Origin of the sequence: Paraburkholderia sp. NMBU_R16, assembly GCF_013282575.1 — a bacterium.
Lineage (GTDB): Bacteria > Pseudomonadota > Gammaproteobacteria > Burkholderiales > Burkholderiaceae > Trinickia.
In genome coordinates this window covers 56212-153382 of sequence record NZ_JAAAYE010000006.1, presented here as the reverse complement: position 1 = coordinate 153382, position 97171 = coordinate 56212, and the positions used below count along the sequence as shown (strand labels likewise).

The following is a 97171-nucleotide window of genomic DNA, read 5'->3' as shown; positions in this document are numbered from 1 at the left end:
GGCGTCACGCGTTACGTTACTGGCCCTTCTCAGTGACGGACTGGCTGCACTGGAAGCCAGCCACACTTCGACGACGCTCATCGAGATCAAGGGCGAGAGCGTAAAGCGCGTGCTCAAAGCCATCGTCACGCGTTATGGCATCGACCTCACCGACTGACGCGTTGTTCTCATCGTGATTGACGCGCGGCATGCAACATGCGCCGAGCGTCAATCAACAAACGCTTGTCAGCGTCAATCAACATCGGCATCATCAACCTCGCCGCGACATTCTCATCTTGTTTGTCGCGCGTCTCTCATCCAGATTGTCGCGCCACAGTGGCAGGCGAATTTCGATGGCGGGGCAGCATTGCTGCGATGAGCAGACCGCAAAAATCGTTGCGTTTGCATCGAGTTTTTCGCATGCGGGCCGACAGCTTCGGGTCCAAGACGCTTCGCCATCCCCAAAAAACGTAGGATGGAGCGGTCTCGTCGTGGTCACCTGACGAGAGCTTCTGTCTTGCAACTCATGCGCGTTTCCTAGAATGTTAGTCAGGCAAGGCGCCTGACCTCCAAAACGAGCAGTGAATCTATAACGCGATGAGTGCACACCCGCGGTGCGCTCCATCGACAATGCCGTGTCAGTTTGGACGGACATCGTTCAAACGCAAAAAAACAACAGAGCAAAGAGGGCATGAGAGCATTTCGACCAGGCATGGCGATCGCCTCCGGATGCGTCCATATCGCGGATTGATGCGCGAGTACCCCGGGGCCTCGAGGATCGATGCCAACGCCTGGGGGTAGCAACTTTTACGGTGGGTGGGAACGAATGATGAGCGGGACAAAGAAGCGCCGCGCCGTCGTGGTGACGTTCGGCGACAGGCAGCTCGAAGGCCGTCCGATCGAGGCGCAAAATCAGGCTCGACCCCTTGCGTTCGGTGGCGAGCCTGCGTTGCTGACAGACCTCGGACGCTGCGACGATCTGAGCGTTCGGCGTAACCTCACGAGCGCCGCGATTCACAAAGCGGGATTCGATTGGCTTTGCTATTGGCTCATTCAGCGGGTCGGCGAACGCGTGACCGCATTGGCCTGGTTCGATACCTATTCGCCGCCGGGTTGGGCTGAGCGGTTCAACCGCGACTCATTCTTTGAAACCGATCCGCGTATCGATTTCGCGTGCCGATTCGATTGGCCGCTGGCGTGGGATCTCGATTCATTGTTCGGGCTGCCCGCGAGCCGTGCGAGCGCGGCGGCCGCGAAACGCTTCGTTGCCGGCGCCATTCAGGTCGGTGCTCATAGCGGTGTCACGTTCGGGCTGCCGACCGAACGGCCATTCGAGCATGCGATCGTGACGCTCTCCAGCGCGCAGCCCAACCGCCGTTGGATCACCGATGCCACGATCGGTGAGGCCTATGCCATCGGCGTCTCGCTGCACTCGTTCATAGAACCACGCATTGACCGGCTGCTGCCCGAGTGGGAAGTATCGGCGCCCACCGAGGTACAAACCAGCATGCTTCGTTGCGTCGCGCAGGGGCTCAGCAATCGCGAGATCGCCGAGCGCATGTCGATGTCGGTCCACACGGTTGCCTATCACTTGCGCCAGCTCGAAAAGCGGTTCGATGCACTGAACCGGGTGCAGCTCGCGTATATCGCTGGCCGGATTCTCGACGATTGAAAGGCGTCGAGCGAACGCCATAACCACATGACGGGTTCGATGCCCGCACGTATCGCCACTGACTACGGGAACAAAGCCGCATCGTCCGATGCGCGGGGGGATGTCTTGGTCCGCTGCAACGATGAGGAGTACGAATGTCGTACGGAGATGTGGTGAGAGAGCCTGCGGGCTGCCTGGTACAAGATCGATTCGACACGGCATTACTGGAACGAGGCGAAGAGCCGGAGTCTTACCCGAGGCGCACGGGCCCTGAACTCTGTTACGTCGACGAAGCGGAAATAGCATCGATGATCCGCGGCGACGAACTCGGCCGCGAAACGGACATTGCGGTGGAGCTCGGTGCGGCACGCAATGCGGAGGAACGCGTACGGCTCGTGCGCACGCTGTTGCGCATGCTCGGCTACGGTGGGCTGGCGTATATGGCCGTCAAGACAGACAAGCGCGGCCGCGTGCAACGAGTCTATCTGTTGCGCAACTATCTGACGACGAGTATCGCGACACAGCTGCTCGAGGCGGGCTTTCTCGAGCAGGACAGCCATTTGCGCGCCGCCTTGGTCAGTGACGTTCCCCACATCTGGGATTTGAAAAGCCTCGTGACGAAGTGGCGCCAGAACGGCGACTATGCGCGTTCTCAGCAACTTCTCGATCAGATGCGCGAAAAAGGTGTTTGCAGCGGGCTGACGTTCGGTGTGTCGATTTCGAACACGACGATCCGCTCGATCATCAGCTTTGCGTCGCCGCGCCACAGCATGGGGTGGATCACCGACAATGTGCTGGCGCAATCGCTCGCGCTTGGGTTGTCGGTGCATCAGCGCTGCTCCGCACACATCAAAGCGATGCGCAGGCGCGAGGCGGCCGGCGTGTTGTCGCAGCTTCAGCAACGGATTCTGAGCTTGCTCGTACTCGGGCTCTCCGACAAGGAGATTGCCATCCGTCTCGACACGACGGCACATAACGTGGACTACCATCTGCGTCAACTGCGCGACAAATACAAGGCGCTCAATCGCAGTCATCTTGCATTCGTGGCGGCGCAGACCCAAGCCGCTTGAATCGATGGTGCAGCACGCGACGCTCTTGGGACGGCGCGTCGTCGCAGTTGGGGGGAACAGGCGCCGCCAGTCACATGCCGGTTCTATCCTCGGGTTCGGGGGCGGCGCCGTACTCGGCGAAATATTCGAGTGCGTCCCGATAGCGCTCACTGAGTTCGGACAGTCCATGCTTTTTTAACTGCTCGTTTTCCGGCGAGTCAATTATCTGCTTGCGAAACTCCCGATATTTCTCTCTGACCTGTTCCTGAGTCGTATTTCCGTCGACGTCAAACAGAAATCGCCAGGGCGGCAAAACGCCCTCCGACGCAGCATGACTCTCGGCCTCGGGCATGTCATGGCCCGCCATATCCGTAGGTTGGCCGTTGGCCGGCGCGGAAAACCTCGGACCGTTATGTTGTCGGAAGCCGTCGCTCTCCATGGGGCCCGCCGCACTCGGTGCGCCGCCTTGACCTGCGTTTTGCATGAACAGCATCATTGCAAGAACCGGCATGTACATCATCCATTCGTTCGCGAACGGGCCGAGCGGGGCACCCGGAACGGGCACGGACCATGGCATAGCTCCAGGCGCAACGTACGGCATGCTGAATTCGCCACCTTGCTGCATGCCGGCCTGTTGATTGACGCCCGCCATCATGTTCCGCATGTACGTTGCCGACATTTCGCTTTCGGCGAACATACCGACGCCTGTGATCAAGCCCATCATGGGATCGAACGCCCCGATCGCCAAGCCGAGGCACGCGCTTACGATTGCGTTCACCATTCTGATCGGGCCCATCGAGGGCATCATGCCAGGCTGCATGGTGCTTGCGTATCGCGGTGCGTAAGCCGAAGAGAAACCCCATGGGTGAGGTATGCCGGATTGCGGCATGCCCGAGTAATAGCCCCCCGCGTTTGGCGGGTTTCCAGTCAAATGCTGCCATGCTTCACGGACGCCGTCTCCCAATGCGTGCGCCGCATCCGCGAAACGATTACCGGTCGTTTTTTGCCCGTGTGCGCGTTGAAAACCGGGCAAGCCGTCTATTGGGGAGCCCGAAGAGCGCCGCGCGCTGGGGCCCGAATCAAATCCCTCACCGGCGTTCTGCGGGCCTAGACCGCCCGGTCCGTGAATATCGAAGAAGTTGTTCCACTGAGAACTATCGGTGCGCACGAACCCCTCCTGTCCATCACCTGATACTCGATGTCCGATTGTCGGTCTCGATGCGGCACGATGGCACGCCGCAGGCGAACGCGGCGCCGATCAAACGAACGGATCGGACAGGATGTCACGCGATTCCGACCGTATCGAGCTCTTCCAGCACCTGGAAGGGTACGTTTTCCACGATGATCTCGCGATCGCCGGTCGCACTGGTGCGCGTATTCAGATGCGCGATCGCGTTGGGCCCGACGCTTTGAGTGCGCGTGGTGCGCTCTCTGACCTTCAGCTCCACGAGCATCCATGATGTCGGGTCCCGCAAAATGGATTCAGTGTCGGCCTCGATCTGAGCGACGCGCGTCGCGTCGCCTTGCGCTCGTTCGATAAGCGCGGTGTTCGCGTCGAGCGCATCGGCAGCATCCTTGCGCAATCGATGCCGCAGCACGTACGTCAGATGCGGGCTGCGGTTGACATGGACATCGGCGATATATGCGTCGATGCGTTGAATGGCCCGGGCGCTTTGGGCGCGAGAGGTGGACGGATCGGCGGTACCGGCTGGCGCCTTGGCGCGTTCGTGCGCGAGCAGGAGCCGGAGGATTTCGTTGCGCGAGGCGTGCAGCGCGCCGACGTAGCCGGCGACATCCGAATATTCGATGTCCAGCAGGCAAGCACGATGAACGAGTCTTCCTTCTTCGCGCACCATCTGCAGCTTCGCGGACGTATTGCGCTGACCGACCTTCGTCGTCTTCACGGGGGTATCGATGGAAAGCAGGCCGATGCTCTCGTGGCCCGTTGCGGACAGCGGATGTGCGAAGCCGGGCGCGATGCCTCTGCGCAGCTGCCAAAACGACCCTGTATTGATGCGATGCTGCTCGACTCGCAGCAAACCGCTTCGTTCGACGGAGTCGACCGTTTGCCTCGATTTTTGCCGCCCTATGCCGGCCGACGGTCCGACACGCAGCGTGATATCGCCCGGATCGTTCGGGGCGTCGACACCGAACTTGTAAAATTCGGCCGTTGCCGTGGCGTCGATCGTGAGTCCGCGCCGCTTCGTATCGCTGAGACCGTCGGTCCAACTGATCGATACATCCGGGTCGTTCCAGTAGCGCGCGGCGAGACGGTTCCAAAGACCGTTGGGTCCGTCGTCGGACGTGAGCGTCGCTTCGCTGAACAGGAAGTCGCTGATCTCGGCGAGCTTTGCCCGCATGGCATCGTCGTCGTACCCGGAGCCGTCGGGCTTGATTCGTCTCGCGACCCGGATCGACACGCCGCGTGGGCGGCTGATTTCATGCGCGTGCAACGTCGCGTTCGTGACGAGCCCCGCGCGCAGCGCGGTCATGCCGACGTCGATGTCATATCCGACCATCAGGCCGGCGCCGAGATGACGCTCGGTTGCATCTGCCGTACCGGCGTAAAACTCTACGCCCTGTGTGGAGCGGCTGATCTCCACGACGGCTTCGCGCGTACGCGATGCGCGTACGTCGAACCGTGGCGAGACGGGTATTGCGAGTCCACCCACCAACAGCTTCGTCGTGAAGTTCAGACCGCGAGTGCTGATGCCTTGATGGCCACCATCGCTCAGCCGCAGCCGCTGTCCCGATTGCAGGCCCATGATCACATCCGTCAACGTCGACCGAACGGTGGCGATATTGCGGGCCCCGGCGGGCGGAGAGGGGTCTTCGAGCGCGAGCAGGTCGCGCACCTCGAGCCAGAAGGGATCGTCGTCGGATATCCCGGTCACCTTACCCCACGCCGCAAGCCGCATTACGTCGAAAGGCTCTTTCACGAGCCGGCTGAATGGCTTGGTCTTTGCGAGCCGATCCGCGGACATCTGTTGCCAAGCGTTGGTCGATTCGATAAGACGATCGAGCTTGCGCCGCGCACGCCCTTGTTTCATTCGCATGTTTCTCGACTGTGCCAGGGATTCGCCTATTTCGTGGGCGTGCTTCGCGATGTCGACGAGGGCCGTGTGATCCGGATGCCCGCCCGGGAACCCGCCGCGATCCAGCCACACCTGCAGCGCAGCGAGCTCAACCACCGAACTTTGCGCGCGTACATGACTGAGAAGCGCGCTGGGCCTCAGTTCGGCCCTCGTCAGCAGTCGCGCCAGCGCCGCGCGAGTCTTTTCCCGGATCGACGCATCGCGGTATTCCACGTACAGTTGCCGAGCGGCCCGGGCGCCGGCTTTGCGCGGCGCGCGGGCGTGCTTCAAGACAGCGGTCGGTGCCACGGCCGCACTGCCTTGTATCTGCACCTGCGCTTCGACCATCTTCCGTTTGAGCGCTGCCTGCTCGAGCTCGAGCGTCTTGCGCGGTACGCCGCGCGTACCGAATCGGAGCGCGGACAAGGGTGAGGCATGCTTGCCGAGCAACATACGAGGCAGCAATGTTTTCCATCGATCTTCTTCCACCCGGGGAATCGACTTCGTCACGAACTTGTGCAGCCGTTCGCGCGTCCGCGAGAAATCGCTGCCTGTCCCGTCTTCGCGAAACCCTTGCCGCCATGCCAGCAAGGCGCCGCATTGGTCTGGCGTGAGCGCATCGGAGCCCGATTCCAGCAGCGTGCGCGCGGCATCGAACGCGCGTTTGGCAAGGGCGGTCGAACCCGACTCGTCGGCGCGAAGCGGGGCGGACGTGGATCCCATGCGAGCGGCGACCGCGCCCGGAGAGTAGTCCGGACCGGATATTCCATCCCTGCCGCGAGACGCGCGGTCGAGTTCAGCCGCGCTTTCGAAAAGCGCCTTGATGGCGACGCGATGCGTGCGACTTCGCAATGGCACCCCATGGACGGCGCGAATCTGCTCGAGCATCGAGAATCCGAGGTCAGAGCGCGAGAGCTCGCGCACCACATGCCATGCGTGCCGTTCTTCGTCGTTGGCCGCGCGACCACGGAGCGGCGCGTCGAAATCGAGACAGGCGATTTGCGACAGCATCCGATGTGCCAACCATGTGTCCCGAATGCCTGCCTTGCGCGCAGCGTCGACGAACAGCTGCGCTCTCGCGGCGGCGACCCGCGATGCGCCGTCGAGCGACGCGACACTGTATAGCTGCGACGAGAACCGATCGAGTTCTTCCGGATGAAAAGGCGAGGCAGTGAGTTCATTGGCCACGCAGACGCGCACATCATGGGCGGTACGAAGCGGGTGCGCCCGAGTTTTTTGCGTTACCCCGGCGGTGAGATCGGCGGTGTCGGAGATCGCGCTCGATCGGACGCGCACGAGCGCGGATCGTGCGAGCATCACAGCTTCTTCGGAGTGCCTGGCCCGCGACGGGGAGGGCAGCGGCGGCAGACTGTCGGCAACGTCGGGCTCCCGACCGTGATGCGTGAAATGCCATGGGCTCCATATCCGACCGGACCTGCTGCGATGGAACACCGCACTGCTGACATCGGTAGGACGGGCCCGTTCGACTTTACGGAAGCTGGCGAACGCATCCTTCAAGCGCGAGATCGGTCCGCTTGCTTGCGGTGCAGCCCCGGGCGATACGGCGCCGAGCAGGGAGTCCTGTTCCGTTTCTTCATTCGCGGGCAATTCGGAGGGCGAGAGGCATCCGACTCGACGGTGATTCGCCATGACAATGCGTAGGAGTTGATTCGCATTGCACTATGTCTTGCGGATGTGACAGCCCTTGTCATACCCGGTCGCCCGATGCGAAGCAGCGCGCGAAACTGCGAAGCGCCGCCGCGTGAGGGGAATGTCGGTGGCTGAGCAGTGTCGGGCGATGCCTGAGCGTGCCGGGTTCGGATTCGGCGTCAATGCTTCGTGGTCAGAGGCAATCGGCGAACGCCACGGTTGTAAGGTATGTGCCAAGCGGTGGCACGTTGCCACGCTGCATTGTTTGAGGCATGCCGATCATGAAAACGGGACTCGAAGGAAACAGCGCGTCTGGCAACGTATCGACAACACACGGCGATTCGCCGCGGCGCCCGGAGAAGTCGTTGGGTGTGGCCACTGCGCGAAACTCGGGAGGTGATTTGCTCTCGAACCTGCGCACCGTCTCTGCGCCGCATGATGTCGCGCGGTTTGGTACGTCGGGCGGAGGCAGCAGGGGCGTCGCGCTGCTCGAGCCTCGCGCTCAGCCCCAGGGGGCGATTGCCCCGCCCGGAAAAGGCGTCTCGCTCTTTAATTTGAGCCCGCCCGCGGAACTTGCTCGTCGGAGGCTCAACCATCCCGAGCTCCCGCCGGATGCGACTCGGGGCGACGCCAGCGAGGATTCCCTGAGCGATGCGGAAAAGGTCGTACAGGAGGAGGAAAAGCTGCTCAACACGGGTATGAACTTCGAGCTTGGCACTCAACTGCTGCAGATGCTACGGACCCAGAACGAGTTGGTGACCGATTTCACGAAAGACTTGCCTGGCCGCGCTCGGGAGTTCATCTCGAACTGATCGGTTGTCACGAGCAGGACAAGAGGCGGATCGTATAGCACTGCCAGTCCATCCGCGCGATGCGCTGCGAGCGGAGCCCGTCATCCACCGAACGACATCGTCAAGCGATGCGGCCGAGGGCGCACCCCTAAGCCCTCAACCAGACATACTCCCCCGCCACGATTCCCTCGAACATCTCGTCCGTCGATTCGATGATGTTCTGCCGCCAATAGCGGCCGTGCTCGGCATAGTGCGCGAGCAGATCGGCAAGCACGCCGCCGTCTACATCCGGCGTCATCGGCAACCGCAGGATCAACACGATGCCGCCCGTATCCGTGTCGAGTCCCAGTTGGGCCTGATCCTGCGCGTAAATGAGCAGATTGGCTTCGAGCATGAGCCGAAACACCACGAGCGTGCGCCCGGCCGTTACCGTGCCATAGTGAAAATTTGCGTAAATGGCCTCGAGGTCGTTTTCGAAGTACTCGAGCCGCACGTCGAAACCTTCCACTTCGATCGTGCGCGTTCGCAGCACGTGCTCCGCATCGGGCAGGCCGACCGTGTAGCAGAGATCTCGAACCAGTTGCGCGTATCGTTCGGAGCTGGACATTGAGCGTGCGACGAGCGCGGCAGCCGCATGCCGGCGAATGCAGCAGTAGAAAAGGGGTGCGCGGACGAGCCGCGCACCGGTGCACAATTGGCAATGCGAATGAGTCGACCGCGGACGAGATCCTCGTCGTCCGCCACGCCATGGATGACGTGCGATTTCGCTGCGCTTGCTGATTCGTCAGCCGGCGCGGGCGAGATTCTTCGCGTTGCTCGCTACGTCGTGGACCGTTTGGTCCACTGTAGCGTTGATCTCCTTCTTGGCCGACATGACCGCTGCGCCGGTTTGCATGGCCATGGTCGTTTGCGTCATAGCTTCCATCTTTCCAAGGGCGCCAGCGGCATCCATGCCGGTCCCAACGGTTGCTCCAGTGTCCATGATCGACATAACGGATACTCCTTTATAAAAAGTGACACGAATTGCCGCCCCAACGCGCGGGATCGAAATCGCCGCGTTTGCAGGCGAGCCTCTACCCGCTCACGCCGATGAGGCGCGCGCGGGAGTGACTGCGACAGTGTCAAGCCGCGCCACGTTTTTCCTGCAAATGCCCGACGATCCGGCTAGCGGCCAACATGCCGCGGTACAACTGGGCCAGGTGGTTGCGCTCGATTTCGTCCGATCCCACTTCCTTGCTGATATTGTCAGCCGTTGCCACCAGTGCGACGCGGATGGCCTCGATGCGTTCCGAACTCGCTTGGCCCGGGTCCGCGAGAATTCTCTGAAATTCGTTGAAGTCGGTAGCACAGGCTTCGATCGGCTCGTACATTTTGTCGCTCCCAATAAAGAGTTCATCTCGGCAACGGCAGATAAGCCGGCTTGGGCGCCGGAATCTGCGCAGGTTTCGCTTCATGCGTTGCCGCGCCGGACGCTCGAGACGATGCGGCGGCGGCAGTTGGCGCGAGGGGCGCGGCGGACGCCGCGGGAAGACCCGCAGCACCCGCGGCAACCGAGCCGGACGCGGGCGCTGGCGTCGCGCTCGTCGTCGCCGCTGCGCTCGATGCGCCAGCGCCGCCGGATGTACCATCTGCGCCGGGTGCCGCCGCAACGGGCGAGGATGCGGCGGCACCTGAAGCAGCGGCGAGCGCGGCGGATGCACCGTCGACGCTATCCGCTTGAACGGCAGACGCATCGTCGTCACCGGGCGACACGAATATGTGCTTCACGCCGTCCGGCGTTTGCGCGTAACGCACGCCGTCGGCATTCATGAGTTCCGAGAACGCCTCCGGCGTCGGCATGTGGTCCTCGGATTGTGTGACCTGGACCCGTAGCTGCTTGATGTTCGGGCTCAAGTCATGGCGCATCCGGGTGAGGCGCGTATCGATGTCGCGCGGATTCTGAACCGCACCTTCGATATCGAAAACGCCATGTCCTGCATACTTCACTTGCAACCCCGGCGTATTGAGCGATTCCTCGAGGTTGCGCACATCGATCTGAGCAACGTCGTACTGCCGCACGACTGCATTCGGAGCCAGGCGGGCCAACAGGTTGCGCACCGTGATATCGTCGTCGGCCGTCGGCACGATGCCGGTTACTACGACGCGGGAGCCTTGAACGCGTGCGTGCAACTCCCGCATATGGGCCGACGCCAGCTCCTCGTTCACTCGCTGCGCGATGTTGGCCGGGTCGTGCGGTGCCGCACGGCTGACCGCCATGGTGATCAGCACGGAGCCGATCACGATGATCGCGCCGAGCATCGAGCAGCCGAGCACGATGCCGACCAGCTTGCGCCGGCTCGATGACTCCGTTCGGCTGCGCACCTCTTCCTCGGGCTTGGCAAGCAACGTCGACAAAAGCTCGAGATCGGTGGGCCAGACGACATCGGCCGGGCCGATGCACAGCACGGTGTCGCCGAACTGCATTGGGACGAAGTCGATGAGAAATACGGTACCGGGGTCGGGCAGCGGCTCGGTTTCGGGTGCCGAACCGATCGCCGCGGCCGCTCCCTGTCCGCCCTCGGGCGAATTCGGCACGCCCCCCGCGCCCTCGGGCGTCGCCAGCTCGGGCTCTCGCACCATGCTGCGGGCGGTGACCACGCCCGTCGCGTCGACGGCAAGCTGCACATCCTCGCCGCGCCAATCCGAAATTCGGATGTCCGCATCGTCGTCGGCACTTACGCGGTATACACCCTCGCCCAGCCGCAATTCGGCGCCCGCATGCATGCCAGTCAGAATACGCAGCAGTTTCGTCATATGGCGGACAGTGGTTTCCCGTAAGGCAGCGCGCGGATGCCGCGCCAGCCGTCGTCATACTCTAATCGTGTTGGGTCACCATGGAGGGCGCCATGCGAAGCGGACTGCGAATATCCGAATTTGTGCGCATGCGCATCTTGCGCTTTTCAGCGCTTGTTCAGGCCGATGGAGATCTGCCGCGCCAGCGTCGCGTTGTGCTGCGTCTTGACCGTATTGATCGCCCGGTCGGCTTTTGCGGGAAGCAATTTTTTGTCGAACTCCAATGCTTTCAGCGGCAGTAACGCGTTGAAGCTTTCGAGGCCCGTGAGTTCCCGTTGGTTGGCAGGCAGGGACGAACCGCCCGTGCCGGCAGCGGATTTTTCAACGGACGATGAATTCAGCCGATCCACGGGCGGCAGCGCCTTCAATTTTCCCCACCAGGCCGCGACGCCCTGCGGTTTGAGCGGCCCGATGTGCTGCTTCGCGATCAGGAGGTCGAGCAGCGCGGCGAGGTATTCGGCGTCCGGGCGGTAGTTGGGATCGGCCGCGAGCTTCTCGCGTTGCGAGAACAGGCCGGCAAGCCAGTCGTCCGCAAGCTGCTCGTGCTTGACGGTATCCCGACCCTCGGCCGTTATGCGAGCGGCAAGCGCGCCAGATCCCGGTTCGCGCACCGGAGCGATGTTGCGTGGCTTGATGTCGACCTTGGGTGACGGATCGCCCGACCACGACCCGCCATGTTCGTCCTGATGAGACTGTCCGCCCGAGCCGCCGCTGCCGCCGTTTGTCCCGCTGCCTGCTTCCGCGCGGCGATCCTCGTGATGCAGGCCGTCGTTGAAGCCGTCGTCGAACTCGTCGTCGCCGCCCGCACCGTGCGCCCCGCGGCGCTGACGGCGTGCCGCGATTCGCCGCCTCAGTGCGGCAAGCCTCGCCGCAATTTTGGCAAGCTGGCGGGCCGGCAGCGAGCCCCTCGGCCGATTCGCTTCCGTGCTGCCATAGCACCATCGCGCGCCCAGGTACTCCGACGTGCGGAACCCGCCGGCCGGGTTGCCGGCGGCCGGACCGTTGTCGCTAGTCGACGGCGTAGAGAACGTCAATTCGACGGGCGTGCCGGGAATGCGTGTCATAGCGGAACGGCCGTTCGCATCACTTCATTGGCGAAATGCAGCAGTGCCGCCGACGAAAACGGTGCCATGATGACGATCGCGAGCATCACGGCAATCAGCTTTACCGCGTGCGACAAGGTCTGGTCCTGCATCGACGTAATAGCCTGCAAGAATGAGACGCCCAGACCGACGAGCGCCGCCACGATGACGATCGGCAGAGAAATATAGAGACACAGCAGCATGCCCTGCGTTGTCATTCGAACCAGCGTATCGATTTCCATGCTCAGAATTCCATGACATTGGGACGAGCGGGCGCTACCGGTAGGTCATCACCAGCCCGTGCACGAGGGTGGACCAGCCGTCCATGACGACGAACAGCAGCAGTTTGAACGGGATCGCGATGTTCGTCGGCGTCACTTGGTTGAGCCCCATCGCGAGCAGAATGTTGGCGATGATGAGATCGATGACGATAAACGCGATGTAGAGCAGAAATCCGATCTTGAAGGCATCGGTCAGCTCGGTCAGGGTGAATGCCGGCGCAAGCACGATGAGGTCCGTCTCTTTCAGGCTGCTTGCCATCTCCTTCGGCCAGACGACGCTCGCCGAGCGCATGAAAAAGCGCTTTTCGCGCTCATTCGCATGCTTGCTGAGAAAGGTTCTGAACGGTTCACGCGCGGCTCCGAATACCTGAATGACCGCCTGCGTGGATTGCGACGAGATGGTCTGGCTCTGCAGCGACTGCAACGCGCTCATGCCTACCGGCGCCATCACGTAGAGGGAGACGAGTATCGCGATGCCGTTGAGCACCATGTTCGGTGGAACCTGCTGCACGCCGAACGCGTTGCGCAGCAAGCCGAACACGACGACGATCTTGGCATACGAGGTGACCACCATCGCGACGAAGGGTAGGAGGCTGATCGCCAGGATGACGATCAGCAGCCCGGTCAAGTCATTGAACTGGACCATCGCCGTGTGCCATCCTCAGAATTCGTACACCAAGATGATCGCCCACGGTCACGAGTTCCCCGAAACCGATCGTCTGGCCATGTGCGACCAGCTTCAACTGGGCGTCTGCGACCGGCGTTTGCAGCTCGAGTACATAACCGGGTCGGAGTGCGCACAGCTGCGAAAGCGGAAGCGCAATCGTGTCGACTTCGAATTGCACCGGCAGGTCCAGTTCGCCAATGTCGATCCCATCGTCCGGCTGATCGCTCGGGAGCGTCTCGCCCGTTCGGGTCGGATCCACCTCATCGGTCATGGTCGGCTCCTTCATGACTAAAAGTTTAAGCCCGTCGATCGTCACCGGGACATGCATGCGGACGAGGCCAGGGGTGCCCCAGGCGGCAACGGCGGTGGCCTTTGCTTTGGCTGTGTTAGCCGCATCGCCGACGAGCGAGGAAAGAGAACTGGCCAGCGAGCGCAAGAGCACATCGCCGGGAGCGAGAGCATGCAGCGTTTGCACCGGCAGGCGACGAGCCCCTAGCACGAGGCGGCCAGGCACGAGATGGTGAGCGTACGGTGTCGCGCTGTCGCCCGACGAGTCGAGCGACGAACTCCCTGACCACGTCGAGCAAATGCGCTGTGCGGCGCGCAATGATTCCAGTGTGTCCAGCAGCGGCTCGTCGACGCGTACTTCGGCCGTGTGCTTACGGCCTTCGATCGTGAACGACAGCATGACCGGCGCACTGGCTGCACGGTTGCCGGTGCCGGGTACGCCGCGCAGCACGCGTACGACGCGCAACTCGCCGAGACCGGCGATCGCCAGTCGCTTCAACAAAGGCTCGAGCAGCACGCCTGCGACGGCAACGCGCAACGCGCGCTCCGCGTCGGGCGGCGGTGCCGCGGCGTCGTGGGGCCACGCTGCAATTTGAAGAGAAGGGTAGGCGGCAAGATCGATTGTCAGCAGCCCGGTACCGCGCGCGTGGGCCAATTCGATCACACCGGGATCCTCGAATGCCGGGCGAGCAATAGCTGCGTCGTCCGCGAGCCCGGCTTGCCAAGCCTCGACTTCCGGCAAGCGCCGCAGCACGGACATCGTACGCAAATCGAAGACGATCCTTGCCATACGGGCGGCATCGGGCTCGACGGCTGGCAACGCCAGCGTCCCGATCGGCACGGCCGCGTCCGAGAATGGAACCTGCAATTTTTCGGCATGGGTGGCCCCGCGGTTTTCTGCGGGATCGATGCCCGGCATCTCAGCGATCGGAAAGCCCATACGTTGGTTTCAGCGGTCGAATGAATGTTCGGGTGTGCAAGACGCGGGTTACCAGACCGTCAGCTCGATGTCGCGCGCAGCGTTCCATGCTCGCAGCAGTGAGTCCAGCTCGCGCTGGATAAGCGTGCTGTGATCCAAGAGTAACTGCCTGGAACGTGCGCTTTGGGTATCGAAACGAAGCGAAAGATGGAAAGGCGAAAGAGAGAGGTACAAAGTCGTGTCCGGAACGATTTTGCGATCGAGCGGCAGTTGGACTTCCCAATTGCCATTGGCGGCGATCGATGGATCGCCGCAAAACGCGGCGACCTCCGTGGCCAGCGTCGCCGCGAGCTTAAGAAACTGTCCCTGGGTCCGGTACATCGCGTCGACGATGGGCAGCGTCGCGCGCGAAATGCGGTTGGACAGCTCGGGACGCGTACTCCCCGGTTCGTCTTCGCCCAGTTCGAGCGTCTCATCCTCGGATCTGCCCGCGTCTTCGTTCATGGCGTCAGCAATGACCGGCGAGCGCTGATCGGTTCCCGGGTCGCGGTGCGAGCCCGACGCATCGCCGTCGCTCGCCTCGACGTGGCCCGGCCGCTCGCGCGCGCGGCGTGCGAGCGCGGCATAGTCGAAGCGGCGGGAGTTGCTGCGCTCGGCACGCTCGCGCGCTTCGAGCTGAGCCGCGATGATGCGCAGCGGGCGGGATTCGATGATAGGCATCGCGTGGGCGTGCTACCGATCAGACCGTCACACGGCCAACCGGCTTGAGCTCGACATGATCGCCGAGTTCCTGAAACGAATAGACCGAAAGCCACCCGAGCCGGGCCTCGATCATCCTTCGCACATAGCGGCGAATATCCATCGAGGTGACGAGTGCCACACCTTCCCGCGGTACGTCGCCCACGAAGGACTGGATTTTATCGATCAGATAGTTGACCTCGTCCGGCGGCAGCGCGAGGAAGTTACCTGTCGGCGTCTGCTTGATCGCCTGCCGGATGTGCTGCTCGACGGGCAGATCGAGCAGTACGGCCGGAAGCTGCTTTGCGCCTGCGGCGGCCCGATGCGCGAGCATGCGCGCGAGGTCGCCCCGCACGTACTCGGTGAGCATCAGCATGTCTTTTTCCTTCGCACCCCAGACGATCAGGCTTTCGAGAATGCTGCGCATGCTGCGGATCGAAATCTGCTCCTCGAGCAAACGCCGCAACACGTCGGCAATCCGCTGAGGCGGCAGCACCTTCTGTACTTCGGCGACGAGTCCCGGATATTCGGCGTTTTGCTGCTCGAGGATCCACTGCACTTCCTGAATGCCGAGAAAAAGCGACGCGTGTCGGCGCAGCATGGCGATCGAAGCGTGCGCGATCACTTGTTCCACGCGCCAGGACGCCACCTTGGGCGGCACGGATTTCTCGTCGATCCAGTAGCTCGGCCCAGGCCCAGAGTCGATTGCGCCGCGCTTTTCGCAGCGATCGAGCAACTGCGAGACCTCCGGTGTGGCGAGAAGGGCCGCATCGTTCGTAACCGAGTCCGCGATCATGACCTTGCCAGGCGGCAATTCGAACGAGCAATACGGCACGTCGTGCATCAAGAGTTCGCACGTTGCCGCCGGCAGGGTATCGCTTGTCCACATCGTGATGCCGGGAAACGGCAGCCCGAGGAATTCCTGTAGTTTTTCGCGTTCCGCGTCGAATGATTTTTCGAGTGCCGACGTCGAAAGCCGGGGCACCAGATCGGGCGCGATTCTCACGCCGAGCGGGCAAGCGAACTGCGGCGCGCGCGTCAGGATCGCAGGGACGTCGATTTTGGCGCCTGCGCGCTGCATCGCGCTCACGGTTTCGCTGCCGTGGGAAGTCGACGACGGTTCCTGTTTGCTGAGTCGATAACCGCAAAACGCCAGCGTGGCCGACAGTATGAGGAAGAGCGTGGTGGGAAAACCGGGCACGGCGGCGAAACCGATCAGCAGCAACGCGGCGAAGTACAGGGCGCGCGAGCTTGCGGAAAGTTGCTTGCCGATTTCGTTTCCAAGCGATTGCGGCTTCGAATCGCGATCGTCGGCCACGCGTGTGATCATGACGCCGGCCGCGACCGAAAGCAGTAACGACGGAATCTGCGAGACCATCGCATCGCCGACGGACAGGATCGAAAAGCGGTTCGCCGCCTCGCCCGCGCTCATGCCGTGATAGGCGATGCCGATTGCAATCCCGGCCACGATATTGACCATGGTGATGATGAGCCCGGCGATCGCATCGCCCTTCACGAACTTCATGGCGCCATCCATGCCGCCGTGCAGTTGGCTTTCCACGGCGAGCGTGGCGCGTTTGCGGCGTGCTTCCTCGGGCGTCAGCAGGTTCGCGCGCAAGTCCGCGTCGATACTCATTTGCTTTCCGGGCAGCGCATCGAGCGTAAACCGCGCGCCCACTTCCGCAACGCGCTCCGAGCCTTTCGCGATGACAATGAACTGTACGGTGGTGATGATGAGAAATACGACGAGCCCGACCACCAGATTGCCGCCGACCACAAGCTGTCCGAAGCTATCGATGATGTGCCCGGCATTGGCGTGCAGCAAGATTGACTTCGTCGACGCGATATTCAGCGACAACCGATAGAGCGTCGTGAAAAGCAGCAGCGATGGAAACACGGAAAGGGAAACCACGTTCGGCACGTACATCGTGACCATCAACAACGTGACACTGATGGCGATGTTGAGCCCGAGCAGGATGTCGATGATGCTGGGCGGAAGCGGCAGGATCATGAGCGAGATGATCGCCACCACCAGGACCACGATGCCGATTTCGCCGCTTGCCGGAATCTTTAACGCCTTCAGCATATCGACCATCCCTTGGCAATACGAATCAGTGAAACATTGAACTCCGGCAATGCGCCGGACGCGATCGGGACCATGATCTCAATGAAGAGTCGATGCCGGACTCGGGCCCGGCGGCCGATCCGCCTTCGCGCCGATCGAGTCGATCCACCGCAGGATCGTGGCAACGGTTTCGAAGAGTTCTTCCGGAATCGGTTCGTCGAGGCCGACCTTGTAAAGCGCGCGCGCGACGGGCGGATTGCCGATGATCGGTACATTGGCCTCCTGTGCAAAACGGCGCAACTGCGCCGCGGATTCGTCCATACCCTTCGCGGTGACGAGCGGCAGCGGATGCTCCTCGGGCGCGTAACGGACGGCAACGGCGTAATGTGTCGGGTTGACGATCAACGCGTTTGCAAGCCCGACGCGTTGTTGCGGAGCGGCGTTCATCACGAGGTCGCGCGCGAGCCGTTTGCGTTCGCTCTTGATCCGCGGGTCGCCTTCCTGGTCTTTGTGCTCGCGCTTGATCTCGTCTTTCGACATACGCATTTTGCGCATGAACATCACTTGCTGCAGCTTGACGTCCACAGCACCGATGATGACGAAGATGAGTGTGGCGACGCCGAAGAGCTTGAGCAAAAGGCTCCAGAACATGACTGACAGCTGCGGCAACGGCTGATAGAGCGAGCCGACGACGAGCGGCAGCATCCGCACGATCGTAAACCACATCACAGAGCCGATCACGAGCGCTTTGAGTATCATCTTGCCGAGCTCGATGAGCGTGCGCCAAGTGAAGATGCGTTTGAGCCCCTCGGCAACGTTGATGCGGTTCAGGTCGGGCACGGCCGGCTTCGTTGCGATCTCGAACCCGACTTGCGGTGCCAGCCCCGCGACGGCACCGATGCCAGCCGCGGCGACGCATGGGACGATGACGATCGCGAACTGTATCCCGATCGTCAGCAAGCTTGCGTAGAGTTCGGGCAGTGCATGGTCGCCGCGCACGAAGTTCTGAGCCGCATCGACGATGGCTCGACACGCGCCCGCGAAACTGCTCCCGGCGAACACCAGTACGCCAATCACGGCTGCCATGATGACGGCCTCGACGAGATCGGTACTTTTCGAGGTATCGCCATCCTTTCGGGCATCGCGCAGCTTTTTTTCGGTTGGCTGCTCGGTCTTTTCTTCGCTCATTGCTGCAATCCGGCAAAAGGCTGCAATCCGGCCGTTCCGGTGCGTTACCGGATTCAGGGGGATTCTCGAATCTCCGACGGTATCGAAGCGCCTGCGGGCGCGCGGCTGCGATGCGAAGAAATCGAATCAAACACGAAGCGATCTGCCGTTTCCCTACGAAAAACCGCGAAAGTTCGCGCACGATGCTTTTGCTTCGTGTCGAGCCGGAGAACCCCGAGCCGCTTGGATATCTTGCGTAGGGCGAGCGCGCCGCGAGACACGAAGTTTCAGAGCGTCCGCCCCCCCATCGGTCGATTTCATATTGCAGGAGTTTTGCGCCATGAGCACTTCCATGCCGACGTATCTGAACTGCAGTCCGGACGTGGTTGGCGGTCTGATAGAAACCGTGACGGCGGCGCTGCTCGGCAATTCAAGCTTCCTCGAGGGGGAGCCGGAGGGCACGGAGGACATCGAAATGGTGCTGGACGCCCTCAAGATACTGCGGCCGAAAGTGGCCGAGCTCGAGACCTTTACCGGCCTCCTGTTGATGCGGCGGGGTCAATGGGATGAAGCGATCCACCTTTTTTCGGGGCTGGTGGCACGCTCACCCAGCTACTCCTACGGTAAGGCGCTGCTGGCGTTTTGCCTCTCGTTCAAGGGCGATCCGAATTGGCGCCAGGCCGCAACGGAAGCGATGCGGGAGACGCCGGACCGCACGACGCGCGCACTCGTGCGGGCGCTGGCCGCGCGTGACGATCTGAACGAAGCGCTGCGCGCTCATCAGAACGGGGCACCGTTCGAAGTCCCGGTGTCCATCGCGAGGCTCGCCGAGGACTTGGATGACGAGTCGGACGTGTCCATGGCCGCCGTGCCCGGCAAACCGGCCGCTCAGGGTCAATCCGAAACGGTGGAGCAGTCCCGCTTCCTGCGCCTGTAAAGCGTGTTCGTTCGTCGAAGGGAGAAATGCGATGACGGTGCCTGTTCCCACTACCACTCAGCAGATCGAAGAGGCGCTCAAGGCTGCGTTCAAGCCGGGAGCGCCCGACGCAGCTGCCCAACAGCTTGGTGACAAATTCAAGGCGATGATGGACAAGCCGCGCATGGCACCGCCGTCGGAAGAGGGTGGCGGCGCGGGCGGTACGCTCGCGACGATGGCCATCCAGCAGGACCAGGAGCTGCAGCGGATGGTCAACGATGCGATGTCGATCTCGGAAGCGGTTCCCTTTATGTCCATGCAGGAAGCGACTGCGGCATCGATCCGGTTTCAAACGGAAATCGCCACCATGAGCGCCGATATGGAAGCGAAGATGGGTGTCGTGGAGTCGTCCAAGTCTGCTGTCGAAACGCTGATGAAGAACCAATGAGCCATGCATGACCAAACGGAGGGCGCTTTCGTTGCACGCTCGCGTGCGCTCGGCGTGCTGGCGATCGTCGTCGCGTGCCTCGCGCTGTCCGGTTGCAAAAAGGAGTTGTACGGCAATCTGACCGAGCAGGACGCCAACGAAATGGTCGAGGCGCTGCTCGAGCAAAATGTCGATGCCGCGAAGATGACGGCAGACGATGGAAAAACGTGGACGCTCGACGTGGATGACGATCAGATCGTGCGCGCCATGCAGGTGTTGCGCTCGCGCGGTCTGCCGCACGCCAAATACGACGATCTCGGGACGTTGTTCAAGAAAGACGGGCTGGTCTCCACGCCGACGGAAGAGCGCGTCCGGTTCATTTACGGATTGTCGCAGGAACTCTCGTCGACACTGACCAAGATCGACGGCGTCATCGTCGCCCGGGTACAGATCGTCCTGCCGAACAACGATCCGCTCGCGCAGCAGATGAAGCCCTCCTCGGCGGCCGTGTTCATCAAGTACCGCCCCGATTCAGACGTCGGTTCGCTGGTGCCGCAGATCAAGACACTCGTGATGCATAGCGTGGAAGGGTTGAGCTACGACGCCGTCAGCGTGACGGCGGTGCCGGCCGATTCGGTCGAGCTGGCCAAGAGCCCCAGGAAAAGCAGCTCGCCGACGGTCGTCCTGAGCGCGGCCATCGTCTTTCTGATCTGCGCGGCGGGGCTGTATGTCTGGCTCAAGCGAGGCATGCCGGCTTCGCTCGACGTGCGAGGCGTGGTTGCCGGTGCCCAGGCGAAATTCAAAGCCCTGATGGCGCGGGTGCGGCGTTCCAAACCTTCCTCGGTGGCTTGATGCAAGCCGCGGTTGCATTTCCGTTCGCGCGCGCTGCCGCGGCGCTCCAGGCCTATGAGCGCAATGCACGCGACGCCGCGCTCTGGGCGGACCGGAGTTGGTTCGCGTCGGTGCTGCGCGTCGAGACGCAACCGCTCGAACTTCTTCGTCATGTGCTCGAATCAGCGGGGCGCAAGGAGGTCGACCTGTGTTCCCGGGCGTTGCTGCGCGCAGCCGGTGTGACGCCTCCTGAATTCGGGACTTTGCTCAGGGCGGGGCCGGCGCTTCTCGATTGTGTGCCCGCACAAGTGGGCCTGCGGGTGTTCCGTATGCGCGCCGTGCGCCTGCGGCGCGCCCAGGCGCGCCGGTTGATCGACAAGCGCACTCGCATGCAGCTCTCGGAGTGGCTCGGCATGCCGCTCGACCACCTTATCAATCAGGGCAGTGCGCCGAGCGGCAATGCGCCCGATATCGACCGTTTCGTGGGACGGGCCCAGATCCCGTCGCTCGACCGTCTCGATGCGCGGGCGTTGAGCTTCGAGGGATACGCCCTATTGATGCGCGATTTGCGCAGTATCGCCCCGCCGTTTCCGCTTTTGAGGCTAGCCTTGCCGAAGACTATCCCGGCTACGGCATGGCTGCATGACGATGCCGGCCAGATCGATCCGAACGGCACCTCGGAGTTGTTCGCGCTCCTTCCAAAACTGCTTCCGGAGTGGGCATGGTTATTTGGCTGAGATCGGATCGAACGGTGCTCGAGCCTCATGCGTCTCCCGTGGGTATTCACGGAGACGTCATTTCGCGCGATGCATTCGGTGCGCTGATGCAAATCGACGAGGCCTATGCACAGCTCGCCGCAGACCGTGAGGCGATTCTCGCCGAAGCCGGGCTCGAGGCCGAAGCGATCGTTGCCGCGGCTCGTGCGCAAGCTCAGGACATCGTGGAGGAAGCACGGCGCGAGTACGAAACCGCGGCCGAGCACGGTTATCGCGATGGAGAGCGGCGCGCCGTGAGCGAATGGATGGAGCGGCTCGCGCTCTCGCATGCCGACGAGCGGCGTCTGCAAGCCAAGATGCGGGAGCGCTTGGCGCAGATCGTCACCGTGGCCGTCGAGCAAATCGTCAATGTGCAGGAGTCTCGCAGCCTTTTCGAAAAAGCGCTGAGCGCTGTCGATCGTATCGTCGAAGGAGCAACCTACCTGCGGGTGAACGTCAGTCCGGCCGACTACGAGGTCGCCAACAGTGCGTTCGAGCGTCTGGCTGCACGCTGGCGCGAACTGGGGCGGCCCTTTCCTTTGTCGGTCGTTGCGGACAAGCGGTTGCCGCCCGGAAGTTGCCTGTGCGAATCCGATTTCGGTGCGGTCGATGCAAGCCTTGCGACCCAGTTGCGCGCCATGCGCTCGGCCGTGTCGCGCGCGCTCAAGCGCTCGGTCAATGAAATGCAGCGCGACGGGGCTTGGGACGTGTCGGGCATGCAAAGCGCGGATACTCACGCGAATGAACCCGCGTTCGGGGACGCTGACGGCAATGACGGGCGTGAGACGGACGAACGAGAGAGCGACGCTCGCTTGGCAGGCACAGCTTCCGGACATGCGCGCGACGATGCATTCGGCGAATCCGACCCGTTGGACGAGTTCGATCGATTCGAAGCCGACGATGGCGAGACGACGGCGAGACCCTAGCGAGACTATATGCACGTCCTACCGACAACGAGCGAGGCCGACCGGCAGGTGAGCCCGCATGACGTGCCAGGCAGTGCGCGAGGGCTGCTCGATGTCGAGCACCTGACCGGAGCCATCGAGCACGAGATTCTCTCGAGTTCGACGGTCGAACGGACGGGCAAGGTGCTCGAGGTGATCGGCACCCTCGTCAAGGTGGCTGGACTAGACGTGACGCTCGGGGAACTGTGCGAGCTCAGATCCGCCAACGGCACACTGCTCCAGCACGCCGAGGTCATTGGTTTTACGCGTGACGTGGCGCTGCTTTCGCCATTCTCGCGCCTGGCGAACGTGTCGCGTTCGACGCGCGTCGTGGGGCTCGGACGGCCGTTGTCGGTCAAGGTTGGCGACGCATTGCTGGGCCGGGTCATCGATAGTCTTGGCGAGCCCATCGACGGGCTCGGTCCGATCGAGGTCGACCAGGAGCGGCCGATTTTTGGCGATCCGCCTCAGCCGATGAGCCGCAGGCTGATCGAAGCGCCGCTCGCCACCGGCGTGCGCGTGGTCGATGCGATGATGACGATCGCCGAAGGACAACGCATGGGTATTTTCGCTCCGGCGGGCGTCGGCAAAAGCACGCTGCTGGGCATGTTCGCGCGTGGCGCGCAATGCGATGTGACCGTGATCGCGCTGATCGGTGAGCGTGGCCGTGAAGTGAGGGAATTCGTCGAGCAGATTCTCGGGCCGGAAGGCATGGCGCGTTCGATCGTCGTCTGCGCGACTTCGGACCGGTCGTCGATCGAGCGTGCCAAGGCGGCGTACGTTGCGACCGCCATTGCCGAACACTTTCGCGATGAGGGACGGCGGGTCTTGCTGATGATGGATTCGTTGACGCGTTTTGCGCGAGCCCAACGCGAGATCGGACTCGCGGCTGGCGAGCCGCCTGCACGCCGCGGCTTTCCGCCGTCCATCTTCGCCGAGCTGCCTCGCCTGCTCGAGCGTGCGGGGATGGGGGCAACCGGGTCCATTACAGGGCTCTATACGGTGCTGGCGGAAGACGAGTCAGGCAACGACCCGATTGCGGAGGAGGTACGCGGTATCTTGGACGGCCATATGATTTTGTCGCGCGATATCGCAGCGAAAAACCAATACCCTGCAATCGACGTGCTGGCCAGCCTGTCGCGTGTCATGCCGCAAGTCGTGCCGGGCGAGCATGTCCGTGCCGCGGCGCGTCTGCGGGAGTTGCTCGCCAAGTATCGCGAGGTCGAGATGCTGCTGCAGATTGGCGAATATCAGCCAGGCGGCAACCCGCTCGCGGACGAGGCGATCGACAAGCATGACGCGATTCGAGCGTTCTTCTCGCAATCGACTCAGGAATATGCGTCGCCGGACGAGACCGAGGCGCATCTTTTCATGCTGGCTGACCGCTGACGACAATGGAGCCGGCCAGCATCGCGCGGCGGATTGCGGCACTCGAACGGACCGTGTCGCGCCGCCGCCGCCTCGATGAGACGCTGACGGCAGAACTGTCCGCGCGGCGGGCGGAGCAGGCACAGGCGCAGCACGCGCGCGACGCCAAGGCTTCGGAGGTGGACCGGCAAGACGAATTACTGCGGGGGTACTACGACAGGATCGCAAAAATGATGAGCGGCGGCTCGGTCGTGACCGCGACGGAACTGACTGCCACGATGCGGTACACGGATGTCGTGGCCGATCGGCTGCGCTCGCTGCAAGGCGAGCTTCGACAATGCGAGGCAGCGCTCGCCGAGCGCGCGCAGCAAGTCGCGCAGGCCGTGCGGGCGGTCGCCAACAACCGTGGGCGGATCGACTTGTGCACCGACAGAATCGCGGAATTGCAGCGCGGCCAGACGATGCAGGCCACGGACGCAGCGGACGAGGAGGCGGAAGAAGCTGCGCTTGCGCGGGCTCGTCTGGCAGCCGGGGCGTCGCGCTAGCACGATACGCGCTGAAAACGGATGAACCACCGATTGGCGCTAACGCGCGTCCATGAGATGAATTTCAACGACACACTTCTTCTTTTATCGTCGCCGGTGGCCCCCGTTCGCCTCCTGATCGTGCTCGCGCTCTCGTCAGTGCGCCTGTTCGTCGTGTTCTACATCTTTCCGCCGACCGCGGACGGCATTCTCCAGGGTGTCGTACGCAACGGCATCGTGTTGCTCTTCGGCTCGTTCGTCGCGTACGGGCAGCCTTTGCAGGACGTCGAGTCGCTAAGCGGCAGCATGATGATCGTGATGGTGATGAAAGAAGCGATCATCGGGCTCGTCCTCGGCTTCGCCGCCTCGACGGTGTTCTGGGTGGCGGAATCGGCAGGAACCTACATCGATGACCTCACGGGCTATAACAATGCGCAGATGACGAATCCGTTGAGGGCGGACTCGGCCACGCCCACTTCGATTCTGCTCTCGCAACTCGCCAGCGTTGCGTTCTGGGTGCTCGGCGGCATGACCTTCCTGCTTGCTATCGTCTACGAATCCTACAACTGGTGGCCGATCATTGCGAAAACGCCGATTGCCTCGAATGTCATCGAAAGCTTCGTGCTGCACCAGACGGACTCGTTGATGCAGATGGTCGCCAAGCTTGCCACGCCGATCATGTTCGTACTCATTCTCATCGATATCGCGATCGGCTTGGCCGGCAAGAGTGCGCAAAAACTCGACCTCGTCAATCTGAGCCAGCCGATCAAAGGAGCCGTGACCGTCTTCATTCTGGCGCTTTTCGTCGGCATTTTCGTGGATCAGGTCAAGGACCAGTTGGTTCTCAAGGGCCTGGCGGAACAATTGAGAGCCGTTGCAACGTCGATGGCCGCGGGCAAGCGATGACGCGTTTCGCGTTGTGGCCGACTACGAATCTCAATCCTTCTCAAATGAGGGCGCGAACTCAGATTTGTTGAAGATGTGCGTCGCTCGCCTCCGCTACATTGGTCTTACGCGGGCAGCGGCGGTTTTTTTCATGACGCGGGCCGCCCGTCTTTCAGGAGACGGGCATCCGCGCACCGTACGGGGCTTCGGGAAAACGCCGGGCCGCTCCGGTTTTCTCGACCCCCTCGGGGGGCTTGGCGCGATGCGGCAGGTACGGGGGCGGTATTCAACCATCGATGATCAGATGCCATGAAAATAAAACGGCTCGTTCGCGCTGCCTGCCTGGCAGCATATCTTTCGTTTTCTCTTGCCGCATCGCATGCCGGCGCGGCGCCCATACGCTGGCATGGTTCGATGGTGCATTTATCCGTCGAAAGCAAGGATCTGAAGGACGTGTTGCGCGATTTCACCGCGGGGCAGGGCGTGCCCGCGACGATCGCGAACGATGTCCATGGGACGGTGACCGGCCGCTTCGATATGTCGCCGCAGCGGTTTCTCGACACGCTGGCTTCGACATTCGGCTTCGTCTGGTTCTATGACGGCAATGTACTCTCGATCAGCGACGCGAACAGCGTGACGAGGCAGGTCGTCAAGCTCGACCACGCGAGTACCGACGATCTGAAGAATGCATTGGAAGGCTTGCGCGTCACGAGCCCGCGCTTTCCGATCACTTATGATGCGAGCCAGGGCACGGCACTCGTGAGCGGTCCGCAGCCGTACGTTCAGCTCGTTGCCGAAATCGCGCATCGCCTCGACGATCGCGCGGGCGAGCGACTCGGTTCGTCAGTACGCGTATTTTCGCTGCGACATGCCTGGGCCGACGATCACAACGTGCAGATCGACGGCAAGACGATCACCGTTCCGGGCGTCGCGACCGTACTTTCGCGCATGTATCACCCGCAAGGCAGCAACGAGTCGGTCAGCGGCTCGGTCGGTCTCGAAGGCGGCCGCCCCGCGAAAGCGCCCACGATGCAGCGCATGCAGCCGATGCAGGATGTGACGGGAGGTATCGCCGGCGGCGGATTCGAAGGCGGCGGCATCAACCCGCCGTTGCCGCAATCGATGAACGGCGCCAGCGCACCGCAGTCCGGGCTTGCGGGTCTGCTGAGCGGGATGTCGGCGGGCGGCGCACCCTCGACGATGCCCTCGCTGCAAAATTACACTGCCGCATCGATGAGCGGCCCCACGGGCGATTCGAACGAGAGCCCGATAGTCGGCAGCAAGACGCTTCCGGTGATCGAGCCCGATCCGCGCACGAACTCCGTACTGATTCGCGATGTGCCGCAAAGGCTTTCGCAATACCAGGATCTGATCGACCGGCTCGACGTGAAGCCGAAACTGATCGAAATCGAAGCGCACATCATCGAGATCGACGACAACGCGCTCAAGCAGATCGGCGTCGACTGGCGCGCACACAACAGTCACGTCGACTTCCAGACCGGCAACGGCACGACCCAACAGAACGGATACAACGGCAACATCAATCCGATTTTCGGCACGCAAACGCTGCAAGACGGAACGACCGTGATCAACACCTCGCCGGTTGGGGCATCGTTGACTGCCGTACTCGGCAACGCCGGCCGTTATCTGCTCGCACGGATCAACGCATTGCAGGAGAGCAACCTTGCAAAGATCGATGCAAGCCCGAAGGTCGCGACGCTCGACAACGTAGAGGCCGTGATGGATCACAAAACGCGCTTCTTCGTTCGCGTGTCGGGCTATACGGCCGCCGATCTCTACAGCATCTCGACGGGCGTGTCGCTACGCGTACTGCCGATGGTCGTAGACGAGAACGGTCAACAGCAGATCAAGCTCAAGGTCAACATCGAGGATGGGACGGTCACGTCGCAGCAGGTCGACAATATTCCGATCATCACGACGAGCACGATCAATACCGAATCGTTCGTCGGTCAGGGCGAAAGTCTGCTGATCGCGGGCTATCGCGTCGACAGCTCGACCAATGGCGAGACAGGCATTCCGCTGCTATCGAAGATTCCGTTCGTAGGGGCGCTCTTCCGGTATCGTTCGAACGAGCGCAGCCATATGGAGCGGCTCTTTCTGCTCTCGCCGCGTATTCTCGACTATTGATGGATATGAGGCGGTGCGCTCGATTCGCGCGCCGTCCGCTGTCTTGTCGACGGTGTACGGCGCGCGCGCAAACTATGCTTGGGAAACGCCTGGGCTTAGTGGCCGTTGCGGCCGTGTGCCGTTTCGCAGGCCGTGCCCGCAAAGGCGTGAGACGGGCCGCCGGTTGTGCAGACAGCCAGCATGTCCGCGCAGTCGGAGCCGGACCATGCACGCGCGCTGCGCGCGGTTTCGCTATCGGCCGGATGCAGTTCCGCACGTGAAGTGCCGTGCAAAGCGAAGCCGTCTGCCGGGGTCGGGCTCATTGCATCGACCTGAACGAGCGATGCGATCGTCGAGAGCATGTCGTCTGCTTGCACCCGATCGGCTGCTTCGGCCGAGTCTTCCGCGCCTACACACGCATGCGGCAAGTCTTTCGGAAGATCCATCTCGACGCGGTAGCCGTGCGCGTACATCGTGCGCAGGCGCACCCCATGGGAGCCGTTCAGACTGAGCTTCTTGCGCAGTTTGTAAATGTGCTGCTCCAGCGTTCTTCCGACGATGTCCTCGGAACTGCTCCAGACGGCGCCCGCGATCTGTCGGCGGCTCACGTATTCGCCAGGGCAAGCGAATACGAGCCATGCAATGGCAAATTCGCGAGACGTCAGCCGCACAGGTTCGTCATCCACCCACACGGTACAGGTGCGACGGTCGAGCAGGTACGAGCCGCATTCGAGGCGATCGGTCGTGTCGGCCGTTTGAAGCGGCTGAAACCGACGTACCGCGAGATGTACGCGGAGCACGAGCTCCGACGAATTGATCGGGCACAGCACGATATCGTCCGCGCCCGCGTCGAAGAGCTCGATGATGCTTTCACGATTTTCGTGCGCGCCCACCACGACGAGCGGTGCGCGCCGGTCGGCATAGCAGGAGCGCCGGGCCAGCACCGGGCGCATCGGGTTCATCCCGGTCTCGGCATCGATGAGGATGGCGGTGTAGTCATCGCGGTAGATGGCACGCGCGAATACCACCTCGTCGGAGAACCGCGTGCATTGTGCACCGTCGGGTTCAAAGCATTGACAGATCAACCGGAAGAGCGCCGTGCTTCTGGTCATGACTGCGAGTTTCATCTTCCCTCCAGTGGTTCCTGTCGCACGATGTGCTCGCACGAAGGGAAACTGCATTCAAGCTCGAAAAGACTCCGAATAGCCGGACAGTAAACGTTTAAACGGCTTTAGGATGTAACGTTTTGTTTCATTGAAATTGGCACGTTAGCTGGCTCAATGATAAATCACGAACTTCGAAAGAAAAGAGTGCGGAAATCCGTAGGTTCGTGGCAGGACCCGATCAGGCGACTCCGGAACGGCGCGGGTCCCTGTCGCGCTGGGCCGTGGCCCCTGCGGGCGTGCCGGCCTGGAAGTATGAGGGTGCTACGAAGCTTCGGAGGAAGTTCCTTTCAAAAACGAAAGGTTGGCGAGGCTCAGGACCCTATGCCCGTTCGTGGAAATAAGGGGGTTTCAGCACCCGAATTCGTAGTATCGGCCTAATTGACGATTTCTCATTGACGAATCCGTAAAAGCTATCGCAGCCATTTGCTGAGCCCGATAAATGAGGGGAAATAGACACAGGTATCGCGCGAACCGGTTCCTTTTTCATTTTCATGAAAAAACCGCACCATCGGGCGAGACATGTCGTCTTTTCTATGACCGCCACAACACCGCAGTGGCCACCGTTTCGTCCTTCACGGCCTGAGGTAAGCGAAGAACATCGGCAAGCCGAGTCCGGACGCTTCGGAGACCGAAGCGACGGTCAGCGCCGGCGGGGTCGATGGCGGTAGCGTGGCTGCGTGGGTTGCGGAAACGTCATGAGGCGCATCGGTGGGCGCAGGCAGTGGCGCCGGAGCGAAGGCTGAAATGGGCGCGGCGGCGGTCGCCGCGATGTCTAGGCCCGCTGCAGTGGAGGAAAGCGGCGTGGCCGCGGGCGCTGTTGTCGGCACCGGTGCCACGGTGCCCGCGGCGGGCGCGGGATTTGCTGCCGGCGGGGCGCTGGCGGACCGATAGACCAAATAGGTCGCGGAAAATGGCACCAGCATGGAGAGGCCCTGCTGGTTACAGTCCGGCTGCGGCGGCAGTCCTCCACGCGTGCGGACTTGCTGGATCGACGTGACTTTGGCAAACCGGCCTTTGCCTTTCTCGGCACCGCTGGTGCGTCTTGCAACGATCAATTGCCAGGCAAGCGCGTCGGTCGCGACGATCTCCTGCGCGGCGATACGGCCGGATACATAACTGCCGTCATAAGCAACAAATCGCGGGCCGGGCACGAGCGTGCCAACGTTGCGCCGCGCAGCGTCGACGAGCGTCCCCTCGGAGCCTTTATCGACCCACGCCAGCCTTCCCGCCTGACGACGGCAGCTGTAAATCGTTTCGCCCACCGCCGTCAGCGCGTCTTCCAGCACTTCCTGCGGCGGAGTGCGCAGCGACTCGGGAAGCGTCGTGTTCGCAGGGGGAACCTCGCGTGTCGCGCAACCGGCCAGCGTGCCGAGTGCCGCGGCCACCGATGCGGCCAGCAACAAGGGTGACGCGATACCGCCCGCCGCGTGCAGCAAGCGGCGGATGGGCTGAGTGCACGTACTCGGGAAGGGGCGAATCATCGGCGAACCGGTATGCGGAAGGTAGTGTCGAGCATACCCGCGGGACGGTTGTGCCGATGCCCCATCGATGCGAAGAGATGTACGGCAATGCGTAGCGATGGGCGCGCGCAGCGTGACCGAAGGACGTCTGTTGCGCGGATTCGTACTCGGTTGCGGGCCGCTTCGTTTTACCGCACATCGCTGCGCTTCGGTCGCCGGCGCACCATCGGATGTCCGTAAAGTACCCTGAACAGGCACCGCATGCCGATACGCATTCGCGTGCGTCTTTTTGGAAAACGGCTTCACGGAACGGAGTATCCGGATGAGCGCAGCCACGTTGACGAGGCCGGAGACGGCCCTATGGTCGACCTACCCCCAACCGTTTGTACCTCGCGCGGGCAACACGAGCGCGAAGGCGGCGTCCCCTTCTCTTGCGGACTACTATTCAGTGGTGAATGGCGGCGAAAGCGCGCAAGCCCAGCCTGACGACATCAATGCGCTGTTCGAGTACATCATGCAGGAAGCCGCCTTGCACACGATGGTGGAGCTCGCGGCCACCGGCGGCGACTCGGCGCAGGACCAGGATCCGGAAGATGCACTGGCTGCGTTGCTGGCGGCTCAAAGCTGGGGCGGTGGCGGGGGCAGCACCGGCGGCGATGCGGGCGGCGGCTTCTCAGGATCCGGCCCATCGGGCGATTCGAATGTCGGCACGATCAGCGGTGGGAACCCCGCGGGCATCGCGGAGCGTCTGGTCGGGCAACCGGCCGCAAGCCTACAGGCGAACCAGCTGGTGCCGATGCATCGAGGCGTCCCGACGGACGTCTGCTGCGCGAACTTCGTTTCGGCGTGCCTCCAAAAGGCCGGGCTGCTATCGTCATCGGAGCACACCGATAGCGCGCCGCAACTGAAGACCACGCTTCAACACAAGGGCTGGCATACCGTCAGTCGATCGCAGGCGAAGCCGGGCGACGTCTGCTTCGTCATCGGCAGCAACGGTGTGCCCGAGCACGTCGAGCTGGTTGCAAAGAACGCCGGTGGCCGCATTACCCTCGTCGGCTCGAACAACACGAATCACGGCAGCGGTCCACAGGTGGTATCCAACGACACGTGGACCGGAAACCAAGGCAACGTCGTATTTCTGAGCCCGCCGTAAGACATTGCAAGAACGACGAATCGATAGAGCGCCCACGGCCCGGGCGGAGCAGACCTGAGATTGCGAGAAGGTCTGGAGTCCGCTCGAGTCGAGGGCGCTTTGTTCTTTGGAAATGACTTCGCGCGACATATTCTCACGTGCGCGACAGCATCGGGTCGGACTGGGAAGGGAGCGAAGAGGGGGCGGCGATCGGCTTAGGATCACGCCGATCGAGTCGGCGCGATCCTTCGTTTCTGTTTCTCTGTCAAGCCTGTTCGATGTCCGACTGGCTGGAGTCAGCTAGGGGGATCGGCTGAATGTTCATCTGCACTGAGTAGAAGCTGGGCCTGCGAGGTGCCGGGATAACCGGGCTGGCCTGTTGAGTCGGCTGTGAACTTGCCGGGAGATCGCCGGGATTGACGGTGACTTGATCGGCGCCGAAGGTAACGTTGCCGCTGCTATCGGTCTTGGTCTTGTCTTCGTTACCCCAACTGAAGGGGTTGTACCAATGCGATTGCTTGTCGTCGGCACCGTCCTTCAGCTTCTTGATCTCATCGCCCGCCGATGAATTCAGGGTTATGGAACCATCCTCATTGATTTGGCCGATCTCTTTGTTGCCGTCGTAAAGATCGCCCGCTGCGTCTGCTCTCAAATTGAGCGTCGTCCCGTCTTTTTCGGTGAGTTTGACGCTTTTCAGGCCCTGTGCATCGAGTTGGGAGGCTGGGTACCCGGAATACGCGACCGGGTCTGCGCTCGTCCCCGTTTCGAAGGGATCGGAGCCCGACCCGAAGTCTCCAGCCGTATCCACGCCGGGAGCCTGTTGTCCGGGGGTGAGATCGCCGGGGTTGACGGTGACTTGATCGGCGCCGAAGGTAACGTTGCCGCTGCCATCGGTCTTAGTCTTGTCTTCGTTACCCCAACTGAGCGGGTTGTACCAATGCGAGTTTTTATCGCCGGCACCGTGCTTCAATTGCTTGATCTCGTCGCCGGCCGACGAATTCAGGGTTACCGATCCATCTTCATTGATCTGGCCAATCTCTTTGTTCCCGTTGTAAAGATCGCCCTGTGCGTCTTCTTTCAAGTTGAGCGTCGTCCCATCCTTTTCGGTGAGTTTGACGTTTTTCAGGCCCTGTCCATCGAGCTGGCTGGCCGGATAACGAGCGGACCCGGGCCGGTTCATCACGGCGGCTCGCCCCCGGTTCGACCTGGGACCCTGGCCCCTTCCAGTGCCGGAAAAATCGCCGCCGCCGAACATCTCGAGCTCGGCAAGAAGGCGTTCGATGTCGGGACTCTGGCCCGTTTGGGCTGGCGTCGAACTCTCTCCCCCGTAAAGTTGCGTCTCCTTCAGATAGTGGGCTGTAATGGGGTTCGTGTAAGTCGTAGATGTCATGGCTGTCTCACAGTGAGTCACATCTGTTCGGATAACCTTCGAGGTCGCGAGTTGACGACTTCTGGCGACAGGGTAGGAGAATCGGGTTGGCGCTCGCGAATCTATGCGAAAAGAAGTTTTCGCATCCGAAGTTTTTCGCGCGAGCCGAACATCGCCGCCTGTGCGTCTATTTAATTCAGTAGGAAACGAGGTATCGCTGGGTCGATCAACTTCGTATGCGCGGCGACAGCTTCGCGTCGTCCATCCGCGCGCGTCGATAGCGGCGCGAGAATGCACCGTAATCCGGGGCCGGATATGAGAGGCCCGTGGCGGCTGCGAATCCGTCGGGCGGTTACCCATTGGGACTGAGCCATGTCGAACACTCAATGCACTCCTGCGGTGTTGAATTTCCTGCTGACGATTTTCGCCGGGGCATTGCGTGTGCAGGCTCACGCCGAGGCGGAGGAATTGCTGCTTGCGCTGCGGTTGCTGCATCCGCGGCAGGTCGTCGTCGATTTGTGCGAGGTCAGGCTGCTCGTCAACGCTCAGCGATGGGTCGAAGCACTCCGTCTTTTGCGGCAGATCGAAGCGCAGGGGGACGGCTCCCCAGTGGTTTCGGCGCTACAGGGGTGGTGCTTGCACGTGCTCGGCGATGACGCGTGGCGCCGCTGCGTAGCGGATGTCGTCAAGAGCAGCGATGTGACCGGCTTGACGATCGCGAGCAAGTTTCTCGAAGTGAGCGGCGAGCCGCTTGCGGAACGCGTCGCTCAGAAAGTGGGAGCGCAATATCTGTAGACGGCATCACGGCTGCCGATCTGACTCGGTTGCGTTTTCCAGTACGCTGCTTCGCGTGCACCGCATGAAACGTCGGCCCGGGGGCTAGATTGGATGCATCATCCGGCATGGCGCGATGAGGTGAAGTAGGTTTTGAGGCGAACGTTTTTCTACTTGGTATGAGGAGGATCAAATGGGCGACGGCGTTGTGGGTGGTGCAATGGATTTGGGTCGAGGCGCGATGAGTATCGTGTCCGCGCCCGTCGACGCAGTGACTACGACCGTTGGTGGCATCGTGTCCGCGCCGTTCAAGGGTGCTTCGGCGCTCCTCATGGGCGACGGTGAGGCGCGACTGAGGGACGGCGATACAGGGCAATCCGCCGCGGTGGATGCTGCCCTGAAGAATGCGGAAAAACTCTGACGGATCGCACTGTTCCATGTCGACGAATCAACCCGGTCGGTCGGGTACCGCGTCGCTCGTGAAAGCACTCGTCGAGGCGATCGAAAGCGATCGCCTCGACGAGGCTCGGACGCTGCTGGCACAGTTATACGAAATCAATCCGGCGGCGCGAGAAGTATTGGTGTTTCCGACGATCATCGCGATTCGCAGCGGGCAGGCGCTCGATGCACTGCGACATATCAACAGTCTTCCCGAGGGGCGTTGCGACGAACTCAAGGCCCTTTGCCTCTATGCGATTGGCGATCCCACCTGGCATCGCTACGCGGAGGAAAAGGCGGACGATCCCAATCCGCTGGTGCGAGAGGCGATGCTGCAATTGCTCGGGCGCTCCAGCGCGGAACAAACCTCTACCGCATCTATATGAATGCGGACGATGCGCGGCCGTAACGGGGCCGCCGCACCGCTTCACGAAGCATCGGCGAGTTCGCTGACGGTCCCCGCGATATAAGCGAGCTGTACACGGTTGTGCGCCCGGAAAAACGTCAGCAGTTGACGCACGTGCTGCGCGACGCGGTGCGGCTGCAGCCCGATACTAGTTGCGATCTCGCGGTCGCTCATTCCTTCCGTCACGCACTGCAGAATCGAGCGCTGAATCGCGCTCAGGCCATCCACGCTGATACGCGAAAGAAGGCGGCTCGCATAGGGCGACACCCATGTATGCAGTCCGATCGCGATGGCGTAGGCCGTGCCGGCCGTCGTGTCCGCGATCCACGATCTACCTGCCTGGGAACTCGATAGGACCGCGAAGCATCGCTCGAGCGGATTGGCGGTGCCGATACCAAGGCACACACCGCTGCGCATGCCGGCGGCATTGGCCGCGTCGGCGAGATGCTGGATGCGCGAACCGCGTAGCGGCGCCGGCGCCATCGCCGCCAGGCTGTCGATATCCCAGAGAAACGGCCATTCGATGCGGCACGCGATGTCCAGACGCGGATCGACCGCGAAAAAACTCTCGTTACAATAACGCGCGGCCCATCCGGGCGGCGAATAGCTGTCGAACCATGCGAGTTCGACGACGCGTTGCCCGATGCGCAGCATCCGGCAATAGCAGAGCCAATCGAAGCCGGCGCGCCGCAGGACATTGCGTACGAGATTGCGCCGCTCGCCGCTATCGGCGATCTCCGTGAGTTGCTGCGAGATCTGGCCGAGCGAGGCATTGCGAGGAACGAAAAGCGGCGACGGATGCGTGGCCGCGTCGGCCGCGACATCCTCGTCATCGAAAAACACGACACTCGCCGAGGTACCTTGTGCGGTCTTCTGACGGCTCATTACGGTGTTCATCACATCACTCCCAGACGGCCCGCCATATAGGCTAGCCGCGCTCGATTGGTGACGCCGAAAATTTCGCGCAGGCGACGCAATTGATAATCGACGTTATAGAGCGTCATGTCCAGCCGCCCTGCGATTTCCTTGTCGGACAGCCCATCGGCGACGAGCGCGAGGACGCGTCGCTGTAGCTCGGACAGCGCGCCGCCCGAGACATCCTGGTCGATCGCCCGAACGTAGGCCGAGCAACGCTGCTGCACCGAAAGCCCGAGCGTAATCGCTTGCACGAGTACGCTATCGCTGATCCAGCTCGCATCGGCGTTATAGGCCGAAAGACTCACGACCGCGCACAGTGAGCTGCCTGGCACGCGCATCGAGAACGCCATCCCGCTGATCTTGCCGTCGGTATGCAGCAACGTGAGCCAGTCGCGGTACGAACTCGGTCCCGGTCCGGATCGCCAAAGCCTGACCAGTTGCTGAATGTCCCATACGCAAGGCAGGGGACTCGCCATCAGCGCCTTGAAGCGTTCGTCGTTAAGGTAGTGCCCATCGTCAAAAAACAGCGAATGCGGCGGCGAAAGGTAGCTTTCCATTAGATAGATGCGCTCGGCCTCGCCGGATGGCGAGAGCCGCACCGCGAAGTAGCGCATCGAATCGAACCCGATCGCGCGGATCATGCTGCGCAGCAGACGCGACTTTTCGTCGGCCGTGACCGCGGCACCCAATTCCGACGCGATATGCGTGTCCGCGCCGAGTTCCTCTTTCGAAACGTATCGTTGCATGTCCGCTTCGCGAAAGCGGACGATCTGGGCACCATGTGCAACGGAGTGACTTGACCTGCTGACTGACTCCACACGGAATCCTTTGCTATCGAGTGTTTCTCGAGGGCGCGCTGCGCCCTTCGTCGTCATGATTTTTCGGCCGCTCGTCTCGGGCGGTTCGAACGGACTCGCGGATAAGCCGGTGCGAGCTGTGCCGGTTACGCGATCCTTGGAGAGAACATCGGCATGAATCGGCAAACATTGCTGAACCGACGGCTGAACATGTTGAGACGCCATGCAAATAGTTCCTTCAATTGCACCATTCTCGTCGTTCCGATGGATCGAATGCGCTTAGCCGCGCTCCCGCCCTGCGAGCGAGCATGCCAGTGGAATTTGTTCGGCCATGTTGCAGCGAGTGCCGACGGGATTGCCGCACCGGAATGGGTGCCGGAACGGCAGGAAGTCTAACAAATTCCATTCAACACGCATACGATAGACGAGGACAAGCATAGACAAAACGGCCCGTCCAGAGCGAATGCTCTAAAGACCCAACGGGATGACACTGGGCGTTGACTGCCTCGCACGTAGGCGGTCGAGATTAGACCGACCGCGCACCGCTTAGCGTATGCGCCGAAACGCGGCGAGGGCCGGATAGCCACCGCACCGGTTCAGTTGATCGTTCGGGGAAATGCAACGGACCTGAAGTCGCTCCGCACGTCGAGCGCTTGCGAGGGATGCTGCAGCTGGCGCAACTTTACTGCCGCCGACCCGGAATGAGGCGCCTGCATGCGAACTCGTGCTCATTGCAGCGCAAAGATGAAATGCTATTTGGCTGGGAATGTGCTTGGAATCGATTCCGCATCGGTGGCAAACAATCGGCTCGTGTCGTCAACGCGCATTTCGTATTTCAGATGACCATTTCGCATCTGGAATTAAGCGAGATTGGGCCTATTTCGCGTTTCTGTACGTTGGTTCGTGTTCAATGTCTTTTAGGGTGATCGCGAGCGAGTGCTGTCAATGTAAATAAGAAAATGACGAGGGGTCAACCGAGGCGTGCATGCGAAGAGGTAATGCATGAAACGAAAAAGATGTTGCCGGAGAACCTCAAGACCCTTTGCAGATGGGGCTCGACGAGCGATGTGCGCATCGATGGCTGGCCCCGATCACCTTCGAAGGGCAGTTTCGGCTGATAATTAATAATCAGGTGAGCGTGACAAAAGGTGGTCGATGTATGATGGCGCGCGTAAAACACTTCGTGTTTCTGGTTGAATATTCGGACTGTAATCGATTCTGGGCTCCCGGTTCTGGTTTGATATGCGTACCGCATAAAGATTCGTTGTCGATGTCCGCGAGATTGCGGCGTCATGGCGCGCCAATTAACCCAAACCAGGAGTAGACCAAAATGAGCACTATCCGTTCGACGCCAGGTATCAATTCAACGCCCCCTGCGGCGGCGCCGCAGGCCGAGGCTCCGTCCGGCGAGAGGATTACGCCAACCGCAACTTCGCGCGCGTCGGGCGGTCCACAGGCGCGCCGCACGGCCGTTAGCCCGGCCGCGCCTGGCGCCACCTCACGCTTGCGTCAACCGCTTCCGGGCGAGACGCTCAGCGCGACGGCAAAAGCACAGCAAGCGGGGTCCGCGTGGCCGTCGGCCAGAATCGATACGAAATCATTTCTCCGCGGGATCGAGCGCACGGACCGCGCTGCGTCGACCCAGGCTTCGGCGGGCTCGGCACCGCCGCCGTGGAGTGGGTACGAGGCACTGTCGGCCGAGGGCGGCCGCCCGCTGCCGCCGCTCAATCCGCAAACCGTTGGCTGCTATTTGCGTACTCCGGCAGGCAAATGGCCGCGCGAGCGCGCTGAACTCGCACCCGCGGTCATACAGAATCTGCGCAAGCTGGACGACACGGAACCGGGCAAGAAACGACAACAGTTGCATCGTGAGATTACGCTTCACTGGCATTGCTTGTCGGAGGCCGAGCAGAGCTACGTGATCGAGTCGCTTGGAACGCGACAACCTCATTTGCTCGGTGACACGACCCAGCCCGCGACGTCCGAGGAGGCTCGCACGCCGGTTCGCGACTGGCTCGAGCACACGGTCGTCAACTTGGATCAGCAACGCGCCGGGCGTCTTTTCAACGTGTGTAGCGAGGCAGCGCAGCGCAAGCTCATGATGCCGTTCAAGGCGGCGGGGGACGACAATGCGCTCAAAACGCTGCTCAAGGAGCGCTTCGCCGGTCTGCGTATGACCCAGCCTGAGCATCATGGATATGACTACGCGGGCTTTCTGGAGGCCACCGATTTTCGCGTCGCGACGCTGCATCCCGACGAGGCGAAGAAAACGAGGGTGGGTATCGTCGGTGGTGGACCGGCCGGCATCACGGCGGGATATCTGCTGCACCGTATGGGCGTGAAGCCCAAGATTTTCGAGCAGGCTGGCGGGATCGGCGGGCGGATGGCCACGGACAAATGGACGCATGCGGACGGCACTACCGCGGTCTTTCACCCTGGGGCGATGCGCTTCTCTCCGACAAATCTCCACCGGACGCTGGCTGCGCGCTTCGGACACACATTCACGCCGTTCCCGAATCCGAACACGGTATCGACGACATACATCATCGGCAATGAGGTCTACAAGACCGAGCCCGGTCAGGAAGTCGCGAATCCCGAATTGAAAAAGGTCTTCGATCAGGCGAATGCTGCCATGAAATCGCTTACCGAGCCGATCATGGCAGCCCGTGATGCGGGCAATACAGCCCTGTTCTATGAACTTTGCGACGATGTCACCAGGAACTTCGATGGCTATAGTTTCCGTGCCGGTCTCGAGCATCTCCTGGCGGCACAGGGAATCGAATGGAGCGAGAGGGATTGGCTGATCTTCGGCACTGTGGGTATCGGTGTAGGTGGATATAAAGGGTATTTCACGACGTCGTTTCTCGAAGAGTTCAGGTTCATCATCGACGAACGTCTTGTGGATCACGAGGGCCTGGTCGGCGGAGCGGATGCACCGTTTCACAGCATGGTTGCGGACGAGGCGGGCGGGCAATCGCTTACCGCACAGGGTGCCATTCACCTTAATACCGAGGTCACCGAGATCAAGAAGAAGGACGGCGTGTACTACGTGAGCACGGTCAATAAGCTCAATGGGGAAACGACGACCGAAGAGTTCGACGAGGTGTTCTTCACCGGCAGTCCAGCCGAAGCTGCCCACATGGGTCTCACGGGTCCACAAGTGGATTCGGAACGTGTGATGCCCGACGAGATCGGCGTTGCCATGGAGCAAGCGAACATCGTCGGCGCCACCAAGCTTGCCATCGCAATTCCCAGGGAAGCGATGGAGGCGGCGGGTCCGCTCCCGGGTAACATCCAGGCAAGCAGACGGTTCCAGCAAACATATCTGGTGCCGGATGGCAACGGTGGCGCGGTCCTGTATGTCAGCTATACCCTGGGCGACAACACGCCGAAGGTATCGGCGATGACTGGCGAGGAACAGGTCCAATTGTTTATCCGAGATCTGAACAACCTGGCATCGGAGAACTCGGACGACCCCGCGCGTCAAGAACTGGCGAACCTGGCGAAGCTGGCTGCCCAGTATCAGGGCACCGTCAAATACACCAATTGGAGCGCGGAGCATCCTTTTCACGGCGCATTCAAGATGGATGCGCCAGGGGACCTGAGCAATACGAGGCGGCTCTTCAATGCTTCGCTTCGGCAGCCATCGGACGGACTCATTTGCATCAATGAAGAAACGAGTGCTGAGGGCGGCTTTGTCCCGGGCGCGATTGCAAACGCGATCAACGGCGTGCAAGAGATGGCCATGCGACGCGGCGGATCCCTGCCACCGAACTCGCCATACAAGATGATGGAGCTTTATGGCGCTTGATGGATCGATGCGAGTCGCTGCCTGCCATGAACGTTATGGACGGTGAATGAACGGTGAGCCTCTGCATCGGGCCAACGCAGGGCTTACCCCTAGAAATACTCAAAACGCTTGACAGCGACAAATTGAATTCATAAATTGGCCCACATCGAATCGCCATGTGTCCATGACGATTCCACGGCAACGTTGCCGTGCTACAGATGGAAGGCTACGTAGCCCCCGAACTTGCGTCCAACGCTGGTTCGGGGGCTTTTTGCTTTTGGAGACGAAAAACGATGTCGCAGGAAAACTCCGCAGCACCCGAGATGGAAGGCGTCGTCATTGCATGCGTGCAGATGGAGCCTCATGTCGGAGCGAAGCACGATAACGTGACACGCGCGGTTCGATACATCGAGACGGCCGCTGAGCAGGGCGCGGCGCTGATCGTGTTGCCCGAGCTCAGCAATAGCGGCTATGTTTTCGCCGACCGCGACGAAGCGATGTCATTGGCCGAAACATTGCCCGATGGTGAAACCGCGCGTGCCTTCGGCGAAGCGGCGCGGCGGCTCGGCGTGCATATCGTCGGGGGTATCGCGGAGCGCGAGGGCGGACATCTCTACAACTCGGCGCTGCTGACCGGCCCTGCCGGGCATATCGGCGTTTATCGCAAGCTGCATCTGTGGAACAACGAGAAGCGTTTTTTCGAGCCCGGCGATTACGGTGTACCGGTCTTCGATACGCCGCTTGGACGTCTCGCCATCGCGATCTGCTACGACGGCTGGTTTCCCGAGACTTATCGCCTCGCGGCCATGCAAGGTGCCGATATCGTCTGCGTGCCGACGAACTGGGTGCCGATGCCCTCGCAGCCCGCCGATCGTCCCGCGATGGCGACCACGCTCACGATGGCCGCCGCGCACTGCAACGGGCTGACGATCGCTTGTGCGAACCGAGTCGGAACGGAGCGCGGTCAGCCGTTCATCGGTCAGAGTGTCATCGTAGGCGGCGACGGATGGCCGCTTGCGGGGCCCGCGAGCCGCGAGAGCGAGGAGCTGCTCTATGCCACGATCGATCTGGCGCGCACGCGCGCGCAACGCACGCTCAACGAATTCAACCACGTCATGCGCGATCGTCGCGCGGACGTGTACGACCCGATGCTGGGCACGGGCTGGCCCGCGTCCGACGTCTGACGGTATGTATGCCCACACCTGCATGTTTCCCGCAACCCACTACTACGAAAGGAAAGTCCATGGAGCCCTACAAGATCAGATTTTTTGCCGCCGCGAGCGCGGTGATTGCCGGCGTGTGCGCGTGCTCGAGCGCGTTCGGTGCCGCCCCGATCAAGATCGGCGTCGCGGTCGGGTTATCGGGAGCCAACAGTGTCGTGGCGCCGGCCGTCGTCCAGTCGTCGCAGCTGGCCGTCGATGAAATCAACGCGGCCGGCGGTATCCTCGGTCGCAAGGTCGAGCTCGACATCGCCGACGATGCGTCCGACGCGGTCGGTGCGCAAAAGGCCTACGACAAGCTCGTGTTCAAGGACAACGTCGACGCGATCATTTCGATGGAAACGAGCGCCGCGCGCAACGCGGCACTGCCGATCGTGGCGCGGGGCAAGAAGCCGTTCATCTATACGTCGTTCTATGAAGGCCGCTCGTGCAATCGCTGGATGTACGTCAACGGCTGGGTGCCGGACCAGCAGGTCGCCCCGGTGGTCGATTACTTCATGAAGAGCAAGGGCGCGAAGACGTTCTATCTGGTCGGCAACGACTATGCATTCGGCCGAGGCATGCTCGATTTCACGGCGAAGTACATCGCCGCGCATGGCGGCAAGGTCGTCGGTCAGGAGTATCTGCCGATCGATGGCACGGACTGGACGCCGATCCTCTCGAAGATCCGCGCGGCGCATCCTGACGCGCTGATCAGCGCGACGGCCGGCGGCGCGCCGAACGTCGCGCTGGCCAAGCAGTTCAAGGCGACCGGGCTCACCATGCCGTACGGCAATCTGGCCATCGACGAAGGTACGGCCAAGGCCATGGGCGACGTAGCCTCGGGGATGTACATGTCGGGTTCGTATCTGACCAGCATTCCGACGAAGCAGAATCGGAGCTTCCTCGACGGCATGAAAAAGAAGTTCGGCGGCGAAATGAAGACCCCGAACGAACTGTCCGAGCCGCAGTATGAGGCGTTCTTCCTCTATAAGGCCGCCGTCGAAAAGGCCGGCTCGACCGATCCCGACAAGGTCGTCAAGGCACTCGGCGAAGTGTCGTTCGAAGGGCCGCGCCAGCGCGTATCGATGGACAAGAGCCGGCATACGCCGCTTGCGATGCAGCTCGGGCAGATTCAGACCGACGGCTCGGTGAAGATTCTGCAAACCTTCAGCGACGTGGATCCGGGCGATCAATGCCCGAAGCTCAAGTAGGCTGGTCGAAAACGAAGCAAGGAACGCAAACGCCAGCCGGCCTGCGACCGGGGAGGGCCGGCGGCGGATGTATTCGGAGACGCAAATGGTTTTGACATTGGACATTCTCACGACCGCGGCGGTGCTGTTCATCGTGACCACCGGGTTGATGGTGATTTTCGGCGTGATGCAGATCGTCAATTTCGCTCACGGTGCGCTTCTCACCATGGGCGCCTACGCGAGTTTCGTCGTCACGCAGCTCAAGCTCGATCCCTGGATGGGCGTGCCGCTCGCCATCGTGGTGGGCATAGCCGTCGGCATGCTCGTCGAGCAAGTCATCGTGCGGCCGCTCTACAAGCGGCCTCTCGATGCCATTCTGGCCACATGGGGGCTCGGCATCGTCATCTGGCAGCTCATCGTGATGGCCTTCGGCCGCGGTGTGCAGTTCGTCGAGACGCCGATGAAGGGCACGTTCTCGATAGCGGGTACCGAGTACTCGGCCTATCGACTGCTGCTCATCCCTATCGCGCTGGCCATCTGTGCACTGCTGATCGCGCTGTTGTCCGGCACACGCTTTGGCGTAAAGACGCGCGCCGTCATCATGAACGAAGATCTCGCGCGGGGTCTCGGCATCCATTCGGGCCGCATTCGCTTCATCACGTTCAGCCTTGGCTCGGCGCTCGGAACGCTCGCCGGCATGTTGATCACGCCGCTGTCGAGCGTCGATCCGAACATGGGGCTGCCGTGGCTCGTCAGCGCATTCATGCTGGTCATGGTGGCCGGCTACTCGATGATCAGCCTGCTTGTCACCTGCCTGGTGTTCGGGGCGTGCCAGGTACTGGTCAGCACGTTCGTGAGCCCGGTGCTGGGCGGCTTGACCATCGCCGTGCTGGCCGCGCTGACGCTGCGTATCCGTCCGAAGGGGTTTTCTCATGGCTAAAGTCGATCTATCGGCGGGCAACGTCGGCCGGCAAGCGACGCAGCACGACGACGAGCGCCGCAAGCGGCGCGCGACGCAGGCCCGCGCGTTGCCGGTTCTCGTCGTACTCACCCTGGTGTTGCTGGTGGCCGGGCCGTTCGTGTTCGGCACCTATCTGATGAACGTGCTCGTCCAGGCGTTTTTCTTTTCCATCGTCGCCATTACGGTCGACGTGCTTTGGGGTTACACCGGTTATCTGACGTTTGGACAATCGGCGTATTTCGGCATCGGCGCCTACGCGGCAGGCCTCGTCTTTACGCATGGCGGCTTCTCGTTAGGCTATGTGGCGCTCGCCATCGGCGCGGCGATCGCCGTGTCGGCCGCGGTTGCGGCACTGGTCGGATGGTTGTCGTTCTATCGCGGCGCTTCGCCGTTCTTTGCAACGGTCATGTCGCTCGTGCTGCCGATCGTGATGAGCCAGCTGCTGTTGTCGGGCGGGGAATGGACGGGGTCGAGCTCGGGTCTCACCGGATTCGACACGTTCGAGTTGCCGCTCGAAGCATGGTTCTGGATCGCCGGGGCGGGAATGCTCGTCATTGCGCTGTTGGCATGGATGCTCGTGCGCAGCGATGGGGGCCGCGTGCTGGTGGCGATTCGCGACAACGAATCGCGTTGCTCGTACCTCGGCATCAACACCTCCCTCGTCAAGATCGTCCTGCTGATCGCGGCCGCCATCATCGCCGGCATCGCGGGCTTCGGTTACGGCTCGTTCAGCGGTGTCGTCGCGCCGGAACTGACCGGCTTCGTCCTCGGCACGCAACTGATTATCTGGGTTGCGCTGGGCGGCCGGGGGACGCTCTGGGGCCCTGTGGTCGGTACGATTCTGATCAACGTCGGGACCGCCTATCTGAGTGGGAGCATGCCTTTCGCGTGGCAATTGATTCTCGGGGCCGCATTCGTGGCGGTAATCGTCCTGCTGCCGCGCGGTCTCGTGCCGCTGCTTTTCAAGCCGTTGCGCCTGCACACTGGAGCCGGTGCCGAACCGGAGCTGATCGAACGGAAGGTCAGCGTGCAAGCCCGGCAGACGGCGCCAGGCCCGGCATTCCAAATGACAGGCGTGGCCAAGCATTTCGGCACGCTCAAGGTACTGCAAGGCATCGATCTCGTTGCCGATGGCGGCGAACTGGTGGGTTTGATCGGTCCGAACGGCGCGGGCAAGACAACCCTCATGCGCTGCATGAGCGATGGCGCCGAAGCCTCCGCCGGTACGGTCGTACTGTGCGGCAACGACACGCGAGGGGCGCCACCGGAACGATGCGTGCGTTTCGGGCTGGGGCGCAAGTTCCAGAACGCAAACATCTTCGAGACGCTGACGGTCGCGCAGTGTCTGCGGATCGCGGGCACGATCATCGAACGGCCTTCGCTCCTCAAGCGTTCCGACACGCTCGGTTTGCCGCCCTACGCGATGGAAGTCGTGCGTACGACGGGTCTCGATCGCAAGCTCGGCGCCGTAGCGAAGGATCTGTCGCATGGCGAGCAGCAGGCGCTCGAGTTGGCGATGGTGCTCACGCTCGAACCGAAGATCGTGTTGCTCGACGAGCCGACGGCGGGGCTGACGAAGACCGAGCGGACGCAAATCGGCAGCGTGCTGGCAGCTCTCGCTCACCAATATGGACTGTGTTGCCTGCTCGTCGAGCACGACCTCGATTTCGTGGCCGAGGTTGCCACACGCATCGTAGTGTTGCACCAGGGCCGCATCGTCATGCAGGGCAGTTTCGAAGAGGTGGTCAACTCCGAGCTCGTCAAAACGATTTACGCCGGAACGGCTGCTACTCAAAAAGAGGCGTCATCATGACCAGTTCTCAAACCGCATTGCATGTCGACGACGTAACGAGCGGCTACAAGGCATCGGTTGTGCTGCGCAAGCTGTCGATGTCGATCGCGAGCGGCGAAGCGGTCGCCCTCGTCGGAAAGAACGGCATGGGCAAGACCACGCTGCTCAAGACCATCATGGGCTATTTGCCGAAAAAGACGGGTGCGGTCCGCGTCAACGGTCGCGACGTCACGCAACTGCCGCCGCATCAGATCGCCCGGGCCGGGATCGCCTACGCGCCACAAGAGCATGCGTTGTTCCCCGATCTCACGATTCGGGACAACCTGCGCCTGGGCCTCGTGAAAGCTTCATGGTTCGACGAGCGGTTCGCCGAGATCGAGCCGATTTTCCCCGTGTTCAAGAGCCGCTTGAAGCAGTACGCCGGCACGCTTTCAGGCGGCGAACAGAAGATGCTGCTCGTGGCGCGCGCCCTGATGATGCGGCCGTCGATCATCCTGCTCGACGAGATCACGGAGGGCCTGCAGCCGTCCGTGATCGATCGGCTGGCCGACGCGCTGCTCTGGGAGCGCAACCGCCACGGTACGACGCTGCTGCTGATCGAGCAGAACGTGCCTTTCGCATTGAAAGTCGCGGATCGCTATGTCGTGCTCAAGCAAGGGCACATCATCGATCAGGGCAGCGCGAACGACGATGCGGCAGCTGCATCCATTTTCGAACACCTTCGCGTTTGACCTTCACGATAGGCGAGGCATGATGAGTGCACATTCACTTTATCGACCGCAGTCGGGCCTGGATCTCATCCGGCGTATCGCGAACGATCCGCGCGAGCGGACTCGCGCCGTCCGTCAATCGCTGTCGCGAATCGATGAGGTCGAGCCCGAAGTCAGGTCGATGACGGCCGTGGTTCAGCACGACGCCGCGATGGCTCAGGCCATGGTAGCCAAAGGTCCGTTGGCCGGCGTTCCGATCGCGGTGAAGGACATTTTCGACACGAGCGAATTCGTGACGAGCTATGGCTCGTCGATCTATCGCGGGCACGAGCCCCGATCCGATGCAGCCGTTGTCACGTGGCTGCGGCGTTACGGCGGTATCGTCGTCGGCAAGACCGTCACGAGCGAGTTCGCCTATATGGCGCCGACGGTGACACGCAACCCCTCCGACCTGGGGCGTACGTCCGGCGGCTCGTCGTCCGGATCGGCCGCGGCGGTGGCGGCCGGTATCGTGCCATTCGCGATCGGCTCGCAGACTGGCGGCTCGACGATCCGGCCTGCCTCGTTTTGCGGCGTAGCCGGCTACAAGCCGACGTTCGGCATGCTCTCGACGGTCGGCATGAAGTGCTTTTCCTGGTCGCTCGACACGGTCGGCCTTTTTGCCGCCGGCGTGAGCGACGTGGCTTATTTCGCGCAAGTGCTTTCGGGCCGGCGCCTCGCCGTCAGCGAAGACAGCACCGGCCCGGTGTTCGGCTTGCCGGACCGCTACCCGTGGGGCGAGCCATCCGCGAATGCCACCGCTGCGCTCGAGACCGCGGTCCGAGCGATCGGGGATGCCGGCGGCCGCATCAAGCGCGTGCGCTTTGCGCCCTGGATGGCCGACATTGCCGCCGCGCACGAAACGATCCAGCGTTACGAGGCCTATCGATCGCTCGGCTACGAGTACGACTACCATCGCGCTGAGCTCTCACCGATGCTCTGTGCGTTTCTCGATCGAGCCGCAACCGTCGACATGGCCGCTTACGTCAACGCATGCGCTTTCGTGGAGCAGGCGAGGAAAAAGCTTTCCGAGCTATTCGACGGCATGACGGCGCTCATCACGCCGAGCGCGCCCGATGAAGCGCTCGACGGACTGGGCTCGACGGGGGACCCCTCGTTCAATCGCAATTGGACGTTGCTCGGATGTCCCTGCGTGAGCGTTCCGGGGTTGTGGGGTCTGCGTGGCGGCCCCATAGGCGTGCAGGTGATCTGCCGGCCGTGGGACGATGCCGTGTGCCTCGATGCCGCATCGTTCGTCGAGCGCGCAGTCAGCGCTCATGTCGGACATTTCGCCGCGACATTGGAGAACGATTGAGCCATGCGAGAGGAAGACACGATGGAGTCGAATCCGCGGCGCTCGAACCATGAGACGTCATCGGAGCCCGGTTGGCGTATCGGTGTGCTGTATTCCCGAACCGGCGTGACCGCGGCGACCGAGTCCGAGCATTTCTTCGGGACGGTGCTGGCAATCGAGGAAATCAACGCGGCGGGCGGCATCGATGGCCGTCTTCTCGATCCCGTGGCATACGATCCGAAGAGCGACCCCGATGAGTATCGCCGGCTCGCCACGCGGATGGTGCAGGAAGACGATGTGACGGTGTTGTTCGGCTGTTCCACGTCGTCGAGCCGCAAGGCCGTGCTGCCGGCGATCGAGCGCCACAATGCCTTGCTCTGGTATTGCTCCATCTACGAAGGCTTCGAATATTCACCGAACGTCATTTATACCGGGGCCGTGCCGAACCAGAACAGCATGCAATTGGCGGCGTATTTGCTTCGCAACCACGGCCGGCGCTTATTTCTCGTGGGGGCCGACTACATCTATCCCCGCGAGTCGAATCGGATCATGCGGGACATGGTCGAGCAGCACGGCGGGGAAATCGTCGAAGAAGTCTATCTGCCGAGCGATGCCGATGTCGACGATCTGGTCGGCGTGGTGCGACAGATCAAGGCGCTCGAACCCGATGTGGTGTTTTCCACATTGATCGGGCGAGGCGCACGTGCGTTTTACCGCCTGTATCGCGAGCACGATATCGATCCGGGGCGCATCCCGATTGCAAGCCTGACGATGACCGAGGGTGAAACGCGGATGATTGGTGCGCAGTTGTGCGGCAACCATATCGTCTCGGCGAGCTACCTCAATACACTCGATCTGGCCGGCAACCGGCGCTTTCTCGAATCGTGGCGCGGGCGTTTCGGCGACCAGCCCGCGAGCATGTGGTCCGAAATGGCCTATAACCAGGTCCATTTGTTCGCGCTCGCGTTGGCCCGTACGAAGAGTCTCGATGCGGCCAAACTCGTCGATGCGGTTCATGGTGTCGAGTTCGATTCGCCCGAGGGCTTGCTCAGGATCGACCCGGAGAACAATCACGCGATCCTGACGCCCCGTATCGCCGTTTGCCAGCCGGACGGTTCGTTCGACATCGTTTGGGAAAGCCCGAAGCCCGTGAAGCCCGATCCCTACCTGATCTCGTATGGATTTTCCGAGTTCTGGCTCGATGGAGGGCGGGCATGACGGCATGGGCTCGCGGACTCTTCGAGGATCTGCGCACGCTGCGTGTACTCGTAATTCATCCGCCCGGCGAAGACCGCAATGTTCTAGAGGAGCAATTGCGCCGGCTCGGCTGTCCGTTGCGGGCGATCTGGCCGTTTCCGTCGCAAGTGCCGGGCGATGCCGATGCCGTGTTTTTTCACGTCGGACCGGAGGCGAGAAGCACGGGGCATTGGAGCGCGGCGGATACGTCGGCGACGTTGATCGCGTTATCCGACTACGAGAATCCGACCGCGCTGAAAATGCTGCTCGATACGCAAGCGCATGGAGTGATCACGAAGCCATATCGCTCCACGGGCATTCTCAGCACTCTGGTGCTTGCGCGAGCGGCTGCACGTTACCAACAGCGGCTGCAAAACAAAGTCGTGAAGCTGGAAGAAGCCATCAAGGCGCGCCGGCAGATCGAGAGGGCGGTACGCGTGCTCGTCGAAGCCCACCGGCTGACGGAGAACGAAGCGTACGAGCAGATACGCACGCGCGCCACCGAGCTGCGCGCGACTGTCGGCGAGATCTCGGCGATGGTCATCGATGCCCACGAAGCCATGGAAAAGCTCGGCCTCAGCAAGCCCGCGAAGGTGGCCCGGTAGTGGCGCGTTAAATCGGGGCCGTCATTCGCACGCCCACACATCGGTTCGCGGCAGTGCACCATGTTCCGCCCGATCTGTTATTGAATGGTGCAAACGATTCAACCGGAGTGAAGGTGTGCACCAGCTGCGTGACGATGAACCGAAGCGCTTCCCTTATTGCGGAGGATGGGTCGCTACGTCCTCTCGTTGGGCCGGGGTAGCTGCGGGGTGAGGATGACGCGCGCGTACGAAGGCGATCTCCCGCTCGCCGCTCACGGATGTGGTCTTGGCCGCGACAAAGAGGAAGTTGAGTCCGCGGGTCTTTTCGACCGAGTTGTTTTCGTAGGCGTAAAGCAGCAGCGGCCGGAAATTCGCTGGGTTTTCGAGCTCGGCGGTGAGCTGTCGCCTGGTGGAGGCGACGACTCTCTCGTCTTTGGAGCTCAACGTCGGCGTGCTGCGCTCGTAGGCACGCAGCACGCTCAGCAGTGCATTGATCCGCTCGGCGGCCTCGTGCGTCAATTGCCGCCGCTCTCCCCACTGTCTGTTGCCTCGCAAGGTGGAGAGCTTGACCTTTGTCGTGAATTGGTCGAGTTCGCGCTGGCTACCGAGCGCCTCGCTCCATTCCGTGTTGTTGTTATCGACATAAGCGAGAAAGTCTTTCGGACGACTGAATTCGGTGTCGAGGAAGGTCTTTTCGGGGACGATCCGGCCGTCTTCGTAAAAACCTCGCAGAACCGAGTGCGTCGACTTCTTGAAGAGCGGGGTACTGACAGCGGCCATCGGCAGGCTCGGTACCGATGTCGATGCGACGGGCCCGAGATTCGCTTCGATCGCTTCGAAACTGAGAACGGCGGCAGCCGAAGCGTTGGCCGCTCGTCCTTGCCCGCGCGCGTTGGTGCTGACGGTCTGGTTGCCGGTCGTATCGCGGCGCGCCTCGGACGAGCGAAACGCGGTGGCGCTGCCGGTCATGAAGACGCCGGTCTTGTTGCCTTGCGGATCGGCGATCCGCAGGCCCGCCGCGGCGCCCGCCGTTGCGTACTTCGTCGATACATCGCGCTCGATCCAGTTCACCGACAAATTCGGGTCCTTATAGAACGCGTCGACGATTGCCATCGACATCTGTTCGATCGTTTCGGGCATCGTGCCGTTCGGCCCGCTCGTCGAGATGGTCTTGACGAGATGCTGGATCGTCCGGCGCCATGCGGTGTTGTTGGTCGGATCGTCGAGATGCTCGAGGCGAGCGCGAAACACCACGCCGTTTTCGAGCACGTTTTCGCTTCCGAACGACACGCCGCCGTTGATGCTGGCCACGGCCATCCCGTCGGATACACCTACGTAGGCACCCATGCCGGCGCTGATATTCTGTCGTTTCGCGTTGCCTATGATCAGTTGGCCCGTATGCGCCGAAGAGCCGATCTCGATGAAGCTCGTCCTTCCATTGACATAGGCGAGATCAGGCAGGAGTGCGCCGGAAACCGGAAGGGCGTCGGTGCCATAGTTCTGACCGGAGTTCGCGGTTGGGAGCGTGCTGATGCCGCGGGAGCGTTCGAGACTCACGCGCAGCCCCCAGGTCGGCGGTATGTGTTCGATGAACTCGTGCAAGAGGTCGAAGTTTCCCTGCGCGTTGCGGGGTGGGCGCCGCCCGTCGTCGCGCATCCGCTTCATGCGGTCGAGGCATTCGCCCAACGTGTTCGGCGCATTGCCGACAGTCGCGTGCGAGCGATGGTTGCGCGAAATGACCTGATCCCGGTCGGCCCCGGCCCAGGTTGCCCAGCTATCGAGGCGAACGGCGTTCACTTGGGGCGGTACCTTGAAATCACGGCGGTGGGTCAGCACGAACCTGGGATCCAGGTTGAGCGCGGATGCCACGTCGCGCATGATTTTTTTGCGGTCGAGACGGCCGAACGACATATCGTCGCGCCAGCCTTTCGCGGCAATCTTTTCTTTCCAGCGCCGAAGTACCGCTGCGCGAATCGCCGCGCGTACGATCTTCGGCGCGGGCATTTCGCGAGGCATGCGCGGCGGCTCGCTGACGATGACCTCGTTCAGCGCATCGATGACGACATCTATCGCATGCGCCTGCCCGAAATCCTTGTCAGGGTGATCGAGAAAGACGCCGGCGGTACCCATTTCGAACGCGGCGAACGGCGTGTCCTTCCTCTCGCGGCCACGAGAGAATTCGCTGGTGAGGGTGCTTCCGACTTCTTTCAACCACGATTCGGCTTTGGCATTGCGGGTATGCAGTTGCGCCTGTTCGACGATCCGGAAGGTCCGCGACTGAATTTTCGGCAGATCCGCTTCACTGATGTTGTTCCGGAATGCGAAGTATGCCGTGCGCAAAGCGGCGGGCGGAGTTGCCCGAGGGTCTCGTCTTAGCATGACGCCGGCCGCAAATGCTCGCAATGCGAACGGTTGCGACAGCAGCGCTTGTTTCACCGGTTCGTCCACGGTCGAGCCAAACCACAGAAAATGGGTACGCTCTTCGTCGGGCAAAGCGCCATTGACGATGATGTGGAGCTCGTCGAGGCTACGCGGCCGCGGGCGATCCTCAGGCCAGACGGCCATCAGGCGGCGCGCGGCGCGCAACGTTTCCACATGAGCATCGCGATGAATGCGTTGCTCGGTCTTCGTCAATCCCTCGATTGCCGGCATCGTGCCCGGGGCCGCTTCGAGCAATGCCTCGAAGCCATTGGGGTCGAGGGCCAGCTCGCATTGCAATGAAAAGGCTCGGCGCAACGTGTCGTCATCCGGATTGACCGGCCTGCCGCAAGTCGCACGAAACGCGTCGCGCGCCGACGTCAGATCGCCGCCGGACACTGCGACGAGCGCGCGTGCCATGAGAATTGCCTTCAGATGGGGTGCCTCGGTCTGATCGCCGTGCCCGAATGTAGTCAGAATTTCCTGCGCGAAATCGTAGGCGTGCCTGCGCTCCTTCAACGATCCATGAGTGAACGAATTCGTGATGTACGTCGCCGCTGCAACCCAGTCGGCGAAGATTGCCGGGCCGTCCGGCGCATTTGCGTCGACGTCCCCGACTAGCGTGCGGGCGTTTTGTCCGCGCTGGCGGTCGACGATCTTTTGGCCGCGGGGCGCTTTCGCGGTGCGCAGATCGTCGTCCTCGAGCGTGAGGTCAGGGCTGGGCGCCGTGGGGGAGACGGTTCGTTTCGCGCCGAACGCGTTCGAAACGGTCTTGCCGTTCGGGCGTGCCAGGCGGAGGATCCGTTCGCGCAGCGCTGTGCCCGGCGATGGGTGGGCTGTGTCGGCATCGTGTCGGTCGCGCCGCGGGATGTCGCATACGGTGCCGGGTGCCCGCGCGAGCGGTAGCGGCTCGTTCGGGACCGGGTTGTTGCTCAGTGGCGCATCGGGGGCAAACTGTTCTGCGCCGTTCGGCGGCAGCAAACCGTGCATCGGATTGATTATCCAACCCATCTCGCCTCTCCCATAACCGGATCAGTTATGCCCGCGGAGAGCCTTTGCAGTCAGCTAGGTATGCTGACCGGCCGGCCTCTACGGAAAACCCGACTATAGTTTGGCGAAATGTAGTGACTTACCTCGATGCGATGTAGTGACTTAAAAAACGAAAAACGGGGCCTGTCCTGTCACACTCATGCCACGGTCGAAGTCTGAGCGGCGTTGGAAGCGGCGGCTGCCGCGGCGCGAACGACGGTCCGCTGTCCGCTACCGTCGCGCCGCCAGTCGTCTCGGCATCCGGCAAGATAGGCCAGGTGCACGCGGTTTTGCGCGCCATAGCGCCGCTTGAGCTGGCGCAGGTGGTAATCGACGTTGTACGCCGAGGTCCCGAGTAAATCGGCTATTTCCTTGTCGCTCAGGCCCTGCGTCAACGCCCCGAGGATCCTGCGCTGCGTCTGGGTGATCGGTTTGGCCGGCACGTTCTCTTCGAGAGACGGGGCATGTGTCAGGACGAACTCGTGCAAGGCAAGCCCGACCGCATAAGCCTGCCCGACCACGCGATCGGTGATCCAATGCCGCGACGCATTCGCGGCGCTGAAGCTGATGACGCTTTGAAACGAACTGCGCGGATTCGACAGCGCGAGCGTGACTCCGCTTCGCAGGGCGGCGCGGTCGCAATCGTCGACGAGGCTGTGCAGACGCACGAGGTCGATATTCGTCTGCGTCCCGGTCGGGTGTTGTGCGAGCGTGCCCAGATCCCAGATGAACGGCCATTCGCATTGGCATGCGAACGCGATGCGTGGATCGATCTCGATATAGCGCTCGCGGATATAGAGGTCCGGCCACTCGGGGGCGGAAAATTCGCGTACATAAAGGGCGCGGGTCATCAGATCGCCCGTGCGCGCAAATCGCCAATAGCAGACCGAGTCGAAGCCGATGGTGCCGATGGTTGCGGCAATCACGAGCCGGCGCTGGTCAGGGCCAGTCGCAGCCGATAGCGCGTCGACAATGGCGGATCGGCCGGCGTTCGAGGAACGCTCGACGAATTCGGGCAGGCAACGCTGACTGCGATCCAACATCAGCAGGCTGTGCTGGATGTTCTTGCTGGTTCTCAAACTCTCCTCCTTACCGCGCCCAGACGCTAATTTAGCGGGCAATGAAAGGGCTCGGACTATGATATTTCGTAGTCGTGGGATGCCTGTCCGACAAATTTCCCGTTTGCCTCGAATGCTCTGGCGCTCCAGCCACCGATTTCGAAGAGACCGGGAAACATACCCGCTTGCCCATTGAGTGCTCGATGAAAACAGTCGACGAATGCGACCGACGAATGAGGCGTGGAAACGATCCGTTTTCCTGGATTCAACTTTATGACACGGATGTGTTCTTGATTGTATTTTTGCGAAGCTTGCTTCGATTTAACGAAAAACCCGGGGCCCCGTAAAAATGGCTTTCGAGAAATGGCGGGATTTTAATTGGCTTGTTGTGTTTATTATGTCCATCACTCGATTCTTTTCGAGCGGTGGATACCGCCCGCCTGGGATGGCGGGCGGATTCGATCTTCGAATGCTTCAGGCGGCGAGGCCGTAGCGGGATCGGGCGCCGGCGTCTTGACGCAGCGCGTCCAGCACCGATTGTTCCGCGGGCCCCGCATCGTCGTCCTGACGCGTTTGGACGGCCCGATGCAGCGCATCGCGCACCAACGCATATTGCTGAGAAGTGATTTGCTGCTTCTCGCGCAGCGTTCGCGCGTTGTTCAAGACGCGGGCGTACGCCTGCCCACGCACGGGGTCGTCGCCGAGCCGGCTCGCGGCTCCGGCGAGGGCCAAGAGCGATGCGATACGATGACCTGGCGGTTCGATGCTGTCGACCTTGGCAAAAATCTCGTCAAATGCCTGATGGTTCGCCTCCTGCGACTTGAAGCTTCCAACCAGCGTGGCCGCCACCGCCAACGGCTCCGGCCGCCGTCGGGCCTGAAGGCCCAAATTGCCGTCGTGCTCTGAGCGAACGAGCCCGAGCAGATCGTCCGGCATCTCGAATCCGAGGACCCCTGGCTCGGCAAGCAGTGCGTGCAGGTCTGCAATATCGCGAACCGATCCGGCGGTCTGCTCGAGTCGCTCACCGGCTTCGAACGCCGCTCTGACATCCGGGGGCAGCAGGTCGTGGGCTTCAAGCTGCATGAGCTTCTCGTCCGCGCTATAAGCCACCCATGGCGGCGACGAGACGATTGCTTCCGAAAGAACCTGATGCCATTCGCCGACTTGATTGGGAGGGAGTGTCTTGAGGCGGTCCACAACCGCCTCGAGAAACGCGGCATGGGCGAGATCGCGCAGCGAATCGGGCCAACTGTTGTCCTGACCGAGCAGCGGCGTGCCCAACACCTGCTGGAGGTCCTCCGCCGATTCGATCTGATTGGCGAGGTAAGTTGCACGCGAATTGATCGCTTTCTCATGGGCGGCGTTGATTGCCGAACCGAGCCGCGTTTGCCCAACCTCGGGCGGCAGTTCGCGGAATGCCAGCCTCAGCTCGCGCAGCCCGGCCAACTGCTGGTCCCACGATTTCCAATGGACCACCCGGTCGGCCGCTTTTTCGAACACTTGACAATGCGCTTCGAGCGACGGTCCGGATTGCGCAGCCGCACTCGCTTTGGCTGAGGCGACGAGGTTGGAGATCAGTTCTCGCAGATTATCGAGATTGCGCACTGTCGATGCCGCCAGCAGTAGCCCCGCGGCGGTTGCGGTGCCAGCGGTCTTGTCCGATGCGGCATTGACATATCTGAATGCGCCCGCACGCGTGGTATCTGCGCGTCCAGCTTCAGGCGTGCGCCCCGGTTTTTGGCTCCCGGCGATTTCCGTAAGCGGCGAGCCGCGGAGCGACTGAGCGGTCGGCGAGTGTTGTGCCGGGGCCTTCTTGGCATCCGCCGCGGCCTCGCCGATTTGCGTTCCGTCGATATTGCCAACGTTGCCGGTGATGGGCTTCATGATTGCGTCGCCTGCTGCCTAAGTGGGTAGTAGAACTTTACACCGTGCCCGAGCGACCAAATGCCGCGGAGCGAACCGATGGCGATTCGAGCGCAAATCCCGATCGGATGCGATCCGTCCCTGCTGTGAGGAGAGATTTGGCCATGAAAACGATTTCCAGCCCGTCGATCTGACTTACATGCGACGGTGTAAAGCCGTGCCGCTCGTAAAGACGCTGATTTGCCGTCATTTCGCGGTTCAAACAAAGATGCAGCTTGAAAATCTGCAAGCGCCGCGCCCGACTTTCCGCAAACCGCAACAGGGCGCTGCCGAGCCCCCGGCCTTGTCGCTCGGGCGATACCGCAAGATTGGCGATATGCAGATGATCGGGCGCCTCGATGAGTTCGAGCATGGCATCGATCCGGCCTTCCGGCGCGCGATGCACCCACACCTCGTGGTGACGCAGCACGGCGGCGTAATCGCGCAGCATCGGCTCGGGTCGCGCGCCGACAATGGGTATCCAGCGCGAGTAGGCGGCATCGACGAGTGCGCGAACCGGTGTTTCATCGGACAAGTTGGCGCGGCGAAGCTCCATCGTTCTCCTCATCTGCTACGTGGACTAGCCTGTCTTGCGGTGCGGCAAAGCACCGAGCATGAGCAACGCAAGATAGTCCGAAGGCTGCAAAAGCTCACCGCGCGAGCGAATTTATGTGCTGAGGCGCGAACCGAAGCGTGGACGAACGTTCGGTGTATGTCACGCCCATGCGCATAGCATGGGCACCCGGTCCTCGGGCGCGCGGCGGCGCGACGCGAGGCGCAAGGGCGGCGTCATCGGGTGGCGATCCAGATGCCGAACGCGGCCAACAGCAGGCCCGAAAGCTGTTTCAACTTCACTTCGGCACCTTTCACCATCGACAGGAACGCCATTGTCCAGACCGCGTCGGTACCTTCGATCGCCCCGCGCACGGGAACGACATCCGCCTCGCCATTGGCGATAGTCAATTCGATGTACTCGAAGAACGCGTAGCGCCAGCTATATAGCACGCGGGCGATCTTGTACGCGAGTTCGAGCCGCTTTGGATCCGTCGGTGTCAGCTTCTCGGGCAGGAGTTCTTCGTCCTTCTTGGTCGTATGCTTGAACCAGGCGAGCGTTTTGATGCCGGTGGCGCCTGCCGACAGGCTCAGCGCCGCGGCCATCGGGTCGTCCTTCAACATGAAGACGACCGCCGCGGTGGCGGCCGCGCCCTGGGCGATCCACCATGCGCGAGTGAAGATGGTCTTCATCCGCTTGGCTTTCTGTTCCGATTGCTCACCGGCCACCCCGGCCAGGTCTTCCAATTGCTCCGAGAGCCGGGGAGCGGCCGTCAACATCTTCTGGACTTTTCTCAATTGCTTGCCGAGTTCGGCTTCGAGTTCTGTCGGCTCGCTATCCGCGCCGTCAGCGACCGCGAGTTCGCGCGAGGCGAGCGCGCGTTGCAAACTGCTTTCCAGCGATTTGAGTTGAGCAGTGACATCCTCATTCAAATACTGGGCGAGCGCGAGTGCTTCGGACTGCCGAGTGCGCAATTGGCTGCGCGATTCGCGCGGGTCCTTGTTCTTCAAGATGGGCGTATGTTCGCGAATCGATGCGAGCGCCTTGGACATCGCCGAATCGGGCTTGGCCGCGTCGCGCAGCATGCGCTCGAGCGGTGGCAACTCTTTGTCGGGCCAGTTGGCAAGGGTGGAACCGGCGATGACGATGGCAAAGCCGATGTAATGGTGCGGCCCGATCATTTCGTGATCGAGCACCGCGGCGGCACCGAGAAAGGCGCCGAGATCGATCGGTTGGAGAATCCCGCGGAATTTGGCCAGATTGATGTCGTTCTGGTCCGCAATGGAGGTTGCCGTGGTGAACGGAATGTACTCGGTCAGCGCGATCAGCCAACTGCCAACGATCTTCGCCGCGGTCGCCACGACCTTTCTGAGAACGGGGTGCGACAACGCTCCCAGGCCGATGGACGCGAGGACCGTGTTATCCGATACCGACGGCAGCCCATACCATGCGGCGGTCTTGAGCAGAGTGGCAACGATAGCCAGTGAGATCACCGGAACGTACGGCGAAGCGATTGCGCGCCGCAACCTGCTGCGTTGTTCGGACTCCTCAGCGTTTGCTTGCGCGGGTTCGGCGTCCTCGGGACCTATGGCTTCCATCAGCGCTTCGAGCAGCCCGGCCTGCTCGAGAGTCTCCAGCAGCTTGTCGCTGCCACCGAGAAAATCGTTCATGGTGTCGATAGCGCCGAGATCGAACATTCTTTCGAACTCGGGCGGCAGCGAGCGCCGCAGCTGAGACAGTGCGACTTCGATTTGCGGGAGGCTGGCGTTGAGCGCCTCCACAGGGTTCGGCTGCACCTGCTCGGATTTCGCACCGTCCACCGCGCGAACGATTTCCTTCTTCGATGCGCCCGCGTCCGGACTCGCGGAGTCGGGCGATGGCATCTGGCGTGACGGCGTTTTGAAGAGCGATCGCCGTCGGCGTCGTGTCTTGCCCTCGGAATCCGCTTCGGGCAGACCGTGCAGTTCTCCGGAACCTTTGGCACGCCTGCGGGCAACTGGCTGGGCGTCGTCGCCGGTGTGCGAATGCTTTTTCGGGGGCGGTGGCACCGGGTCTTGCGGACCGGGCATCGATGGGTCGATTTGCATAGCCGAAGCTTGGGTAGTCTCTTATTGGAAGATGTCGGTGCGTGGCCTCGATACGGTTCTACGCGCGCAATTGAAAGTGCAAATCGAGCCCTCAAATCGGCAAATAGCCCTTTTCCCACACTTTCACTTTTCCATCGTCAGGCGGTTCGGTGCCGAAAAATGCGTCATAGTTTCGAATACGGTTTGCGTCCGGCATGAGAATCGATTGCAGGTGAAAAACCTGGCCGTCGACTTCGAGGCGGCCGTTATTGCCGAGCGCCAATTGGATGTTCTTCGATTCCGCGTTTGTGATGCTGAAGCGACCGATGGTCCTGCCGCCGCCGTCTCTTAGGATGATGCCGGCGATGCGCTCGGCAAGCCGCATCGATTCGCCCGTTGTAGCGTGCACATATTCGACGTCCGCGGGTACTGGCAATGCCTTCTCGGGCTCGGGGTTCAAGATCGGTTCTTTATAGACATCGCCCGATCGGATTTCATAGAAACGGCGGTTGCCGCCCTCACCAAGATTGACGATGCGGTAACGGCTGACCTCGTCGATTTCCGCTGTCGTATCGGGATCTGTCTGCGTCGCAATCGTCCATTGGCCGGCGCGCACCGCAACGTCCCACGTCTCCCCGTCGATGGTTATGTTTCTCTTGGATGCGCGGCTCGAGCGCGCTGCAAGTTCGCCCAGAGCAGGTTGGCTCGCGCTGGGGGGCGGCGATGCGGCTGAGCCATCTGCGGACGAAGTAGGCGGTGCGGAACGATGTGGGGGGACGTTGCGCGATTGCGAGCCGTCGGCGCCACCAGCAGCGGAAATCGACATCGAAGCCTCCTGTTTTGGAATGGCCTCGATCGTATGTCGGGGAAAGAGAGACCCGATGCGTTGGAACGAACAACGATGCGGCAGTACGAACGAACCGCCGCTTTATGCTGAACGACTCCACGCGTTCATCGCTGGCCGTGCCGGCTGCGGAGGAAAGACATGCCAGTTGCCATCGGGATGGCGAAACAGCAGCAGCGTCACGGTCCCCGACGGACGATCTGCTTGCACGCGCACGCAGCGGCTCGGTCGCGGCGTGCGGGAGGGCACCTGGCGGACACTCACCCGAGTGAGATCCACCGGACCGAGCCATTTCTCGACCAGTCTTCGTAACGAACGCTCTACCGTTGCCATCGTCGGTCTCCGGCTATAACGGTCTTCATGCTAGCGGTACGGATCGAACACGCGCGATGAGAAATTTCGGAATGTGCCCCATCGCGCAGCGATCTATCCGATCAAACTGCCCATGCCGCACGAGGGGCGAATCGAGCCTGCTGCGCGACACGCCGCGCGCCCTCGATTCCCGAATGCAGCGCGTTGGCAATGGCGCGCGGTACCGAAACGGGCAATGTCGTTCCGACAGCTTCGGGCAAGTGCGTCGCAAACTCTGCCCTCGGATCGTTTTTGCTTAGCCTGTCATGGATTTCTTGTTCTTTGGCTCGCAGCGCTTCTCGCGACACGGCGCCTTCTTTGTCCAGCAGTTCTCGAACGGCTCTTGCCCGAATCTCCGGGCCATACGGCGGCCGGTTGTATGCGTCAGACGTGCCCCCTTCCGACGTGGTGCTGTACACGACCATCGGGCGAGGCACGTCCGCGGCATCTGCGCTCGCGCGGATGCGCGGTTGTCCGAGAGCACGCAATCCGCTGATCGCCGCGCCCGGATGCTGCGGGGGGAGCGTATGGATTACCGGCTCTGCCGCGCGACTTGTGGCGGGCCGGACGCAGCCCGCGGAGCCTGGGGCAACGCATGTGGATGGGGGGAGGGCGATGGACACGGTTTGCCTGCACGAAAGTGGAGGAGGAGACATTGTCGATGCCTGTCGTCACCCCCGCGATTCGTAGCGCGAATAGATGTGCCCCGAACCGAAGCGAGCGAGGCCGGGCGCCGCGCCGCGCGAATGCACGCAAACCGCAGACAAAAACCCGCCTACGCTTGTTCGGGCACGCGCACCCATCCTTCCATCAACACGCGTGCACTGCGGCTCATGACCGCCTTCGTCACGGTCCATTCGCCGTTTCGGCGGCTTGCCTGCGCGCCCACGCGCAGCGTGCCCGACGGATGGCCGAAGCGCACCATCTCACGCTCGCCGCCGCCGGCCGCGAGATTGACGAGCGTGCCGGGAATCGCCGCCGCCGTCGCGATGGCCACCGCGGCGGTGCCCATCATCGCGTGGTGCAGCTTGCCCATCGACATCGCTCGCACGAGCAAATCGATTTCGCTCGCCGCCACGCGCTTGCCGCTCGATGCAACGTAATCCGCCGGCTTGGCCACGAACGCAACCTTCGGCGTATGTTGGCGGCTCGCAATCTCCTCGGGCGTTGCGATGAGCCCCATGCGCCACGCTCCCTGCGCGCGAATCGACTCGAACATCGCGAGCGCCTTGGCATCCGCGTTGACGGCGTCCTGCAATTCTGTGCCCGTGTAACCGATTGCGGCGGCGTCGACGAATACAGTCGGAATGCCGGCGTTGATCATCGTCGCTTTCAACGTGCCGAGGCCTGGCACGTCGAGATCGTCGACCACGTTCCCCGTCGGAAACATCGCGCCGCCCGCGCCGTCTTCGTCGGCTGCCGGATCGATGAATTCAAGCTGGATTTCGGCAGCGGGAAAAGTCACGCCATCCAATTCGAATGCGCCTGTCTCCTGTACATGGCCGCCGGTCATCGGTACGTGAGCGACGATGGTCTTGCCGATGTTCGCCTGCCAGATGCGTACCGTCGTCACCCCATCGCGCGCAATGCGCTGCGCATCGAGCAGCCCGCTCGCGATTGCAAACGGACCGACGGCTGCGGAAAGATTGCCGCAGTTGCCGCTCCAATCGACGAAAGGCCGATCGATCGAAACTTGCCCGAAGAGGTAATCGACATCGTGATCCGCGCGGGCGCTCTTCGACACGATGACGGCTTTGCTCGTGCTCGATGTGGCTCCGCCCATGCCATCGATCTGCTTGCCGTAGGGGTCGGGGCTGCCGATCACGCGCATGAGCAACGCGTCCCGATTTGGGCCGGGAACGCGCGCGGCTTCGGGCAAATCCTGCAAACGGAAAAATACGCCCTTGCTCGTGCCGCCGCGCATATAGGTCGCGGCAATCTTGATCTGCGGTGCGTGAGTCATGAATGAGGGTGTCCTGGAAGAATCGACGGTACCGGCTTGTCCGGCCGGTACCGCCCACAGCACTGCATCGATCTCTCGATCAGAGCGGCGCCGCCGTTGCCGATTCGAGAAAATCCTGCGCGAAACGCTGCAGCACGCCGCCTGCTTCGTAGATGGAGACTTCCTCGGCCGTATCGAGCCGGCACGTCACCGGAACGGCTACGCGCTCGCCGTTCCTGCGATGGATGACGAGCGTCACATCGCTGCGCGGCGTGCGCTCGCCGATCACATCGAAGGTTTCCGTGCCGTCGATGGCGAGCGTGTTGCGATTGACACCGGGCTTGAATTCGAGCGGCAGCACGCCCATGCCAACGAGGTTGGTACGGTGAATGCGCTCGAATCCCTCCGCAACGATCGCCTCGACACCGGCCAGACGCACGCCCTTCGCGGCCCAGTCGCGCGACGATCCTTGTCCGTAATCGGCGCCCGCGATGACGATCAGCGGTTGTTTGCGCGCCATGTAGGTTTCGATGGCCTCCCACATGCGCGTCACCTTGCCCTCGGGCTCGATGCGAGCGAGCGAGCCCGCTTTGACCTTCCCGCCTTCGACGACCATCTCGTTGCGCAGCGTCGGATTGGCGAATGTGGCGCGTTGTGCCGTCAGGTGATCGCCGCGGTGAGTCGCGTACGAATTGAAGTCCTCTTCGGGCAGGCCCATTTTGGCCAGATACTGGCCTGCCGCGCTCGTCGGCAGAATTGCATTGGACGGCGAGAGGTGGTCCGTCGTGATGTTGTCGCCCAATACGGCGAGGGGCCGCATGCCCGCGAGTGTGCGCTCGCCGGCCAGCGCGCCTTCCCAATATGGCGGGCGCCGGATGTAGGTACTGTCGGGGCGCCAGTCGTAAAGCGGATCGGTCGCGTCGTTCGATTCCACCGAGAGTGCGAACATCGGTTCGTACACCTGACGAAAATGCTCGGGCTTCACGCTCGATGAAACCAGTGCATCGATTTCCTCGTCGCTCGGCCACAGATCTCGCAACGTCACGCGCCGGCCGTCGGGTGTGACGCCCAGCGCGTCGTTTTCGATATCGAAGCGAATCGTGCCGGCAATGGCATAGGCCACGACGAGCGGAGGCGAAGCAAGGAACGCCTGTTTCGCATACGGATGAATGCGGCCGTCGAAGTTGCGGTTGCCCGAAAGCACGGCCGTGGCAAAGAGGTCGCGTTCGACGATCTCGTGTTGGATCGCCGGATCGAGCGCCCCCGACATGCCGTTGCACGACGTGCATGCGTAGGCCACGACGCCGAAGCCGAGGCGTTCGAGCTCGGGTAGCAGGCCTGCCGCTTCGAGGTAGAGCGTCACGGCCTTCGATCCTGGCGCGAGCGACGTCTTCACCCACGGTTTGCGCAGCAGTCCGAGCCGGTTCGCATTCCGTGCAACGAGCCCCGCCGCGATCATGTTGCGTGGATTGTTGGTGTTCGTGCAGCTCGTGATGGCCGCGATGATGACGGCGCCGTCCGGCATCGCGCCGGGCGCGTCGTCCACCTTGCCGGCGATGCCACGTGCGGCGAGCTCGGCGGTCGGCACACGGTTGTGCGGATTCGACGGTCCGGCGATATTGCGGGTGACGCTCGAGAGGTCGAATCTGAGCGTGCGCTCGTAGACCGCGCTTCCCAGGCTGTCGGCCCACAGGCCCGTCGTTTTCGCGTAGGTTTCGACGAGTGCCACGAGCGCTTCGTCGCGGCCCGTCAGCTTGAGGTAGCGGATCGTTTGATCGTCGATATGGAACATCGCGGCCGTTGCGCCGTACTCGGGCGCCATATTCGAAATCGTCGCGCGATCCCCGAGCGTGAGGCGCGATGCGCCCTCGCCGTAGAACTCCAGGTAAGCCGACACGACCTTCTGCTGGCGCAGGAACTCGGTCAACGCCAGCACGATATCGGTCGCTGTGATGCCGGGTTGCCGCGCGCCCGTCAGCTCGACGCCGACGATATCGGGCAGACGCATCCACGAAGCGCGCCCCAGCATGACGCTTTCGGCCTCGAGCCCGCCCACACCGACGGCGATGACGCCGAGCGCATCGACCATCGGCGTGTGCGAATCCGTGCCGACGAGCGTGTCGGGAAACGCCACGCCGTCGCGCACCTGCACCACGGGGCTCATACGCTCGAGATTGATTTGATGCAGGATGCCGTTGCCCGGCGGAATCACATCGACGTTGCGAAAGGCTCGTTTCGTCCAGTCGATGAAATGGAACCGGTCTTCGTTGCGGCGGTCCTCGATGGCGCGGTTCTTCGCGAATGCATCGGGGTCGTAGCCACCGCATTCGACGGCGAGCGAATGATCTACGACGAGTTGCGTCGGCACCACCGGATTGATCATGGCCGGGTCGCCGCCGCGGGCCGCGATGGCATCGCGCAGGCCCGCGAGATCGACGAGCGCGGTTTGACCGAGGATATCGTGGCAGACGACTCGTGCCGGAAACCAGGGGAAATCGATCTCGCGCTTGCGTTCGATCAGCTGCGTAAGCGCGGCTTCGAGCAGCGCGGGCTCACACCGGCGCACGAGATTCTCGGCGAGTACGCGCGACGTGTAGGGCAGCGTGTCGTAGGCGCCGGGCACGAGCGCGTCGACGGCGGCGCGCGCGTCGAAGTAGTCGAGACCGGTGCCGGGTAACGGTTTGCGATAGGCGGTATTCATCGGCGTTGTTCGATCGGCACGAATTTGAGGTTTTCCGGACCGGTGTAATTGGCGCTGGGCCGGATGATCTTGTTGTCGATCCGTTGCTCGATCACATGCGCGCTCCAGCCGGAGGTACGGGAAATCACGAAGACCGGCGTGAACATCGCCGTGGGGACGCCCATCATGTGATACGAGACGGCGCTGAACCAATCGAGATTCGGGAACATCTTTTTCGCGTCCCACATCACTTGTTCGAGCCGCTCCGCGATATCGAAGAGTTTCGTGTCGCCGGCTTCCTGCGAGAGCTGTTTCGCCACCTCTTTGATGACTTTGTTGCGCGGATCGGAGAGGGTATAGACCGGATGTCCGAAGCCGATCACGACTTCCTTGGCCTCCACGCGGCGGCGGATATCGGCTTCGGCTTCGTCGGGCGTGCTGTAGCGCGATTGGATCTCGAACGCCGCCTCGTTTGCGCCACCGTGTTTCGGCCCCCGCAGCGCGCCGATCGCGCCGGTAATGGCCGAGTACATATCCGACCCCGTGCCGGCAATCACGCGGCCCGCAAATGTGGACGCGTTGAATTCGTGCTCGGCGTAGAGAATCAGCGAAGTGTGCATCGCCCGCACCCACGACGGGCTCGGGGGCTTGCCGTGCAGCAGATGCAGGAAGTGACCGCCGATCGAATCGTCGTCCGTTTCGACTTCGATGCGTCGGCCGTTGTGCGAGTAGTGATACCAGTAGAGCAGCATCGAGCCGAGCGAAGCCATCAGGCGATCGGCAATATCGCGCGCGCCGGCTACGCTGTGGTCGTCCTTTTCCGGCAGCACGGTGCCGAGCACCGATACGCCCGTACGCATCACGTCCATCGGATGCGCGCCGGCCGGCACGCATTCGAGCGCGGCCTTCACGCTTGACGGCAGACCGCGCAGCGCCTTGAGCTTGCGCTTGTAGGCCGCGAGCTCCGAGCGCGTCGGCAATTGTTCGTGTACGAGCAGATGGGCGATTTCCTCGAACTCGCAAGCCGTGGCGACATCGAGAATGTCATAGCCGCGGTAGTGCAGGTCGTTGCCGGTGCGGCCCACCGTGCAAAGCGCGGTACTGCCCGCGCTGACCCCAGACAGGGCGACCGATTTCTTCGGCTTGAATGCACCTGCCGCGAGCGCGTCCTTGCCTGCTTCACTCATGATTTTGTCTCCGAATGCTCCGATGGCTTGCTGGCGGCGAACAGCGCGTCGAGCTTCTCCTCGTACGCGTGATAGCCGAGATAGTGATAAAGATCCGCGCGTGTTTGCATCGTCGGGACGGCCGCTTTTTGCGTGCCGTCGCGCATGACCGTTTCATAGAAGTTGAGGGCGGCCGCGTTCATCGCCCGATAGGCTCCGCAGCAGTAGAGCGCGATGTCGACGTTGGCCGCCCTCAACTCATCCGTCGTGAAAAGCGGCGTGGAACCGAACTCGGTCAGGTTGGCGAGAATCGGTACCTTGACCGCTTCCTTGAAACGCCGGTAGTCGTCGAGCGTTTTCATTGCTTCGGGGAAGATCATATCGGCGCCGGCTTCGACATAGGCCACGGCGCGTTCGATCGCTGCGTCGAGCCCTTCGGACGCGGCCGCATCGGTGCGAGCCATGATGACGAACGCGTCGTCCGTGCGCGCATCGACCGCCGCCTTGACGCGATCGACCATCTCCGCGGCCGGCACGCATTCCTTGCCGGGGCGATGGCCGCAGCGCTTTTGCCCAACCTGGTCTTCGATGTGCACGGCCGCCACGCCGGCTTTGATGAACGAGCGCACGGTGCGCGCGATGTTGAATGCGCCGCCCCAGCCCGTGTCGATATCGACGAGAAGCGGCAGCGAGCATGCGTCGGTGATGCGGCGTGCATCGATGAGCACGTCGTCCATGGTGCTGATGCCGAGATCGGGCATGCCGAGCGAGTTGGCCGCGACGCCACCGCCCGAAAGATAAACGGCTTTGAAGCCGACGGCTTCGGCCATCTTCGCCGCGTAGGCCGTGATCGCGCCGACGACCTGCAGCGGGCCCTCGGCCGCAACGGCAACGCGAAATCGCGCGCCTGCGCTCGTCGATTGCTGTGAGGTTATGTTCAATTGAATCGCTCCGTATGATCCGTTGCCTGCAACGCAAGGTGCGGGCCAGGATGCGTTGTCTTGCGTAAGTTGCTGATTATGCGAGAAAGTCGTCTCTAGTCTGTGCGCGTAGCGTTTCATATTTGAAATCATCGATTTCAAATATGACGATGGCGGATATAATACGCCGTACTCTCCTTCCGTTGACTTCGAGCGGGATCCGCATTGAGCCATTTTCCACCCGATCTTTCGCCACGGCCCGTCATCTGGGCGTTCGGTATCAGCCGACTGCGCGAACTTTTCTTCGAGATCGTCGGCGAATATGAGGCGCGTGCCGAGGTCCGTGTCATCGCTAGTGCCTATGACGACGCGGTGCGCGAGGTGCGCGAGGCCGGTTCGCGCCGTCCGGATGTCGTCGTGGCCGGCGGCTCCAACGCCGCCTATTTGAAGACGCGCGTTCCCGTGTCGGTGGTGCAAATCGGTCCGACGGGACTCGACATCATGCATTCGCTGTCGCGCGCGCGGTGGCAATCGGCCTCGGTTGCGCTCGTGAGTCCAGGCGAGACGCCGCCCGAGATTCGCAACTTCGTCACGGCGTTCGGACTCGACATCGTCTTTTCGTCGTACCGGTCGGCGCAAGATGCCCAGGCGTGCGTGCTCGAGTTGCGCGAGCAAGGCGTCGAGGTGGTCGTGGGTCCGGGTCTCGTGACTGACCTGGCCGCCGCGGCGGGAATGGGGGCGGTTTTTCTCTACTCGCACGCTTCGGTGCGCGCGGCCTTCGATACGGCGCTCGAAGTGGCGCAGGCCACGCGCGGCGAAGCCCGGCGCCGCCAACATATCGATAACCTGCTGCAACACCTTCGCGATGGCGTGGTGGCTCTCGATGCCCAGGGGCGAGTCGAAGCGATCAACCGGCCGTTGGCGGCGGCGCTGGGCGTCGATCCCGCGCTCGCGGTGGGCCAGCCGCTGGCGACGCTGGCGCCAGATGTCGTCGCTGCGCTGCCGGACGCACATGGCGATGCATTGTTGACCCTGCGCGGCGTCAGCTACGTCGTGCACCGCGGGCCACTTGCCGATGCCGGCGAAGCGCAGGGCGCCGTGCTCACATTTCAGGAATCGCGGGCCGTGGAGCGGCTCGATCGGACGCTGCGTTCGGCGCAACTCGGGCATCGATTCGCTGCGCGCTATCGACTCGAGGATCTGGTGGGGCGCAGCGAGCCGATGGAGCGTGTGCGCACCCTGATGCGCCGCTACGCGAAATCGGATGCCACGGTGCTCGTGCTCGGCGAAAGCGGCACGGGTAAAGAGATGGTGGCGCAGGGCATGCATCGCCTCAGTGCGCGCCGCAAGTTTCCGTTCGTCGCCATCAATTGCGGGGCATTCCCGGAAGCGCTGCTCGAGAGCGAACTCTTCGGTTACGAGGAGGGCGCATTCACGGGCGCCCGTAAGGGCGGCAAGGCGGGCTTGATCGAAGCCGCGCATCGCGGCACGCTTTTTCTCGATGAGATTGGGGAAATGCCGTTGCCGTTGCAAAGCCGACTGCTTCGTGTGTTGCAAGAGCGCGAGGTCGTGCGCCTCGGTGCGACGGAGCCAACGCGAATCGATATCCGCATCGTCGCGGCCACTCATCGATCGTTGGCCGAGGCGATCGAAACGGGCGCATTTCGCGCGGATCTCTATTACCGCCTCAATATTCTCAGCATCGCGCTGCCGCCATTGCGCGAGCGAACGGAAGACATCGTGCCGCTCGCCGCGCAGCTACTACTGCAGGCGGCGCAGCGCGAGCCCCGGCTCGCGAATCGCGTTCGGGGCATGGAAGCGGCCGAGCGCTTGATTGCCGACATCGGGGAATCGCTGCGCCGCTACGGCTGGCCAGGAAACGTCCGCGAGCTGCAAAACGTGGTCGAACGGATTGCTGTGGAGCTGGCTGACGCGGACGGCTCGGACGCCGTGCTCGAGCCGCTCGCGAGCGAGGCGATGCGGGCCATCGTGCCCGAATTGTTCGTGAGAGAGAGCCGGGGCGAAGTCGAAGCCCGGACGCTGCGGGAGCGCAGCCGCCATATCGAAGCGGACGAGATTCGAGCCGCGCTCGCGGCGTGCGGCGGCGATCGCGAAGCCGCCTGCGCAATGCTCGGCATCAGCAAGACGACGCTCTGGCGCAAGCTCGGCGCGGTCCGGCGCGGGGAGGGTTCGGCCGGCTGATCCGGGCCGGTGACGCGCTGCCGATCAGGCGGTCAGCGATGAATGTCGTCCCGGTTGACGAATCGGACTATTTAAACCGCGGATTTGCAAAAAAGTCCGTCCGACCCGCAATTGAAAATCGGTAATTCGTGCTATTCGAATTGCGTGCGCAAACGTTGTCGTGCACTCGCTTCAGCGCCCGCACGGCAGGCTGGAGGCACTCCCATGGCATGCGACGCAAAGCAAACGGGCGATTTTTGCAAACAATGGTTTCGCAAACGTTTTCCCCCGAATGCAACGCATTTTTCAATTCCGGAATCCGCGAAAAACGGCAACAAAGGTTTTACTTTTAAGATGAATGTCGGCTAGAATCTGCCCGATTCTGGTGCTGACTGGTTGACCCTCCTTGCGACGGGAGCCGTTGCTTGCTCGCGGGAAACACATTCCTCCGGATTTCCAATTGGATGCGCAAGCGCTTCCGGCGCTCCGCGGGGAGCCTTGTTGTCTGTGAAAATGGAATTGGGTAGGGCTGCAGGCTGATGCGCTCGGACCAGCGCGTGTCAGGGCCCGCTTCGCAAAAAATTGCTACGGGGCAAGCGTTGAAGACACGGCGGAGAAAGGGTGCGGGAGGCCGCGCACCGAAGCGTAGCTCGGCAATGGGTGGCTTGCGCGGGCTGACGGCGACTTTCATTCTGGCGTCCGGTTTGGCGGCGAGCGCGGTTTCGGCGAGCGCCGGCGCGGCCGGGCCCAATGTCAGCGCGCACTCGCCTTATCCGTCCGTCAACGTTGCCTTTTTCAATGGCGCGCATTTGCCCGTCGATGCCTTGCAGGCGTTCGATGCGGTCGTCGTCGATCCTTCGTCCGGCTTCTCGCCGTCAGCGCATCCGCTAGAGCACACCGTCTGGGTCGCGCGCGTCACCGCGACGGCCGCCGGCGAGCCGGCCGAATTCGCGGCACGCGAAATCGCGCCACTCTGGGCGCGCGGCTATCGAGGCTTCCTGCTCGAGAGCAAGGCCGCGATCGCTGCGTTCGATGCAATACGGTCGGCCCATCCCGAGGCCCGCCTGCTGATCGGCGGCCCTGACGGCCTGGCAGCCGCGACGCCGCATGGGAGTATGGTTTATGCGGTCGTCGGCGGCCCCCTCGTACGCGGTTGGGACGACGACAACGTGCGCTCGACGGATATTTCGGAATCCGAACGAAGCCGCCGCGTAGCCGAGGCGCAGGCGTTCATGCGTGCGAGCGGCGTGCCTGTCGTCTCGCTCGAATTCTGCCCGCGCACGGACCGCGAGTGCAGCCGTGCCACGGCCGCGCAGGTCGCGGCCACGGGCGTCACACCGTATGTCACGGATCAGGCGCGCGATGTCGTCGGGATCGGCGCCATCGAAGTCGTGCCGCGCAAAGTACTCGTCATTCAGGACACCGCGCCTGATGCACCGCTCGATCTTTCGCCCGGTGTGCGGGATCTGGCCACGCCGCTCAATTACCTGGGTTACGACGTCGAATACGCGAACGTCAACGACGCCCGTCTGCCGGAAAACGTGACGCCCGACCGCTATGCGGGCGTCGTTGCCTGGTTCGAGGGCGCCGGTGTGCGCGATGCCGATGCCTGGCGCCGCTGGCTCGATGCGCGGATCGCGAGTCATGTGCCCGTTGCGGTGCTCGGCCAATTCGGCTTCGACGCGGCCGGCGACGACGGCGCCAAACTCGACCTGAGCCCCGTCGCGGGCCCGTTCGCCGGACATGTCGACGTGGTTGCACGCGATCCGATGATCGGCTTCGAAATCGACCCGGGGCTCGAGGCGCGCGATGTTGCCGGCATCAAGGCCGGTACGCACAGCCGTTCGCTGTTGCGCGCCCGGGCAGGCAGCGAGATCGTCGATCAGGCAGCAATCACCCCATGGGGCGGCTTCGCGTTGAGCCCCTACACCGTGGTGCCGCTCAATGGCATCGACCAGGAGCGCTGGGCGATTCAGCCGATAGCGTTTTTGACGGCGGCGCTGCGCCTGCGGTCCATCCCTTCGCCGAGCGTCACCACCGAGAACGGCCGGCGATTGTTCATGGTGCACGTGGACGGGGACGGCTTTGCTTCGCGCGCCGAGTTTCCCGGCGCGGAGTACTCGGGCGATGCGCTTTATGACAGGGTCTTCACACGCTATCGCGTCCCGATGACGCTCTCGGTCATCGAGGGCGAGGTCGGCCCGGCCGGGCGCTATCCCTCGATATCGCCGCGGCTCGAGGCCATCGCGCGCAAGATGTTCGCGCTGCCCTATGTCGAGATCGGCTCCCACACCTTTTCGCACCCGTTCGACTGGACGCTCGTCGATGCGAAAACGGGTACGCGCGTCGACCGCGGCGGCGGCGACACGGCGTTCTCGCTCGATATTCCCCACTATAAGTTCAACATCGATCGCGAGATTCGCGGCTCGATCGACTATATCGACACACGGCTCGCGCCGCCGGGAAAGAAGACGGCGGTGCTGCAGTGGCCCGGCAATTGCCAGCCCCCCGCGATCGTCGTACAGAAGGTGGCCGCGGCCGGCGTTGCGAATATCAACGGCGGGGACACTGTCATCACGAAGCGCGCCAACAGCTGGACGAATATCGCGCCGATCGGCGTCGACAAGGGTCCCGGAGCGTATCAGATCTATGCGCCGAACCAGGACGAGAATGTCTATACGAACGATTGGCTCGGGCCGTTCTATGGCTTTACGCGCGTGCTCGAAACCTACGATATGACCGAGCGTCCGCTGCGGTTCAAGCCGATCGATGTCTACTTCCACATGTATAGCGGCACGAAAATCGCGTCCTTGCGTGCGCTCGACGAGATCTTCTCGGCTGTCCTCAAGCAGCCCGTCCTGCCTGTGCATATCACGGACTACACCGATAAAGTGCTCGACTGGCGTACGTTTGCCGTGGCGCGCAGCATCGTGCCGGGCAGCGACCAGTGGGTCGTGCGCGGCAACGGCGCCGTTCGCGAGGTGCATTGGCCCGGCAACAGCCGGCCCGATATCGGCCGCTCGCCCGGCGTCACGGGCTTCGCTCCGGGGCCGGACGGCACGTACGTCCATATCGACGACGGCGCCGCGGTGATCACGTTCGACGGCGCGGCACGCGAGGCGACTCCCTATATCGAGCAGGCCAACGGTTTCGTTCGGCACTTCGTTCGAACTGCTCACGGTATGGCTTTCGAGTTCGGGGGCTACTACCAGCCGTTCGTGAAGCTCGCCGATGCCCGGGCATGCCGTGTGCGTGTCGGCGGCAAGCCCGTCGCTGCGAGCGGCAACGCGGGCGAACTCCGTTTCGATGTACCCGCTGTCGAGGGATCGCACGTGACTTATCGACCTGTCGAGATCGACTGCGAGCGAGGTGGCCTCAAGTGAGCACCACGAACGCTCATCCGCCGCGCATCGCTCCGGCCTGGCTGATCGCGCTGCTGAGCGGCGCTGTCCTCGGCGCACTCTACCTGGTTACACCGCGAGGCGATATTCGGCAGCGCGTCGAAGCAACCGGTTCGCCGAGTTCGCTCAGCGTCGCTTATCTCGAGGCGTGGTCGCGCGTACAGCCCGATAACGAGACGTTCATGACGGTGCTCGCCTCGCAATATGCGCACCTGGGCCGTGTCGACGATGCCGAGCGCATGGCCGAGCGCCTCGACACGCTGCGCTCCGACGATGCGCACCGCACCGCGGCATTCGTGCGCGTGGCGATCGCCGAGCAGCGCTATTTTGCGCTGAGCAGTGCCGATGCACGCCGTCCGACCGCACTGGCGGAGTGGCGGGCCCGCATTGCCGCGGCGGCCAAGGTCGCTCGTGCACAGAAGGACTTGTCCTGGCTGGCGACGCGCGCCGCCGCATCCGGCGATCCGCGGCTTGCGGCGCAGCTCTATGCACAGTTGTCGAACGCCGACTCCAAGGGCCGGCCGCAATGGGATACCTATGTCGCGCGGTATGCGCTCGAAGGCGGCGAATACCGCCTCGCCGCCGCCGCATGGTTCCGCAAGCAGGATGCCGCACGCGATCGCGACGATGCGCGACGCTGCTTCCTGTCGGGGATCGGCGCGTTGCGGGCCGGGAATCTGATGGATGACGCCGTGGCGGCGGCCGAGGCGCATCTCGGCTCGCTTGCCGACGATCCGGCTACCCTCGTCGAGCTCGTCAATCTCGCGCGGGCCGCGAACCGCCCCGATGCGGTCGATCGCTTCGCGAAAATGCTCGCGAAGTATGCGAAGGCGGATGGCGCGCCGACGCGCGGCGTCCCGCAGCAGCGTGCCTACGCGTATATGGACGGGCCGCTGCCGGCACGTGGCGCGCAATGGTCCACACGTGCAGTGGCTGTCGTGCGCGGCAAGCAAATGGATGGCTATGGCGTGATTCGTATCGCAGCGACCGCCCCCGCTCCGGCGGCTGACAACGCGCATGCGAACAAGGCCAAGCCCAGCCCCGCCGACGTCGCGTATGGTGCATTCGTCGAAGCGGGCGATATGGCCAGCGCCGAGCAGCTCGCGAAAGCGCAGGTCGAACGCAACCCGGGTTCGGCGTTGTGGACGCAGCGTCTTGCGCAATCCGCGCAATGGAATCGCGATCCCTCGGTCGCGCTGCATGCATGGCTCGCGTACGCACGCATCAGCAACGACCCCGCCGCGTGGGGCAACGTCCTGCGCATGGCACCCATGCTCAATGACGACGAGGCGTATCTTGCGGCCGCCGAACGCGATGCACGGGCCGCGCCCGGCGATCTGAAGAAGGTCGACGCGGTGACCTCGACGCTCGAACGGCTCGGGCGTCCGGATCAAGCCATTGCCTTTTTGCGTTCGCTGCCGCGGGGCAAGAACGCGGACGCGCTCGATATGAGGATCGGGCAGTTGGCCGAGCGCGCCGGTCATGACGAGCTCGCGCTCGATGCTTATCGTTCCGCACAGGCTCATCGGCCTCGCGATGTCGATGCTGCGCTGCGAACGGCGAGCGTGCTTTATCGCAAGGGAGACTACCGTGGCGCGTTCTCGGCGTTGCGTGCCGCGAGCCCGGCCGCAACCGACAATGATGCGGCCTACTGGCGCAATTACGGCGAGCTCGCGCGCCTCGTCAAGCGCGACGACGAGGCGAATCTGGCCTACCGCCACCTGTTGGCCGGCAAAGCCGCAACGCCCGACGATCTCGGCGACATGACGCATTTCTACGAACCATACCCGATCGACGCGGCGCGTGTCGCCGAGCTGCGTTTCAGGCGCGACCACAGCATGCTCGCGTTGCAGGACGCGATCTACTACTACACCGAAGCCGGCGCGACCGATCGCATCGAGAAACTGTTCGCGAGCCTCGACGCGAGCGAGCGGCAAGCGGTGCTGGCCTCGCCCGCCGTACTGAGCGCGCGCGCGGAGTATTACCGTCTGACCGGACGGCCCGGCGAGGCAATCTCCGATCTTCGTGCCGCGCTGAGCTTGCCCGGTGCCAACAGCGATACGCGTTCCGCTTATCTGTGGATGCTCGTCGACTACGGTTCCGACGCGGAAGTCGCCGAGGCATTGCGGCGTATGCAGGGCAGCGAAGACACGAGCGCGGCGATCTGGGGACCGTTGGCCGCTGCGGCGATGCGGTTGCACAAGCCCGTTGTCGCGCTCGGTTATCTGCGGCGCCAGTCCGCCTCGCTCTCGCGCGATCCGCTGTGGTTGCTGACGTATGCCGATGCGCAGGAAATGGCCGGGCGCAGTGACCTGGCATGGTCCATCCGGCATAAAGTCTGGCTGCAACTGGCGCGCGATCGAAACGTAACGGGCGGTCCGAACGGCGCGCGTCAGTCGACGCGCGCGACGCGCGGCGCGCAGCCGGCCGAGGTCGTCGACGAGCTTCGCGGGCGACGCGTTGCCCTGTCGACCACGTTCGCGACCGGCGATGCATCGCTGGCCATGCTCGACGATCTGCTCTCTGGCGACAAGCGTAACAACGTGCCCGAAGCGTCGCGTTCGCTTTTGGGGACGGTCGACGGTTTGCCGGGCCCGGGTACGCTCGATCGGCGCGAACTCGCCCACAACACGCGCTTGCGTCATGCCGTCGCGAAGGACGTGGCGATTGCCTGGGCGTTGTCGCACGAGGCCAATCCGCTAGCCAAGCGCTGGCTGGCCCAGCAGTATGCGGCACGCTTGTCGCAGCCCGCCGATTCGCAACTCGCGATTGCGCTGGCCGACAACGACGAAGCGCAGATGAAGCGCTTGCTCGATGAAGCGCGCTCGCGTTTGCCGCTCTATGAGCGGATCGACGCGGCATCGGCGATCGATCGTCCGGGCGAGGCGCAGCAACTCGCGTTTGCCGGTCTCGAAGGCGCACCCGCCGACGACGAACTACACACGCGCCTCGTCGACACGATGCTGGCGTGGCCGCAATCGATCGATGCCTCGGTCACGAACCACGTGGAGCATCCGCTCGACTATGTGGAACAGACGCTCGCGGCGAGCCGCAAGCTTTCCGACCGATACATGGTTGGCGTGGAGGGTGTGCAGCGCTTCATGCGATCGACCGATCAGAGTCAACTCGTGAACGTTCCGAGCACCGAGCGCTCGATCGCGTTCAGCCTGCGCAGACAGACGCTCGATACCATGTTCGCGGTCACGGGTGGCCGGCGCGAGGCGCTCAACAGTTTCTATACGCTGCAGCTTGCCGCGCAGGCCGGCCGCAACGGCCCGCTCGAGGTCGGCTTGCGGCTCGGACGCAACCAGACTGTCGACGAGAATCAGCTGCTGTTCGTGGGCGGCATGAAAGACAATGCGATCGGCGATTTCACGTGGCGCCTGACGCAGCGCATTTCGATGACGGGTAGCGTGGAAGCGAGCCGTTTTTACAGCCAGAGCCGCAACTATCTGGGCAGCGGGTTACTGACCTCGGGCGAGCTCAGCTACCGCATTCGCACGAACTACCCCGATTACACGGTGCGTCTCGTCGGCGCGCACGGCGACTATCACGCGGGCGGCAGCGCCGACGATCTCGTGACTAGGCTCGTGCCGATCGCGAATCGGCCCGTCACGGCAAGCGATCTGATGCCGCAGACGTATACGCAGTACGGGCTCTTCTTCGGTTTCGGAGACGACTTGCGTACGCGGTACACGCGCGCATGGCGACCGTTCCTCGATGTCGGCATCATGCACGATTCGAATCAGGGATGGGGGCCGGGCGGCAGTATCGGGCTCGCGGGGTCGGTCTTCGGCGGGGATCACGCCGCGCTCTTCTTCGAGCATCAGCGCGTGTCCCGGCAGGGCACGCCGGTGACGCAAATCGGCGCGCGTTACAGCTGGTTTTACTGATCGTTTCATCGATCCGGCAAGCGGTTTCGAATCAAGCAGAGTCAACAGAGTCAACAAGGAGTCATTCGATGAGCAACAACAAACGGTGGAGTCGTTCGGTGCAGTGGATCGTCTCGCTCGCGATGTCGGTTCTCGCGCTGGGCGCATGCAGCTCGATCAGGCAAACCGCTGCGCCGGCACTCGGCGTGCAGGATTCGATCGCGGTCGTGCCGATGGTCAACTATACGGAAACGCCGGCGGCGGGCGGCAACGCGGCGGCTATCGCGGCGGGCGTGCTGCGCACGAACGGATGGAGCGATGTGCGTATTGCCCCGGCGGACGAATCGTCGAGCGCGATGTTCGACACCGCACAGCGCGAGAATGGCGATAAGAAGCTGGCCTGGGCGCGTGAGCAGCACGTCAAGTATGTGCTGAGCGGTGCCGTCGAAGAGTGGCGCTACAAGACCGGCGTGGACGGCGAGCCCGTTGCCGGCGTGACGCTCGAGCTCATCGATGCCGCCTCGGGCCGCGTGGTCTGGAGTGCGACGGGTACACGCACGGGATGGAGCCGCTCGAGCCTCTCGGGTGTAGCGTCGACGTTGATCGGCGGCTTGCTCTCTGCGCTGCGTCCGCGTTCGTAAGTCCCCACGGATCAGGAGCCGATCGTGAACACCGTCAGCCCATCGCATGCGGGCAACTCATCGAAGCCGCGTCATTCGAACCCCTTCGGGAATCTCGGGCGTTTCCGCCGCTTCGTCGCACCGGCCGTCGCGCGGCCGCTCGCGATCGTGGAGACGGTCGCGTTCATGCTCGTGGTGCTGGTCCTTGCGCGCGTCATCGCGCCCGAGGACCCGTTGCTTGCCCATACCGGCTTCGGCTGGCTGTGGATCGCGCCGCTCATCGTCGCATTGCGCTATGGCACGCTGCTCGGCCTTCTGGGCGGCGCAATGGTGACCGGGGCCGCGATGTTCGACGCGCATACGTTCGGAGCCGCCTGGCAGACGCCGTTTTTACTGGGCGGTCTCGTCCAAACGATCGTCGCGGGCCACTTCGGCGATACCTGGGGCAATCGCGCCGCGCGCGCCAGTGCGCTCAACGATTACCTGAACGATCGTCTGGTCGCGTTGACGAACAGCCACTACTTGATGCGCCTGTCGCACGAGCGGCTCGAAAAAGATCTGTTGACCAAGCCGACTACACTGCGCGACGCCATCACCGAACTCCGACGCCTGTCGGTCACGCGCAGCGCCGAGGGCGAGATGGCCCGGCCGGCCGCTACGGATGATAAAAACGCGGCGATCGTCGGTGCGCAAGCGCTGCTCGAGTTCGTGGCACAGGCCTGCCAGATCGACGTGGCGGCGCTTTATCCGGTCGAAAAGGGGCATCTGGCCAGTCGGCCGCTTGCGACGATCGGCGATTCGTTCGAGCTCGATGGGCACGATCCGTTGCTCGTGCGCGCGCTCGAGAGCAAGCACATCGCGCATGTGCACGGCAACGAAGACAACGCCGTGACCCGGACCGGGCTCGTCGTGTGCGCGCCGCTCGTAGCGGCCGACGGCAGCATGCCTGCGATGCTCGTGATCAAGCGGATGCCGTTCCTTTCGCTGAACTTCGAAAACCTTCAGTTGCTGCTGGTGATGCTCGGCTACTACGCCGATGGCGTCGAGCATGTGACGCTCGTGGATAGCGTGTTGCGCGACGTGCCGGCGTGCCCGGTCGATTTCGCGCTCGAGCTCGCGCGGCTTTCGCGGCTCGAACGCGAGTGCGGGATTGCATCGTCGCTCGTCGCACTGGTGTTTCCGCGCGACGAAGCCGGCGATTCGCTCTATGAACACGTGCTGCGCCGCCGGCGTTCGCTCGATCTGATCTGGCCGCTCAGAACCCCTAACGAATCCGTCATCGTCAATCTGATGCCGGCGACCGACGGCACGGGTGTCGACGGCTACCTCGCGCGCATCGAGGGCAGCCTCGAGGCCCAGTTCCGCGTCGACTTCGAGGCGGCGCGCATCGGCGTGCATACGCTGCATCTTGCCGACGGCGAACCGGGCCGCGCGCTCGCGCGCTTTTTGAAGCGAAGCGGCATCGATGGCTAAGACCACTTCCCTTTCGCGCACGCTTTGCGCCGTGGCACTGGCGGTGACGGCGGCGCTCGAGTTCTTCCTGGGCTGGCGCGTGATTGCGGACGGCCAGAGCCTGTCCGTGCTGCCCGATCCGTTTCTTACGCTGGTCGCGCTCACGTTCGGATTCGGCATCGTCGAGGCCTGGCTCGTGCGTGCGATCCTGCCGGACGCCTATCGCGAACCGCGCGGTTGGACGCTGTTGTGGCTGTGGCTCGCATGTTCGCTCGTGCCCGTGCTCGGCGGCCTCGTGGTGCTCGTGGGCTGTGTCTGGGCGGCCTGTTTTCCGGCCGAGGACAACTCGCGGCGTTATGGCGAAGTGGCGCGCCCGCAGTTCGTTTCCTATCTGATCTCGCGCGTCTCGCATGGCGGCGGCGCCCGTTTGCAGGCCCGTCTCGTCAATACGCACGTCGCCGCGCAAGACAGGTTGTCGGCACTCGTGGCGATTCAGGGTATGCCGACGCGCACCACCGGGGCGCTGTTGCGCGAGTTGCTCGCCGATCCGATCGAAGACGTTCGCCTCATTGCCTATGGGGCGCTCGATCGTGCGGAGAACGAGATCATGCAGCAGATCTTTCGCACGACGAAGCTGCTCGAGCGGACGCCTGAAGACGCACGGCATGAGCGTCATGTCATGCACCGCCAACTGGCCGAGCTCTACTTCGAACTGATTTATCAGAACCTCGTGCACGGACCGGTTTACCGCCATACGCTGACACAGGCCGATCAACATGCTCAGGCGGCGCTGGCCATAGACGACAGCGACGCCGCGCTCTGGTTGATTCGTGGCCGCGTCGCGCTCGTCAGCAACAATGCGGAAGAAGCGGGGCGCTACATCGACTGGGCACAGACGCGCGGGTTCCCGCGCGAGCGGCTCGTGCCGTGGCTCGCCGAAATCGCCTACCTGCGCGGCGAATATGCGCGCGTCTCCGAGCTGCTGGGTTCGCTCGGCAATACGGCGGCCGTACCGATACTCAAACCCCTCGTGCGCTACTGGTCAACATGAATTCGTCATTGCTTCGTCGTGCGGCCGATGCCGACGTCTGCCTGTTGCTCGAAGGCACGTTTCCCTATGTCCGCGGAGGGGTGTCGAGCTGGGTCGACGGCATGATCCGCGCGTTTCCCGATATTCGCTTTGCGATCGCATTCATCGGCAGCCGCAGGGAGGATTATGGCGATCCCGCATTTGCGTTGCCCGAGAACGTCGTTCACTTCACGGAGCAGTTCCTCTACGAGCAAAAGCCTGCCGATCATGAGACGGCTCATGAAATCGCAGGCGATGCGGACGCTTTCGCGCACTCCGCGCGGTTGCACGCGGCGTGGCGTTCGGCGGACGCGGCGGACGGCACGGCGCTGATGACGGAGGTCGCGAAGCTGATTGGCGACGATGGCCCGCTCAACGAGAAGGCGTTTCTGTCGAGCCGCGCGGCTTGGAACTACATCGTCGATCAATATCGCGAAAACTGCACGGACCCGTCGTTCACGGATTACTTCTGGACGGTGCGGATCATGCACCAGCCGCTGTGGCAGCTCGAGCGAATGACGCGCACGTTGCCGCCGGCACGTATCTACCACACGATATCGACCGGCTATGCCGGTTTTCTCGGTACGTTGCTGCACCATCGGACCGGGCGTCCGCTGATCGTTTCCGAGCACGGCATCTACACGAAAGAGCGCAAGATCGACTTGTTGCAAAGCGATTGGATTAGCGATAACCGCGGCGCGTTCGAAAAGGACGTCTCGAAGATCAGCTATTTCCGCGAGCTGTGGGTGCGCTTTTTCGAAGCGCTCGGACGCTTGTCGTACGATGCGGCCGATGAGATCGTGGCGCTTTACGAAGCCAATCGAAAGCGCCAGATCGCGGACGGTGCCAACGCGGCGATTACGCAAAACATCCCGAATGGCGTCGATGTGAAGTCTCTTTCGACGTTGGTCGAGCGCCGTACGCCGGGTAAGCGGCGTGTCGTCGCGCTCGTCGGGCGCGTCGTGCCGATCAAGGACGTGAAGACGTTCATCCGCGGCATTTTCATTGCATCGCGCACGATGCCCGACATCGTCGCGTGGATCGTCGGCCCGGAAGAAGAGGACCGCGACTATGCCGAGGAGTGCCGCGCGCTCGCGCAAAGCCTCGGGTTGGCGGATCGTATCGAGTTTCATGGGTTCAAGCGCATGGACGAGATGCTGCCGTCGATCGATCTGATCGCGCTCACGTCGATCAGCGAGGCGCTACCGCTCGTCGTGCTCGAAGGGTTCGCCGCGGGCGTGCCGGCCGTGACGACCGACGTCGGCGCATGCCGTCAATTGATCGAGGGCGACGGAGCCGAAGATGCCGCGCTCGGCGCCGCCGGTGCGATCGTGCCGATCGCCAATCCAGCGGCGTTCGCCCAGGCCGTGCTGGATATGCTGGGCAACGAGGCGCAATGGGAGCGTGCGCAGCAGGCGGCCATCGCTCGCGTGCACCGGTTCTATACCAAAGAGAAGATGATCGAGCGATATCGCGCACTATATGAAAAGCTGCGCGCCCTGCCGGAGCGCGAGCGACGGAGGCTGGACAAAGCCAAGGGTTGCCCGATGCATGCGGGCGGCGCGGCTCACGCGCCATCGTCCACTTCGTCGACACCGGGAGCGCGCTGATGGCTGGTATCGGGTTCGAACTGCGCAAGATATTGAAGGGCGATACGCTCGCCGGTGCGGCGCGGGCATATGCCTACGCGGGTCTGATCAGCTCGGGTCCGCTCATTCTGTCGATTCTGGGCATTCTGATCATTGGCCTGATGAGCGTCGGCTACACGATTCCGCGTTACGCGATCGTGCAGTTCCAGGTTTCGGTCACGTATCTGATCGCATGCAGTCTGATCGTCACGGGGCCGTTGCAGCTTTCGTTCACGCGCTTCATCTCCGATCGCTTGTTCGAAAAGCGCGACGATCTCGTGCTATCGACGTATAACGGCGTGGTGCTTCTCTCGAGCGCGGCGTCGGGTCTGGTCGGTCTGCTCGCTGTCGGCCTCGCGTTTCGCGGCGAGCCGCTCGCTTATCGGATGTTGATGGTGGCGGGCGGTGTGGTGATCAGCAATATCTGGGTGGCCGTCATTTTCCTGTCGAGCGTCAAGCAGTACCGGCAGATCTTGTTCGTGTTCGTCCTCGGTTACGCGTGTACCGTCGTATTTTCGTTGCTGCTCAATCGGCAAGGTATCTCGGGGCTGCTGGGCGGCTTCGTGGCGGGGCACGTTGTATTGCTGGCCGGACTGTCCGGCCTCATTTATCGCAACTACCGCAGCCCCCGGTTCATTTCGTTCGAGATGCTGGACCGGCGCTTCGCGTATCCGAGCCTTGCGCTCGTCGGGCTGTGCTTCAACGTCGGCGTCTGGCTCGACAAGTTCATGTTCTGGTATGCGCCGAGTACCGGCGCGCAAGTCATCGGTCCGCTGCATGCGTCGGTGATCTATGACATTCCCGTGTTCATGGCCTATATTTGCGTCATGCCGGGGATGGCGGCGTTTCTCGTGCGCATCGAAGCCGATTTCGTTGAATACTACGATGCGTTTTATGAAGCTGTTCGACGCGGCGCGACGCTGAGGCATATCAACGATATGCGCGACATGATGGTGACGAGCGTGCGAGCGGGCCTGTTCGAAATCGTAAAGATCCAGACGGTCGTGCTGCTCTTCGTTGCGGTGTTCGGGCCGCGTCTGCTTCAGGCGCTGCATATTTCGACGCTTTACATGCCGTTGCTGCTCATCGACGTCATTGCGGCGAGCCTGCAGATTCTTTTGCTGGGCATCCTCAATGTGCTGTTCTATCTCGACGAGCGCCGTGTCGTGCTGCGCATTTGTGTTGCATTCGTGGCGCTCAACGGGACGCTGACGGCGATCACGCTCTGGATGGCGCCCGATTATTACGGCTATGGGTTCGCGTTGACGCTGCTGATTCTGGTTGCCGTGTCCGTGCTCGCGCTCGATCGCATCTTCGGCCGCCTCGAGTACGAGACATACATGTTGCGTAATTGAGGCGAGGGTTCATGCCGGGACGGGTCAATCGAGGGCTGACGCGAGCGTTGGCGGTGCTCGTTTCGTTCATGGCGGCACTCACGCTTGCACCGACGCGTCAGGCACACGCCGAGGATCGCCGTGGCGGCGAGCCGCGCTTCGATTCGGTGGCGTTTTTTTACGGCGATCGTGTGCCGGTCGATCGACTCTCGCATTTCGATGTGGTGGTGGTCGAGCCCGATGCGGCATTCGACCCGCGAGAGCATGCCAGCGCTGGGCCGCAATGGTTCGCGTATGTGAGCGTCGGGGAGGTATTGGCGAATCGCAGTTATTTTTCCGCCATGCCGCGACGTTGGCTGACCGGGCGCAACAAGGACTGGGACTCCGCGATAGTCGATCAGTCGGCGCGCGGGTGGCCTGCATTCTTCGTCAGACACGTCATTACGCCGCTCGCGCAACGCGGGTTTCGAGGCTTTTTTCTCGATACGCTCGACTCGTACCAACTGATTGCCAAGAACGAGCATGACCGCACGCGGCAGCGCGCCGGTCTCGTCGCAGTGATTCGTGCGATCAAGAAGCGCTATCCCGATGCGCATTTGATTTTGAATCGTGGCTTTGAAATATTGCCCGAGGTGCATGATCTCGTTTCGGCGGTGGCATTCGAATCGCTTTACGGCCGCTGGGATCAAGGCAATCGCCAGTATGGCGAGGTGCCCCAGGTGGACCGGGACTGGCTGCTGGGACAGGCGAGGGCGGTTCGCGATCGATACGGATTGCCTGTCGTCTCGATCGATTACTGCCCCCCTGAGGAGCCGGCCCGCTGCCGCGAAATCGCGCGGAAAATCGCGGCCGATGGTTTCGTGCCCTACGTGACCGATGGGGGATTGCAGACGGTCGGTGTGGGGCCGGGTGAGGCTGGGGCGCGGTAGCCCCGGCGCTCAGACCAAGCCTCGCAAAATGTCGAAGGTGCTCGGCGCGCGATCACGGGTGCACGCAGGCGCGATCACGGCAATCCCTCAGGCCAGTCAGCTACGACCCGAACGCCCTGACGATGCAGCACCGCCAGCGCGAGAAAGCCGTCGACGCCAAACTCGATGTCCCCCACATCCAGTTCTTCCAGCCATGTCATGCGGGAGAGCAGGATCGCACTGTCGTCACGAAGCCGGTCGTTGTCTGCCACCTTCAAAGATCTGAGCATCCTGTTCGGTGCGACCATTTGAAGTCCCGAGATATCGAATAGATTCCCGTCGAGCACCAGCGCCTCGATGCTCCGGTTCGCCGCTATCGCGCCGAGTTCGGCATTCCCGACCCGGCAGTTCGTGGCATGAAAAACTTCAGCCGTGTATTTCGCGAGACTTCAAACGCAATTTCGCTCGCCTCTCTGATAGGGTTGCCGCCAAAGGCGAGGGCGATCGCCCGGCTTTCTCTTATCAACGCCGCCGCGGTTTTGGCGCTTAGTTCATTGTCGTAAAACAATATCTCCTCCAATGCGCTCTGCGTAAATGCGACTCCGCCCCGGTCGCCGATGCAGTTCTCGGACAGGTCGGCCGAACGCAGCGTAGCGCTTGGAGACAACCCCTGTGCGCCGCGATCGCCGATGCCGTTCGCGGTCAGGATCACCGATTCGAGCGTCGGGTGCCGCCCTAGAACGATCGCGCCATCGTCGCCGACCCGAGTGCGTGGGTGCGCGGTCAACGATCGAAGTGCGAGCGCTTCGAGGCACGCCAGCGCGGCCGGCGTGACGCCTTGTACGATATCCAGCGTCAAATGACGCACCGATCTCGGGAAAAGCGAAAAATCGCGATCGTCGAACGCGCCTTCGACGATCAGCGTATCGACCGTCTCGGATTGCGGAGAGTCTAGCAACGCACGCAGGTCATTCGGCGACGTGACCGTGTATGTCGTCGATGCTCGTCTCGCCGCCGCGCCGGTGGTCCCAGGGTGCTGCGATTGCGATGGCGATCTGGGCGCCGCGAATACAACTTCCGATGAACGTGGCGGTATTCCGCCTGCGGCGCGTGCATGCTCGGCAAGCTCGCGCAGGCCAGGGGGAATCTCGGCGTGGCCGGACGCCCCAGCGATCGGCGCGGTCTGATTCGACACTGGCCCCTCGTCGCCCGCATTCGGCTGAACTGCGTGACCGGAGCATGGCCTGCGCTCAGGGGAAGGGATGGGCATGGGGCGACGCTCTCCGATGGCATTCACATTGAAAGCGTTTTTTTAGCCGTGATGGCTGTCTTCTCAGTCGCCAGCGCGAAAAATGCACCGGCAGTGCGAAACGCATCGCCGAGCCCCTGCTCGGCAGACGCTCCAAAAACATATAAATGGTATTGCGAGTCATTCTCATTTGCGTTAAGGTTAACGATAAGCGAGCTCGAGCCAGAGCACGTTTCGTCAACGCTCAACAACAACACCGTCGAACAATCATGTCATTTCGGCCTTGCAGTGCTGCCGTTCGGTCTGTTTATCCGATTGCCGCTCCGTCTTCCGTTGCTCTCAAACCTTTATTGATCGCGGTACGCATGGCCTTTGCCGGTTTGTTGGCGACGGGCCTCAGTACCGTCGCCTGCGCCCAGGCATCCGCGGACTCGGCGACGAGCCCGAGCGATTCGCGCAACACGCTCCCTGCGGTCGTGGTCAAGACCGACGCAGTGGTAGACGAACCCGTCAAACCCTACGCGGGCGGGCAGATCGCCCAGGGCGGGCGGCTGGGATTGCTCGGCAACAAAAGCGCAATGGATACGCCGTTCAGTGTGAGCAACTACACGTCGCAGCGCATGGACGATCAACAGGCGCCCACCCTCGGCGATGCGCTGAACAAGGACCCGTCGATTCGTTTCACCGGGCAAACGGGCGGTGTGACCGATTCCTTTTATATCCGCGGCTTTCCAGTCAACGAAGGGAATCTGAGCGATTTCGCATTCGACGGCGTATATGGCGTGGTGCCGAACTATCACGTCTTCACCGAATACGTCGAGCGTGTCGATGTGCTCAAGGGTCCGGGGGCGCTGCTTTACGGCATGTCGCCGAACGGCGGGGTCGGGGGCGTCGTCAACATCGTGCCGAAGCGGCCGCTCGCGAAAGACCTCACGCGCTTCACCGCAGACTACACGTCCGATTCCCAGGTGGGCGGCCATATCGATATGAGCCGGCGGTTCGGTAGCGAACGGCAGTTCGGCATTCGTTTCAACGGGCTGCATCGCCAAGGCAGCACACCGCTCGATAACCAGCGTTCGCGCGCGGACGTCGGCGCCTTGTCGCTCGATTATCAGGGCGAGCGCTTCCGGGCGACGCTCGATGTCATCGAGCAATATCAATGGATCGATGCACCCACACGGCCTTTCCTCGTGACCTCGGGCATCGCGGTGCCGTCTGCCGCTGACGGTCGGCGCAACGTCACGCAATCGTGGAGCTGGTTGAAATCCTACGATCAGTCCACGCTGTTGCACGCCGAATACGACGTGAACAGCAACGTGACGGTGTTTGCCGACGCCGGTGGCGCCAAGACCGACGTTGCACGGCTGTCTGACCAGACGCCGACGATCGTCGATGCCGCGGGCGATACTCGCTCGACGCCGCAGAACTGGAAATTCCAGGTCAACCGCTGGAGCGCCGACACGGGCTTACGCGCCCACTTCGATACGGGTCCGGTCAAGCATGCGCTGACGCTGCAGGCGAGTCTCTATCAGGATCGTCTCGCGCAGACGAGCAATTCCGGCACCGCGATTCTCTCGAATATCTATTCGCCCGTTGCGAGCCCGGCTCAGGCCATCGCTTCGCCGTCGAGTGCGCCGAAGGTCTCGTCGTCGCAACTGACGGGCGTGGCACTCGCGGATACGCTGAGCATCTTGAACGATCGGGTCCAGCTCACGGCGGGCGTGCGCCATCAGCAAGTCGAGTCGGACAACTTCAGCGCAGCCACTGGCGCGAAGACGACGTCCTACGACAAGAGTGCGGTGACGCCATTGGTGGGGATCGTCTTCAAACCCGCGCAGAACGTTTCGCTCTACGCGAACTATATCGAAGGGCTCAGCAAGGGCGACATTGCGCCGGCTGCCGCTTCGAACGCGGGTCAGGTGTTCGCGCCGTACAAGACGAAGCAGCACGAGGTCGGCGTGAAAGTCGACTTCAAGAACGTGATGGCGACGCTCGCGGCATTTCGAATCACGAAGCCCAGCGGTCAATTGTCAGGAACGGTGTTTACCGTCGATAGCGAGCAGCGCAACCAAGGGCTCGAGCTCACCGTAGCAGGCGAGCCGATCAAAGGCGTGCGCGTGCTCGGTGGCGCGACGCTGCTCGACGCGAAGCTGACCAAGACCGCCAGCGCCGCGACGACGGGCAATCGGCCCGTGGGTGTACCGACCTGGATGGCGAATGTCGGCGCCGAATGGGATCTGCCGTGGGTCTCGGGCCTGACGCTCACGGGTGGCGTGAATTTCACTGGGCGCGAGTACGTGAATCAAGCGAACACGCAGTCGGTACCGGGCTGGACGACGGTCGATTTCGGCACGCGATATACGACAGCCATTCACGGTAAAACCACCACCTTTCGCGCCGGCCTGTTGAATGCCTTCAACCGGAAGTATTGGTCCGGCGTCGCCTCTTTCGGCACGATCTCGCTGGGCGCGCCGCGAACGCTGTTCGCCTCCGCCACCGTGGATTTCTGATCACGGCGAAGGGAATAAGGATGCAAACTCATCGCTCGCACCGGCAAGTCGGAACGAAACGCGTTCAGGTGTTCGAACCTGCCACGCTGCGTCCCATTCTGGCGCCGTCGCTCGAACGTCTCGTGCACGGCGCGCCGCAAGCGCTGGTCGATATGACGCGTCAGTACGGCTCGCCGCTCAACGTCGTGGTACCGGACGCGCTCGCGCGCAACGTCGACGCGTTTCGAGCGGTGCTGCACCGGCACGATCTGCGCTTCGAGATTCTTTACGGCGCGAAGGTCAACAAGTCGCGCTCACTCGTGCGTGCGGCGGTCGACGCAGGCATCGGGATGGACGTATCGAGCCTCTACGAAATGCGCGATGCGCTGCGCGCTGGGATCGACCCGGCCCAGTTGTGTGCGACGGGCCCGGCGAAGACACGCGTCTTTCACATGGCACTGGTCGCCAATGCAGCGTTGATATCGGTCGACTCGATCGAGGAGTTGGCGGACCTCGAAACGATCGTCCGCGAGATCGAACCCGACCGGCCCGCGCGCGTACTGCTGCGCTATCGCCCTGAAGAAGCGCCGGCGAGCCGCTTCGGCATGAACGCGGCGGATTTGCTCGCCTGCATGCAGCGGTTGGCTCTACAACGCAATTCATTTTCTTTCGAGGGCTTTCATTTTCATCTCGGTGGATATCGTTACGAGACGCGGGCCAGCGCCATGCGCCAACTCGTTCGTTTCGTCGAGGCGGCTCGCGCGATGGGCCTCGTTCCGAAGATCGTCGATATCGGCGGCGGAATGCCCATCAGATACGTCGATAGTGAGGAATACGAAGCGTTCGTTCGCGCGCAGGACCCGAGTCACTACCGCAACGGCACGATCCCCGCATCGTTTTATCCCTATGGCGGGCCGATCGGTGCCTGCGAGTGGTTGGACCGGCTGCTCGGCTCGCCCTGCATGGATGGTATGTCGATCGCACGGTATCTGAATGCCCAAGGGCTGACGCTGGCGATCGAGCCGGGAAGAAGCCTGGCCGACCAGACGGCCGTATCGATTTTTCGCATTAACCGTGTCAAGGCGCGGGCGGCGGGCGAGGCCGTCGTCTTCGTCGAAGGCAGCAGCTTCAGCGCTTGCGAAACGTGGTTCGGCTCAGAGTTCCTGGTCGATCCGATCGTCGTATCGGTGGACCCCCGCAACGATGAAACGCGGAACGCCGCACCGGTGCGCGCCTGGATCGCCGGACACAGCTGTCTCGATGAAGACGTCTTGACGAATCGCCTCATTCATTTTTCGAGAAGACCCCAAGCCGGGGATCTGCTGGTCTATGCCAACACGGCCGGCTACCAGATGGATCTGCTCGAAAACGAATTTCACCGCCATCCCATGCCGCGCCGGATTGCTGTGGCATTTGACGCCACGGGCGGCATGGACATTTCACCTGACGATCGAATGGAGAATCGGAATGATTTTGAATAAAGTCACCGACCTGATCGGAAACACACCAGTCCTGAGCATTTCTGTTCCAGCCCGGCAGGCAAGGCTGCTGCTCAAGATCGAGAAGAACAACCCCGGCGGCAGCATCAAGGACCGCATGGCGCGCAACATGATCGTCGCCGCGCTCAAATCGGGACGGCTGAGCCCGGGTGGCGTCGTCGTGGAGTCCTCCTCGGGCAATACGGGTATTGGCTTGGCCATCGCCGCCGTCGAGTTCGGTCTGCGCTTCGTCGCCATCGTCGATCATCATGCGGCGCCCGACAAGATTGCCGTCATGCGAGCTTTGGGCGCCGAGATTCGTTATGTCGAAGGCACGTACCGCGAAGACGAAGTCGCGGTGGTCGAGCGCCAGCGTATGGCCGCGGAGGTAGCGAGCCAGATCCCCGGCGCCGTCTTCATGAATCAATCCGATAACGCGGCCAACGCAGGCGGATATTCGGAGTTCGTGAGGGAAGTCGTCGCCGAGGTGGGCGGCGTGGATGCCTATGTGGGTTGTGTCGGGACGGGTGGTTCGATGACCGGCATCGCGCGCGGGCTCAAAGTCCACAACCCGCGTACGACGACCATCGCCGTCGAGCCTGAGGGATCGATCGTCTTCGGCCAGCCGGGGCACCCGTACTATCAATCGGGCACCGGCACACCGGCCGGCGATACGGTCGGACTCGTACTCGATTACAGCTGCATCGACATGGGCGTGCAAGTGGGCGATGCGCAAGCCTTCGAGACCGCCCGCTATATGGCGCGACGCACGGGGCTGCTGGTCGGCGGCTCGACGGGCGGTGTGATCTACAAAGCGCTCGAACTGATCCATAGCGGAACGATCGGCGGCAACGTTCTGGCCGCGGTGGCTGACGGCGGCGAGAAATACTTGAACACGGTCTTCAACGAGACGTGGCTCAGGGAGCGCAATCTGCTCGACGCCGCTGTCTGGGATCAGCTCGATGGCTGGCTTGGACAGGAACATCCAGCCGAGCTGCCGCGCGACATTCCGCGTTTGCACGCGGTGCAGGCCGCATGACGGCGAGCGAGGCGAATCCCGTGTCGACTCTGAACGTGGTGGTCTGTGGCGGCGGCCGAACCGGGCATCTCGCGGCGGTGCTGTTCAAGCAGATCCCCGGTGTGCGCGTGGCGCTGTTGACGAACAACGAGCATGCGATCGCGCGCGCTCGCGAGCGCGAGAACGGCATCGTCGCAGTGCTGCCGGATGGCACCCGATGCTGCGCTCGCCTGGATGCCGTCGCGCGCGACCCCGCCACGGTGCTCCCGGGCGCCGACATCGTCATCGTGACGGTACCGGCGCATGTGCGGCCGGCACTCGTGCGGGCGATCGCGCCGCATCTGCCAACGGACAAGCCCGTATATGTCGGCGCGATCCCCGGCTTTTGCGGCTTCGATTGGCTCGCCGAGCGCGCCTTCGGCGAGCGCCCCAACGTCGTCATTTGGGGAATGAAGGATGTCGCGCATATCGCGTCCGATCTGCAGCCCGGCGAGTCCGTCCGCATGGGGGGCGCGAAAAGCGCGCTCTACGTCGCGACGCACGCACGCGAGAGCGATGCGTCGCGACGTGCCTTGCTGGCGCACTTGCGGCGCCTCTATGCGGCGCCTGTCGAATTGCTCGACGATTATCTCGAGATCACGCTGACGCCGGGTAATCCGATCATGCACAGCTCCGTGATCTATGGGCTGATCGGCCCATACGGGCAGTGGCATGGCAAGACGTTTGCCGCCCCGATCTGCTGGTGGACCGATTGCCCAGAACTCGGAGCCTATTTCCTGGAGCGCAGCGACGAAGAGAGTCAGTTGCTGTGCAAGACCGTCGAACGCCGCCTGGGCGTGGACCTTTCTTCCGTCAAACCCTTGAAGCAGGAGATCGTCGAGGCCTACGAACAGCAGATTCGCGATCGCGACACGATGCTGTCGGTGCTGCGCACGAATCGGGCATACGACGGCATCCAGGCTCCGCTGATCCGTGCGTCCGATCGACCGGGGTACGTCATCGACAGGACGCATCGCGCCTTTCACGAAGACGTGGCCTATGGGCTTGCGCTGCTGGTGGAGATGGGCCGCCGCCTGGACGTTCGCCTGCCTCATATCGAAGAGGTCTTTCGCTGGAGCGTGTCCTACATGGGTGGACTACGCGGCTCCGCGCTCGACTACTTTCCCGAAACCTGGCCCGCCTGACGCAGGACACTTCATGAACAACACGCTTTCGCCATTGCAATCCGACGATGTCCGTTATGCCGGGCGTCGTGGCACGGCGCTGAATCTGGCGCGCCGCAATGCGCTGCGGCGCGTAGTGCGCTGCCTTTTTGCCGAGAAAATTCTCGCCAAGGACAAACTCGTGTTCGCGCCAGTTGGCCGCAGTGCATGGCTGCCGCTCTGGGATACACGCGCGCTGCTGTTCTTCAGCAATCTCGAATCCGCATTGGCCGATACGTTCATCAATTACGGCACAGTGACGTTGATCGGTGCCGACGGCACGCGCGAGGAGATTGACAGCGCGGCACGGTTGATCGACCTGCTACTGCCGTACTTCGACTTCGCGCCGAGCGAGGAAGGGGTGCCCGGGCTCGCGCGCGACATCGCCAACAGCATCGAGAACGACGCACTCGCGCGTATTCACCGGGACAGTTGGAATGCCGATCTGCGCGCCGACATCGATGCGAGCGCAGCCGCGGGCTTTACCGACTATCTTCGCAAGCAGCTCAGCGTGCGCGATGCCGCGATATTGCTTGACCAATGGGGTGCGCTCGAAGGCCACCCGTTCTATCCCACGTGGAAGAGCAAACCGGATCTCGATGCGCGGCAGGTCGCGGCGCTTTCGCCCGAGTTCAATGCCACCGTTGCAGTGCGCATCGCCGCCCTGCGCGGCGACATGGCTTATATCGAGCGGATGCCGCATGTCGAGAGCTATCACGATTGGTTCGGCGAGAACTTCCCCGAGGTCTGGGCGCGCTGGAAGGACGGCTTGAACGAGAAGGGGCTCGACGAGCGTGCGTGGCTGCCGCTGCCGATTCACGCGTGGCATCTCGAACATTTCGTGCACGAGGAATACGCGGCCGAGATCGAGGAGGGCATATTGATGCTCGACGGCCCCGATATCGAGACGTGGCCGACGATGTCGTTTCGCACCATGATGCCGCGGTTGCCGGGTGCCGTGCCGTTCATCAAGCTGCCTGTCGCACTTTGGCTGACGAGCGAGCAACGCAGCCTGCAAGCGAAATCGATCCATATGGGGCCGCGCATCAGCACGCTGATCCAGCGCATCCTGGCCGACGAACGGGGCTTCGACCAAACGCTCGAAATCTTTCCCGAAGAAGTCGCGTTTCACTATAAGCATGCGGTGCGGCAGGAGGACCGGCCCGGACGGCATCTGTCGGTCGCGTTCCGCGCGAGCAAGGAGGCGTTCCAGCGATCGGACGGACTGCTGCCGGTCACGGTGGCGTCCTTGCTGACGGCGTCGCCGATCGATGGTCGGCCGCTCGCCGCCGAATTGATCGAAACGCGCGACGCCCGACCCGCCACGGCGGAAACGGTCGAAGCGTGGTTCAGGCAGTACGCGCATGTCGTCACGCATCCGGTGATCGGCATCTATCTGCTGTACGGTATCGCGCTCGAAGCGCATCAGCAGAACACGTCGGTGCTGTTCGAGGCTGACGGCACCCCGAAGCGCCTGCTGATTCGCGATTTCGGCGACGGACGCACCTACGCGCCGCTATTGGCCGCCCGCGGGCACACGCTCGAGCCCTATGTGCATCCCGGCATCCTGCCCACGGTTTTCGAGGGCGATATCGAACCCGTGCGTGCGTTCGTGCTCGATGCGTGCTTCGTCTGTCATCTGCACGAAATGGCGCTGTTGCTCACGCGCGAGTATGGGCTGGCTCCCACGCGCTTGTGGGAGGTCCTCCGTGAGGAAACGGTTCGCTCGTTCGACGCCTTCGCCTCGCGAGTCGATGCGACGCTGTGGGAGACAGAGCGCACCGCGTTTCTCGATGATCCATGGCCGACGCGCTCCGTCTTGCGCATGCATCTGCTGAAATACGCGGACTATCGGCTTCAGCATCATCTGCCCAATCCATTGCGACATGCGATGACGGCGCTTCGCGGGACCGAGCGATGACACACGCCAGCGCCTCGCTTGCACCGCCGCGTGCCACGCGGCTGATTCATGTGCTGTTCGCGATCCAGCTCATCTCCATGGGTGCGATGGAAATGAGCGGCCCATTCTGGCCGCTTCGTCTCAGGGCACTCAGTACATCGAATCTCGAGTTCGCCTTTGCGGGCGTTGCCGTCTATGTCGGGCCGATGCTCGGCATCATGCTGACCAGTGCGTTGTGGGGCCGCATCGGCGATCGCACCGGGCACAAACTCATGATGATCCGGGCGTTGCTGGGCCTCGCATTGACGCAGCTCGCGCTGGCATGGGCAAGCGATGTCTGGGCGATCCTCGCGCTGCGCTTCGTGCAAGGCGCGTGCGCCGGCTATATTGCGCCGGCCCAGACCTATGGGGTGGGTATCGTTTCGCCGTCGCGGCGCGCGCGGCTCTTCGCGTACCTGCAGGTGTCGACGAACCTCGGCTCGCTGACGGGGGCTGTCGTCGGCGGGCTGATCCTCGATAACGCGACGTTCTTCTGGATCAATTTCGTCGCCGGTCTGCTTTGCTTGTGTTGTGCCGTCGCCGTCGCGATCGTCCTGCCGGACCTGCGCGCACAGCAGCCCGCGCGGACAGATTCTCCCGTACCGGCGCAGGCGGGCGGTGCGGGGGCGAACGCGGCATTTCTTTGGCGCGCCTCTCCGATTCCGGGCCTGCTCGGTATCGTGGGCATTCTGCTCGTGAGCCGGACGATCACGCAGACACCGTTCTCGCTTTATGTGAGTGCGACATTCGACGCGGACAACTGGGTCGTCGGCCTGTGCTACGGCATGCTGTCGTTCGGATTCGTCGTTTCCGCCGCGCTGTGGGCCCGCTACTTCGAGAATCGGATGCGCAGCGAGGCGCTGCGGGCCATGACGTTCGTCGCCATCGCATGCATGGCCCTCACGCTGAGCGCAGCGCTCACGCGACACATCGCCGTTTTTGTGGCGATCCATTTCGCATGGGGGGTGCTGCTCGGCGCAACGACGCCCGTGCTGATGTCGTTGATCTCGCGCGCCGCCGGAACGGTTCATCAAGGGTATGTGCTCGGCATCGCGCAGAGCGCGACTCAGTTCGCGTCGATCGCGGGCATTGCACTGGGTGGCTGGTTGAGCGACGGCCCGGGCTTGCGATACACCTATTTTTTCGTGGCTGCGGCCTACGCATTCGCCGTGGCTGTCATCCTCGTGCTCTCGCGCGATCGGCATCCTGTCGCAGGTGCGCGGGTTTCGGTCCGACAGTAACGGGTTCATGTTTATTCATCGCTATTTCTCGCAATGACAGAAAAACGCCAACGGCGCGGTACCTCGATAGCCGCGGTCGCAATTGCCGCGCTCTGCGTCGTGCTCTCGGTATGGTGGTTAGCGAAGCCGGCTGCGCAGCCCTCGGAGGCCTCGGCTGTAGCGGCCTCCGGCACGCCCGCGCTGATGACAGTCACCGATTTGCTCGGCCGCCAGGTGCAGGTTCATGTGCCGGTGCGCCGGGTGATCCTGGGTGAGGGGCGTCAGCTCTATCTCGCCGCCGCACTCGATACCGACGATCCGATCAAACGAATCGTCGGCTGGCGCAAGGACTTGATCCAATCGGATCCGGATACCTGGTCCGCCTACCGAAGCAAATTCCCGAAGATCGCAGACATTCCGACGTTCGGCGGATTCGAGGACGGCACCTTCGACATCGAGCAAGCCATTTCGCTCAAGCCCGATGTGATTCTGATGAACATCGAGGCGAAGCGCGCGACCGACGATGCGCGATACACGGAGAAATTGAGCGCGCTCGGCATCCCCGTGGTGTATGTCGATTTTCGCCACCATCCGATCGAAAACACCGAGCCGACGATGCGCCTCATCGGCAAGCTTTTCGGCAAGGAGGCGCGCGCGGAGGCATTCATCGCCTTTCGCAACGAACAGATCCGGCGTGTGACGGACGTCATCGCCGCCCGCCAACCGGCCAGACCGAACGTCTTCATCGAACGCATCGGCGGCTATACGGAGGACTGTTGCCTCACTTTCGGGAACGAGAACTTCGGCAAGTTCGTCGAGATGGCAGGCGGACATAACGTCGCCGACGGCATCGTGCGCACGACGTTCGGTCAGTTGAACCCCGAGCAGATCGTCGCCGCGAACCCGGACCAGGTGGTCGTGACGACGGCGAATTGGGAGGCCTTCGTGCCGCGTGGACACTGGATCGGTCTGGGCCCGGGCGCGGACATGACCGAAGCCGCGCGCAAGCTCGAGTATTTCACGGCGCGACCGGCTTATGCGGGCATCGGCGCCAACCGAAATCGTGCGTTTCATGCGATCTGGCATCAGTTCTACAACAGCCCATACGATTTCGTGGCGATTCAGCAACTGGCGAAATGGTTTCATCCCGCGCTTTTTGCCGACCTCGATCCCGATGCCACGTTCCGCGAATTGCATAAGCGTTTTTTACCGGTCGATTACAAACCCGGTTATTTCGTCAGCCTGCCCGCGAAGGAGCTTCATCAATGAGTTCGGTGTCCCTGCCCACTACGGTCGAACGTAGCGCCTATCGCGGGCTCGTGCGCCGCAAGCGGCTGCTGCTCGGCATCGTCGCGATCGCGCTGATCGCCAGCGTGCTCTGCGATCTCGCGCTCGGACCGGCAAGCTATCGCCCCGCCGACGTGTTGCGCGCCGTGCTGAGTCCCGCCTCGGTACCGGATCAACTGCGCGTCGTGCTGTGGGAGATTCGCATGCCGGTGGCCTTGATGGCGGTGGCCGTCGGCGCTGCCTTGTCGCTGGCCGGTGCGCAGATGCAGACCATTCTCAACAACCCGCTTGCCAGTCCATTCACGTTGGGCATCTCCGCGGCAGCCAGTTTCGGTGCCGCTCTGGGGCTGGCGTTCGGCATCAAGCTGCTGCCCGTGGCTGTCGACTACATCGTGCCGCTCAATGCGTTCGCCATGGCACTCGTTTCAGCGATGCTGATTCATTTACTCAGCACGCGGCGCGGCGTCACGGCCGAAACGATCGTGCTGCTCGGTATTGCACTCGTGTTCACCTTCAATGCTCTGCTTGCGCTCGTTCAGTATCTGGCGACCGAGCAGGCCGTGGCCGCCGTCGTGTTCTGGACGATGGGCAGCCTCACCAAGGCTACGTGGGCGAAACTCGGCATCGTCAGCGCGGCGATCCTCGTCATGTTGCCGATCTTCGCACGACGCGTATGGCAATTGACGGCGCTGCGGCTCGGCGACGACAAGGCGGCAAGCTTCGGTATCGATGTCCCGCGGTTGCGCTTGCAGACGCTGATCATGGTCAGCGTGCTGGCGGCGTTTCCGGTCGCGTTCGTCGGCGTCATCGGTTTTGTCGGCCTCGTCGGGCCGCATATCGCCCGCATGCTGGTCGGCGAGGATCAACGCTTTTTCCTGCCGGCCTCGGTGCTGACAGGTGCGTTGATGCTCTCGGCAAGCTCGGTGGTCAGCAAAACCATCGTGCCGGGCGCGATCTTTCCGATCGGGGTGGTCACGTCCCTCGTCGGCGTGCCGTTCTTTATTTCGCTGATCCTGAGCCGCAAGAGGAACACATGGTGAAGCTATCGCTCGAGGGTGTCGGCGCCGCGTACGGCGCCCGCCGGATTCTTTCCAATGTCAGCACGCCCGTGTTCAAGGGCGCCGAAGTGATCGCCGTCGTGGGGCCGAATGCGGCGGGTAAATCGACGCTGTTCAAACGCATCGCGGGGCTCGTCGATGGGCCCGGCGAGGTGCGGATAGAAGGGTCGCGTCGCGGCATGGATGGCATCTGCTACATGCCGCAGGACTCGGTTGCCACCGCTCGGCTGACTGTCTACGAATCCGTGCTGCTGGCGCGCAAACAACGCCAGCCGACATGGACCGTGCATGAAGGCGATCTCGAGCTGATCGACACCGTCATGGCGTCGATCGGCATCGGCGAGCTTGCGTTTCGCCATCTGGACGAGTTGAGCGGCGGACAGCGTCAGCTCGTCTCGATTGCCCAGACGCTTGCGCGCGAGCCCGAAATCATGCTGATGGACGAACCGACGAGTGCGCTCGATATGCGCCGGCAGTTTCAGGTGCTCGGCTTCATCCGGAACATTGCGAAGGCGCGGAGCATGATCGTATTGATCGCTCTGCACGATTTGAATCAGGCATTGCGCTTCGCCGATCAAGTGCTTGTGATCGCTGACGGCACTGCGCGCGCCAGCGGCCCCTGCGAAGACGTCATTACAGGCCAGATGCTGCGTGACGTGTATCGGATCGAGGCGCGCGTCGAGCGCTGCTCGATGGGGGCGCGACACGTCATCGTCGATGGCGCCATGCACGATCTGGCAGTGTCGTGATGCGTCGAACAGACACGGATTGCGCGGTCGCGGCTTGCGTTCGCACAGGCGGCGATTCGGCGGTCCGGCGGTCCGGCGGTCCGGTGATTCCCGACGGAGGGCGAATGACCATCGAAATGCCCGCTGAACCCGCATACTGCGTAGCGCTCAAACCCGTCTCGTTTCTGCGCGCGTCGGAGATCGTCGACGAGGGCGACGTCCGTCGTCTCGCGGTGGCGATCCGCAATGCCGGCGACTGGACGACGCCGATTCCGATCGAGAAGGAGTCGGGGATCGTGATGGACGGCAATCACCGGCTCCGTGCCGCGGCTGTGCTCGAGCTTCGCTATCTGCCATGCGTGCTGCTCGACTATCGGGACCCGAGAGTCACGGTTACGCACTGGCAGACAGGCGAGCCGTTTTGCGTCCGTCATATCTGCAAGCGGATCTTGCAGGATAAGCTTCTTTTTCCGTATAAAACGACGCGCCACCGGTTCGCCCCTCGGCTTCCGTGCACGGAGATACCATTGTCGCTGCTGCGCGGCGGCGTCTGATTCGCCGTGCGCGGCATGGCGGCGGCAGACCGAACAATCCGCGGCGCAATTTTTGCAAAGCCTTCGACGGACAGCCGCTGGACAATCGCTTTGCTGTTCCAACGATATCAGGAGGCGTCAAATGCTGGACCACGTTTCTATCGGCGTACGGAATATCGCGAAGGCCAAATTGTTCTACGACGCGGCGCTCGGTGCGCTCGGCTATCGCCGTTTGCGCGAGGCTGCCGACTTGCTCGGGTATGGTGCGGATTCCCCGAGGTTCTGGGTATCCCCCACCGATCACCCCGTCGATCCCGATATGCGGACCGGGCTGCATTTTTGTTTCACCGCACCGGACCGTGCGAGCGTCGACGCATTTTATAAACAGGCGCTGGCGGCCGGCGGGCGCGACAACGGGAAGCCCGGCATACGGGATGGCTACGCTCCGGATTACTATGCCGCTTTTGTCATCGATCCTGATGGATATCGGATCGAGGCTTACTGCGGCGGGCAATAGCGGGACTTGCCACTCGCTGCAATTTCGTTCAATACGGCCAACGCTCCCTTCCTCACGATACGGACTTTCCGTATCGGCAGAGGAGACCATTTGATGTATTTTCGACATGCTCGAGAGATCTGGGACGATCATCCCGCTCTGGTTCCCGGCGTGCTGTTGGTGCCGGGAATCACCGATGGCGTCGAAGTCGATGGACGCATCGCAAGATTTCAAGGCGTGGCCCATTCGCGCCTGAGCCAGGTAGCGGAAGGCGAATGGCCGGAGATCCAAGCCTGGCGGCGGGCTTTTGCCAAGATGGGATGCAAGCCCACGCAATATCGCTGCGCCGCCGAATCGTTGCTTCGGCGTTTCCGGAAGGACGGCGCTTTGCCGCGGCTTCACCCGCTGGTCGATCTATGCAACGCGATCTCGCTCGCGTTCGCGGTTCCGATCGCAGTATTCGACGTCTCGCGCATTGCGCAATATCTCGAGGTCCGCTTTGCGGCGGGCGACGAACACTATCTGTCCTTTGCCGGCGAACGCGAGTCTCCCGAGCCCGGGGAGGTGATTTTTGCGGATGCAACGGCGTGCGCACACGCTCGACGCTGGACACACCGGCAAAGCGCGGCTTCAGCGGTCCGTTCGGATACCGAACTCGTATTGGTCGTTATCGAAGCGCTTCATGCCACAGCGATGACGGACATTGCAACAGTGCTCGATGTCCTGGCGCGTGAGGTTACTGAGCTATGGAGTGCGCCGAAGGCACAGGCGATATTGACGAAGACGTCGCCCGCCTTCGCGTTTTAAACACC

At 62.5% G+C, this 97171-nt stretch carries 78 protein-coding genes; 48 read left to right on the top strand and 30 right to left on the bottom strand.

The features are described 5' to 3' along the window. Window positions 1-808 precede the first annotated feature (808 nt). Together GWC77_RS04860 and GWC77_RS04855 are read left to right on the top strand one after the other, a co-directional pair. A complete protein-coding gene (locus GWC77_RS04860; protein ID WP_173255726.1) occupies window positions 809-1651 on the top strand; it encodes an autoinducer binding domain-containing protein in 843 nt (280 codons plus the stop codon). Window positions 1652-1785: 134 nt separating this feature from the next. Further along, a complete protein-coding gene (locus tag GWC77_RS04855; protein ID WP_173255725.1) occupies window positions 1786-2700 on the top strand; it encodes an autoinducer binding domain-containing protein in 915 nt (304 codons plus the stop codon). 70 nt (window positions 2701-2770) lie between these two features. On the opposite strand, the gene GWC77_RS04850 is transcribed toward GWC77_RS04855, so the two are convergent. Then, window positions 2771-3199: a hypothetical protein gene (locus GWC77_RS04850; RefSeq protein WP_173255724.1), complete on the bottom strand. Its 429-nt coding sequence runs from the start codon at window positions 3197-3199 to the stop codon at window positions 2771-2773. 133 nt (window positions 3200-3332) lie between these two features. On the opposite strand from GWC77_RS04850, the gene GWC77_RS04845 reads away from it, so the two are divergent. Continuing rightward, window positions 3333-3524, top strand: coding sequence for a hypothetical protein (locus tag GWC77_RS04845; RefSeq protein ID WP_173255723.1), 192 nt, complete (start codon window positions 3333-3335; stop codon window positions 3522-3524). Window positions 3525-3962: 438 nt separating this feature from the next. On the opposite strand, the gene GWC77_RS04840 is transcribed toward GWC77_RS04845, so the two are convergent. After that, the gene (locus GWC77_RS04840) at window positions 3963-7070 is read right to left on the bottom strand and encodes an autotransporter (protein WP_173255722.1); all 3108 of its coding nucleotides are present in this window, start codon (window positions 7068-7070) and stop codon (window positions 3963-3965) included. Window positions 7071-7684: 614 nt separating this feature from the next. Here GWC77_RS04840 and GWC77_RS04835 point away from each other — a divergent pair. Beyond that, window positions 7685-8215, top strand: a complete 531-nt coding sequence (locus GWC77_RS04835) for a hypothetical protein (RefSeq protein WP_173255721.1) — start codon at window positions 7685-7687, stop codon at window positions 8213-8215. Between the two features lie 127 nt (window positions 8216-8342). Here the strand turns inward: GWC77_RS04835 and GWC77_RS04830 are convergent, their stop codons facing one another. From GWC77_RS04830 to sctU, 11 genes are all read right to left on the bottom strand, one after another. Then, a complete protein-coding gene (locus GWC77_RS04830) occupies window positions 8343-8801 on the bottom strand; it encodes a CesT family type III secretion system chaperone (RefSeq protein ID WP_173255720.1) in 459 nt (152 codons plus the stop codon). A 177-nt stretch (window positions 8802-8978) separates the two neighbouring features. Next, window positions 8979-9185 (bottom strand): hypothetical protein, encoded by a 207-nt coding sequence (locus tag GWC77_RS04825; protein WP_173255719.1) that lies wholly within the window; start codon window positions 9183-9185, stop codon window positions 8979-8981. A 130-nt stretch (window positions 9186-9315) separates the two neighbouring features. Beyond that, window positions 9316-9564 (bottom strand): type III secretion protein, encoded by a 249-nt coding sequence (locus GWC77_RS04820; RefSeq protein ID WP_173255718.1) that lies wholly within the window; start codon window positions 9562-9564, stop codon window positions 9316-9318. A 22-nt stretch (window positions 9565-9586) separates the two neighbouring features. Then, window positions 9587-10987 (bottom strand): HrpD5 family protein, encoded by a 1401-nt coding sequence (hrpD5, locus tag GWC77_RS04815; RefSeq protein WP_173255717.1) that lies wholly within the window; start codon window positions 10985-10987, stop codon window positions 9587-9589. Between the two features lie 146 nt (window positions 10988-11133). Then, entirely contained in the window at window positions 11134-12090 is a 957-nt protein-coding gene (locus tag GWC77_RS04810) for a hypothetical protein (RefSeq protein ID WP_173255716.1), read from the bottom strand. Beyond that, window positions 12087-12350, bottom strand: a complete 264-nt coding sequence (gene sctS, locus GWC77_RS04805; RefSeq protein ID WP_173255715.1) for a type III secretion system export apparatus subunit SctS — start codon at window positions 12348-12350, stop codon at window positions 12087-12089. The genes GWC77_RS04810 and sctS overlap by 4 nt, the downstream gene beginning before the upstream one ends. A gap of 34 nt (window positions 12351-12384) precedes the next feature. Then, complete coding sequence (gene sctR / locus GWC77_RS04800) at window positions 12385-13035, bottom strand: type III secretion system export apparatus subunit SctR (RefSeq protein WP_173255714.1); 651 nt, start codon at window positions 13033-13035, stop codon at window positions 12385-12387. Next, window positions 13019-14284: a type III secretion system cytoplasmic ring protein SctQ gene (sctQ, locus tag GWC77_RS04795; RefSeq protein WP_173255713.1), complete on the bottom strand. Its 1266-nt coding sequence runs from the start codon at window positions 14282-14284 to the stop codon at window positions 13019-13021. Before sctQ ends, sctR begins: the two co-directional genes overlap by 17 nt. 48 nt (window positions 14285-14332) lie before the next feature. Continuing rightward, window positions 14333-14983, bottom strand: coding sequence for a type III secretion system protein SctP (gene sctP / locus GWC77_RS04790; RefSeq protein WP_173255712.1), 651 nt, complete (start codon window positions 14981-14983; stop codon window positions 14333-14335). A 19-nt stretch (window positions 14984-15002) separates the two neighbouring features. Beyond that, window positions 15003-17087: a type III secretion system export apparatus subunit SctV gene (gene sctV / locus GWC77_RS04785; RefSeq protein WP_173255711.1), complete on the bottom strand. Its 2085-nt coding sequence runs from the start codon at window positions 17085-17087 to the stop codon at window positions 15003-15005. Window positions 17088-17165: 78 nt separating this feature from the next. Next, window positions 17166-18254: a type III secretion system export apparatus subunit SctU gene (gene sctU / locus GWC77_RS04780; RefSeq protein WP_173255710.1), complete on the bottom strand. Its 1089-nt coding sequence runs from the start codon at window positions 18252-18254 to the stop codon at window positions 17166-17168. Window positions 18255-18585: 331 nt separating this feature from the next. On the opposite strand from sctU, the gene GWC77_RS04775 reads away from it, so the two are divergent. From GWC77_RS04775 to sctC, 9 genes are all read left to right on the top strand, one after another. After that, window positions 18586-19170, top strand: a complete 585-nt coding sequence (locus tag GWC77_RS04775; protein ID WP_254366807.1) for an HrpB1 family type III secretion system apparatus protein — start codon at window positions 18586-18588, stop codon at window positions 19168-19170. A gap of 31 nt (window positions 19171-19201) precedes the next feature. After that, entirely contained in the window at window positions 19202-19597 is a 396-nt protein-coding gene (locus GWC77_RS04770; RefSeq protein ID WP_173255708.1) for a type III secretion protein HrpB2, read from the top strand. A 3-nt stretch (window positions 19598-19600) separates the two neighbouring features. Continuing rightward, window positions 19601-20428: a type III secretion system inner membrane ring lipoprotein SctJ gene (gene sctJ, locus GWC77_RS04765; protein WP_173255706.1), complete on the top strand. Its 828-nt coding sequence runs from the start codon at window positions 19601-19603 to the stop codon at window positions 20426-20428. Next, window positions 20428-21144: a type III secretion protein HrpB4 gene (locus tag GWC77_RS04760; protein WP_173255704.1), complete on the top strand. Its 717-nt coding sequence runs from the start codon at window positions 20428-20430 to the stop codon at window positions 21142-21144. Before sctJ ends, GWC77_RS04760 begins: the two co-directional genes overlap by 1 nt. A 14-nt stretch (window positions 21145-21158) precedes the next feature. Further along, on the top strand, window positions 21159-22088 hold the full coding sequence (sctL, locus tag GWC77_RS04755; protein WP_367948997.1) for a type III secretion system stator protein SctL: 930 nt from the start codon (window positions 21159-21161) through the stop codon (window positions 22086-22088). Between the two features lie 9 nt (window positions 22089-22097). Next, window positions 22098-23495 (top strand): type III secretion system ATPase SctN, encoded by a 1398-nt coding sequence (sctN, locus tag GWC77_RS04750; RefSeq protein WP_302181323.1) that lies wholly within the window; start codon window positions 22098-22100, stop codon window positions 23493-23495. A gap of 5 nt (window positions 23496-23500) precedes the next feature. Then, on the top strand, window positions 23501-24019 hold the full coding sequence (locus GWC77_RS04745) for a type III secretion protein (protein WP_173255700.1): 519 nt from the start codon (window positions 23501-23503) through the stop codon (window positions 24017-24019). A gap of 57 nt (window positions 24020-24076) precedes the next feature. Beyond that, entirely contained in the window at window positions 24077-24904 is an 828-nt protein-coding gene (gene sctT, locus GWC77_RS04740) for a type III secretion system export apparatus subunit SctT (RefSeq protein WP_173255699.1), read from the top strand. A 288-nt stretch (window positions 24905-25192) separates the two neighbouring features. Further along, window positions 25193-27031: a type III secretion system outer membrane ring subunit SctC gene (sctC, locus tag GWC77_RS04735; protein WP_173255698.1), complete on the top strand. Its 1839-nt coding sequence runs from the start codon at window positions 25193-25195 to the stop codon at window positions 27029-27031. Window positions 27032-27126: 95 nt separating this feature from the next. Here the strand turns inward: sctC and GWC77_RS04730 are convergent, their stop codons facing one another. Together GWC77_RS04730 and GWC77_RS04725 are read right to left on the bottom strand one after the other, a co-directional pair. Beyond that, a complete protein-coding gene (locus GWC77_RS04730; RefSeq protein ID WP_173255697.1) occupies window positions 27127-28137 on the bottom strand; it encodes a response regulator transcription factor in 1011 nt (336 codons plus the stop codon). A gap of 611 nt (window positions 28138-28748) precedes the next feature. Further along, window positions 28749-29657 (bottom strand): DUF3455 domain-containing protein, encoded by a 909-nt coding sequence (locus GWC77_RS04725; RefSeq protein WP_173255696.1) that lies wholly within the window; start codon window positions 29655-29657, stop codon window positions 28749-28751. A gap of 301 nt (window positions 29658-29958) precedes the next feature. Between GWC77_RS04725 and GWC77_RS04720 the strand changes: the two genes are divergently transcribed. Continuing rightward, window positions 29959-30789, top strand: a complete 831-nt coding sequence (locus GWC77_RS04720) for a hypothetical protein (RefSeq protein WP_173255695.1) — start codon at window positions 29959-29961, stop codon at window positions 30787-30789. A 244-nt stretch (window positions 30790-31033) separates the two neighbouring features. On the opposite strand, the gene GWC77_RS04715 is transcribed toward GWC77_RS04720, so the two are convergent. Continuing rightward, window positions 31034-32158 carry a hypothetical protein gene (locus GWC77_RS04715; RefSeq protein ID WP_173255694.1) on the bottom strand — a complete coding sequence of 375 codons (1125 nt, stop codon included), beginning with the start codon at window positions 32156-32158 and terminating at the stop codon, window positions 31034-31036. 351 nt (window positions 32159-32509) lie between these two features. Between GWC77_RS04715 and GWC77_RS04710 the strand changes: the two genes are divergently transcribed. The 3 genes from GWC77_RS04710 (at window position 32510) to GWC77_RS04700 (ending at window position 33735) form a co-directional block, all read left to right on the top strand. Beyond that, the gene (locus GWC77_RS04710) at window positions 32510-32932 is read left to right on the top strand and encodes an HrpB1 family type III secretion system apparatus protein (protein ID WP_173255693.1); all 423 of its coding nucleotides are present in this window, start codon (window positions 32510-32512) and stop codon (window positions 32930-32932) included. Window positions 32933-33104: 172 nt separating this feature from the next. Beyond that, complete coding sequence (locus GWC77_RS04705) at window positions 33105-33332, top strand: hypothetical protein (RefSeq protein WP_173255692.1); 228 nt, start codon at window positions 33105-33107, stop codon at window positions 33330-33332. A 16-nt stretch (window positions 33333-33348) separates the two neighbouring features. Then, window positions 33349-33735, top strand: a complete 387-nt coding sequence (locus tag GWC77_RS04700) for an HrpB1 family type III secretion system apparatus protein (protein WP_173255691.1) — start codon at window positions 33349-33351, stop codon at window positions 33733-33735. A 41-nt stretch (window positions 33736-33776) separates the two neighbouring features. On the opposite strand, the gene GWC77_RS04695 is transcribed toward GWC77_RS04700, so the two are convergent. Both GWC77_RS04695 and GWC77_RS04690 read right to left on the bottom strand, forming a co-directional pair. Further along, window positions 33777-34652, bottom strand: a complete 876-nt coding sequence (locus GWC77_RS04695; protein WP_173255690.1) for a LuxR family transcriptional regulator — start codon at window positions 34650-34652, stop codon at window positions 33777-33779. Continuing rightward, window positions 34652-35419, bottom strand: a complete 768-nt coding sequence (locus GWC77_RS04690; RefSeq protein ID WP_173255689.1) for a helix-turn-helix transcriptional regulator — start codon at window positions 35417-35419, stop codon at window positions 34652-34654. The genes GWC77_RS04695 and GWC77_RS04690 overlap by 1 nt, the downstream gene beginning before the upstream one ends. 2086 nt (window positions 35420-37505) lie before the next feature. On the opposite strand from GWC77_RS04690, the gene GWC77_RS04685 reads away from it, so the two are divergent. The 9 genes from GWC77_RS04685 (at window position 37506) to GWC77_RS04645 (ending at window position 48289) form a co-directional block, all read left to right on the top strand. Continuing rightward, complete coding sequence (locus GWC77_RS04685) at window positions 37506-39281, top strand: FAD-dependent oxidoreductase (protein WP_173255688.1); 1776 nt, start codon at window positions 37506-37508, stop codon at window positions 39279-39281. A 272-nt stretch (window positions 39282-39553) separates the two neighbouring features. Then, the gene (locus tag GWC77_RS04680) at window positions 39554-40444 is read left to right on the top strand and encodes a nitrilase family protein (protein WP_173255687.1); all 891 of its coding nucleotides are present in this window, start codon (window positions 39554-39556) and stop codon (window positions 40442-40444) included. Between the two features lie 59 nt (window positions 40445-40503). Continuing rightward, a complete protein-coding gene (locus GWC77_RS04675) occupies window positions 40504-41673 on the top strand; it encodes a substrate-binding protein (protein WP_173255686.1) in 1170 nt (389 codons plus the stop codon). Window positions 41674-41758: 85 nt separating this feature from the next. Beyond that, a complete protein-coding gene (locus GWC77_RS04670; RefSeq protein WP_173255685.1) occupies window positions 41759-42592 on the top strand; it encodes a branched-chain amino acid ABC transporter permease in 834 nt (277 codons plus the stop codon). Then, window positions 42585-44426 carry an ATP-binding cassette domain-containing protein gene (locus GWC77_RS04665; RefSeq protein WP_173255684.1) on the top strand — a complete coding sequence of 614 codons (1842 nt, stop codon included), beginning with the start codon at window positions 42585-42587 and terminating at the stop codon, window positions 44424-44426. The genes GWC77_RS04670 and GWC77_RS04665 overlap by 8 nt, the downstream gene beginning before the upstream one ends. Then, entirely contained in the window at window positions 44423-45136 is a 714-nt protein-coding gene (locus tag GWC77_RS04660) for an ABC transporter ATP-binding protein (protein WP_173255683.1), read from the top strand. Before GWC77_RS04665 ends, GWC77_RS04660 begins: the two co-directional genes overlap by 4 nt. Before the next feature lie 19 nt (window positions 45137-45155). After that, on the top strand, window positions 45156-46469 hold the full coding sequence (locus GWC77_RS04655; RefSeq protein ID WP_173255682.1) for an amidase: 1314 nt from the start codon (window positions 45156-45158) through the stop codon (window positions 46467-46469). Between the two features lie 21 nt (window positions 46470-46490). Further along, window positions 46491-47666: a transporter substrate-binding domain-containing protein gene (locus GWC77_RS04650; protein WP_173255744.1), complete on the top strand. Its 1176-nt coding sequence runs from the start codon at window positions 46491-46493 to the stop codon at window positions 47664-47666. Further along, window positions 47663-48289 carry an ANTAR domain-containing response regulator gene (locus GWC77_RS04645; RefSeq protein ID WP_173255681.1) on the top strand — a complete coding sequence of 209 codons (627 nt, stop codon included), beginning with the start codon at window positions 47663-47665 and terminating at the stop codon, window positions 48287-48289. The genes GWC77_RS04650 and GWC77_RS04645 overlap by 4 nt, the downstream gene beginning before the upstream one ends. Before the next feature lie 153 nt (window positions 48290-48442). Here GWC77_RS04645 and GWC77_RS04640 read toward each other — a convergent pair whose 3' ends face one another. The 10 genes from GWC77_RS04640 to prpB form a co-directional block, all read right to left on the bottom strand. Further along, window positions 48443-51697, bottom strand: coding sequence for a hypothetical protein (locus GWC77_RS04640; RefSeq protein WP_173255680.1), 3255 nt, complete (start codon window positions 51695-51697; stop codon window positions 48443-48445). Window positions 51698-51873: 176 nt separating this feature from the next. Next, a complete protein-coding gene (locus tag GWC77_RS04635; protein WP_173255679.1) occupies window positions 51874-52794 on the bottom strand; it encodes a LuxR family transcriptional regulator in 921 nt (306 codons plus the stop codon). 453 nt (window positions 52795-53247) lie between these two features. Continuing rightward, complete coding sequence (locus GWC77_RS04630) at window positions 53248-54657, bottom strand: hypothetical protein (RefSeq protein WP_173255678.1); 1410 nt, start codon at window positions 54655-54657, stop codon at window positions 53248-53250. A 37-nt stretch (window positions 54658-54694) separates the two neighbouring features. Then, window positions 54695-55231: a GNAT family N-acetyltransferase gene (locus tag GWC77_RS04625; RefSeq protein ID WP_173255677.1), complete on the bottom strand. Its 537-nt coding sequence runs from the start codon at window positions 55229-55231 to the stop codon at window positions 54695-54697. Window positions 55232-55464: 233 nt separating this feature from the next. After that, window positions 55465-57111 (bottom strand): DMT family protein, encoded by a 1647-nt coding sequence (locus GWC77_RS04620; protein ID WP_173255676.1) that lies wholly within the window; start codon window positions 57109-57111, stop codon window positions 55465-55467. 295 nt (window positions 57112-57406) lie between these two features. Beyond that, window positions 57407-58120 carry a hypothetical protein gene (locus GWC77_RS04615; RefSeq protein ID WP_173255675.1) on the bottom strand — a complete coding sequence of 238 codons (714 nt, stop codon included), beginning with the start codon at window positions 58118-58120 and terminating at the stop codon, window positions 57407-57409. 1144 nt (window positions 58121-59264) lie between these two features. Next, a complete protein-coding gene (gene prpF, locus GWC77_RS04610) occupies window positions 59265-60452 on the bottom strand; it encodes a 2-methylaconitate cis-trans isomerase PrpF (protein WP_173255674.1) in 1188 nt (395 codons plus the stop codon). A gap of 79 nt (window positions 60453-60531) precedes the next feature. Beyond that, window positions 60532-63132, bottom strand: coding sequence for a Fe/S-dependent 2-methylisocitrate dehydratase AcnD (gene acnD, locus GWC77_RS04605; protein WP_173255673.1), 2601 nt, complete (start codon window positions 63130-63132; stop codon window positions 60532-60534). Next, entirely contained in the window at window positions 63129-64298 is a 1170-nt protein-coding gene (prpC, locus tag GWC77_RS04600; RefSeq protein ID WP_173255672.1) for a 2-methylcitrate synthase, read from the bottom strand. The genes acnD and prpC overlap by 4 nt, the downstream gene beginning before the upstream one ends. Then, window positions 64295-65212 carry a methylisocitrate lyase gene (gene prpB, locus GWC77_RS04595; RefSeq protein ID WP_173255743.1) on the bottom strand — a complete coding sequence of 306 codons (918 nt, stop codon included), beginning with the start codon at window positions 65210-65212 and terminating at the stop codon, window positions 64295-64297. The genes prpC and prpB overlap by 4 nt, the downstream gene beginning before the upstream one ends. 210 nt (window positions 65213-65422) lie before the next feature. On the opposite strand from prpB, the gene prpR reads away from it, so the two are divergent. From prpR to GWC77_RS04550, 9 genes are all read left to right on the top strand, one after another. Next, the gene (prpR, locus tag GWC77_RS04590; RefSeq protein ID WP_173255671.1) at window positions 65423-67399 is read left to right on the top strand and encodes a propionate catabolism operon regulatory protein PrpR; all 1977 of its coding nucleotides are present in this window, start codon (window positions 65423-65425) and stop codon (window positions 67397-67399) included. A gap of 635 nt (window positions 67400-68034) precedes the next feature. Then, window positions 68035-70761, top strand: coding sequence for a sugar ABC transporter (locus GWC77_RS04585; RefSeq protein WP_254366806.1), 2727 nt, complete (start codon window positions 68035-68037; stop codon window positions 70759-70761). Next, entirely contained in the window at window positions 70758-74672 is a 3915-nt protein-coding gene (locus GWC77_RS04580) for a tetratricopeptide repeat protein (protein ID WP_367948996.1), read from the top strand. Before GWC77_RS04585 ends, GWC77_RS04580 begins: the two co-directional genes overlap by 4 nt. 68 nt (window positions 74673-74740) lie before the next feature. Beyond that, window positions 74741-75292 carry a penicillin-binding protein activator LpoB gene (locus GWC77_RS04575; protein WP_173255669.1) on the top strand — a complete coding sequence of 184 codons (552 nt, stop codon included), beginning with the start codon at window positions 74741-74743 and terminating at the stop codon, window positions 75290-75292. Window positions 75293-75316: 24 nt separating this feature from the next. Continuing rightward, window positions 75317-76744 (top strand): PelD GGDEF domain-containing protein, encoded by a 1428-nt coding sequence (locus GWC77_RS04570; protein WP_173255668.1) that lies wholly within the window; start codon window positions 75317-75319, stop codon window positions 76742-76744. Next, window positions 76737-77774 carry a lipopolysaccharide assembly protein LapB gene (locus tag GWC77_RS04565; RefSeq protein WP_173255667.1) on the top strand — a complete coding sequence of 346 codons (1038 nt, stop codon included), beginning with the start codon at window positions 76737-76739 and terminating at the stop codon, window positions 77772-77774. The genes GWC77_RS04570 and GWC77_RS04565 overlap by 8 nt, the downstream gene beginning before the upstream one ends. Beyond that, entirely contained in the window at window positions 77771-79402 is a 1632-nt protein-coding gene (gene pelF, locus GWC77_RS04560) for a GT4 family glycosyltransferase PelF (protein WP_173255666.1), read from the top strand. The genes GWC77_RS04565 and pelF overlap by 4 nt, the downstream gene beginning before the upstream one ends. After that, window positions 79402-80775: an exopolysaccharide Pel transporter PelG gene (gene pelG / locus GWC77_RS04555; protein ID WP_173255665.1), complete on the top strand. Its 1374-nt coding sequence runs from the start codon at window positions 79402-79404 to the stop codon at window positions 80773-80775. Before pelF ends, pelG begins: the two co-directional genes overlap by 1 nt. A gap of 11 nt (window positions 80776-80786) precedes the next feature. Then, a complete protein-coding gene (locus GWC77_RS04550; RefSeq protein WP_173255664.1) occupies window positions 80787-81683 on the top strand; it encodes an endo alpha-1,4 polygalactosaminidase in 897 nt (298 codons plus the stop codon). Window positions 81684-81757: 74 nt separating this feature from the next. Here the strand turns inward: GWC77_RS04550 and GWC77_RS04545 are convergent, their stop codons facing one another. Together GWC77_RS04545 and GWC77_RS04540 are read right to left on the bottom strand one after the other, a co-directional pair. Then, window positions 81758-82009: a hypothetical protein gene (locus GWC77_RS04545; protein ID WP_173255663.1), complete on the bottom strand. Its 252-nt coding sequence runs from the start codon at window positions 82007-82009 to the stop codon at window positions 81758-81760. Between the two features lie 26 nt (window positions 82010-82035). Next, on the bottom strand, window positions 82036-82620 hold the full coding sequence (locus GWC77_RS04540; protein ID WP_254366805.1) for a hypothetical protein: 585 nt from the start codon (window positions 82618-82620) through the stop codon (window positions 82036-82038). A 156-nt stretch (window positions 82621-82776) separates the two neighbouring features. Between GWC77_RS04540 and GWC77_RS04535 the strand changes: the two genes are divergently transcribed. The 13 genes from GWC77_RS04535 (at window position 82777) to GWC77_RS04475 (ending at window position 97166) form a co-directional block, all read left to right on the top strand. Next, on the top strand, window positions 82777-83265 hold the full coding sequence (locus tag GWC77_RS04535) for a hypothetical protein (RefSeq protein ID WP_173255613.1): 489 nt from the start codon (window positions 82777-82779) through the stop codon (window positions 83263-83265). 11 nt (window positions 83266-83276) lie between these two features. Further along, a complete protein-coding gene (locus tag GWC77_RS04530; RefSeq protein ID WP_254366804.1) occupies window positions 83277-85421 on the top strand; it encodes a TonB-dependent siderophore receptor in 2145 nt (714 codons plus the stop codon). 20 nt (window positions 85422-85441) lie between these two features. Next, entirely contained in the window at window positions 85442-86881 is a 1440-nt protein-coding gene (locus tag GWC77_RS04525; protein WP_173255660.1) for a Y4yA family PLP-dependent enzyme, read from the top strand. Beyond that, a complete protein-coding gene (locus GWC77_RS04520) occupies window positions 86868-87917 on the top strand; it encodes a PLP-dependent cysteine synthase family protein (RefSeq protein ID WP_173255659.1) in 1050 nt (349 codons plus the stop codon). Before GWC77_RS04525 ends, GWC77_RS04520 begins: the two co-directional genes overlap by 14 nt. A 20-nt stretch (window positions 87918-87937) precedes the next feature. Next, the gene (locus GWC77_RS04515; protein WP_367948995.1) at window positions 87938-89080 is read left to right on the top strand and encodes an NAD/NADP octopine/nopaline dehydrogenase family protein; all 1143 of its coding nucleotides are present in this window, start codon (window positions 87938-87940) and stop codon (window positions 89078-89080) included. 13 nt (window positions 89081-89093) lie between these two features. After that, a complete protein-coding gene (locus GWC77_RS04510) occupies window positions 89094-91019 on the top strand; it encodes an IucA/IucC family siderophore biosynthesis protein (protein WP_173255657.1) in 1926 nt (641 codons plus the stop codon). Beyond that, window positions 91016-92278 carry an MFS transporter gene (locus GWC77_RS04505; protein ID WP_173255656.1) on the top strand — a complete coding sequence of 421 codons (1263 nt, stop codon included), beginning with the start codon at window positions 91016-91018 and terminating at the stop codon, window positions 92276-92278. Before GWC77_RS04510 ends, GWC77_RS04505 begins: the two co-directional genes overlap by 4 nt. A 33-nt stretch (window positions 92279-92311) precedes the next feature. After that, window positions 92312-93526 carry an ABC transporter substrate-binding protein gene (locus tag GWC77_RS04500; protein ID WP_173255655.1) on the top strand — a complete coding sequence of 405 codons (1215 nt, stop codon included), beginning with the start codon at window positions 92312-92314 and terminating at the stop codon, window positions 93524-93526. Further along, window positions 93523-94584: an iron ABC transporter permease gene (locus GWC77_RS04495; RefSeq protein WP_173255654.1), complete on the top strand. Its 1062-nt coding sequence runs from the start codon at window positions 93523-93525 to the stop codon at window positions 94582-94584. Before GWC77_RS04500 ends, GWC77_RS04495 begins: the two co-directional genes overlap by 4 nt. Continuing rightward, complete coding sequence (locus tag GWC77_RS04490; RefSeq protein WP_173255653.1) at window positions 94578-95351, top strand: ABC transporter ATP-binding protein; 774 nt, start codon at window positions 94578-94580, stop codon at window positions 95349-95351. The genes GWC77_RS04495 and GWC77_RS04490 overlap by 7 nt, the downstream gene beginning before the upstream one ends. A 104-nt stretch (window positions 95352-95455) precedes the next feature. Then, a complete protein-coding gene (locus tag GWC77_RS04485) occupies window positions 95456-95884 on the top strand; it encodes a ParB N-terminal domain-containing protein (protein ID WP_254366803.1) in 429 nt (142 codons plus the stop codon). A 121-nt stretch (window positions 95885-96005) separates the two neighbouring features. Beyond that, window positions 96006-96380, top strand: a complete 375-nt coding sequence (locus tag GWC77_RS04480; RefSeq protein ID WP_173255652.1) for a VOC family protein — start codon at window positions 96006-96008, stop codon at window positions 96378-96380. Window positions 96381-96473: 93 nt separating this feature from the next. After that, a complete protein-coding gene (locus GWC77_RS04475; protein WP_173255651.1) occupies window positions 96474-97166 on the top strand; it encodes a B3/4 domain-containing protein in 693 nt (230 codons plus the stop codon). Window positions 97167-97171 lie beyond the last annotated feature (5 nt).

Bases quoted from the DNA above. Each gene is read 5' to 3' on its own strand.
- GWC77_RS04855 (WP_173255725.1), top strand. From the start codon at position 1,786: ATGTCGTACGGAGATGTGGTGAGAGAGCCTGCGGGCTGCCTGGTACAA.
- sctN (WP_302181323.1), top strand. From the start codon at position 22,098: ATGCACGTCCTACCGACAACGAGCGAGGCCGACCGGCAGGTGAGCCCG.
- sctT (WP_173255699.1), top strand. From the start codon at position 24,077: ATGAATTTCAACGACACACTTCTTCTTTTATCGTCGCCGGTGGCCCCC.
- GWC77_RS04525 (WP_173255660.1), top strand. From the start codon at position 85,442: ATGCAAACTCATCGCTCGCACCGGCAAGTCGGAACGAAACGCGTTCAG.
- GWC77_RS04695 (WP_173255690.1), bottom strand. From the start codon at position 34,652: ATGAACACCGTAATGAGCCGTCAGAAGACCGCACAAGGTACCTCGGCG.
- GWC77_RS04655 (WP_173255682.1), top strand. From the start codon at position 45,156: ATGATGAGTGCACATTCACTTTATCGACCGCAGTCGGGCCTGGATCTC.
- hrpD5 (WP_173255717.1), bottom strand. From the start codon at position 10,987: ATGACGAAACTGCTGCGTATTCTGACTGGCATGCATGCGGGCGCCGAA.
- GWC77_RS04660 (WP_173255683.1), top strand. From the start codon at position 44,423: ATGACCAGTTCTCAAACCGCATTGCATGTCGACGACGTAACGAGCGGC.
- GWC77_RS04645 (WP_173255681.1), top strand. From the start codon at position 47,663: ATGACGGCATGGGCTCGCGGACTCTTCGAGGATCTGCGCACGCTGCGT.
- GWC77_RS04840 (WP_173255722.1), bottom strand. From the start codon at position 7,070: ATGCTCGCACGATCCGCGCTCGTGCGCGTCCGATCGAGCGCGATCTCC.
- GWC77_RS04490 (WP_173255653.1), top strand. From the start codon at position 94,578: ATGGTGAAGCTATCGCTCGAGGGTGTCGGCGCCGCGTACGGCGCCCGC.
- sctP (WP_173255712.1), bottom strand. From the start codon at position 14,983: ATGCCTATCATCGAATCCCGCCCGCTGCGCATCATCGCGGCTCAGCTC.
- sctQ (WP_173255713.1), bottom strand. From the start codon at position 14,284: ATGGGCTTTCCGATCGCTGAGATGCCGGGCATCGATCCCGCAGAAAAC.
- sctR (WP_173255714.1), bottom strand. From the start codon at position 13,035: ATGGTCCAGTTCAATGACTTGACCGGGCTGCTGATCGTCATCCTGGCG.
- GWC77_RS04615 (WP_173255675.1), bottom strand. From the start codon at position 58,120: ATGTCGATTTCCGCTGCTGGTGGCGCCGACGGCTCGCAATCGCGCAAC.
- GWC77_RS04480 (WP_173255652.1), top strand. From the start codon at position 96,006: ATGCTGGACCACGTTTCTATCGGCGTACGGAATATCGCGAAGGCCAAA.
- GWC77_RS04770 (WP_173255708.1), top strand. From the start codon at position 19,202: ATGACGGTGCCTGTTCCCACTACCACTCAGCAGATCGAAGAGGCGCTC.
- GWC77_RS04835 (WP_173255721.1), top strand. From the start codon at position 7,685: ATGAAAACGGGACTCGAAGGAAACAGCGCGTCTGGCAACGTATCGACA.
- GWC77_RS04585 (WP_254366806.1), top strand. From the start codon at position 68,035: ATGGGTGGCTTGCGCGGGCTGACGGCGACTTTCATTCTGGCGTCCGGT.
- sctV (WP_173255711.1), bottom strand. From the start codon at position 17,087: ATGCTGAAGGCGTTAAAGATTCCGGCAAGCGGCGAAATCGGCATCGTG.
- GWC77_RS04775 (WP_254366807.1), top strand. From the start codon at position 18,586: ATGCCGACGTATCTGAACTGCAGTCCGGACGTGGTTGGCGGTCTGATA.
- GWC77_RS04630 (WP_173255678.1), bottom strand. From the start codon at position 54,657: ATGAAGCCCATCACCGGCAACGTTGGCAATATCGACGGAACGCAAATC.
- GWC77_RS04825 (WP_173255719.1), bottom strand. From the start codon at position 9,185: ATGTCGATCATGGACACTGGAGCAACCGTTGGGACCGGCATGGATGCC.
- GWC77_RS04475 (WP_173255651.1), top strand. From the start codon at position 96,474: ATGTATTTTCGACATGCTCGAGAGATCTGGGACGATCATCCCGCTCTG.
- GWC77_RS04745 (WP_173255700.1), top strand. From the start codon at position 23,501: ATGGAGCCGGCCAGCATCGCGCGGCGGATTGCGGCACTCGAACGGACC.
- GWC77_RS04810 (WP_173255716.1), bottom strand. From the start codon at position 12,090: ATGACACGCATTCCCGGCACGCCCGTCGAATTGACGTTCTCTACGCCG.
- pelF (WP_173255666.1), top strand. From the start codon at position 77,771: ATGAATTCGTCATTGCTTCGTCGTGCGGCCGATGCCGACGTCTGCCTG.
- GWC77_RS04505 (WP_173255656.1), top strand. From the start codon at position 91,016: ATGACACACGCCAGCGCCTCGCTTGCACCGCCGCGTGCCACGCGGCTG.
- GWC77_RS04510 (WP_173255657.1), top strand. From the start codon at position 89,094: ATGAACAACACGCTTTCGCCATTGCAATCCGACGATGTCCGTTATGCC.
- GWC77_RS04625 (WP_173255677.1), bottom strand. From the start codon at position 55,231: ATGGAGCTTCGCCGCGCCAACTTGTCCGATGAAACACCGGTTCGCGCA.
- GWC77_RS04730 (WP_173255697.1), bottom strand. From the start codon at position 28,137: ATGAAACTCGCAGTCATGACCAGAAGCACGGCGCTCTTCCGGTTGATC.
- GWC77_RS04520 (WP_173255659.1), top strand. From the start codon at position 86,868: ATGATTTTGAATAAAGTCACCGACCTGATCGGAAACACACCAGTCCTG.
- GWC77_RS04640 (WP_173255680.1), bottom strand. From the start codon at position 51,697: ATGGGTTGGATAATCAATCCGATGCACGGTTTGCTGCCGCCGAACGGC.
- GWC77_RS04565 (WP_173255667.1), top strand. From the start codon at position 76,737: ATGGCTAAGACCACTTCCCTTTCGCGCACGCTTTGCGCCGTGGCACTG.
- GWC77_RS04720 (WP_173255695.1), top strand. From the start codon at position 29,959: ATGAGCGCAGCCACGTTGACGAGGCCGGAGACGGCCCTATGGTCGACC.
- GWC77_RS04690 (WP_173255689.1), bottom strand. From the start codon at position 35,419: ATGCAACGATACGTTTCGAAAGAGGAACTCGGCGCGGACACGCATATC.
- GWC77_RS04705 (WP_173255692.1), top strand. From the start codon at position 33,105: ATGGGCGACGGCGTTGTGGGTGGTGCAATGGATTTGGGTCGAGGCGCG.
- GWC77_RS04620 (WP_173255676.1), bottom strand. From the start codon at position 57,111: ATGCCATCGCCCGACTCCGCGAGTCCGGACGCGGGCGCATCGAAGAAG.
- GWC77_RS04760 (WP_173255704.1), top strand. From the start codon at position 20,428: ATGCAAGCCGCGGTTGCATTTCCGTTCGCGCGCGCTGCCGCGGCGCTC.
- GWC77_RS04535 (WP_173255613.1), top strand. From the start codon at position 82,777: ATGCTCGGCAAGCTCGCGCAGGCCAGGGGGAATCTCGGCGTGGCCGGA.
- GWC77_RS04650 (WP_173255744.1), top strand. From the start codon at position 46,491: ATGGAGTCGAATCCGCGGCGCTCGAACCATGAGACGTCATCGGAGCCC.
- sctJ (WP_173255706.1), top strand. From the start codon at position 19,601: ATGCATGACCAAACGGAGGGCGCTTTCGTTGCACGCTCGCGTGCGCTC.
- acnD (WP_173255673.1), bottom strand. From the start codon at position 63,132: ATGAATACCGCCTATCGCAAACCGTTACCCGGCACCGGTCTCGACTAC.
- GWC77_RS04860 (WP_173255726.1), top strand. From the start codon at position 809: ATGAGCGGGACAAAGAAGCGCCGCGCCGTCGTGGTGACGTTCGGCGAC.
- GWC77_RS04725 (WP_173255696.1), bottom strand. From the start codon at position 29,657: ATGATTCGCCCCTTCCCGAGTACGTGCACTCAGCCCATCCGCCGCTTG.
- GWC77_RS04710 (WP_173255693.1), top strand. From the start codon at position 32,510: ATGTCGAACACTCAATGCACTCCTGCGGTGTTGAATTTCCTGCTGACG.
- GWC77_RS04715 (WP_173255694.1), bottom strand. From the start codon at position 32,158: ATGACATCTACGACTTACACGAACCCCATTACAGCCCACTATCTGAAG.
- GWC77_RS04670 (WP_173255685.1), top strand. From the start codon at position 41,759: ATGGTTTTGACATTGGACATTCTCACGACCGCGGCGGTGCTGTTCATC.
- GWC77_RS04575 (WP_173255669.1), top strand. From the start codon at position 74,741: ATGAGCAACAACAAACGGTGGAGTCGTTCGGTGCAGTGGATCGTCTCG.
- GWC77_RS04850 (WP_173255724.1), bottom strand. From the start codon at position 3,199: ATGATGTACATGCCGGTTCTTGCAATGATGCTGTTCATGCAAAACGCA.
- GWC77_RS04485 (WP_254366803.1), top strand. From the start codon at position 95,456: ATGACCATCGAAATGCCCGCTGAACCCGCATACTGCGTAGCGCTCAAA.
- GWC77_RS04680 (WP_173255687.1), top strand. From the start codon at position 39,554: ATGTCGCAGGAAAACTCCGCAGCACCCGAGATGGAAGGCGTCGTCATT.
- GWC77_RS04495 (WP_173255654.1), top strand. From the start codon at position 93,523: ATGAGTTCGGTGTCCCTGCCCACTACGGTCGAACGTAGCGCCTATCGC.
- GWC77_RS04530 (WP_254366804.1), top strand. From the start codon at position 83,277: ATGGCCTTTGCCGGTTTGTTGGCGACGGGCCTCAGTACCGTCGCCTGC.
- sctS (WP_173255715.1), bottom strand. From the start codon at position 12,350: ATGGAAATCGATACGCTGGTTCGAATGACAACGCAGGGCATGCTGCTG.
- GWC77_RS04830 (WP_173255720.1), bottom strand. From the start codon at position 8,801: ATGTCCAGCTCCGAACGATACGCGCAACTGGTTCGAGATCTCTGCTAC.
- GWC77_RS04675 (WP_173255686.1), top strand. From the start codon at position 40,504: ATGGAGCCCTACAAGATCAGATTTTTTGCCGCCGCGAGCGCGGTGATT.
- GWC77_RS04700 (WP_173255691.1), top strand. From the start codon at position 33,349: ATGTCGACGAATCAACCCGGTCGGTCGGGTACCGCGTCGCTCGTGAAA.
- GWC77_RS04820 (WP_173255718.1), bottom strand. From the start codon at position 9,564: ATGTACGAGCCGATCGAAGCCTGTGCTACCGACTTCAACGAATTTCAG.
- prpF (WP_173255674.1), bottom strand. From the start codon at position 60,452: ATGACTCACGCACCGCAGATCAAGATTGCCGCGACCTATATGCGCGGC.
- sctC (WP_173255698.1), top strand. From the start codon at position 25,193: ATGAAAATAAAACGGCTCGTTCGCGCTGCCTGCCTGGCAGCATATCTT.
- GWC77_RS04550 (WP_173255664.1), top strand. From the start codon at position 80,787: ATGCCGGGACGGGTCAATCGAGGGCTGACGCGAGCGTTGGCGGTGCTC.
- sctU (WP_173255710.1), bottom strand. From the start codon at position 18,254: ATGAGCGAAGAAAAGACCGAGCAGCCAACCGAAAAAAAGCTGCGCGAT.
- GWC77_RS04665 (WP_173255684.1), top strand. From the start codon at position 42,585: ATGGCTAAAGTCGATCTATCGGCGGGCAACGTCGGCCGGCAAGCGACG.
- pelG (WP_173255665.1), top strand. From the start codon at position 79,402: ATGGCTGGTATCGGGTTCGAACTGCGCAAGATATTGAAGGGCGATACG.
- prpC (WP_173255672.1), bottom strand. From the start codon at position 64,298: ATGAGTGAAGCAGGCAAGGACGCGCTCGCGGCAGGTGCATTCAAGCCG.
- GWC77_RS04500 (WP_173255655.1), top strand. From the start codon at position 92,312: ATGACAGAAAAACGCCAACGGCGCGGTACCTCGATAGCCGCGGTCGCA.
- GWC77_RS04845 (WP_173255723.1), top strand. From the start codon at position 3,333: ATGTTCCGCATGTACGTTGCCGACATTTCGCTTTCGGCGAACATACCG.